The 114,953-nt window shown below is 41.5% G+C and carries 114 protein-coding genes and 1 tRNA gene (1 of these 115 running past the window's edge); 80 read left to right on the top strand and 35 right to left on the bottom strand.

Translation table 11 applies throughout. The features are described 5' to 3' along the window. A protein-coding gene (locus B5G52_RS10375) for a response regulator transcription factor (protein ID WP_087532571.1) crosses the window boundary here: on the bottom strand, positions 1-400 show its 5' portion. The gene continues 305 nt to the left of window position 1, outside the view; 400 of the gene's 705 nt are visible here — the first part of the coding sequence; the start codon lies at positions 398-400; its stop codon lies beyond the left edge, outside the window. Between the two features lie 138 nt (positions 401-538). Further along, complete coding sequence (locus tag B5G52_RS10370; protein WP_087532570.1) at positions 539-3,034, bottom strand: S9 family peptidase; 2,496 nt, start codon at positions 3,032-3,034, stop codon at positions 539-541. An 82-nt stretch (positions 3,035-3,116) separates the two neighbouring features. Between B5G52_RS10370 and B5G52_RS10365 the strand changes: the two genes are divergently transcribed. Then, a complete protein-coding gene (locus B5G52_RS10365) occupies positions 3,117-4,184 on the top strand; it encodes a hemolysin family protein (RefSeq protein ID WP_087532569.1) in 1,068 nt (355 codons plus the stop codon). Here B5G52_RS10365 and B5G52_RS10360 read toward each other — a convergent pair. After that, positions 4,181-5,398 (bottom strand): EAL domain-containing protein, encoded by a 1,218-nt coding sequence (locus B5G52_RS10360; protein WP_087532568.1) that lies wholly within the window; start codon positions 5,396-5,398, stop codon positions 4,181-4,183. The two genes, B5G52_RS10365 and B5G52_RS10360, sit on opposite strands and share 4 nt — an antisense overlap. Positions 5,399-5,542: 144 nt before the next feature. Here B5G52_RS10360 and B5G52_RS10355 point away from each other — a divergent pair, with 144 nt between their 5' ends. Then, positions 5,543-6,559: a metalloprotease gene (locus B5G52_RS10355; RefSeq protein ID WP_087532567.1), complete on the top strand. Its 1,017-nt coding sequence runs from the start codon at positions 5,543-5,545 to the stop codon at positions 6,557-6,559. A 39-nt stretch (positions 6,560-6,598) separates the two neighbouring features. On the opposite strand, the gene B5G52_RS10350 is transcribed toward B5G52_RS10355, so the two are convergent. Further along, a complete protein-coding gene (locus B5G52_RS10350) occupies positions 6,599-7,912 on the bottom strand; it encodes a short-chain fatty acid transporter (RefSeq protein ID WP_087532566.1) in 1,314 nt (437 codons plus the stop codon). 76 nt (positions 7,913-7,988) lie between these two features. Beyond that, the gene (locus B5G52_RS10345) at positions 7,989-8,939 is read right to left on the bottom strand and encodes a chemotaxis protein CheV (RefSeq protein WP_087532565.1); all 951 of its coding nucleotides are present in this window, start codon (positions 8,937-8,939) and stop codon (positions 7,989-7,991) included. 156 nt (positions 8,940-9,095) lie between these two features. Between B5G52_RS10345 and B5G52_RS10340 the strand changes: the two genes are divergently transcribed. Together B5G52_RS10340 and B5G52_RS10335 are read left to right on the top strand one after the other, a co-directional pair. Further along, positions 9,096-10,163, top strand: a complete 1,068-nt coding sequence (locus tag B5G52_RS10340) for a potassium channel family protein (RefSeq protein ID WP_087532564.1) — start codon at positions 9,096-9,098, stop codon at positions 10,161-10,163. Then, positions 10,163-10,369: a PLDc N-terminal domain-containing protein gene (locus B5G52_RS10335; protein WP_087532563.1), complete on the top strand. Its 207-nt coding sequence runs from the start codon at positions 10,163-10,165 to the stop codon at positions 10,367-10,369. The genes B5G52_RS10340 and B5G52_RS10335 overlap by 1 nt, the downstream gene beginning before the upstream one ends. A 25-nt stretch (positions 10,370-10,394) precedes the next feature. On the opposite strand, the gene B5G52_RS10330 is transcribed toward B5G52_RS10335, so the two are convergent. Together B5G52_RS10330 and B5G52_RS10325 are read right to left on the bottom strand one after the other, a co-directional pair. Then, positions 10,395-11,426 (bottom strand): cytosolic protein, encoded by a 1,032-nt coding sequence (locus B5G52_RS10330; RefSeq protein WP_087532562.1) that lies wholly within the window; start codon positions 11,424-11,426, stop codon positions 10,395-10,397. 66 nt (positions 11,427-11,492) lie between these two features. Further along, positions 11,493-11,951: an EVE domain-containing protein gene (locus tag B5G52_RS10325; RefSeq protein WP_087532561.1), complete on the bottom strand. Its 459-nt coding sequence runs from the start codon at positions 11,949-11,951 to the stop codon at positions 11,493-11,495. Positions 11,952-12,025: 74 nt separating this feature from the next. On the opposite strand from B5G52_RS10325, the gene tesB reads away from it, so the two are divergent. Further along, entirely contained in the window at positions 12,026-12,883 is an 858-nt protein-coding gene (gene tesB, locus B5G52_RS10320) for an acyl-CoA thioesterase II (RefSeq protein WP_087532560.1), read from the top strand. 45 nt (positions 12,884-12,928) lie between these two features. Here the strand turns inward: tesB and plsB are convergent, their stop codons facing one another. Further along, positions 12,929-15,367, bottom strand: coding sequence for a glycerol-3-phosphate 1-O-acyltransferase PlsB (gene plsB, locus B5G52_RS10315; RefSeq protein ID WP_087532559.1), 2,439 nt, complete (start codon positions 15,365-15,367; stop codon positions 12,929-12,931). 391 nt (positions 15,368-15,758) lie between these two features. On the opposite strand from plsB, the gene rpsJ reads away from it, so the two are divergent. The 11 genes from rpsJ to rpsQ are packed head-to-tail and all read left to right on the top strand — an operon-like array spanning position 15,759 to position 20,725. Then, positions 15,759-16,070 (top strand): 30S ribosomal protein S10, encoded by a 312-nt coding sequence (gene rpsJ / locus B5G52_RS10310; protein WP_002957900.1) that lies wholly within the window; start codon positions 15,759-15,761, stop codon positions 16,068-16,070. Between the two features lie 27 nt (positions 16,071-16,097). Continuing rightward, positions 16,098-16,733 (top strand): 50S ribosomal protein L3, encoded by a 636-nt coding sequence (gene rplC / locus B5G52_RS10305; RefSeq protein ID WP_058561417.1) that lies wholly within the window; start codon positions 16,098-16,100, stop codon positions 16,731-16,733. A gap of 17 nt (positions 16,734-16,750) precedes the next feature. Continuing rightward, positions 16,751-17,356, top strand: a complete 606-nt coding sequence (gene rplD, locus B5G52_RS10300; RefSeq protein ID WP_058561416.1) for a 50S ribosomal protein L4 — start codon at positions 16,751-16,753, stop codon at positions 17,354-17,356. Beyond that, on the top strand, positions 17,353-17,655 hold the full coding sequence (gene rplW, locus B5G52_RS10295; protein WP_016709050.1) for a 50S ribosomal protein L23: 303 nt from the start codon (positions 17,353-17,355) through the stop codon (positions 17,653-17,655). Before rplD ends, rplW begins: the two co-directional genes overlap by 4 nt. A gap of 17 nt (positions 17,656-17,672) precedes the next feature. Beyond that, the gene (rplB, locus tag B5G52_RS10290) at positions 17,673-18,497 is read left to right on the top strand and encodes a 50S ribosomal protein L2 (RefSeq protein WP_004588688.1); all 825 of its coding nucleotides are present in this window, start codon (positions 17,673-17,675) and stop codon (positions 18,495-18,497) included. 15 nt (positions 18,498-18,512) lie between these two features. Beyond that, on the top strand, positions 18,513-18,791 hold the full coding sequence (gene rpsS, locus B5G52_RS10285; RefSeq protein ID WP_004588689.1) for a 30S ribosomal protein S19: 279 nt from the start codon (positions 18,513-18,515) through the stop codon (positions 18,789-18,791). Positions 18,792-18,805: 14 nt separating this feature from the next. Next, complete coding sequence (gene rplV / locus B5G52_RS10280) at positions 18,806-19,138, top strand: 50S ribosomal protein L22 (RefSeq protein WP_087532558.1); 333 nt, start codon at positions 18,806-18,808, stop codon at positions 19,136-19,138. Between the two features lie 11 nt (positions 19,139-19,149). Continuing rightward, entirely contained in the window at positions 19,150-19,851 is a 702-nt protein-coding gene (gene rpsC, locus B5G52_RS10275) for a 30S ribosomal protein S3 (RefSeq protein ID WP_004588691.1), read from the top strand. A gap of 12 nt (positions 19,852-19,863) precedes the next feature. After that, on the top strand, positions 19,864-20,277 hold the full coding sequence (gene rplP, locus B5G52_RS10270; protein ID WP_054206129.1) for a 50S ribosomal protein L16: 414 nt from the start codon (positions 19,864-19,866) through the stop codon (positions 20,275-20,277). Beyond that, positions 20,277-20,468 (top strand): 50S ribosomal protein L29, encoded by a 192-nt coding sequence (gene rpmC / locus B5G52_RS10265; RefSeq protein WP_004588692.1) that lies wholly within the window; start codon positions 20,277-20,279, stop codon positions 20,466-20,468. Before rplP ends, rpmC begins: the two co-directional genes overlap by 1 nt. Then, the gene (gene rpsQ, locus B5G52_RS10260; RefSeq protein WP_058561414.1) at positions 20,468-20,725 is read left to right on the top strand and encodes a 30S ribosomal protein S17; all 258 of its coding nucleotides are present in this window, start codon (positions 20,468-20,470) and stop codon (positions 20,723-20,725) included. Before rpmC ends, rpsQ begins: the two co-directional genes overlap by 1 nt. Positions 20,726-20,936: 211 nt before the next feature. Here the strand turns inward: rpsQ and B5G52_RS10255 are convergent, their stop codons facing one another. After that, a complete protein-coding gene (locus B5G52_RS10255; RefSeq protein ID WP_087532557.1) occupies positions 20,937-21,473 on the bottom strand; it encodes a helix-turn-helix domain-containing protein in 537 nt (178 codons plus the stop codon). 187 nt (positions 21,474-21,660) lie between these two features. On the opposite strand from B5G52_RS10255, the gene B5G52_RS10250 reads away from it, so the two are divergent. Further along, positions 21,661-22,128 carry a hypothetical protein gene (locus B5G52_RS10250; RefSeq protein WP_087532556.1) on the top strand — a complete coding sequence of 156 codons (468 nt, stop codon included), beginning with the start codon at positions 21,661-21,663 and terminating at the stop codon, positions 22,126-22,128. Between the two features lie 376 nt (positions 22,129-22,504). Here the strand turns inward: B5G52_RS10250 and B5G52_RS10240 are convergent, their stop codons facing one another. Continuing rightward, positions 22,505-22,774, bottom strand: coding sequence for a hypothetical protein (locus tag B5G52_RS10240; protein WP_087532554.1), 270 nt, complete (start codon positions 22,772-22,774; stop codon positions 22,505-22,507). Between the two features lie 12 nt (positions 22,775-22,786). Then, the gene (nfuA, locus tag B5G52_RS10235; RefSeq protein WP_087532553.1) at positions 22,787-23,362 is read right to left on the bottom strand and encodes a Fe-S biogenesis protein NfuA; all 576 of its coding nucleotides are present in this window, start codon (positions 23,360-23,362) and stop codon (positions 22,787-22,789) included. A 145-nt stretch (positions 23,363-23,507) separates the two neighbouring features. On the opposite strand from nfuA, the gene B5G52_RS10230 reads away from it, so the two are divergent. Then, entirely contained in the window at positions 23,508-26,057 is a 2,550-nt protein-coding gene (locus B5G52_RS10230) for a M14 metallopeptidase family protein (protein WP_087532552.1), read from the top strand. Between the two features lie 2 nt (positions 26,058-26,059). Here B5G52_RS10230 and B5G52_RS10225 read toward each other — a convergent pair whose 3' ends face one another. Next, the gene (locus B5G52_RS10225; RefSeq protein WP_087532551.1) at positions 26,060-26,761 is read right to left on the bottom strand and encodes a ComF family protein; all 702 of its coding nucleotides are present in this window, start codon (positions 26,759-26,761) and stop codon (positions 26,060-26,062) included. Positions 26,762-26,819: 58 nt separating this feature from the next. Here B5G52_RS10225 and bioH point away from each other — a divergent pair, with 58 nt between their 5' ends. The 4 genes from bioH to B5G52_RS10205 all read left to right on the top strand — a co-directional run bounded on the left by bioH (position 26,820) and on the right by B5G52_RS10205 (position 29,763). Then, the gene (bioH, locus tag B5G52_RS10220) at positions 26,820-27,557 is read left to right on the top strand and encodes a pimeloyl-ACP methyl ester esterase BioH (protein WP_087532550.1); all 738 of its coding nucleotides are present in this window, start codon (positions 26,820-26,822) and stop codon (positions 27,555-27,557) included. Positions 27,558-27,658: 101 nt separating this feature from the next. Next, a complete protein-coding gene (locus B5G52_RS10215) occupies positions 27,659-27,967 on the top strand; it encodes a hypothetical protein (protein WP_087532549.1) in 309 nt (102 codons plus the stop codon). Between the two features lie 6 nt (positions 27,968-27,973). Then, positions 27,974-28,831, top strand: a complete 858-nt coding sequence (locus B5G52_RS10210; protein ID WP_087532548.1) for a putative metalloprotease CJM1_0395 family protein — start codon at positions 27,974-27,976, stop codon at positions 28,829-28,831. Between the two features lie 146 nt (positions 28,832-28,977). Further along, the gene (locus B5G52_RS10205) at positions 28,978-29,763 is read left to right on the top strand and encodes an outer membrane beta-barrel protein (protein WP_087532547.1); all 786 of its coding nucleotides are present in this window, start codon (positions 28,978-28,980) and stop codon (positions 29,761-29,763) included. A gap of 61 nt (positions 29,764-29,824) precedes the next feature. Here the strand turns inward: B5G52_RS10205 and B5G52_RS10200 are convergent, their stop codons facing one another. From B5G52_RS10200 to greB, 4 genes are all read right to left on the bottom strand, one after another. Beyond that, positions 29,825-32,158 (bottom strand): Tex family protein, encoded by a 2,334-nt coding sequence (locus B5G52_RS10200; protein WP_087532546.1) that lies wholly within the window; start codon positions 32,156-32,158, stop codon positions 29,825-29,827. 157 nt (positions 32,159-32,315) lie between these two features. Continuing rightward, on the bottom strand, positions 32,316-32,897 hold the full coding sequence (locus B5G52_RS10195) for a CBS domain-containing protein (protein ID WP_087532545.1): 582 nt from the start codon (positions 32,895-32,897) through the stop codon (positions 32,316-32,318). Positions 32,898-32,946: 49 nt separating this feature from the next. Next, positions 32,947-33,258, bottom strand: a complete 312-nt coding sequence (locus B5G52_RS10190) for a hypothetical protein (protein ID WP_087532544.1) — start codon at positions 33,256-33,258, stop codon at positions 32,947-32,949. 144 nt (positions 33,259-33,402) lie between these two features. After that, on the bottom strand, positions 33,403-33,882 hold the full coding sequence (gene greB / locus B5G52_RS10185; protein ID WP_087532543.1) for a transcription elongation factor GreB: 480 nt from the start codon (positions 33,880-33,882) through the stop codon (positions 33,403-33,405). A 191-nt stretch (positions 33,883-34,073) separates the two neighbouring features. Between greB and ompR the strand changes: the two genes are divergently transcribed. The 3 genes from ompR to B5G52_RS10170 all read left to right on the top strand — a co-directional run bounded on the left by ompR (position 34,074) and on the right by B5G52_RS10170 (position 36,437). Continuing rightward, positions 34,074-34,793, top strand: a complete 720-nt coding sequence (ompR, locus tag B5G52_RS10180) for a two-component system response regulator OmpR (protein WP_087532542.1) — start codon at positions 34,074-34,076, stop codon at positions 34,791-34,793. A 6-nt stretch (positions 34,794-34,799) separates the two neighbouring features. Continuing rightward, on the top strand, positions 34,800-36,098 hold the full coding sequence (envZ, locus tag B5G52_RS10175; protein WP_087532541.1) for a two-component system sensor histidine kinase EnvZ: 1,299 nt from the start codon (positions 34,800-34,802) through the stop codon (positions 36,096-36,098). 63 nt (positions 36,099-36,161) lie between these two features. After that, entirely contained in the window at positions 36,162-36,437 is a 276-nt protein-coding gene (locus B5G52_RS10170) for a hypothetical protein (protein WP_087532540.1), read from the top strand. Positions 36,438-36,544: 107 nt separating this feature from the next. Here the strand turns inward: B5G52_RS10170 and B5G52_RS10165 are convergent, their stop codons facing one another. Beyond that, positions 36,545-38,587, bottom strand: coding sequence for a glycoside hydrolase family 97 protein (locus B5G52_RS10165; protein ID WP_087532539.1), 2,043 nt, complete (start codon positions 38,585-38,587; stop codon positions 36,545-36,547). Positions 38,588-38,768: 181 nt separating this feature from the next. Here B5G52_RS10165 and B5G52_RS10160 point away from each other — a divergent pair, with 181 nt between their 5' ends. Beyond that, positions 38,769-39,392: a methylamine utilization protein gene (locus B5G52_RS10160; protein ID WP_087532538.1), complete on the top strand. Its 624-nt coding sequence runs from the start codon at positions 38,769-38,771 to the stop codon at positions 39,390-39,392. Next, positions 39,382-40,602, top strand: coding sequence for a hypothetical protein (locus tag B5G52_RS10155; protein WP_254911188.1), 1,221 nt, complete (start codon positions 39,382-39,384; stop codon positions 40,600-40,602). Before B5G52_RS10160 ends, B5G52_RS10155 begins: the two co-directional genes overlap by 11 nt. 53 nt (positions 40,603-40,655) lie before the next feature. On the opposite strand, the gene speE is transcribed toward B5G52_RS10155, so the two are convergent. Beyond that, complete coding sequence (speE, locus tag B5G52_RS10150) at positions 40,656-41,519, bottom strand: polyamine aminopropyltransferase (protein WP_087532536.1); 864 nt, start codon at positions 41,517-41,519, stop codon at positions 40,656-40,658. A 202-nt stretch (positions 41,520-41,721) separates the two neighbouring features. On the opposite strand from speE, the gene speA reads away from it, so the two are divergent. From speA to B5G52_RS10130, 4 genes are read left to right on the top strand one after another with little or no spacing between them, the layout of a single operon-like run. Continuing rightward, on the top strand, positions 41,722-43,599 hold the full coding sequence (gene speA, locus B5G52_RS10145) for a biosynthetic arginine decarboxylase (protein ID WP_087532535.1): 1,878 nt from the start codon (positions 41,722-41,724) through the stop codon (positions 43,597-43,599). Positions 43,600-43,624: 25 nt separating this feature from the next. Beyond that, positions 43,625-44,503 carry an acyltransferase gene (locus tag B5G52_RS10140; RefSeq protein ID WP_087532534.1) on the top strand — a complete coding sequence of 293 codons (879 nt, stop codon included), beginning with the start codon at positions 43,625-43,627 and terminating at the stop codon, positions 44,501-44,503. Between the two features lie 19 nt (positions 44,504-44,522). Next, complete coding sequence (locus tag B5G52_RS10135) at positions 44,523-45,446, top strand: acetyltransferase (protein WP_087532533.1); 924 nt, start codon at positions 44,523-44,525, stop codon at positions 45,444-45,446. 47 nt (positions 45,447-45,493) lie between these two features. Then, positions 45,494-46,705 carry a mechanosensitive ion channel family protein gene (locus B5G52_RS10130; protein ID WP_087532635.1) on the top strand — a complete coding sequence of 404 codons (1,212 nt, stop codon included), beginning with the start codon at positions 45,494-45,496 and terminating at the stop codon, positions 46,703-46,705. Here B5G52_RS10130 and chrA read toward each other — a convergent pair. Next, the gene (chrA, locus tag B5G52_RS10125) at positions 46,665-47,816 is read right to left on the bottom strand and encodes a chromate efflux transporter (RefSeq protein ID WP_087532532.1); all 1,152 of its coding nucleotides are present in this window, start codon (positions 47,814-47,816) and stop codon (positions 46,665-46,667) included. The genes B5G52_RS10130 and chrA overlap by 41 nt on opposite strands. Positions 47,817-47,973: 157 nt before the next feature. On the opposite strand from chrA, the gene B5G52_RS10120 reads away from it, so the two are divergent. Together B5G52_RS10120 and B5G52_RS10115 are read left to right on the top strand one after the other, a co-directional pair. Further along, positions 47,974-48,729: an ABC transporter substrate-binding protein gene (locus B5G52_RS10120; protein WP_087532634.1), complete on the top strand. Its 756-nt coding sequence runs from the start codon at positions 47,974-47,976 to the stop codon at positions 48,727-48,729. Between the two features lie 76 nt (positions 48,730-48,805). After that, on the top strand, positions 48,806-49,438 hold the full coding sequence (locus B5G52_RS10115) for an OmpA family protein (protein WP_087532531.1): 633 nt from the start codon (positions 48,806-48,808) through the stop codon (positions 49,436-49,438). 68 nt (positions 49,439-49,506) lie between these two features. Here the strand turns inward: B5G52_RS10115 and B5G52_RS10110 are convergent, their stop codons facing one another. Continuing rightward, a complete protein-coding gene (locus tag B5G52_RS10110; protein WP_087532530.1) occupies positions 49,507-51,282 on the bottom strand; it encodes an ABC transporter transmembrane domain-containing protein in 1,776 nt (591 codons plus the stop codon). A gap of 89 nt (positions 51,283-51,371) precedes the next feature. Here B5G52_RS10110 and B5G52_RS10105 point away from each other — a divergent pair, with 89 nt between their 5' ends. From B5G52_RS10105 to B5G52_RS10085, 5 genes are all read left to right on the top strand, one after another. Then, a complete protein-coding gene (locus tag B5G52_RS10105) occupies positions 51,372-51,770 on the top strand; it encodes a DUF3224 domain-containing protein (RefSeq protein ID WP_087532529.1) in 399 nt (132 codons plus the stop codon). Continuing rightward, positions 51,771-52,388, top strand: a complete 618-nt coding sequence (locus B5G52_RS10100; protein ID WP_087532528.1) for a LysE family translocator — start codon at positions 51,771-51,773, stop codon at positions 52,386-52,388. It begins immediately after the preceding gene. Between the two features lie 284 nt (positions 52,389-52,672). Further along, a complete protein-coding gene (locus B5G52_RS10095; protein WP_087532527.1) occupies positions 52,673-55,552 on the top strand; it encodes a TonB-dependent receptor in 2,880 nt (959 codons plus the stop codon). 20 nt (positions 55,553-55,572) lie between these two features. After that, positions 55,573-59,883 carry an alpha-1,6-glucosidase domain-containing protein gene (locus tag B5G52_RS10090; protein ID WP_087532633.1) on the top strand — a complete coding sequence of 1,437 codons (4,311 nt, stop codon included), beginning with the start codon at positions 55,573-55,575 and terminating at the stop codon, positions 59,881-59,883. 117 nt (positions 59,884-60,000) lie between these two features. Beyond that, positions 60,001-60,543: a PH domain-containing protein gene (locus B5G52_RS10085; protein ID WP_087532526.1), complete on the top strand. Its 543-nt coding sequence runs from the start codon at positions 60,001-60,003 to the stop codon at positions 60,541-60,543. Between the two features lie 124 nt (positions 60,544-60,667). Here B5G52_RS10085 and B5G52_RS10080 read toward each other — a convergent pair whose 3' ends face one another. Then, entirely contained in the window at positions 60,668-62,449 is a 1,782-nt protein-coding gene (locus B5G52_RS10080; RefSeq protein WP_087532525.1) for an alkaline phosphatase, read from the bottom strand. A gap of 168 nt (positions 62,450-62,617) precedes the next feature. Between B5G52_RS10080 and B5G52_RS10075 the strand changes: the two genes are divergently transcribed. Next, entirely contained in the window at positions 62,618-64,633 is a 2,016-nt protein-coding gene (locus tag B5G52_RS10075; RefSeq protein WP_087532524.1) for a diguanylate cyclase, read from the top strand. A 28-nt stretch (positions 64,634-64,661) separates the two neighbouring features. Here the strand turns inward: B5G52_RS10075 and B5G52_RS10070 are convergent, their stop codons facing one another. Together B5G52_RS10070 and B5G52_RS10065 are read right to left on the bottom strand one after the other, a co-directional pair. Then, positions 64,662-65,006 carry a rhodanese-like domain-containing protein gene (locus B5G52_RS10070; protein ID WP_087532523.1) on the bottom strand — a complete coding sequence of 115 codons (345 nt, stop codon included), beginning with the start codon at positions 65,004-65,006 and terminating at the stop codon, positions 64,662-64,664. Position 65,007: 1 nt separating this feature from the next. Beyond that, positions 65,008-65,196, bottom strand: a complete 189-nt coding sequence (locus tag B5G52_RS10065; protein WP_087532522.1) for a DUF2892 domain-containing protein — start codon at positions 65,194-65,196, stop codon at positions 65,008-65,010. A 130-nt stretch (positions 65,197-65,326) separates the two neighbouring features. Here B5G52_RS10065 and B5G52_RS10060 point away from each other — a divergent pair, with 130 nt between their 5' ends. From B5G52_RS10060 to B5G52_RS10050, 3 genes are read left to right on the top strand one after another with little or no spacing between them, the layout of a single operon-like run. Next, positions 65,327-65,629 carry a metalloregulator ArsR/SmtB family transcription factor gene (locus B5G52_RS10060; protein WP_087532521.1) on the top strand — a complete coding sequence of 101 codons (303 nt, stop codon included), beginning with the start codon at positions 65,327-65,329 and terminating at the stop codon, positions 65,627-65,629. A gap of 5 nt (positions 65,630-65,634) precedes the next feature. Continuing rightward, positions 65,635-68,922, top strand: a complete 3,288-nt coding sequence (locus tag B5G52_RS10055; RefSeq protein ID WP_087532520.1) for an efflux RND transporter permease subunit — start codon at positions 65,635-65,637, stop codon at positions 68,920-68,922. Then, positions 68,912-69,982: an efflux RND transporter periplasmic adaptor subunit gene (locus B5G52_RS10050; RefSeq protein WP_087532519.1), complete on the top strand. Its 1,071-nt coding sequence runs from the start codon at positions 68,912-68,914 to the stop codon at positions 69,980-69,982. Before B5G52_RS10055 ends, B5G52_RS10050 begins: the two co-directional genes overlap by 11 nt. On the opposite strand, the gene B5G52_RS10045 is transcribed toward B5G52_RS10050, so the two are convergent. Beyond that, positions 69,975-70,652, bottom strand: a complete 678-nt coding sequence (locus tag B5G52_RS10045; RefSeq protein WP_087532518.1) for a nitroreductase family protein — start codon at positions 70,650-70,652, stop codon at positions 69,975-69,977. The two genes, B5G52_RS10050 and B5G52_RS10045, sit on opposite strands and share 8 nt — an antisense overlap. Positions 70,653-71,228: 576 nt before the next feature. On the opposite strand from B5G52_RS10045, the gene B5G52_RS10040 reads away from it, so the two are divergent. From B5G52_RS10040 to B5G52_RS10030, 3 genes are all read left to right on the top strand, one after another. Next, positions 71,229-71,543, top strand: a complete 315-nt coding sequence (locus B5G52_RS10040) for a Bor family protein (protein ID WP_087532517.1) — start codon at positions 71,229-71,231, stop codon at positions 71,541-71,543. Then, positions 71,540-71,869, top strand: coding sequence for a hypothetical protein (locus B5G52_RS10035; protein WP_087532516.1), 330 nt, complete (start codon positions 71,540-71,542; stop codon positions 71,867-71,869). Before B5G52_RS10040 ends, B5G52_RS10035 begins: the two co-directional genes overlap by 4 nt. Positions 71,870-72,070: 201 nt before the next feature. Continuing rightward, positions 72,071-72,964 (top strand): aldo/keto reductase family oxidoreductase, encoded by an 894-nt coding sequence (locus B5G52_RS10030; protein ID WP_087532515.1) that lies wholly within the window; start codon positions 72,071-72,073, stop codon positions 72,962-72,964. Positions 72,965-73,010: 46 nt separating this feature from the next. Here the strand turns inward: B5G52_RS10030 and B5G52_RS10025 are convergent, their stop codons facing one another. The 7 genes from B5G52_RS10025 to cysG form a co-directional block, all read right to left on the bottom strand. Continuing rightward, complete coding sequence (locus B5G52_RS10025) at positions 73,011-73,202, bottom strand: hypothetical protein (RefSeq protein WP_087532514.1); 192 nt, start codon at positions 73,200-73,202, stop codon at positions 73,011-73,013. A gap of 394 nt (positions 73,203-73,596) precedes the next feature. Next, entirely contained in the window at positions 73,597-74,367 is a 771-nt protein-coding gene (cysQ, locus tag B5G52_RS10020) for a 3'(2'),5'-bisphosphate nucleotidase CysQ (RefSeq protein WP_087532513.1), read from the bottom strand. Positions 74,368-74,370: 3 nt separating this feature from the next. Beyond that, positions 74,371-74,970: an adenylyl-sulfate kinase gene (cysC, locus tag B5G52_RS10015; protein WP_087532512.1), complete on the bottom strand. Its 600-nt coding sequence runs from the start codon at positions 74,968-74,970 to the stop codon at positions 74,371-74,373. 39 nt (positions 74,971-75,009) lie between these two features. After that, on the bottom strand, positions 75,010-76,734 hold the full coding sequence (locus B5G52_RS10010) for an SLC13 family permease (protein WP_087532511.1): 1,725 nt from the start codon (positions 76,732-76,734) through the stop codon (positions 75,010-75,012). 30 nt (positions 76,735-76,764) lie between these two features. Then, entirely contained in the window at positions 76,765-78,192 is a 1,428-nt protein-coding gene (gene cysN, locus B5G52_RS10005; protein WP_087532510.1) for a sulfate adenylyltransferase subunit CysN, read from the bottom strand. Further along, positions 78,192-79,091: a sulfate adenylyltransferase subunit CysD gene (gene cysD, locus B5G52_RS10000; RefSeq protein ID WP_087532509.1), complete on the bottom strand. Its 900-nt coding sequence runs from the start codon at positions 79,089-79,091 to the stop codon at positions 78,192-78,194. Before cysD ends, cysN begins: the two co-directional genes overlap by 1 nt. Positions 79,092-79,144: 53 nt before the next feature. Beyond that, positions 79,145-80,566 carry a siroheme synthase CysG gene (cysG, locus tag B5G52_RS09995; protein ID WP_087532508.1) on the bottom strand — a complete coding sequence of 474 codons (1,422 nt, stop codon included), beginning with the start codon at positions 80,564-80,566 and terminating at the stop codon, positions 79,145-79,147. 269 nt (positions 80,567-80,835) lie between these two features. On the opposite strand from cysG, the gene deoC reads away from it, so the two are divergent. The 17 genes from deoC (at position 80,836) to tuf (ending at position 100,180) form a co-directional block, all read left to right on the top strand. Then, on the top strand, positions 80,836-81,567 hold the full coding sequence (deoC, locus tag B5G52_RS09990) for a deoxyribose-phosphate aldolase (RefSeq protein ID WP_087532507.1): 732 nt from the start codon (positions 80,836-80,838) through the stop codon (positions 81,565-81,567). Then, on the top strand, positions 81,557-82,057 hold the full coding sequence (locus B5G52_RS09985) for a hypothetical protein (protein WP_087532506.1): 501 nt from the start codon (positions 81,557-81,559) through the stop codon (positions 82,055-82,057). The genes deoC and B5G52_RS09985 overlap by 11 nt, the downstream gene beginning before the upstream one ends. 21 nt (positions 82,058-82,078) lie before the next feature. Next, positions 82,079-82,444: a hypothetical protein gene (locus tag B5G52_RS09980; protein ID WP_254911187.1), complete on the top strand. Its 366-nt coding sequence runs from the start codon at positions 82,079-82,081 to the stop codon at positions 82,442-82,444. A 168-nt stretch (positions 82,445-82,612) separates the two neighbouring features. Continuing rightward, positions 82,613-83,188, top strand: a complete 576-nt coding sequence (locus B5G52_RS09975) for an SPFH domain-containing protein (RefSeq protein ID WP_369679924.1) — start codon at positions 82,613-82,615, stop codon at positions 83,186-83,188. Between the two features lie 140 nt (positions 83,189-83,328). Further along, positions 83,329-83,405: transfer RNA gene (locus B5G52_RS09970), tRNA-Trp, on the top strand. A gap of 131 nt (positions 83,406-83,536) precedes the next feature. Beyond that, positions 83,537-83,914 (top strand): preprotein translocase subunit SecE, encoded by a 378-nt coding sequence (gene secE, locus B5G52_RS09965; RefSeq protein WP_087532505.1) that lies wholly within the window; start codon positions 83,537-83,539, stop codon positions 83,912-83,914. Positions 83,915-83,918: 4 nt separating this feature from the next. After that, entirely contained in the window at positions 83,919-84,476 is a 558-nt protein-coding gene (nusG, locus tag B5G52_RS09960; RefSeq protein WP_087532504.1) for a transcription termination/antitermination protein NusG, read from the top strand. A 215-nt stretch (positions 84,477-84,691) separates the two neighbouring features. After that, positions 84,692-85,120: a 50S ribosomal protein L11 gene (gene rplK, locus B5G52_RS09955; RefSeq protein ID WP_087532503.1), complete on the top strand. Its 429-nt coding sequence runs from the start codon at positions 84,692-84,694 to the stop codon at positions 85,118-85,120. Between the two features lie 4 nt (positions 85,121-85,124). Further along, positions 85,125-85,829: a 50S ribosomal protein L1 gene (gene rplA / locus B5G52_RS09950; RefSeq protein WP_087532502.1), complete on the top strand. Its 705-nt coding sequence runs from the start codon at positions 85,125-85,127 to the stop codon at positions 85,827-85,829. Positions 85,830-86,150: 321 nt separating this feature from the next. Next, positions 86,151-86,645, top strand: coding sequence for a 50S ribosomal protein L10 (gene rplJ / locus B5G52_RS09945; RefSeq protein ID WP_087532501.1), 495 nt, complete (start codon positions 86,151-86,153; stop codon positions 86,643-86,645). A gap of 77 nt (positions 86,646-86,722) precedes the next feature. Next, the gene (gene rplL / locus B5G52_RS09940) at positions 86,723-87,085 is read left to right on the top strand and encodes a 50S ribosomal protein L7/L12 (protein WP_087532500.1); all 363 of its coding nucleotides are present in this window, start codon (positions 86,723-86,725) and stop codon (positions 87,083-87,085) included. A 269-nt stretch (positions 87,086-87,354) separates the two neighbouring features. Continuing rightward, complete coding sequence (gene rpoB, locus B5G52_RS09935; protein WP_087532499.1) at positions 87,355-91,380, top strand: DNA-directed RNA polymerase subunit beta; 4,026 nt, start codon at positions 87,355-87,357, stop codon at positions 91,378-91,380. A 102-nt stretch (positions 91,381-91,482) separates the two neighbouring features. Then, a complete protein-coding gene (rpoC, locus tag B5G52_RS09930; protein ID WP_087532498.1) occupies positions 91,483-95,655 on the top strand; it encodes a DNA-directed RNA polymerase subunit beta' in 4,173 nt (1,390 codons plus the stop codon). Positions 95,656-95,848: 193 nt separating this feature from the next. Then, on the top strand, positions 95,849-96,223 hold the full coding sequence (rpsL, locus tag B5G52_RS09925) for a 30S ribosomal protein S12 (protein WP_002958885.1): 375 nt from the start codon (positions 95,849-95,851) through the stop codon (positions 96,221-96,223). 97 nt (positions 96,224-96,320) lie between these two features. Next, positions 96,321-96,791, top strand: a complete 471-nt coding sequence (rpsG, locus tag B5G52_RS09920; protein WP_004588211.1) for a 30S ribosomal protein S7 — start codon at positions 96,321-96,323, stop codon at positions 96,789-96,791. Between the two features lie 27 nt (positions 96,792-96,818). Next, positions 96,819-98,927, top strand: coding sequence for an elongation factor G (gene fusA, locus B5G52_RS09915; RefSeq protein ID WP_087532497.1), 2,109 nt, complete (start codon positions 96,819-96,821; stop codon positions 98,925-98,927). 68 nt (positions 98,928-98,995) lie between these two features. Further along, complete coding sequence (gene tuf, locus B5G52_RS09910; protein WP_087532496.1) at positions 98,996-100,180, top strand: elongation factor Tu; 1,185 nt, start codon at positions 98,996-98,998, stop codon at positions 100,178-100,180. A 228-nt stretch (positions 100,181-100,408) separates the two neighbouring features. Here tuf and B5G52_RS09905 read toward each other — a convergent pair whose 3' ends face one another. The 4 genes from B5G52_RS09905 to B5G52_RS09890 form a co-directional block, all read right to left on the bottom strand. Further along, the gene (locus B5G52_RS09905; protein WP_087532495.1) at positions 100,409-101,086 is read right to left on the bottom strand and encodes a TorF family putative porin; all 678 of its coding nucleotides are present in this window, start codon (positions 101,084-101,086) and stop codon (positions 100,409-100,411) included. Positions 101,087-101,378: 292 nt separating this feature from the next. Beyond that, positions 101,379-102,542: a hypothetical protein gene (locus B5G52_RS09900; RefSeq protein WP_087532494.1), complete on the bottom strand. Its 1,164-nt coding sequence runs from the start codon at positions 102,540-102,542 to the stop codon at positions 101,379-101,381. A 145-nt stretch (positions 102,543-102,687) separates the two neighbouring features. Beyond that, positions 102,688-102,888 carry a helix-turn-helix transcriptional regulator gene (locus tag B5G52_RS09895; protein WP_087532493.1) on the bottom strand — a complete coding sequence of 67 codons (201 nt, stop codon included), beginning with the start codon at positions 102,886-102,888 and terminating at the stop codon, positions 102,688-102,690. Between the two features lie 8 nt (positions 102,889-102,896). Next, positions 102,897-103,313 (bottom strand): hypothetical protein, encoded by a 417-nt coding sequence (locus B5G52_RS09890; RefSeq protein WP_254911186.1) that lies wholly within the window; start codon positions 103,311-103,313, stop codon positions 102,897-102,899. Positions 103,314-103,539: 226 nt separating this feature from the next. Between B5G52_RS09890 and B5G52_RS09885 the strand changes: the two genes are divergently transcribed. The 18 genes from B5G52_RS09885 to rplQ all read left to right on the top strand — a co-directional run bounded on the left by B5G52_RS09885 (position 103,540) and on the right by rplQ (position 114,240). Then, a complete protein-coding gene (locus B5G52_RS09885) occupies positions 103,540-105,480 on the top strand; it encodes an AsmA family protein (protein ID WP_087532492.1) in 1,941 nt (646 codons plus the stop codon). 280 nt (positions 105,481-105,760) lie between these two features. Next, the gene (gene rplN, locus B5G52_RS09880; RefSeq protein ID WP_011329449.1) at positions 105,761-106,129 is read left to right on the top strand and encodes a 50S ribosomal protein L14; all 369 of its coding nucleotides are present in this window, start codon (positions 105,761-105,763) and stop codon (positions 106,127-106,129) included. A 10-nt stretch (positions 106,130-106,139) separates the two neighbouring features. Then, entirely contained in the window at positions 106,140-106,454 is a 315-nt protein-coding gene (gene rplX / locus B5G52_RS09875; RefSeq protein ID WP_087532491.1) for a 50S ribosomal protein L24, read from the top strand. 16 nt (positions 106,455-106,470) lie between these two features. Further along, positions 106,471-107,010: a 50S ribosomal protein L5 gene (gene rplE, locus B5G52_RS09870; RefSeq protein WP_036974030.1), complete on the top strand. Its 540-nt coding sequence runs from the start codon at positions 106,471-106,473 to the stop codon at positions 107,008-107,010. A 10-nt stretch (positions 107,011-107,020) separates the two neighbouring features. Next, the gene (rpsN, locus tag B5G52_RS09865; RefSeq protein WP_016710196.1) at positions 107,021-107,326 is read left to right on the top strand and encodes a 30S ribosomal protein S14; all 306 of its coding nucleotides are present in this window, start codon (positions 107,021-107,023) and stop codon (positions 107,324-107,326) included. 21 nt (positions 107,327-107,347) lie between these two features. Further along, positions 107,348-107,740, top strand: coding sequence for a 30S ribosomal protein S8 (gene rpsH / locus B5G52_RS09860; RefSeq protein ID WP_087532490.1), 393 nt, complete (start codon positions 107,348-107,350; stop codon positions 107,738-107,740). A 13-nt stretch (positions 107,741-107,753) separates the two neighbouring features. Then, positions 107,754-108,287, top strand: coding sequence for a 50S ribosomal protein L6 (gene rplF / locus B5G52_RS09855; RefSeq protein WP_087532489.1), 534 nt, complete (start codon positions 107,754-107,756; stop codon positions 108,285-108,287). Between the two features lie 9 nt (positions 108,288-108,296). Next, complete coding sequence (gene rplR, locus B5G52_RS09850) at positions 108,297-108,647, top strand: 50S ribosomal protein L18 (RefSeq protein ID WP_087532488.1); 351 nt, start codon at positions 108,297-108,299, stop codon at positions 108,645-108,647. A gap of 9 nt (positions 108,648-108,656) precedes the next feature. After that, entirely contained in the window at positions 108,657-109,163 is a 507-nt protein-coding gene (rpsE, locus tag B5G52_RS09845) for a 30S ribosomal protein S5 (RefSeq protein WP_008115387.1), read from the top strand. A gap of 3 nt (positions 109,164-109,166) precedes the next feature. Beyond that, positions 109,167-109,349: a 50S ribosomal protein L30 gene (gene rpmD, locus B5G52_RS09840; RefSeq protein ID WP_004589203.1), complete on the top strand. Its 183-nt coding sequence runs from the start codon at positions 109,167-109,169 to the stop codon at positions 109,347-109,349. 5 nt (positions 109,350-109,354) lie between these two features. Beyond that, complete coding sequence (rplO, locus tag B5G52_RS09835) at positions 109,355-109,789, top strand: 50S ribosomal protein L15 (protein ID WP_016710202.1); 435 nt, start codon at positions 109,355-109,357, stop codon at positions 109,787-109,789. Positions 109,790-109,799: 10 nt separating this feature from the next. Then, positions 109,800-111,128: a preprotein translocase subunit SecY gene (gene secY / locus B5G52_RS09830; protein ID WP_087532487.1), complete on the top strand. Its 1,329-nt coding sequence runs from the start codon at positions 109,800-109,802 to the stop codon at positions 111,126-111,128. Between the two features lie 22 nt (positions 111,129-111,150). Further along, entirely contained in the window at positions 111,151-111,264 is a 114-nt protein-coding gene (rpmJ, locus tag B5G52_RS09825) for a 50S ribosomal protein L36 (RefSeq protein WP_002959476.1), read from the top strand. A gap of 126 nt (positions 111,265-111,390) precedes the next feature. Then, positions 111,391-111,747, top strand: a complete 357-nt coding sequence (rpsM, locus tag B5G52_RS09820) for a 30S ribosomal protein S13 (protein WP_058562133.1) — start codon at positions 111,391-111,393, stop codon at positions 111,745-111,747. A 12-nt stretch (positions 111,748-111,759) separates the two neighbouring features. After that, on the top strand, positions 111,760-112,146 hold the full coding sequence (gene rpsK, locus B5G52_RS09815) for a 30S ribosomal protein S11 (protein ID WP_002959471.1): 387 nt from the start codon (positions 111,760-111,762) through the stop codon (positions 112,144-112,146). 21 nt (positions 112,147-112,167) lie between these two features. Continuing rightward, positions 112,168-112,788: a 30S ribosomal protein S4 gene (rpsD, locus tag B5G52_RS09810; RefSeq protein WP_087532486.1), complete on the top strand. Its 621-nt coding sequence runs from the start codon at positions 112,168-112,170 to the stop codon at positions 112,786-112,788. A gap of 24 nt (positions 112,789-112,812) precedes the next feature. Further along, on the top strand, positions 112,813-113,799 hold the full coding sequence (rpoA, locus tag B5G52_RS09805) for a DNA-directed RNA polymerase subunit alpha (RefSeq protein ID WP_087532485.1): 987 nt from the start codon (positions 112,813-112,815) through the stop codon (positions 113,797-113,799). 39 nt (positions 113,800-113,838) lie between these two features. Continuing rightward, on the top strand, positions 113,839-114,240 hold the full coding sequence (gene rplQ, locus B5G52_RS09800) for a 50S ribosomal protein L17 (protein ID WP_058562136.1): 402 nt from the start codon (positions 113,839-113,841) through the stop codon (positions 114,238-114,240). Positions 114,241-114,953: the final 713 nt, after the last annotated feature.

The raw sequence follows: 114,953 nt of genomic DNA, 5'->3' as shown, positions 1-114,953 counted from the left end.
TTTCGTCATTATCATTATTGCTTTTTAAGCGCTTATAAAGCGCTCGCATACGTAGCTCAAGTTCTAACAAATCTACGGGTTTGCAAATATAATCATCAGCACCTTGCGCAAGACCTGCGATTCTATCTGCTTGCGAGTCGCGGCTAGATAGCATGATTACACCAATGTTAGTGAGTGTATTCAGTTCTTTTGCTAGATGAAGGCCATCTCGTTCAGGTAAGACTATATCTACAACGGCTAATGAAATAGCATTGCTGGCGTTTTCACGGGATTTAACAATTTCAAGTGCTTGAGCACCAGTTGCATCGTTTTCAATGTGAAACTCAGTTTGAGCAAAGTGATTGATGATGCGTTTAACTAATAATTCGTCATCTTCAACCAGTAAAACGTGAATAGTCATAGTATCTTAATTACTTTCAATAATAACCCTATGTTAGCACTCATTCGTAAAAGGATAGAGTACAGAGAGGGTTTTTTTATAGTTTTTTGCACAAACAAAAGAAAGAAAATGGGTCATTTTCTTTCTTTTGGCTAAACGTTATTTTTCAGGGTATAAATATTGCCACCATTGCGGCTCTTGTTTTAAGTGTTTGTCGAAGTAGGCGAGCATGGTGTTCCACCAATTGAAGCGCTTGTCACGAGCAAATATTTGGTGATCAGCACCTTTATATTCAATAAGGTCGACGTCTTTACCAAGCAGCTTTAATGCTGTATACATATTATGGCTTTCGCCAACAGGTACGTTAGTATCTGAATCGCCGTGTAATAATAGTAAAGGTGTCGTTACTTTATCTGCATGAAACACCGGGCTACGTTGGCTATATAAATCGCTATTGTTCCAAGGGAAGCTATTTTTAGATGCTTCGCCTGAGTATAAATAGCCCCACCAACCTTGGCCCCAGTATGAAGTAATATTTGAGATCCCTGCATGTGCGATAGAGGCACTAAACATATCGGTTTTAGTTGCTAGCAGCATGGTCATAAAGCCACCATATGAGGCGCCTAAATTGCCTAAACGGTTCTTATCAATAAATGAGTAGTGAGCAAGTAAAGCTTGAGTACCTTGCATAATATCGTCGGCGGTGTGCTCGCCCCACGCATTAACATGCTTAGCAGAGAACTCTTGGCCAAAGCCCGTCGCACCTGTGGGCTGCACAACGTAAACAATGTAACCATTTTCTGCCCATAAGTTAAACGGATAACGACCAGTAAAACCACGCGATACCGGTGATGTACCACCATAATAATAAATCAAAGCTGGATGCTTTTTAGATTTATCTAAATTTGTTGGCAGATACACGCGGCCTTTAATTTCTACACCTTGTTGATTGGTAAAGTTAAACTCTTCAAGTGTTGGGATCTTAGTCGCAGCGTAGTTTAGTGGTTTAGAATCCCATAGGGTACTGGCTCTATTTTTGTTTATGTTTAAACGCTTCAACTGTTGTGGTGTTGATGCCGTGGTTCCACTATATAAAATAGCAGGCGAGCGATTTTTTGAAACGCTAAATTGCTCAACTACATCAAGTTTGGTTTTAAGCTTTTTAAAGTGACTTTTACTTATATCAAAAAGGTAAAGCTGTTGCGTATCCTGCTCAGTGACTTTAAGCACGGCATCGCCATTCTCAAGTACCTTTACTTGCCCAATCGCAGGGTTAAATTCTTTACTTAATGCTTCAGCTTGCTTGCCTTGCTGGGTCAATAAATACAGCTGACCGTCGTAGTTATTTGCTAACATGTCAGTTGGAATATTTCGGCCTAGCCCTTCTTTAAAGTCTGGCCCTGCGACAACGTAAATCCCCTTTTTGGTATACTTTGCTTGGTTAAATGTTTTAAATTGGCCTAAAATAGTGTGTTGTGCTGATTTGATATCAGTTTCTAATAACTCTGTTAGCGGATGAGTCGTAGCTTCCATTAAGTGAGCGCTGCGACTAAGCAGTACAGTGCCTTGCTCGCTGTTATAATCTTCAATGCTATGACTGAGCGGCCCTTCGCTAAGTGCTTTACTCAAACCTGAGCTAATATCCAACAAGTATGCTTGCGAAGTTGTACGAGCATATGACCAACGATCTTGTAAGCCACGATAATGCTTTGTGAGACCTGTATCAGCTTCAGGGTATTTAGACCAAGTAAAAAGTAGGCTTGTATTGGTATAAAACTCAAAGCCGCTCGCACCTTTAAGGTTATTCGCAATTACATTTAATGCGAGCGTGTGGCGATTAAGCTTCTTCAATTGGCCATCGATTAAATAAACAATATAATCATTATCAGGGCTCCAAATTACATTACTGGGTTGGCCTGACTCAAAGCGATAAACGACTTTATCATCTTGATTTTTAAGCTCGGTCACTATTTGTGCTTGGTTACCGGTGTGATCACTGTAATGGCGTGTACTGGTAATGTAGTGTTCGCCATCGGGTGACAGTGAAAGCATACTGATGGTAGGTGCATCAAATAATTGCTTCGCAGATAAGCTACTACTTGGTTGTTGGCTAATAGTAATGTTATCAAGCTCTGACTTTGGACTAAAATCAATATCAACGTCATGCCAGTTAGCTACTTGCTCAGCAATGATAACAATTTGATGTTCGCCAGTCGTAAAAGCTAGTTCATAATTGTGCTCTTTAGCGCTTTGCAGTTGACCATTAAGGAAAACCTTAGCTTGCTCTATACCAATAAGTTTTAGTGTGCCTTGGCTGAAACGATCACTTTTAACAGTAAATTTTAGCCCTTGTATACCTGCTAAAGTTAATGCATTTATATCACTTAGCGTTTGCCATTTATATTGCTCACCAAATACGGAAATGCTTTTGCGGTTTGCTTGTAAGCTAGGTAGCAAGTTATCGATAATCGCATCATGGTGCTGCGTTTGGTAGGGCTTTAGCTGCATATGTTCGCCTAGCGGGCCAATAAACGCAATATTACTCTTATCAAAAGAAGAGGCTAGCGCTGAGTTTGCAGTAGCACACAATGCTAATAAGCTAAGTGTTTTTGCAATGTACCGAGGGTATGATTTTGCAAATAAAGTGAAAGTCATAATTAAGCCTGTGAACGATAATTTGGCTAAATATAGCATGTATTGTTAGGATGCTCATTAGTCCAGCTAAGAGGGGAATTTAATGACGTTATTAATTGTTTACATGCTAGCAGCCATAGTCATATCCTTCTTATGCTCGATAATGGAAGCCGTGTTACTGAGTATTACGCCCAGTTATGTTGCTTTATTGCGTAAGCAAAAGCCAAAGCTTGCGAAACGTGTTGAAGCGTTAAAACAGAATATTGACCAGCCATTAGCGGCAATTTTAACTTTAAATACCATAGCGCATACTGCCGGCGCTGCTGGAGTTGGTGCACAGGCTGCAGTGGTTTTTTCAGATGCCGCCGTGGGAATCGCTTCCGCAATAATGACTCTATTGGTATTGGTTCTCTCTGAAATAATTCCAAAAACTTTGGGGGCTAATCATTGGCGGGCATTAACCCCTATAGTCGCAAAGGGGTTAATTTATTTAGTGGTGGTATTAAAACCTTTTGTTTGGTTTGCTGATAAGTTAACTAATTTACTGGGTAGAAATTACGACGAGGCATTTTATATTCGTCAAGAAATTGAAGCGATGGCAGATATTGGTTCAGAATCAGGTGCTCTGCATCAGGAGGAATCTGAAATAATTCGTAGCTTGCTGCATTTTCGCCATGCCAAGCTTGAGTCAATAATGACCCCGCGTACCGTGTTATTTAAGGTACATAAGGACATTACTGTTAATCAGTATTTAGCAGAGCATGGCTCATCTTCATTTTCACGTGTGCTTGTTTATGATAAAAACGGTGATGATATTATCGGCTTTGTACATAAAAACGACATTATGTTGGCTTATCACCGGATTGGGGAAGAATATAAGATAAGTAAGCTCGTCAAACCTATCTATACTGTGCCTGAAACACTTTACGTTCCTACCTTATTTCATACTTTATTAGCTGAACGTACGCATATATGCCTAGTCATTGATGAGTATGGCGAAGTGCAAGGCATTGCTACACTCGAAGACATGATAGAAGCGCTGATGGGGTTAGATATAATCGACGAACATGATCAATCAGCTAATATGCAAATGGTTGCCAAGCAACGTTGGCGCCAGCGTTTAGCTGCGTCTGACAAGTTGCTAAGTGACGACGATGAAAATAAAAATTAGCGTTGGCTACGACTCGATTTATTAGTCATTTGCAGCCATGATTTTGCCCAGCGAGTAAAGTCTTGTTTCGCTTTTGGTCCGCATATTAAAAAACCCTGCATCAAAATAAATTCTTTAAAACGATCGAGATACTCAAGTTCTTCAATGCGTTCTATGCCCTCAGCAACAATCACAATATCTCTTTGAATTGCAATATTAACTAAACTACTGGTAATAACTTGAGAAAACTGGTCTGTGTCTATTTGGCTGATTAATGTACGATCAATTTTAACTTCAGTAAAAGGTAAGGTTTTTAGCTGGTTAACATTAGTAAAACCGATACCAAAATCATCTAAAGAAATATCAAAACCGCGTATTCGTAAGCGGTTTAATGTTTCTAATTGCGCATTGCTACATAGTGCATGTTGCTCGGTTATCTCTAAAATAATTTCATTGGGCGTTAAATTATTAAGTTGTAAGATGAGCGCTAATTTATCAGGGCAGCTTAAATCTTCTAACTGGCAAGGAGATAGGTTAAATGCCAGTTTAAACATGTAACCTAGGCTATTTTTTAGCTCGCTAAAATCCGCTGTTGCTTTTTCAAACAACTGAAAAGTAATAAGGTTTATTAGATCTAATTCTTCAGCAACACAAATAAAACGCTCAGGTAAAATTATATCTCCTTTTTCTGTCATAATTCGTGCAAGTACTTCAACACTTTGTACTTTATTGGTGTGACGATTTACTTTTGGTTGGTAGTAAGGAGTTACTTCATTATGACTAATTGCATGAAGCAATTGTGATTCAGAGATTGGCTCAATTGGTTTTTCTATATGATAAGCTAAATGCTCAAGCTTTTTAAGTAAGGTGTGAACCTGGCTTAGCTGCACTGGTTTTGAAATATTGCCAATTAGATGAGTATTACTTTTTTTCGCTAGGTCAGCGGCTAAATCTATGACTTTAAGATCCATCTCAGAAATAATAACAATCGCGCCTGTGTATTTTATATCACCTAGGAGGCGAATAAGCTCCATGCCATCCATTTCTGGCATATTTAGGTCAGTAAATACAGCATCATATAAAAAAGGGGATTGCTTAACTTTATCAAGCGCTTCTTGAGCACTTAGGCAGGTAGTAACTTGGGGTACTTCAAGTTCATTTAAAATTGCCTCCATAACAACCAAAATCGCTTTGGAGTCATCAACCACCATTATGTTACGCGCTAGTTTTGTCATCTTCATTCCTTGAATAAAAACTCATCAATTATTTAAAAGTAGTAGGTTTAAATAGAAAAGTCAGCAATAGGGCGAAAATAAATCCACTCATATTTATTCGTAAAATAGGTATAATGGCCGCAATGTTATTAAGATTAAGATACGATGATCCAAATACAACTTACTCTTGCTGAGCAATCTTTTAATTTAGTGCTAGCTGAGCAAAAAATTGTGCAAATATTCCAACAGCAACAAGCGATTGGCTTTGATAACCCAAGGGGTAACTACTTTGAGTTTGAACTTGGCGATAAAGTGATAGGTCTGGACACTTCGTTAGTCAATGAGCAAAGTTTAATGTTGTATGTGAATGATCAACTTGTACAAAAGTTGAATATTCCACCGATTGAAAAAACTAAACCTAAGCAAGGTTTACTGGGCATTTTTGCTTTGGGTTTTAAACTGTTTAAAAGTGCAAAGGTAGTTAAAGTCGCTTTAGCGGGTGCGTCAGTTGCTGGTTATGCCTGGCTGTTCACCTTTGAATTCGCCTTAATGTTGATTGCTTGTTTGGTAATACATGAATACGGACACGTACGCGCCATGCAGTATTTTGGCATTAAAACTAAAGGTATTTACTTAATCCCTTTTGTGGGTGGGCTCGCGGTTAGCGATGATAAAATTACCACCCGTTGGCAAGATGTGGTGATCTCATTAATGGGCCCCGCGTTTGGTCTGATCACTTCAGTACTCGGGGTGGTACTTTATTACGCTACAGAAATGGATATCTTTGCAGGTGTTGCAGTACTCAGCGCGTTACTTAACTTATTTAACTTATTGCCTATTTTACCGCTCGATGGTGGCCACGTCCTAAAGAGCATTAGTTTCTCTATGCGTTCATGGGTTGGCTTGAGTGTCTGCTTACTTGGTGTGTTATTTGGTTTATGGATAAGCTATACGTTTGGCTTAATGCTACTGGTGTTTTTTCTGTTTATCGGTGCACTGGAAATCGTGTTTGAATGGCGCGGCCGTCATTTTTCACACCTTGTGCCGCTGGATAAATACGGCCAAGGTTTTTCAGCGGTAATGTACGCATTGGTGGTGGCTGGCCATGTGGCGGTGATGATGCACTTTGCTGATTCTGAAAGCGCGATATTAAGCCTACCGGTGAAGATATTGTCGAGTTGATTTATAGCGCAGGCGTAATCCACTATTACGCCTGCGGATTCATGGGTAAAAACTTAGCATCAACGCAATAAACACGCCGGTGATAATTAACTGCACTAAACAAAAACCCATAATGTCTTTGGCTTTTAAGCCGGCAATGGCGAGAACTGGTAACGCCCAAAATGGTTGGATCAAGTTAGTCCATGCATCCCCCCAGGCTACCGCCATTGCTACGCGGGGCATATCTGCGCCAAGTGCCTGTGCGGCGGGTATAACAATGGGAGCTTGTACCGCCCATTGCCCGCCACCGGATGGCACAAATATATTGACTAACCCTGCACTTAAAAAGCTCCAAAATGGCAGTGATTCAGCACTGGCTATGGCGATAAAGCCTTGGGAAATTTGTTGTGCTAAACCGGTCTCGACCATTATCGCCATAATCCCTGCATAAAATGGAAATTGGATAATAATACCTGCGCCGCTGGGGATGGCTTGCTGCAAGCTGGCGAGTAGGTTATGTGGTGTTTGGTGTAATACTATTGCGGCAAATAAAAACAGCCCTATAACACTGTTTAGATTAAGTGAGCCATTATTAAAAATAAAATAATACGTTAAATATGCAAGGCCAAGTAAGCCTGTGGTTATACCTAACACGCGGCTGTGTTCGATACTATCTGCTGGACGAGTAAAGGTGACTTCTTTATTTTTAGGTTCTATTAGTTTGCTTTTATCAACATACACACTGTCACTATCGTGAGGAAGCATATAGCGATTAACAAGCGGCATTATAATAAACAAGCCCAGTACAATCGCAATATTAAAGCCTGAAAACAGTGTCTGCGAGGTGCTAATAACACCAATACTTTGCTCTGAAAAGTGCCCTATGGTTGCAATTGTCAAAGGTACAGAGCCTGCTAAGCCTCCGTGCCATACAATAAATCCAGAGTATGCACTAGCCACTAATAATCGATAATCTACTTTTGTTTGCCTTGCTATTGCTTTGGCAAATAAAGCACCGATCACTAAGCCGAAACCCCAGTTTAGCCAACTAGCTAACAATGAAACTAATGTGACCCAAATAATTGCTTTGGCTGGTGTACTGGAAAAGCTTGCTAGTTTTGCCAGTAAGCGGTTGATTATAGGAGTACTTGCCAACATGTAACCGGTGAGTAGTACCAATAACATTTGCATTGCAAATTGTAATAAATTCCAAAAGCCACCTCCCCAAGCATCAATTACTTCAACTGGGCTAGATGGTGTAAATAGGCTGGCAATAATAAAGCTTAAAAGCGTTAGCAAAATAACAAAAATAAAGGGGTCGGGTAAGTAGCGTTCAACTAATTGAGTAAAGGGCTTTGCAACACGGTTAAGCATAGTGAGAGTGTTTTTATTATGGTTACATAATGCCAATTAATCATGAAATGACTTAGTTGGCAAATCGACCAAGGTATTAGCTGTTATTATTTAATACCGTTTTTAAACGGTTCTGTACTTCTTCGACTAATAAGTCAGGTTGGAACTTAGATAAAAACGCATTACAGCCGACCTTTTCAACCAGGGCTTGGTTAAAACTACCGCTTAAAGAAGTGTTAAGCACAACATGTAAGTTTCTTAGGCGCGCATCGTTACGAATTTCATGAGTTAGGCGGTAGCCATCCATCGCTGGCATTTCGGCATCGGTGATCACCATCAATAGGTCTTGCTCTACGTTATCGCCGCGATCGGCCCAGCTTTTCAGCATGTTCAATGCTTCAAGGCCATTACTTGCGGGGATAATTTCAATACCCAGCTGAGACAGGGTATCACTGACTTGTTTGCGTGCGGTAGGGGAATCATCGGCATGAAGAATTTTACGACCAACAAACTCATTTACGATGCTTTTATCGAGTATTTCATCCGAGATCTGTACTTCATATTCGACTATTTCAGCCAGCACTTTTTCTACATCTATAATTTCAACCAGTTGCTCTTGGCCATCTCGTTGAATTTTTGTCAATGCTGTTAAATAGTGATTCTTACCTACAGACGTTGGCGGCGGCATAATGTCTGACCATGTCATATTAACTATTTGGTCAACCTTACCTATGAGAAACCCCTGCACTGTGCGGTTGTATTCAGTAATAACCAAATTACTATCTTCGATATTCTTAGCCGCAGGCATGCAAATAGCTTGGCGTAAATCGATGACGGGAATTGATTCGCCGCGAATATTAGCCACTCCAGATATTTTAGGATGAGCATGAGGAATAATATTTAAATGAGGTAGTTTTACTACTTCTTTTACTTTAAATACATTTAGCGCAAATAAATGGCGGCTGTGTAAATAAAATAACAGTAACTCAAGACGGTTTTCACCGACTAGTTGGGTTCGTTGATCTACAGAAGCTAATACACCCGACATAATACACCCGTCTTTAAAGTTATAATGCAATTATAGCTTACACTGTTCTAGTATAAAAATGCATCCTAGAAATAATCTTCTTTACCTAAACATTGTCATCAATAACGCATTGCAGTAACTTAATGGCTAGATGAACAGGAACTATTAAGTGGTGGTATGCCTTTTATATTTAAACGAATTTTTCTATTGGTAAGAAGCCATATAGATCAAGTGAGTTGGCAAGCGGTAGCTTTAGCAACACTGCTACATATGACAGTAACTTGGCTGCTTCTATTATTAGCAGGAGAATCAGAACTTACGCCAGTTAGCACTTTTGTGTATTACTATATAGTAACGACATCAACGGTAGGTTACGGTGATTTCAGCGTTAGCACAGATTTAGGTCGCTGGATTGTTGCATTATTACAAATCCCATTTGGGTTAGCTTTATTTGGTGTTCTGTTAGGTAAAACAGGGCAAACAGTTACATATTTAATTAGGCGTGCTATGACAGGTGATAAAAGTTTTTCGCATTCTAACAACCACATTATTATTTTTGGTTGGCATCAAACGCGTACAAAAAAGATGATTGACTATATTTTGGCTGATCAAAAACGCACTGATAGACGAATCTTACTCGCAGTAACGGAGCAAATGGAGCATCCGTTTTTAACCAATGAGCATGTTGATTTTGCGCGTTTAAGTAGCTTTACTGATTGCGAGCAGCTGGAGCGGGTTGCAATAAAATACGCCGATAAGATTATTATTGATGGCCAAGATGATGACCAAACCTTTACCACTGCGTTACGTATTAGCAAGTTGGTGAAAGAGGGCTGCCATATTAGCGCGCATTTTAACGATGAGAGTAAAGTCGAAATGCTACTAGAGCATTGCCATAATGTGGAGTGTTCAAGTGCAAAATCAGCTGAGATTTTAGTGCGTTCAATGCAAGACCCAGGTTCAAGCCGAGTGCAAGAGGAGTTGTTATCAACCCTTCATGGTGATACACAATTTAGCTTGGTTATTCCTGATAATTTAGCGCAAATGGAATTTGGGAAGTTATTCCATCATTTTAAACATGATCACGATGCAATTTTGCTTGGTGTAGCGCATAACCTGAGTGCTAAAAATATGGATTTAAACCCGCCGCTTAATTACCCAGTAAACAGTGGTGATATTTTACATTATATTGCGATTAACCGGGTGTTAAATAACGAAGTTGACTGGCAAGAGTTGGCAAAATAATGGATGAGATTGCGTTTTTACTTCTGATCTTAAGCGCTTATATTTTACCTGTGGTGTTAGTGCTTAATAGTAAGCGTACGCAAGGGCATGAAAAAAACGGTTGGCTAATTGGCATCATTTTCTTTTCGTGGCTGGGACTTATTATGTACTTTGCGATTGTGCCAAAGCATGGTCATAAAAAGAAAGGCCTAAAGAAAAAGGCCTAACTTAATATGCTGATGCACTATCACGTTATTTTAGCTGTTTAAGTTTATGATCAATTAGTGGATCTTCTGGTGCAAGCTGTTGCGCCACTTCGAGCAGCTTTATGGCATCATTCGGATGCTCATTTTGATGTGTTATTGCTACATCAATCAGTGGTTGCACATCAATTTTATCTTTTTGCTCTTGCATATGAGCCTGCTTTTCATCAATTAAAATATTGTGTGCGGTGCTAAGCAGCTCAAGGCGGTGCTTTGAGTGAGCATTCGCTTGATTAAGACATTGGTAATAATCTTCTTTTAACCGCAGAGTTTTGGTTTGTAATCTAAACTGTGCAATATCAAGTTGTTGATGGCGAATAAAATCAACAGCCACTTGTTTGTAAAAGCCAAATTTGTTCAAGTAACTTGCGTGTGTGCCATGACCCAGACCAAATACGCGTAAATGAGTGAGTTGTGGGTAGCGTTTTGCATGTAGGCGGTCGATATGATTGGTTGGGTCATAAATAATATAACCTTTGGCATGCCCTAAATCGAGGTCATGGTAATCACTATTCCAATCAAACTGTTGTGCTATATCTGTGCTTGAGCGGTCATCCCAAGGCGCAATCACTTGATTTTTGGTACTAACTGGATGAAAAAGTAAGACTTGATCTAATTTTAGTAGTTTAGCAAAAGCACCTACAGCAAAACCACCACGACTGAGTCCATAACCTAAGCGCTGATTGAATGGTTCAAGTAGCTGTGCAAGTTGCTCCAAAAAAAAGATTAAATTGCGGCTTCTAAACCAATTACTTCTTCCAAGGTGCTGAAACGAAATAATATTTACATTTTGTTTTTTCGCCAAGTTATAGCCCCAAGGAGCAAACGCTTCATGAAGATCGTGTTCTTTATAATTAGTGCCAGCTGGAGAAAATGTAAAAAGAAGAGGTTTTTTGAGATCTGTGAAGTGGTATTTTACAAAAACATCGCCAAGTAAATCACTGCCAGACATAGGTAGTTTACTTTGTTGTTCATCGCGGGGGTGAGTTAACCATTCATCAAGCCAATACAGTAGTTTCATTAATCCCCCATAAAAAATTCGGCCGAGATCATAGCAAACTCAAGCAAAAAGGGTCAAATGTTGTCGTTAATTTGCCATACTAATGATCTCATCCCAATCACTCTTGGTGACAGGCATTACTGATAAACGGCCGCCTTTTTTTAGTGCGATGTCAGTTATTGCGTCATTATCTTTAATCGCTTTAAGGCTAACTAATTTATTTAAATGCTGTTGATAAGTTACATCAACAACCACCCAGCGCGGATTATCAGTTGTTGCTTTGGCATCGTAATAATCGCTGCTTAAATCAAATTGGGTTGGATCGGGGTATGCTTCACGAGTCACGATAGCAATGCCTACCGCACCAACCTGTTTACAGCTCGAATGATAAATCATCACTAAGTCGCTGAGCTTTACATTATCACGCATAAAGTTACGGGCTTGATAGTTACGCACACCTTCCCATTGCGTTGTTTGTTGTGGCGCATTTTTTAAATCAGCAATTGAGAATGCATCAGGCTCGGTTTTAAATAGCCAATAAGCCATTGTTATCTCCCTAAGATTTACATAATTATAGTCTATAGTATTATGTGAGCCTTGTCGGGATTGAGGATATAAAAATGAGCCAAGTTTTAGATGATTTATTGTCGTTATTAGCATTGGAAGAAATTGAACAAGGCTTGTATCGCGGGCAAAGCCAAGATTTAGGGTTTGGTGCTGTATTTGGTGGCCAAGTGATGGGGCAGGCGCTTTCTGCCGCTAAAGAAACCTTACCGCAAGGGCGTATTGTTCACTCTCTGCATTCTTACTTTTTACGCCCAGGTGATGCCGCAAAACCCATTGTTTATGATGTTGAAACTATTCGTGATGGAAAAAGTTTTAGTACACGCCGAGTTAAAGCAATCCAATACGGCAAACCTATTTTTTATATGACGGCTTCATTCCAAGGGCTTGAAGAAGGGTTATCGCACCAAGCAACTATGCCTGATGTACCGCAGCCTGAGGAACTTAAATCTTCGCTGGAGTTTTACCAAACAAATGCCAGTCATATTCCAGAGGTGATCCGAAATAAGTTTATTCGAGAAGTGCCGATAGACATGCGGCCAGTAACCTTTCACAATCCGTTTAAACCTGAGGTTATGGAGCCGGTTAAGCATATTTGGTTTAAAGCCAATGGTGATATGCCAGATGATCAACGCATTCATAACTACTTATTAGCGTATGCGTCAGACTTTGAATTTTTACCTACCGCCTTGCAGCCACATGGAGTGTCGTTTATGCAACCAAATATGCAGGTTGCAACGATTGATCATGCAATGTGGTTTCATCGTCCATTTAGACTTGATGACTGGATTTTATATACTATCGATAGCCCAAGTGCGAGCTCGGGGCGAGGTTTAGTGCGTGGCCAGTTTTTTGACCGTCAAGGCAACTTGGTTGCCTCAACAATTCAAGAAGGTGTCATGCGTCAGCGTTAACATGCAAAATGCGAGGTTAGCGTTACAGCTCTAACCTCGCAATACTTAACTGCTTTGGCTTTGCACGATATCGGTTATCGATTGCCAAATTCGGGCGGGCAATAATGCTTTAAGATGCATGTAGAGTTCACATAATTCATTACTACCTTGCAAACCAGTATCAGATTCGCTGATCAACCCTTGCTCTCTTAAGTTGCTAATAAAGCCTACCAGCACTTTTTTATCGAAAAACTCAGGGCTCTTAATGCCATGTAAGGTACCAAGGCGCTGCGCTAATACTTGGCTTTCGCGCTCTAGCTCTTCGCGTTCAATACCCGAGCTAGTTTGTATAAAGCCAATAGCTATTGCATACCGCTGTAAAGTTAAGCTAAGTGCACGGCCAAGCATTTCGAGTTTTGCTAGGCAGTCATTACTGTTGGTTATTTTTATATTATCTCCCTCTATTTCAATCAGCTCTTGATCAACAAAGCTTGCCAAAATACGGGTGATGTAGTTTTCGTCTAATTTATGTAAAAACCATTCTTTAGCAAATAATGGGTAAAACTTGCTGATCAGATTTTGGCATTCACTAAGTGTGGTTTTGTGGCTTTTGAATATATGTAAGGCGAGTAAGCTGGGTACTGCAAATACATGCAAAATATTATTGCGGTAGTAATTAAATAAGGTTTTTTCTTTATCATTAATGGCGATAATTTCGCCAAACTCATCACTGATCACATCAAACTTATTAAGTTTTAAGGCGTGACTTAATAGCTCATGAGCACTTTCATCAGGCGTGCTTACTTTTTCACTATAACGGGCGCTGCGTTGTAGATGCAGGTAAAAATCAAGCTGGGCTAAAAGCTTAGATTTACTCAGTGCTTGTTTATCATTCACCAGTAAAATCATCGCTAGTAGATTAACCGCATTGAGTGCTGCAGCACTATTGATGTTAACCATGACCTTGTCGGCAAGGTTTGCTACTTGTGGACCAAGCCATTGCGGTTTTTGCACATCGGTTGGATGAATAGACTCTCGCCAATCTGGTTGGTACTCATTTAAATACTGGTTAATTGAGATAGGGTCACCGAAGTTTAAATTGCCGCGACCATAGTTTTTTAGATTTTTAATGGCTTTGAAAATACCGAATATTGATTCGCTTTTCTTATCATTACCAGCAAGCTCTTTTAAGTAGGTATTGATTTCCATGACGTGCTCATAGCCAATATACACAGGTACAATAGAGATTGGGCGATCAATTCCGCGCATCATAGCTTGCAGTGTCATTGCCAGCATGCCGGTTTTTGGTGGCAATAAGCGCCCAGTTCGACTACGGCCGCCTTCAGTATAAAACTTAACTGAGTAACCTTTAATAAATAGCTGGCTTAAGTATTCTTTAAACACCGCAGAGTAAAGCTTATTGCCAGCAAAAGAGCGGCGAATGAAAAACGCACCACTGCGGCGGAAGATACCACCGGCAGGGAAAAAGTTAAGGTTAATACCTGCTGCTATATGCGGGGGTACCAAACCTAGGTGATAAATAGAATAGGTAAGTAGTAAATAATCCATATGGCTGCGATGGCACGGCATATAAATTATTTCATGACCTTTATTCGTTAGATCGTGTAGTTGCTCAGTGTATTTAATATCAATACCGTTATAAAGCTTATTCCATAACCAAGTAAGTACGCGTTCTGCAACTCGGATTGTTGCATCACTATAATTAGCGGCAATTTCATCAAGTAATTTTAAAGCGTTTTGCCTTGCTTGGTCATGGCTAATATTCTTTTCTTTTGCTTCTGTTTGAATCGCTTTTTTTATGGTCGGCGAAGCTAATAATGAACTAAATAATTGTTCACGAGAGGGCATCTTTGGCCCTGTAGCTGCGAGTTTTTGTCGACGAAAGTGAACACGAGCCACACGCAGTAGTTTATGAGGTAGTTCATCGACATCCGCTTTCTCATTAACCAGTAATGACAAATCTAACGGTTGGCTAAAGCGAACAAAGTTATCGCGACCAGAAAACAGCAACACAAAAAACTTACGAAACCAACTTGGTGTTAAAGAGTGCGACACTAGCGTGCCTAACCCTGGCTTTTCTTTTCCTGGATTACGGCCCCACAAAATGGTGACAGGAATAACTTGTACATTCTTTTCATCGCTGTCGATGAGCTGATCAATAATATGCTTACCTTTTTGTAAAGCGTCTGTTGGTTTTGCTGTATCACCAAATAAAGGTGGCGGATTTTGTAGGCCTATAAAACGGTCAAGCTCTGCACTGCCTAATAATTGTTGTTCGGTAGGGTCTGGTAACCCGTACTTTTTACATACGCGAGCAAGTGCTGCTAAATCAGACCGTGCATTAAGTTTAACTATATAAAAGGTAGGGTATGCCGGGTTAAGGCCGTATTGTTCAATAGGGTTCTCAGGAAGAACCTTGCTTTTAACAAGCAAACGATTCATCAGCATAGAGAAAAAGTTTAAACAATAATTAAAAATACGCATCAACTCACCAAAGTTAGAGGGTAAAAAGCAAAATAAGCGCAGATAATACCAAGTAATAACTGGACTGACCATTAAGATAGTATTTATACGTTATTAATTATAGCGGATACTACTTTGAGTTTGTTGTATTTTTAATGAACAATTCAATGTCTGACAAGGATTATTGAAATAGTTGTTGCATTTATCACCAATATCACTATAATACGCAGGCTTTCAAAATTCCCTCGGGAACTTGGAAGGAACATTAAGCTTGGATTTCAAGCTAATAAAACAGGAGTTCCGATTTGGAACTCAACGTAGATATAAATCAACAACCGGCATCTTAATTATTAAGATTGTTTCGGTCGTTTTTTTATGCTCTTTTAAATGCTCTTTATATTGAGGTTTAAGAATGTCAAATCAACGCATTCGTATTCGCCTAAAAGCTTTTGACCACCGTTTGATTGACCAATCAACGGCGGAAATCGTGGAAACTGCGAAACGCACTGGCGCACAAGTACGTGGTCCAATTCCACTACCTACACGCTTTGAACGTTTTACTGTACTTACTTCACCGCACGTTAATAAAGACGCGCGTGATCAGTACGAGATCCGCACCCATAAACGTCTGATCGACATCGTAGAACCAACTGACAAGACTGTTGACGCTCTTATGCGTTTAGATCTTGCTGCTGGTGTTGATGTTCAAATCAGCCTGGGTTAATCGGAAGATTAGAGAGGTTTTAGGAAAATGGCATTAGGTCTAGTCGGTCGTAAAGTGGGTATGACACGTATCTTCACTGAAGATGGTGTATCTATCCCTGTGACAGTTATTGAAGCGACACCTAACCGCATTGCTCAGATAAAATCTGAAGCAACAGACGGTTATAACTCACTTCAAGTAACCGCAGGCACTAAAAAAGCAAGCCGTGTAAACAAAGCAGCAGCGGGTCATTTCGCTAAAGCTGGTGTTGAAGCGGGTCGCGGTCTGTGGGAATTCCGCCTAAATGGTGGTGAAGGCGATTTTGAAGTAGGCGCTGAGCTTACTGTTGAATTATTCAACGAAATCAACAAAGTTGACGTAACCGGTACTTCTAAAGGTAAAGGTTTCCAAGGTGGTGTTAAGCGCTGGAATTTCAGCATGCAAGACGCTACACATGGTAACTCTCTATCTCACCGTGCTCCTGGTTCAATCGGTCAAAACCAATCACCTGGTAAGGTGTTTAAAGGTAAGAAAATGGCCGGTCAAATGGGTAATGAGCAAGTAACAACTCAGAACCTAGAACTAGTTCGCGTTGACGCTGAGCGTAATTTGCTTTTAGTTAAAGGTGCAGTACCTGGCGCTATCGGCGGTGACGTTATCGTTAAACCAGCTGTTAAAGCATAAGTCCTGGAGATTTAGTGATGGAATTAGCAATTAAAGACGCTTCTGGCGCTCTTGAAGTTTCTGAAGCTACTTTTGGACGTGAGTTTAACGAAGCATTAGTACACCAAGTAGTTGTTGCATACGCAGCAGGTGCTCGTCAAGGTACTCGTGCTCAGAAGACACGTTCTGAAGTAAGCGGTGGTGGTAAAAAACCATGGGCTCAAAAAGGTACTGGCCGTGCACGTGCTGGTACAATCCGTAGTCCAATTTGGCGTTCAGGTGGCGTTAGCTTCGCAGCTAAACCACAAGACCACAGCCAAAAAGTAAACCGTAAAATGTACCGCGGTGCGATCAAAAGCATCTTATCTGAATTAGTTCGTCAAGAGCGTTTAATCGTTGTTGAAAGTTTTGGTCTTGAAGCACCAAAAACTAAAGAACTAGTTTCTAAGCTTAAAGAACTTGAGCTTAAAGATGTTCTTATCGTGACTGAAGAAGTAGATGAGAATCTATTCTTATCGGCACGTAACCTGTACAAGGTTGACACGCGCGATGTAGCTGGTATCGATCCTGTAAGCTTAATCGCTTTCGACAAGGTACTTATTACAGCTGCTGCTGTTAAGCAACTTGAGGAGACGCTAGCATGATCCGTGAAGAACGTCTTTTAAAAGTGATCCTTGCTCCACATATCTCTGAAAAGAGCACAATTGCTGCTGAAGAAAACAACACGATTGTTTTCAAAGTAACAAATGACGCAACTAAAGCTGAGATCAAATCAGCTGTTGAGAAGCTTTTTGAAGTGGAAGTAACTGGTGTTCGCACACTAAACGTTAAGGGTAAAACAAAACGTACTGGCATGCGTTTCGGTCGTCGTAGCGACTGGAAGAAAGCTTACGTTACTCTTAAAGAAGGTAGCGAGCTAGACTTTGTCGGCGGCGCCGAGTAATAAGGGGAGTTAGAATTATGGCACTTCAAAAGTGTAAACCAACTTCTGCGGGTCGTCGTCACCTAGTTAAAGTGGTTAACCCAGATTTACATAAGGGTAAACCTTACGCACCACTATTAGAGAAAAACTCTAAATCAGGTGGTCGTAATAACAATGGTCGTATTACGGTTCGTCATATCGGTGGTGGTCATAAGCATCATTACCGTTTAATCGATTTTAAACGTACTAAAGATGGCATTCCAGCCACTGTTGAGCGTTTGGAATATGATCCAAACCGTAGCGCAAACATCGCTCTTGTATTATATGCAGACGGTGAGCGTCGTTACATTATCGCACCTAAAGGCTTAAAAGCTGGCGATGCAATCCAGTCTGGTGTTGATGCACCAATCAAACCTGGTAATGCATTACCTATGCGTAATATGCCTGTAGGTTCGACTGTTCACAACGTAGAATTAAAACCAGGTAAAGGTGCTCAAATCGCACGTTCTGCTGGTGCATACGTTCAAATCCTTGCGCGTGATGGTCAATACGTAACATTACGTCTTCGTTCTGGCGAAGTACGTAAAGTACAATCTGATTGTCGTGCAACGCTAGGTGAAGTAGGCAATGCTGAGCATATGCTTCGTTCACTTGGTAAAGCAGGTGCAAATCGCTGGCGTGGTATTCGTCCGACAGTTCGTGGTGTTGCCATGAACCCGGTTGATCACCCACACGGTGGTGGTGAAGGTCGTACATCTGGTGGTCGTCATCCTGTGTCTCCATGGGGTAAGCCTACTAAAGGTGCTAAGACGCGTAAGAACAAGCGTACGGATAAATTTATAGTACGTCGTCGTACTAAGTAATATTGAGGAATAGCCATGCCACGCTCTCTCAAGAAGGGTCCTTTTATAGACCTACACTTGCTGAAGAAGGTAGAGAAAGCTTTGGAAAGCGGTGAAAAGAAGCCAATTAAAACTTGGAGCCGTCGTTCAATGATCATACCTAACATGATCGGATTGACCATTGCTGTCCATAATGGTCGCCAGCATGTACCAGTTTTCGTTTCTGACGAAATGATCGGTCACAAACTAGGTGAATTTGCACCAACTCGCACTTACCGTGGCCATGCTGCGGATAAGAAAGCGAAGAAACGCTAAGAGGGGAATGATAAATGCAAGCATTAGCTAAACATAAATTCGCCTCTGGTTCGGCGCAAAAAGCTCGTCTAGTTGCAGATCAGATCCGCGGACTACCTGTCGATCGCGCTCTAGAAATCCTGGCGTACAGCCCGAAAAAAGCGGCTGTATTAGTTAAAAAAGTACTTGAGTCTGCTATTGCTAACGCAGAGCATAACGAAGGTGCTGACATTGATGAGCTTCGCGTAAGCACGATTTTTGTGGACGATGGTCCTACAATGAAGCGTATTATGCCACGTGCTAAAGGACGCGCAGACCGCATCCTTAAGCGTACAAGCCACATCACTGTTGTGGTTTCAGATAGCTAGGAGTATAAGTAATGGGACAAAAAGTTCATCCTACTGGTATTCGCCTAGGTATATCTAAACCTTGGGTTTCTACCTGGTACGCGAGTTCTAAAGATTTCTCTGATCAGCTTTTTGGCGATCACAAAGTACGTACTTTCCTTACAAAGGAATTAAAAGCGGCTTCTGTGTCTAAAATCGTTATTGAGCGTCCAGCAAAATCGATCCGCGTAACAATCCACACGGCTCGTCCGGGTGTTGTTATCGGTAAAAAAGGCGAAGACGTTGAAAAGCTACGTCAAGCGGTAACTAAGATCGCAGGTGTACCTGCTCAGATTAATATTTCTGAAGTACGTAAACCAGAATTAGATGCACAACTAGTAGCAGACGGCATTGCCTCTCAACTAGAGCGTCGTGTTATGTTCCGTCGCGCTATGAAGCGTTCGGTACAAAATGCAATGCGTATCGGTTCTAAAGGGATCAAAGTTGAAGTTAGCGGTCGTCTTGGCGGCGCAGAAATCGCACGTTCAGAATGGTATCGTGAAGGTCGTGTACCTCTACATACTCTTCGTGCTGATATCGACTACGCAACTTCTGAAGCCTTAACCACTTATGGTATCATTGGTGTTAAAGTTTGGATCTTCAAAGGCGAAGTTATTGGTGGTTTACCACTAGTACAAGAGCAAGAGAAGCCAGCTAAACGCGCACCAAAGAAAGCCAAAAAAAGTGCTAAGTAGAGGTAGCGAGTAATGTTACAGCCAAAACGTACAAAATTCCGTAAAACGCACAAAGGCCGCAACCGTGGTCTTGCGCAAAACGGTAACAAAGTAAGCTTCGGTACTTTCGGTTTGAAAGCTACTGGTCGTGGCCGCATGACTGCTCGTCAAATCGAAGCAGCTCGTCGAGCTATGACACGTCACGTCAAGCGTCAAGGTAAAATCTGGATCCGTGTATTCCCAGACAAGCCAATTACAAACAAACCGCTTGAAGTTCGTATGGGTAAAGGTAAAGGTTCTGTTGAATATTGGGTTGCTGAAATTCAGCCTGGTAAAGTACTTTACGAAATGGAAGGTGTTTCTGAAGAGCTTGCTCGTGAAGCGTTCAACCTTGCTGCACGTAAATTACCATTCAAAACAACTTTCGTAACTCGGACGGTGATGTAATGAAAGCTAGCGAACTAAAAGACAAAAGCGTAGAAGAGCTTAATGCTGAACTTCTAGGACTTCTTCGTGAGCAGTTTAACCTGCGCATGCAAGCAAGCACTGGTCAGTTAGCTCAAACTCACACGCTAAGAACAGTACGTCGCGATATCGCGCGTGTAAAAACAATTATTAACCAGAAGGCAGGTCAATAATGAGCGATAAAATCCGTACTCTTCAAGGCCGTGTAATCAGCGACAAGATGGAAAAATCTTTCACTGTTGCTATCGCACGTTACGTGAAGCACCCAATCTATGGGAAATTCATCAAACGTACGACTAAGTTACACGTACATGACGAAAGCAATACAGCTCAGGCTGGTGACGTAGTTACTATCCGTGAGTGTGCTCCTATTTCTAAGAATAAATCTTGGACTTTAGTAGACGTTGTTGAGCGTCCAAAGAAAGCTTAATTTTTATTAATTAAGTTTACTTTACTAAAAAGCCCTGGCATTAGCCGGGGCTTTTTGTTTGTAAAGAACCCCGTAGCTTGGGTTGAGTATTACGAAACCCGAGGAGAAAAGAACGCCGAAAATACGTAAGAGTAGGTAACTTAAGAGAAAAGGGCACAATAAACGCGCTGAAATAATATACTTAGAGCTAAGTAACAACTAAATATCGGATTTATAATTTACGAAAGTTATACCTTTGTGAAAAGAGGGCAGCACCAATAGATATTAATATGCATACTGCGGAACTTACAATTAGAAAGCGGTTTTCGATCCTACTTACCTTTCTTTCGCCTACAATTTGATAAGTAACGTCTCCTTCAATAAATCGCTCCCCTTGATATTGCTGACTAATATTAAACGCTAAAAAATCACCTTGTTTTGCCTGATAAGTAAAGTAGGTTTCCGGATAAAAAATTTCATAAGTTGCACATAGCCAAACAGTGAGGCTAATTAATAACAATATAAAACTTAAAATCGGCAGTATTTTTAGAGGTGCTTTTGTTGATGGTGTCGAAGGTAAGCAGTGATCAAAACACGCCTCGCTATAACATACTTTCAGTTTTTCAATCACTTCAGAAGAGGGGATAAATTGTCCATTTTCTAGCTTTGATAAATATGACTGTTGAATACCTATCTCACGAGCAGCAAACGCTTGGGTCCACTTTCTGTTTGCTCGAAGACGTTTTAATTCTACCCCTAAAGATTGCATATCTAATATTCTTTTATTTATTGTTGACGCTTTATTATCTCCAATTAGCTAATCTAGATATAGAGGGATCACCAATATTCATATCTATGAATAAAAGAATACTATGAATATTAATGGATTAGCGTTTTTTATAGGGTATTTTAAATTATGCTAGCATTATCAAACTAACGAAAGGATATATTGTATTATGAAAAAACACGTCTATTTATTACTTAGCTTCATGGCTTTATTATTAGTAAGTTATCAAACTAATGCCGAACCTGTTTTTGCCGTTAAAGCTGATATTTATAAGTTAAAAAACGAAATAACAATTGATAGCAAAGTAGCTGAAACTTTAAAGCTATTAACTCCTATTCATCAGCCCGCTTTATTAGCTTTATTGGGTGAAAGCGCATTAATTGAAATTGGGGATGAAAACCGTTTAACCGCACTTGAAGTAAAGACAAATAAAGATGGTACCTTTTTCAATGCGGCGATGAAGTTAAAGGACAAAACAGATGGGAAGTGGCAATCGATAACGTCGTTTATGCCACATATACCAAGTGGACAGACGGTGTACTTTAGCCGCAACTTTTCAGGTAGTACTTGGTTAATAAAATTAACGGGAAATCGGTTCACATCTGAGGAGCTTGGCTTAGCGAGTTTGCAGAACTAAATTATAAAAGTGATTGTTTTTTAAATAAATGGGGGTGTAGCTTAAAAACCCCTTTACCTCAACTTAGCTTGAGCTTGTATGATGTGTTTTTCTCACTAATCAACAACATTATGTGCCCAGTTCAAAATTACCTTTTAAGCCTTAGGCTAACAGAATATAAGCCATCTTTTTTACAAGTTGTGAAACTCGTTCAAGCAGTGCAACAATCAATGGCTGACAACTGTGAGTTTGCGCAAGCGGCATTAGCTTGGGTTGAAAGAAACAATCGCAACTGCATGATCACAAATGAATATACACTGGTTACATTGCTGCTGAAAAAGCTGTGTTTACAATTTTAGAACTGATTTAGAAGACATTGAAAGTTTGAAAAGTAAGACTACTTCCAAAGATCCGGGTCATCTTGTTCTGGCGTGGTTTTATTTAAAACTTGTGAGAAGCGGTTGGCAAAAATACCTAAGTAACCCCAAGCAGCAAGACTAAGTGCCACAACGAGAATAACTAAACCGATAACTTGCAGACTATAATGACTATAATAACCCAGAGCTATAAATATCACGGCCAGCACAAATAGTGCTAAGCCGCGTAGAAAGCGCTTTAAGCTGAGCTTAGGGTTAGAGCCTAAGCGGTATATAAGCGGCTTTATCATAACTGCTTACTATTAATAGTAAGAGTGATCGCCAGCTTGGTGATCAGTTATGTCTGCTACCCCTGAAATTTCATCAAACTTAGCAATCATCTCTTTTTCAATGCCTTCTTTTAGCGTGACATCGATCATAGAGCAACCATTACAGCCACCACCAAACTGAAGTACAGCAATGCCTTCGGCTGTTACTTCAACGAGGCTTACTTGGCCACCATGGTTAGCCAGCTGCGGGTTTACTTCAGTTTCTAACATATGCTGAATGCGTTCGTTAAGGCTGGCATCATCACCAATCTTACGAGCTTTAGCATTAGGCGCTTTAAGTGTTAACTGTGTGCCCATTTTATCAGTAACAAAATCAATTTCTGCTTCTTCTAAAAATGGTGCACTTTCAACGTCAACTACGGCATCAAAACCATTAAAAGGAAGGCGAATATCGCTTTCTTCTACTGCATCTTCTGGGCAGTAAGAAACACCACATTCCGCTTGTGATGTGCCTGGGTTAACAACAAATACACGGATATTTGTTTTTTCAGCTTGGTCAGCTAATAATTTTGCAAAATGTGATTGTGCGGTTTCGGAAATAGAAATCATAAAACAACTATACTTGACTAAATTACTCGGATACTGAGTATCATACTCCGCTCATCGCGTTGTCGCCAGTGTTGAGCGTAAAAAGTTGGCATCTAATTTAAGCAATGTTAGCGTGCAAACATTGATCATTTTATGAGTGTTTTATATGCGTTTGATAATAACAATCTTTACACTATTTTTGAGCTTTTCAAGTTTGGCTCAGCCACTGTCGTATTATTTTGAAGACGACGTAAAATTTAACCCAGCAATCCCTACTCCAGAGGAAGTATTAGGGTATGAAGTGGGCGAGTGGCATGTGCGTCACGACCAGCTAGTTCGTTATATGGAAATATTGGCAGAAAAAAGCGATCGTATAAACTTTGAAGTGATTGGGCGTACACATGAACAGCGCCCGCTTGTGATGCTAACAATTACTGCCGCTGATAAGTTAGCGAATGTTGAGCAAACACGCCAAGCTCACTTAGCGCGCCTGGCAGATAAAAACGCTAAAAAAGCAGACCAACCAGCAGTGGTATGGATGGGTTACAGTGTTCATGGCAATGAATCATCAGGCAGTAACACAGCGCTGTTAGTTGCTTACTACTTAGCTGCGGCGCAAGGAAGAGAAGTTGAAACGTTATTAAACAATACCGTCATCTTACTTGATCCATCATTGAATCCGGATGGTCTAGCGCGTTTTGCTAATTGGGCAAACAGCAACCGCGGCATGAACTTATCATCTGACCCACAAACTCGTGAGCATGTTGAAAGCTGGCCAAGTAGCAGAACGAACCATTATTGGTTTGATTTAAATCGTGACTGGTTGTTGTTACAGCACCCTGAGTCACGAGCACGTATTGCTAAGTTTCATCATTGGAAGCCTAATGTTTTAACAGACTTCCACGAGATGGGCCCAAATAGCACTTATTTTTTCCAACCGGGTATTCCAACACGTAAGCACCCTATAACTCCTGATGAAAACGTTAGTCTGACTAAAGCAATTGCTAACTATCACGCAAAAACCTTAGACGAAAACAATGCATTGTACTTCACTGAAGAAAGCTTTGATGATTTCTATTATGGTAAAGGCTCTACTTACCCTGACGTAAATGGTGGCGTGGGTATTTTATTTGAACAAGCAAGCTCGCGTGGTCATGTACAAGAAACTCAAAACGGCACTTTAACTTTTCCTTTTACAATCAAAAACCAGTTGCTAACCAGTATGTCTACATTTCAGGCTGCGATAGACAATCGCCAAGCCTTATTAGATTATCAGGCAAAATTTTATAACCAAGCAGTGGAGCTTGCAAACGAAGAAGATTTTAAAGGCTATGTGGTTCAAGCAGGTAACGATTCGGCTCGTTTAGGGTTATTTTTAGATTTATTAAAACAGCATCAAATAGAGGCTTATCCACTAAACAAAGAGTTAAAAGCTGACGGTAAACGTTTTTCTGAGGGGAGCTATTTTGTGCCATTAGCGCAGCCACAGTTTCGTCTAGTTAAAGCAGTGTTTAGTGAACAAAAACGCTTTGTTGATAATACCTTTTACGACGTATCAGGCTGGACGCTAGCGCATGCTTTTAATCTTGATTTTGCCTCAGTAAAAAGTGGTTGGGGACTTGATGTTAGTGATAACCCATGGCAAAAAATTGAAAAGCCTAGCTTTAAGGCTTTATCCAATCAATATGCATTTGGTTTCAAATGGGATAATTATTTAGCACCAAAAATGCTGAATAAACTGCTTAGCCAAGGCGTTAAAGCACGAGTTGCACTTAGTCCGCTCTCGGCCAAATCAGTAGCAAAAAGTGTCGACTTTGCAGCGGGTAGTATTATTGTTCCAGCAGGGATTCAAGATCAAGATAATTGGGTTGAATTATTAAGCGCAGCGCAAAATGAATTTGGCATTGAAATTACACCTATTACATCGGGCTTAACAGCAAAAGGTGCCGATTTAGGCTCGCGCTCATTGGCGGTTGTTAAAGCACCCAAAGTGTTATTGATTGGTGGACAAGGTACTAGCCAATACGAAGTAGGTGAAGTGTGGTATTACCTTGACCGCTTTGTAGGTGTTGCGCCTACAATTGTTGAAATGCAGCGCTTAGGGCGATTAGAGCTTAGTGACTATAGTCATATTGTACTGGCAAATGGTAACTACAACAGTTTGAGCGATGCTGATAAAGTTGCTATTAAAACGTGGGTCCGCAAAGGCGGAGTTATTTGGGGCCACAAAGGGGGCGCTAAGTTTTTAGTTGACCAACAATTATTAAAAACGGGTTATTTATCACGTCAAGATGTTGCAAGTGCTTTTAATACTGGTGGCTTAAACTATGGTGATAAAGACCACCTAGCAGGTAGACAACGTATTGCTGGGGCAATTTTTAATACTAGTGTTGACTTAACACACCCACTTACTTATTCGTTAGAGCGCAATACACTACCCGTGTTTAAAAACAGCACTTGGTTATTAGAAACTTCATCAGCCCCATTTGTGAATGTACTGCAATATACTCAAAAGCCGTTATTAGCAGGATTTACAGATGATGTGAACGTCGAACAAGTAGCGGGCGCTGCAGGGCTAGTTGCTCACTCTTATGGACGCGGTAATGTAATTGGCATGACAGACAACCCTGTATTTAGAGGTTACTGGTACGGTACTAGTCGTTTGTTAAGTAATGCGTTATTTTTTGGTCATACTTTTAGAGCTAATAGCGAATAAAATTATCGTCCTAACGGCGTTAAACAGGTAACAAAAGCCCATACCTGTTCAGCGCCAGCTTCTTTTAAAGCTACTGTTGCAGCATTGAGTGTTGCACCAGTAGTCATTACATCATCAACAATAGCAACTGTTCTTCCACTTAAGTCCTCATGACATACAAATGCTCCTTGCACGTTTTTAACTCTTTTAGCTTTGCTGAGAGTTGACTGTGCTTTGGTTTTTTTATCTCTTTTTAAGCAACTTAAGGTTAGAGTATTTGCAGGTAAGCATGCGCCCCAAGTTTGGGCTACCTGGTTGTAGCCACGTTGTAAAAATCGCTCGTTGTGCAAAGGCAAAATAATGAACAGTTCAGGCCATTGTTCACAGCATGCTTTACTGTTTGCTAATTGTTGCTTTATAACCTGTTGCAGCGCTTTTTTATAAAAAATTTGATTACTAAATTTAAGTTGGCTAAGCCAGTGATCAAAAGGCGCTCTATACCAGGCACATGCAATAAGATGGTCAAATTGGCAGTCTGGAAAAAACTCCGCAATATCGGGACGATAAAGTAAGTTAGCTTGTGCTGTTAAATCCAATAAAGGTAAGTCGTTGAGGCAACAGTCACAAATACCTTGGCTTGCTTTTATTGGGGTTTGACATTGCGTGCAAAATGATGGGAAAAACCAGTCAAAAGCCGCACTGGTACATTCACTTAAGCTAGTCATTGCATTCATTCCCTTAAACGCTATTATGAGCGCTAAGTTTGGATGAAGGTTGGTAAAAATGCAAAATGAGTTAGTGCTATTACATGGCTGGGGTATGAATCAAGGCGTGTGGCAGGTGATTTTACCTGAATTAGAGTTCCTACATAGCGGTACTGTAAAGTGTTTAGACCTGCCTGGTTATGGCAATACCCAACAATGTCCTCAACCTTATAATTTGCATGATGCCGCAAAGCAACTAAGTGAGCAGTTACAGCCGAAATCAATCCTAATGGGCTGGTCATTGGGCGGTTTATTTGCACTGTATATCGCTAAGCATTGGCCAGAAAAAGTAGCTAAAGTCATCTTGGTGGCATCAACGCCTTTTTTTGCTGAACAACCTGAGTGGCCAGGTATAAAACCTGATGTGCTTAATGCATTTAAAGAGCAATTAGTCATACATCGCGAGAAAACAATTGAGCGATTTTTAGCAATTCAGGCAATGGGCAGTAACAGTGCCCGCGACGATATAAAGCAATTAAAACAATTATTAAATGAGTTTTCAGCTCCTAAAAACGAGGCACTGACAGCAGGGCTTGAGATTTTACAGCAACAAGATTTACGTGACCTTCTAGCTACATGTAACGTGCCAATATTCGGTGTATTTGGTCGCCTAGATGCTCTAGTCCCTTATCGAGCGATTAGTAAAATAAAAGCGTTGAATAGTGACTTTGAATACGAAGTTATCGATAAATCATCTCACGCCCCCTTTATCTCTCATAAAGATCAATTCTTATCTGCTATTAAATCAATGCTTTAAAATATTGCTGTCTGAAGCCAGTAAATATAAGGGGTTTACACTTTATTTTGTTTGTTTTATGAGCGATAATTAAAGTAATTTAATATTGGTGGAGGTGTAATATGCCAATCGGATCTGTATTTAACAATGGAGTAGAAGGGTTTAACCGTGCCAGCCAAGGTATTGAAAAGGCGAGTGCGGAGATAAATCGTGCCAGTATTGATCAGCAAGATGATGCGCAACTCGCGCAGCAGCGTCAATTACAAGCTGCCCGCCCTGAAGAAGCCGTGACTGCGCCAGTATCACAGCCTGCTCGAATCGATGAGGCTTTGGTCAACTTAAAAGTTGAAGAGTTTAACGCTAAAGCGAATACGCAATCTATCCAAACAGCTGACGAAGTACTAGGTACTTTAATTGATGTGCGAGTTTAATTAAGCATGAATATCGTCACGCCATTTCCAAATGTAAATATAAACACCGCAAATGTTTATACGGAAACGGCTCGGCGTGACAACCAGCTACGTGAAGTTATCCCGCCTCCTGCGGCCACAAAACCAAGCAATGCTGAAAATAAAGCGCTTGGTGATAATGACAAGGCCAAACAACCAGCTACACATGAAAGCGTTACTTACGACTCTAAAGGTAAAGTTGCTGACGAAACAGTTGTTCAAGAGCGTGAGCAGGGGGAGCAAAACCCTGAACAACAAAGTGAAGAGCAACAAAAAGAAGCTAAAAAAGAGCAACAAGTTGCAGAACAAGAAGAGTTAGATGCAGCACAGATAACAGAGCTAAAAGCACGGGACACTGAAGTACGCGTTCACGAGCAAGCTCATGCATCTGTAGGAGGCCAATATGCTGGCTCCCCTAGCTACGAATATCAACGCGGTCCCGATGGGCAGAATTACGCGGTGGGTGGCGAGGTTCAAATAGATGTTGCTGAAATCGAAGGGGACCCACAAGCTACGATTGAAAAAATGCAAACAGTACGTGCTGCTGCACTTGCCCCTGCAGAACCCTCTGGTGCAGATAGAGCTATCGCAGCAGATGCCACACAAAAACTTGCAGCGGCGCAAGCAGAGTTAACGACGCCTGAAAATGACGATGAAAGCGCAAAAGACAGCGGTGAGACTTTTAAAGTAAATGATGACAATGAACAAGCTGCACCTATCTCAAGCTCAGAAACCGCTACAGCTAAGCGTGACGCCGATGTTGACGCACGAGCAGGGCGTATAGCTCAATTCTACCAAGCTGCTACATCTCCTTATGGACAGGCAGGGTTTTCGGCCACCATTTAGTTTAAGCCGTAAATTTCTATTGCCTATTAAATAAGACTCTCAATTAAAATAATTTCACGTTTGTTTACACTATATTGCTTTTTATGTTGTTAAGAACATTTCTAATTGTTACTTTTCCTGCAATTTTTATTAAGGAAGACAATTAAATGAAATATGCAGTAATCGCAGGCGCTTTATCTCTTTTCTCAATTACTGCCGCAGCAAATCAAACATCACTTTTAAGCTACGATTATGCTGAAGTTGGCTATGCCAAAACTGACATTAAAAGCAATGATAAAACGGACCCTGACAGCCCAAGATATTCTGGCTACGATGGATACGTTATTAATCTTAGCAAACAACTTTTTGAAAATTGGTACGCTACAGGCTCGTATTCTCAAAGCCGTGTTGATTATTCTAGCACTACAACATTTACATCATTTGCTCCTCTACCAGATGGCACTTATCCGTCTAGCATGACAAATTCTTATCATGAAACAACGGATATGAGTTTAACTCGTTATAATGTTGGCTTTGGATACATTCAACATTTTTCAAGAGAAACTTCTGTTGACTATGCCCTGAAATATGGGAAAAGTAAGGTTAAAACTGAGGAAACACTTGCACATAGACTTGAATCTGATGGTAATGTTTTCGATGTTTCAAAAACAAACTATGAAAGATCAGAAACAGTTGACTCCTTCGAAGTAACTGCACAAATTCGACATTTATTGACCAAACAGTTTGAAGTAAATGCAGGCGTTGGTTATAAGCGTTTACATGGTGCAGGAGCTGGTTATGTAGGTTTGCATGATGCTGAAAGTGAAAATAATCTTCTGTTAAAAGTGGGTATAAATTACGCAATCACTAATAAAATAACGTTTGCTGCTTCCTACAGTTACACAGATGAATACGCTGATATCGCAGCTGCAGCATTTCGTTATTATTTTTAAAAAATTTAAATAGCAGAATAGTAAACGCCACAAACGAGTTTGTGGCGTTGTTGTTTACGCGTTATTTTTTCACTTTTGCATTGGCGAAGGCATCGGCAAAGGCATTACCCATCATCGCATTACCGGTATCGCGTTTTGGCTTAGCGGCACGAGGCTGGTGATTATTGCCACGAGCATTATTTTGCGGTTTTTGCTTAGCTGCAGGTGCCGGCTTAGTGCTAGTGTCAATGTCATCGTCTAAGCGCATGGTAAAGCTAATACGTTTACGTGCAGCGTCAACTTCTACGACTTTTACTTTAACTATGTCGCCGGCCTTAACTACTTCGCGCGGATCAGAAATAAACTTATTAGTAATTGCTGAAATATGTACTAAACCATCTTGATGCACGCCAACATCAACAAAGGCACCAAAGTTTGCAACGTTAGAAACAACGCCTTCTAAAATCATACCGGGTTTTAAGTCAGAGATTTTTTCAACTCCGGCTTTAAACTCAGCAGTTTTAAACTCAGGGCGCGGGTCGCGACCGGGTTTATCGAGCTCGCTAATAATATCGGTTACAGTTGGTAGACCAAACTTGTCATCAATGTAGTCGTTTGCAGCAAGCTTATTTAATAACTCTGAATTACCGATAAGGCTGTTTACGTCTAAGCTATTTTGCTCACAAATACGCTTCACAACAGGGTAGGCTTCAGGGTGAACAGATGAGTTATCGAGCGGATCTTTACCGTTACTTATTTTTAAGAAACCAGCCGCTTGTTCAAACGCTTTTGGCCCTAAACGCTCTACTTTTTTAAGCTCTGAGCGTTTAGCAAAAGAGCCATTAGCATCGCGGTAGTTAACAATGTTTTGCGCTAAGGTTTTATTTAACCCTGATACACGGGTTAACAGCGGTACTGAGGCCATATTTAAATCAACGCCAACGGTGTTTACACAATCTTCAACAACGGCAGTTAGGGTTTGGCCCAACTGACTTTGCGACACATCGTGTTGATATTGACCTACACCAATTGATTTAGGCTCAATTTTAACCAGCTCTGCAAGTGGGTCTTGTAGGCGACGGGCAATAGACACAGCTCCACGTAGTGATACGTCTAAGTCCGGAAATTCATTGGCGGCAAATTCAGAGGCTGAATAAACCGATGCCCCTGCTTCGCTGACCATGATTTTATTGAGTTTTAGCTCAGTGTTTGCTTTGATGAGCTCAGCGACTAGTTTGTCTGACTCACGCGATGCGGTGCCGTTACCAATGGCAATGAGCTCAACTTTATGTTGACGGCATAGTTGCTCAAGTGTGCGTAATGATTTATCCCAATGATTTTGTGGCGCATGTGGGAATATTGTTTGTGTTGCTAATAACTTTCCTGTGCTATCAACTACGGCAATTTTACAGCCGGTACGCAGGCCTGGATCAAGCCCAAGTGTGGTGCGTGCGCCAGCAGGTGCGGCCATTAATAAATCTTTTAAGTTTTTAGCAAATACATCAATAGCACCGGTTTCGGCCTTTTCGCGCATGGCGGCTAAAAATTCGTTTTCTAAGTGTAGGCCAAGTTTTATTTTCCACGCCCACTGTACCACGGTCATTAACCATGCACTGGCAGCTTGGTTTTTTATATCAAGGCGGTAATGATCGGCAATCATAATGGCGCAAACAATAGAGGGATCTTCAGCGTTTGGCTCAGGGTTAATACTTAATTGTAAAATACCTTCATTGCGAGCACGCAGCATAGCTAGTGCACGGTGAGACGGTATTTTTTTCAGTGGCTCTTGATGCTCAAAGTAATCACGATACTTTGCTCCCGCTTGCTCTTGGCCTTTTATAATATTTGCTTCTATCTGACCATGTTGGTTGATATGACTGCGGAATTTAGCTAATAATTTAGCATCTTCAGCAAAGCGTTCCATCAGAATAAATTTAGCACCATCCAGAACCGCTTTGTTATCTGCAAAGCCAGCATCGGTATTTATGAATTGGCTAGCTTGCTGCTCAGGGTCAAGGGTTGGGTCTTTAAACAGCGCATCAGCTAGTGGCTCGATGCCTGCTTCAATCGCTATTTGCCCTTTTGTACGGCGCTTTGCTTTATAGGGAAGATATAAGTCTTCAAGCTCTGTTTTGCTCGCTGCATTATTTATGTCTGCTTCAAGCGCTGTCGTCAGTTTATCTTGCGCTTTTATCGTGGCTAATATAAATGTTCTACGTTCTTCTAATTCACGTAAGTAAGATAAGCGCTGCTCTAATAAGCGTAATTGGGTGTCATCTAAACCACCGGTAACTTCTTTACGGTAGCGAGCAATAAAGGGAACAGTCGCCCCTTCATCAAGTAATTTAGTTGCAGCAACAACTTGTTGCTGTTGAGCATTTAGCTCAGTGGCTAAACGTGCAGAGAGTGTGCTCATGCATAAACCTTTTCAAACGAAAAATAAAGCCAGTATTACTTTACTGGCACAGTAAGACTAACTGAATAATATCACAGTACTAAGCAATGGAAAGGCCTTAAAAGCTGAGCTTTTAAGGCCTTGTTAAAATCACTGACACAACGCGGGGAAAGAGATATTAATGGGGGTGCTCAACATGCTCCAATACTTCACTAAACGTGTGTGCAATTGGGCTAATATGTAGTGGAATTTGCAATGTTTTAGTAATTTCACGTGCTGATAATAAACCGCATATTTCGTTATCAGCGGTCGTGACTAACAAAAACATCGTGCCATGATGCTCCATGGTTTGTAAGGCATCACCAATACAGGCATAGCTTAAGCTTTGCATACTGACGCCAGTTAGTTGAGTTAGCGGTGTCATTACATGGCGTAAGCTAATATCAGCGCGATTTACATTCAAGCGTTGCGCTAGCACCATGATTTTTGAGCTTTGTAAATCTGCACTTGATACAATACCAATAAGCTTTTCGCTATCGTCTATTACTAAAATAAAGTCAGTATGTTGGCTACTGGTTTGTTGTAGCGCCTCTATGATACTGATGTCGTAATGAGCGCGTAGTGGGTCTTTTTGGGTAAAGTTATTTACCATTTTTAAAGCCGGAGAAGTTAGATCAATTAGCGGCTGAGTGTCACTATACACATGAGATAACACGCCTTTTGATACATCTTGGGTACGTAATTCTTTGAAATTAGCCATAGTAGTCACCATTTTCGTTATTAAATTTAATATTTTTTAAAGCAATAAATTAAATAAGGAAATTTGGTGGCCCTCGCACAGAAGCGCGATTAAAAAGTGACGCTAATTGTGGTATCACATAGTGTGAAATTGTGGCTTCAGGGAGTGGTTGAAGTGCCCCAAAGTAGAGTGCGTTGGCATGAGTATCTGTGTCAACGTCAAGGTTTGCTTGGTCGGGAATATCACAAGCAACATAGTGGGCGGTTGGGGTAGAAAGTTCGGTTGAGTTATCATAGTCATGGGCAAACACGGTCAAACTCACACTCATTAAGAGTGTAAATAACACGGCATTATTAACGATGCGATGTATTAAGTTTGACATAACACGACCTTTTCAATTACCACCTCAAGTGCAAAATGCTTTACTTGAGTAATACTATTTATAGTCTACTAATACACATTAGACAATCAATTATTAACCTTATCTGAATTATCCTAGCTCAAAGTTAGCTAAGCGCTTGTTTATTTACTTAGCCCCTGGATATTCAATATTATTGACGTACCATTCTTTTTTACCTTGCGGCGTGGTTACGTAAAATTCATCATCGATCTGTTTTTTTAGTAATGCACGCGCCATTGGAGAGTCAATCGAGATGTAATCTTTACGATCATAGATTTCATCGGGGCCGACAATTCTAAACTTTAGTACTTCGCCTTGCTCGTTTTCGACTTCTACCCATGCGCCAAAGAAGACTTTACCTGCTTGTTGCGGTGAATAATCAATGATTTGCAAATCGGGCATGCGGTTACGCAAATAACGTACACGGCGGTCTATTTGTCTAAGTAGTCGTTTATTGTACTGATAATCAGCATTCTCAGAGCGATCTCCTAAACTGGCTGCCCAACTAACAATTTTAGTAACTTCTGGGCGCTTCACATTCCAAAGGTGGTCGTGTTCTTGTTGTAGTTGAAAATACCCTTCGCGGGTAATTAGATTCGTTTTCACTGTTGCTGTTTACTCTGTTGTTGAATGCTGTGGCAAGGTATAAAAAACCGCTTACCTTGTCGAGTAGATTTCACGCCAGTTAGCGTGTTTGAAATGTTGTGTAACAATCTAATCAATCAATTCATTTTTTATTAGCTTAGTTTTCATTTATATTAACTATTAACAAGTCAAAAACAACAAGAATGAATGTTATGGGACACGAAACCACAAAAGTATTAGTCGTCGATGATGATATGCGATTACGCAGCTTATTGGAGCGTTACTTGGTTGAGCAGGGGTTTATAGTACGCAGCGCTGCAAACTCTGAACAAATGGATAGGTTATTAGAGCGTGAAAACTTTCATTTAATGGTGCTCGACTTAATGCTGCCAGGTGAAGATGGCTTATCTATTTGCCAGCGTTTACGCCAAAAAGAAAACGAAATCCCCATTGTTATGCTGACCGCGAAAGGTGATGAAGTTGACCGCATCATTGGCTTAGAGCTCGGTGCAGATGATTATATCCCTAAACCATTTAATCCCAGAGAATTACTGGCGCGTATTAAAGCTATTTTACGCCGCCGCTCTAAAGAAGTACCAGGTGCGCCCGCTGCAGAAGAAAACGAGATCACATTCGGCGAGTTTTCGTTGAATCTTGCTACGCGAGAAATGACCCAAGGTGATAAAACCATGTCATTGACCAGTGGGGAATTTGCGGTATTAAAGTCGTTAGTGACTCACCCTCGTGAACCGCTTAGTCGCGATAAGTTAATGAATTTAGCCCGAGGCCGTGATTACAGTGCCCTAGAGCGTAGCATCGACGTACAAGTTTCGCGTCTGCGTCGTATGATTGAGGATGATGCTGCCAACCCTCGTTATATACAGACAGTGTGGGGCCTTGGTTATGTATTTGTTCCTGACGGTGAAAAATAACCGTTTATGAGTATGTTTCCCAAAAGTGCATTTGGCCAAACAGTGTTTTTGGTGGCAGCATTATTGCTGATCAACCAAGTTGTTTCATACATAACTGTTAGCCTTTACGTGGTAAAGCCCACCATTGAGCAAGTAAATCTCATTCTCGCGAAACAAGTGAAAACAGTGTTTATTGATTGGGAAGATGGTGTAGAAATTAGCGATGAAGTATCTGCTAAGTTTTTCGAAATTACCGGTATTGAAGTAATGACCCAACGCCAAGCTATGTCTCATGGGCTTGGCCAAACACGTGAATATCCTATGTTATCGCGCAGTATGTCGGAGCAATTAAATGGTTCTGCCCGTGTGCGTATTAGCCAAATAGGCCCGTTGATTTACTGGGTTGAAGCCCCACAAGCGCCGGGTTTTTGGGTAAAAGTACCCCTCACAGGATTTAAAGATAACAATTTAGAGTTTCTAACCTTCTATTTGTCGAGTATCGGCTTTTTAAGCGTGCTAGGTGGTTGGCTGTTTGCCCGGCATTTGAATCGGCCATTAAAAGCATTACAGCAAGCGGCTGTTAAAGTTGGGGTAGGGGATTTCTCTACCAAACTGGAAGAGCATGGTTCCACTGAAGTCATAGAGGTAACACGAGCATTCAATCAAATGTCTCGTGGTATTGCTGCACTTGAAAATGACCGACGGTTACTGATGGCTGGTGTGTCACACGATTTACGCACACCACTTACACGTATTCGCCTTGCGACCGAAATGATGTCGGCAGAAGAAGAATATCTTCGCGAAGGCATTATTTACGATATCGAAGACATGAACGCCATTATCGACCAATTTATTGAATATTTACGCCACCATAAACGTGAAGAGCTAGCACTCGAAGATTTAAATGCGATTGTCTCTGAAGTGGTGCATTCTGAACAAAAGTATCAACGTAATATTCGCTTTATTGAAAATCCAAACCTCGATAGCGTACCTTTAAGTATGGTGGCAATTAAGCGCGTAGTAACCAATATGATTGAGAATGCCATTCGTTATTCTGACGGCGATATAGAGGTTGAAACCGCGTTAAGCCCAGATAAAAAGTATGCCATTGTAATGGTTAATGATCAGGGCCCGGGTATTCCAGAAAGTGAGCTGGAAACAGTGTTTGAGCCCTTTAAACAAGGTGATGCAGCCCGAGGCAGCGAAGGCAGTGGGCTTGGTTTAGCTATTATTAAACGAATTATTGATATGCACGACGGAAAAATAAAATTAGTAAACCGCCCTGAGGGAGGGCTTAGCGCACAGGTTTTTCTCCCTTTGAAATAAGAGATTTCAACTTATGTTTAGTAGCCTGAGATAATCGGGTATTTGTATAGGAGTTATAAACAAATGGAAGATGATAAAATTAATAAGTTAAAGCGGCTAATAGATAAAGGTAAGTGGCATTATATCTTTGTATATGGTGTGCTAGGTTGGGGAGTTTCGACAGCTGTTTTATTTTCGCTACTACAAGGTTTTTTCGGTTACGTAGGTTTTTTTGGTGTATTACCGCTCTCACTTATTTTATTCCCAATTGGAGGTTTATTTTGGGGACTTTATATGTGGTCTTACTTAGGTAAGCAATATGCCAAGGCTGTTAATGAGCGTAGCGCAGTATCATCTTAAGTTGCCTGTAGCGATAGATTACACAGCTTATATCTTCGGTAGCAATAAAATAAAAAGCACGATTTAGATCGCGCTTTAACCTATATATAATATAAATATGGCTACTTTTACAGCGCTTTAAACCTAATGGCTGTGCCACCACTTGTCGCTAGCTTTAGTGATAATGTATCTTTTGCTGTCACAATACGTTGTTCAATCTTGATGTCGTAGGGGTTGTTTTCCCATTGTGCGTTGTCACCATCTCTATAAATTTGTGCTTCGAATGCGGTTCCTGCTTCTAAAAAGTCGAGCTTAATATCTATTGTGCGAGCTTGCTCATCGGTGACTGCGCCTAAATACCAATCATTACCTGAATAATTGTCGCGTTTACGCTCTTTACGTGCAAACACTACGTAGTCGCCAACTTCACCTGCCAATGCGATACTTTGTTGCCAATCAGTCGGCACGTCTTGAATAAATTTAAACGCATCCGGTTTTGCTAAGTAATTACGCGGTAAGTCAGCAGCCATTTGAATAGGGCTATACATCACTACATACAAAGCCAGTTGCTTAGCTAGGGTTGTTTGCGGACGGTTAGTATCAGCGCCTAAACCATTAAAACCCATATCAAATATGCCCGGGGTAAAATCCATAGGGCCCGCTAACATACGAGTGAAGGCAAGCATCGGAATATGTTCTGGTGGATTAGGTGGCGTGCCCCATGCATTAAACTCTTGGCCTCGAGCACCTTCACGAGCTATCCAGTTAGGGTAGGTTCGGCGCAGGCCGGTGTCTTTAATCGGCTCATGAGTATTAATACTGAGTTTATGTTTAGCGGCCAGCTTTATACTGTGTAGGTATTCGTTAACCATAAATTGACCGTCGTGCCATTCTTTTCGAACAATACCATTTTCGTCAATGCGTTTGATGTTACCGCCATCTGCGACGTAGCCTGTCTTTACTTGGCTAACGTTGGATTTTTCATACAGCGCGTAAGCATCTTCCATTTGATTACGGTAGTTTGTAACGTTACCAGAGGTTTCGTGATGGCCTATAAGCTGCACACCTTTTTGTTTACCGTAACGAGTCAGTTCGGCGATATCAAAATCATCATAAGGTTTGGTAAAGCTAAATACATCGCCATTGAAGAACCAATCACCGTCCCAACCAATATTCCAGCCTTCAACGAGTACCCCATCAAAGCCGTATTTAGCTGCAAAATCCATGTAGTACTTAGTGTTTGCTGTGGTAGCGCCGTGTTTTTCACCGCTGCCCCAGGTGGTTTCATTGATATGCATACCCCACCAAATACCCACATATTTACCTGGTTTGACCCAAGATACATCGCCTAATTTGTTTGGTTCATTTAGGTTTAAAATTATATCTGAATTAATCAAATCAATGGCTTGCTCGCCAATTTGTACCGTACGCCATGGGGTATTAAATGCGCCGTGTTTTTTAACTGCGATGCCGTCAGACCAAGGTGTTAGATCAGCTTGTAAGGTACCAGGGCGACGTTGATTGAGCACCATACCAGCATAATCAACCAATGCAGCTTCATGAATACTAATATGAACACCATCGGCATTTTTAAACGTGAAAGGGGTGTGCACAAGGGCTGCATCTTGTAATGATGTGGTGTTGTAAACATATTCGTAGCGATTCCAGCCTCGCGCGGGGATCCACCAGGCTGTGGCTTTATCCGCAGCGGCAACTGCAAATTCTGTGAGTTCTTTGGTTATTTCAATGTTTTCAAAGCCAGCTTGTTTAGGTACTTCGTAACGAAAACCTACACCACTATCAAATGCTCTGAAACGCACTGTGTACGTACCACCATGAGGGGTTGGTTTACTAAAAGTAACTGCCACTTCATTATGTTGATCAACAACCGTTTGACGCTCACCCCATGGTTGCTGCCATTGGTCATGTACCTGTTCACTCGCAATGTTAGTGATTGTGAAACCTTCATCAAATGCTGCTTGCTGCTTAAACTCAAATCCTAGGGATGAGTTTTCAATAACATTTTTATTGTTAAAGCTGATTGAATAATGAGGCGTGGTATTTTGATCTGAAATGGTTATTTTGATTTTTTTGTTTGGTGATTCAACAGTTGCTTCTTTAGCGAAGCCACTGCTTGATAAAAGCGCTAGTAGTAGTAAAGGTAATCGCATTGTGTGTCCTTTATGTCTAACTGGGTAAGTTATCCAGAGTTCAGTTAGTTAGCATAAAACGCACGGGGGGAATTTACGAGGTAGCTACATACGTATTCAATTCAATAATTTTTTAAAATAAGTAATAAAGTATCTATAAAACAGGTCTATACTGGTATGCAAAATAATTAGAATAGCCAATATGAAATTCATCACCTTTGTACTTTTAGCTTTTATTTCAGTTAAAAGCTATGCCGTCACCGTGACAATTTCTGATTTAGATCAGCAAACTGTAGCAAATGTGGTGGCGTGGTTAACCCCGTTACAAGCCTCAGAGAATAAGGCTCGCACTAATCAGTCATTTACCATGTCGCAAAAGGATCGCCAGTTTACTCCGCATGTGTTGGTGGTTGAGCAAAATGCCGAGGTCGAATTTCCTAATTTAGATTCGATTATGCATCACGTTTATTCGTTTTCTAAAAGCAAGGCGTTTGAATTAAAGCTTTATCGTGAACAACCACAAGCGCCGATCACCTTTGATCAAGCTGGGGTTGTTGAGCTTGGCTGTAATATCCATGATTGGATGCTTGGTTATATAGTGGTTGTTGATAGCCCATTTTATGGCATAACAAACGAGCAAGGCCAGTTTTCTTTTGATGTACCGCCAGGTGAATACACACTTAGTGTATGGCACGAAGGATTTGGCGATATTAGCTCAACAGAGTCGCAAACCGTTACAGTTAGTGATACAGATTTCAACTATCAATTAAAACAAAAAGTAACTCCGCGTATTGCAATTGGTGTAGATGAATTTGATGAATATTAGAGTCGTATTAGGTTTTGCCCTTCTGGCTGTTGTGTCAAATGCCACTGCGCAAGTAAAAGGTTTATTGCAAGTAGGTGCAATAAAAGGCGATTCCTACGCTACTTGGCAAGAAGGTGGTGTAGGGCTTTATCGCTACGACACTGATACCGACGGTATTGTACTTACGCAAGGGTTAATCGATTTTAGAGCCGATATAACAAGTGGTTGGTCTGCGCATGGGGTGATTAATGCCTATCAAGACCCTGAACCAACGCTTGGGTTCAGTCAAGTGTATTTGCAGTATAAACCTCTGACTAGTAGCAAATATAAGTGGCATGTTCGCGCTGGTGGTTTTTATCCCTTATTGTCACTAGAAAACCCTGATATGGGCTGGATATCTCCCTACAATTACACGAATTCTGCGATAAACTCATGGATTGGCGAGGAAGTGCGTACTTTGGGCGTAGAAGCAACAATTAAACGCCCTGGTCGCAGTTTTAATAGTAAGCATAGCTTTGCCTTTGTTGGTGCTACATTTAAAGGTAATGACCCCGCAGGTACGCTTTTAGCTTGGCGTGGTTTTGCGATGCATGACCGCCAAACAACACTGAACGAAGAAGTGGCATTTGCCGCTGTTGCATCGCTTGATACGCCTCAACTGCAATTTCAAGCTAATCAGGTTTTGCCGTTTGAAGAGATTGATGGCCGCTTTGGTTATTATGCTGGTGTACATTGGGATTATTTAAAAAAGTCGCAATTTCGATTCTATTACTATGATAATAATGGTGACCCAGCTGCTGTAAATTACAGTACTGGGCAATACGCGTGGGATACACGTTTTGCAAGCGCTGCATGGTTATATAAATTCAATGCTAAAACACGTTTAATTACTCAGGTTATGTCTGGTAGTACGGCGATGGGAGATACACGAGGTGTAGATAACCGTTTTTATAGCCACTTTGTTTTATTGAGCCATAAAATGGCATCTCATAGGCTATCTATTCGTTATGACTACTTTGAAGTAACAGATAAAGACGATTGGGCATTTGATCCAAATGCTAGTCATGGCGAAGGGGTTACAGCAACTTGGCGTTATCAGCTTTCACCACAATGGCAGTTAGGTATTGAAGGGTCTGCATTACATAGCCAAGTAGATAATCGTGCCGCTATGGACATAGCAGAAAAAGTTTCCCAGCAACAAATTAGCCTAAATGCTCAATGGCGTTTTTAGACCAGCATGAAAAAAGCAAGGGATTCTTGGAGCCCCTTACTTTTTAAAACACCTTATTTTTTATCAAAGGCACGCTTCATAAAATTAGGTGTAGCTAATGCGCCGTGGTGAATACCACTGTTATAGTATTCAGTACTTTGAGCAAGCTCACTAGCAGCATCTTCTCTAAAGCCTGCAAATACTTCATCTTTACGTGCTAGCGTCACTGACCATAAACCGCTTGGGTAAATTGGTTGTGGGAAAGGCAGGGTTTGCAAATCCTTAAAGCCTACTTCAGTCATGGCATCACGCATCTCGACTAGTAGCGGCATGTGCATCAGTGGAGATTCACTTTGTTGCACCATAATACCGCCAGGGCGAAGGGCGTTTAAACAACTAGTATAAAAAGCATGGTTGAACAAGCCTTCTCCAGGGCCAACCGGATCAGTGCCATCAACAATCACTACATCGATAGAATCACTTGGTAGTTCGCGCATGTATTTAATACCGTCATCAAACATCACCGTTGCACGTGGATCTTGATTTGCTTCACATAACTCCGGGAAGTATTTTAGCGACATTTGCGTAACGACTTCATCAATATCAATTTGTGTTACTGCCTCAACACTTGGGTGTTTGAGTACTTCGCGTAAAGTACCGCAATCACCACCGCCAATGATCACGACATTCTTAGGATTCGGGTGAGCTAATAGCGCTGGGTGACTGATCATTTCATGGTAAAAGAAGTTCTCGCGACTACTTACCATAGTGCAGCCATCAATAATCATTAAGTTACCAAAATCTGTGGTTTCGAACATTTCGACTTTTTGAAAAGGAGACTGTTTTTCGTCTAATTTTTTATTAATGCGTAGAGAAAACGCACTGCCGTCACGTTCGCTTATTTCGGTAAACCATTTGCTTTGATCTAAATTTGCCATGTCGCTAGCTACACTTTTTAGTTGAGTATGAAAAAGGGGCAATTCTGCCAGTGGTTGGCGTTTTGCTCAATGAAATTTTATCAGTATAGCGAATATTTTATCCTAGCTTTGGCTTAAAGGTTAATTTTTGTTAGCTTAGGATGTTATGACGTATTAAAATGCGTGATTAAACACGTATTTGCCAACTAAAGAAGAATTTGCCATGACTTGGGGTTTAGACACAGCACGCGCTACCTATAACGTTGCTCATTGGAGTGATGGTTACTTTGATATAAATAGTCAAGGCGAGCTAGTGGCTTATCCTGATGGCGATCAAAGCAAAGCGGCTATTTCATTAACGGAACTAACTGAGCAGTTTAAAAAACAAGGCTTAACATTGCCTGTGTTAGTACGCTTTACTGATATTTTGCAAAACCGAGTTGATACCCTCACCAGTGCGTTTTGCAAAGCCCGCGATGCACGCGATTATCATGGTCACTACACTTGTGTTTACCCAATAAAAGTAAACCAGCAGCGCTCAGTCGTGAGTAAGTTGCTAGCTCATCCAAGTGGATTAGTGGGCCTTGAAGCTGGCTCAAAACCAGAGTTAATGGCTATTTTAGGAGTGGCAACATCACCTATCACTATTGTTTGTAATGGCTATAAAGATAGCGAATTCTTACGCCTAGCCTGTATTGGCCAAGCGATGGGCCACAAGGTTAAAGTGGTTGTTGAAAAGCTATCAGAACTGACCACCTTACTAGCTGAAATAGATGATTTAGGCATTGAACCGGCTATTGGTATTCGTATTCGCTTAAATTCTGTGGGTAAAGGTAAATGGCAAAATACCGGCGGCGAAAAAGGCAAGTTTGGTTTAACTGCAGGGCAGGTGCTTAGTGCGGTTGAGGTACTTAAGCAACACAATAAATTGCATTTAATGCAAATGGTGCACTTTCATATCGGTTCTCAGATTGCCAATATTCGTGATATTCACCGGGCTTTACGCGAATGTTCGCGCCATTTTGCTGAGTTAACCCAGTTAGGTGTGCCATTAAACACCGTTGATGTGGGTGGTGGACTCGGTGTTGATTATGAAGGTTCTGGCTCACGCAGTGCCTGTTCAATGAACTACACGGTGGATGAATATGCACGAAATGTAGTGAATGCATTTGCTGAAGTGTGTGAACAACATGATTTACCACATCCGGCTATTATTACAGAATCAGGCAGAGCGCTTACCGCACATCATGCGGTATTAATCACCGATGTTATTGACGTTGAGCAAGCACCAAATCATTTAAACCCAAGCGCACCAGAGCCTAACAGTGTATTAGTGCTTGATGAAATGTGGCAATGTTTACAGCGTTTGAACCCGCGTATGGCGCTTGAAATTTATCACGATGCGATGCATTTATTTAGTGAAGCGCATGATCAGTACGTACACGGCTTAGTTAGCATGTTGGAATGGGCTAAAATAGAGCAACTTTACTTTACCATATTGCATCGCGTTCGAGCATCATTAAGCAGTGCAAGAGCCCATCGTGAAGTACTTGATGATTTAAATGAAAAACTGGCCGACAAGCTATTCGTTAATTTTTCATTGTTTCAGTCGTTACCCGATGTATGGGGTATTCAGCAGTTATTCCCAGTAATGCCAATTGAGAATTTAGATAAACCTTTAACGCAACGCGCGATTATTCAAGATATAACTTGTGACTCAGACGGGCAAATTCGTGAGTATGTTGAAGGTGCTGGAATTGAAACAAGCTTGCCAATACCGCAATATGTTCCAGGGCAGCAATATCATGTTGCTATGTTTATGGTGGGTGCATACCAAGAAATTTTAGGTGACTTACATAACTTATTTGGCGACACTGATTCGGTGCATGTTGAGTTGAACGAACAAGGCTATCAACTAACAAATGCGATAAAGGGTGATAGCGTTAAGGATGTATTAAAGTTTGTAGACTATGATAGCGAAATTTTAGCCGAGAACTTTGCATCAACTGTCGCAAAATTAAGTATCAGTGATAGCGAAAAAGCACAGTATTTAGTAGAGCTAAATGCAGGACTTGCTGGTTACACGTATTTTGAAGATTAAATTTGATGAAAGGAATTAAGTAGTAATGTCGATGATTCGCTGTGTGTTTAGTATTTTCTTTTACACCTTAAATACGGTGATTTGGTTTATACCAATTTTTATTTTTGGCTTAATTAAATTACTGCCAATTAAACCATTGCAAAAAGCGATGAGTTGGGCGGCTAAAAAGTGCGCCACTATGTGGGTGAGCTGCAACTCATTAAATCAAAATATATTTACACCTTATCAGCTAAATGTAACAGGTCTTGAGCAAGTTAAACTCAAAGACTGGTATTTGATTATTGCTAATCATCAAAGCTGGGTCGACATTTTAGTTTTACAGCGTTTATTAAATCGAAAAATTCCATTTTTGAATTTCTTTTTGAAGAAAGAGCTTATCTACGTGCCGATTCTTGGCTTAGCTTGGTGGGCTTTAGACTTTCCATTCATGACCCGTACCAGCAAAAGCCAGCTTAAAAAGAACCCTAAACTGCGTGGTAAAGATTTAGAAACAACCCGTAAAGCCTGTGAAAAGTTTAAAGAAATGCCAGTGAGTATTGTTAACTTTGTTGAAGGCACGCGTTTTACTCAAGCTAAACATGCACGCCAAAATAGCCCATTCCCGCATTTATTAAAACCAAAAGCGGGCGGTATTGCTTTTGTAATGCAAGCGATGGGAGAGCAAATATCTAAAGTGGTGAATGTAACAATTCATTACCCTGATGGCATACCTACTTTTGTTGATTTTGCCAGTGGCCGAGTTAAAAACATCAACGTGCACGTTGAAGTGTTACCTGTAAGCCAGGAGTTAATAGGCGATTACACCGGGGATTCTGAGTTTAGAGTTGGCTTTCAATCAGAGTTAAACCGTTTATGGCATGAGAAAGAGCAGCAATTAGTAAAGCTTGAGCAACAAGCTAAGTGATCATTAATAGTGAGTGCACATGCTAAATAGTGTTATTCCAAAATGGCTGAATGGCCTAATTGTGGGGGTTGTACTTTTTAGTAATACCTTACTGTGGGGCTGTGTTGTTTTAGTACTGGGCTTAATAAAACTAGTATTGCCCATGGTGTGGGTAAGTAACGTATTACATAGTGCTTATCAAGGTTGGTGTAGTGGTAACCGGCTCGGGTTAAAATTGAGCAACGCGCAAATCACAACAGTTATTAATGGTGATGTAAATAAACTTGGTTGGTACTTGCTGATATCGAATCATTTTAGCTGGCTCGATATTGTAGTGCTCAGTGCCATCGATGTTTTGCCGGCCCCCAAGTTCTTTTTAAAAGATGAGCTTAAGTATGTGCCGCTTATTGGCTCGGGCGCTTGGGCTATGGGTATGCCATTTATGAAGCGTGTTAGTAAAGCGCAGCTTGCTAAAAACCCTGCCCTAAAAGGCCTTGATGTTGCACGCACTAAGCATAGTTGCCGTAATTTTCGCAGTCACCCAACCACTATAATTAACTTTGTTGAAGGCACGCGTTTTACAAATGCGAAACACCAAACACAGCAAAGCCCATTCAAGCATTTATTAAAGCCTAAAGCCGGTGGCGTCGCATTTGCGCTTGAAGTTCTAGGCGAGCAATTTGATGCCATTCTTAATACCACGCTGGTATATCAAGCACAGAGTAATCATATTTGTGGTAGCTTTTTAAGTGGGCGCTTAAATAAAGTGACCGTTAATATTACTTTAGTGCCTGTTAGCCCTGAGTTATTAGGTAACTACCAGCAAGATTGTCAGTTTAGGGCTCGTTTCCAAAAATCGATTAATCAGTTATGGTTAAACAAAGATAGTGAACTGGCAATTGCTTACGAAGAGCAGAGCTCTGAAATTGTAATTATACCGGATAAGGAGATTGAACTACCGTGACAACACCTACACGCCTACAACAACTGGTTACACCTTGGTTTGAGGGGATGCCGGATGCTGAACTCTTCGGCTCGCTAGCAGCTACTGCGATTGGAGTATGTACATTACTGGTTGTATATTTATTTACTCGGCGCTTAATGTTACCAGGCATTCAAGCTGTGGTTACTAAACTCTCACCTGAGCGAATAGGCTCCCTCTCGCCATTACTTACAAAGCTTAATCGTCGCTTTGCAGGCATGCTTTGCTGTGTATTTTTTTTGGCTACATTTGATAGTGTTTATCCTGTTGGTGAATTTGCCGCCGAAGTATTTAAAACCATAGGTCAAACCCTGTTGATCATTCATGTTGGTTTTATCATTAGCAGTATAGTGAGTATTGCTGGGGCAATTTATAACCAACTTGAATTTGCTCGTGAAGTGCCAATACAAGGATTGATTCAAGTTGTTAAGCTGATCACCTTCATAATCTGCGCAATCTTAATTGTTAGTATTTTACTTGAAAAGTCGCCTACTTATATTTTGTCTGGTTTTGGTGCTATTGCTGCGGTTACTTTACTGGTATTTAAAGACACCATTTTAGGTTTTGTCGCGAGTATCCAAATAGCTGCAAATCGTTTAGTGACCTACGGAGATTGGATCCAAGTTGATAATTACGGCGCAGACGGTGAAGTAATCGACTTAGGCTTAAACACAGTAAAAGTACGTAATTGGGATAATACAATTACGACTATCCCAACTTACATGTTGGTAGCTGGCTCTTTTAAAAACTGGCGTGGTATGCAGGAGTCTGGCGGTCGACGTATAAAACGCTCCCTTAATATTGATATGAATAGTATTCGCTTAGCTGATGATGAGCTTACAAAAACTATTGGTCAAACAATCGCCCTAAAAGACTATATTAAAATGAATAGTTTGCCTGATCCGGTATCAAATTTAGGCCTGTTTCGTCGTTATGCTGAAGGCTATTTAAAGCAACATGACAAAATAAACACCTCATTAACCTTAATGGTGCGTGAGTTACAGCCACTAAATCATGGTTTACCCATTGAGTTCTACTGCTTTAGTCAAGACAAGCGATGGATATCATTCGAACATTTACAAGCTGAAATAATGGATCATCTACTTGCGGTATTACCGCTGTTTGATTTACGTCCTTATCAAAGTGTTACAGGGCAGTTTAGCCCTGCGATAAATGGTTCTACGGGAATTAAACCCACCGTTAAAGTGGCAAATGATACTGCCCAAGACCCATCAGAATAAAGCCAATTAATAGCCACCATATGGGTGGCTTGGCCAACCTTAGCCATGCAAATGCGGCTATTACCAGCGCTACATGCCAAATATTGTGAACTGCTGAAGTCCAAATTGGTGAGTACAGTGCCGCCGCAAGAAAGCCCACAACCGCAGCGTTAAGTGCAGCAATGCTGCTTGCAAAACGAGGGTGTTGGGCTAACTGCAACCAACTACGCTGCAAAGCAAACATCAGTAATAGCCCTGGTAAAAAAATTAATGTCGTGGCAATTAATGCGCCTACTACGGGCTGAATCCCCTCAAATTGTGCCCCTAAATAACTTGCTATCGTAAACATTGGCCCAGGCACTGCTTGAGCGCTAGCATAGGCTGTTAAAAATTGCTCGGTATTGAGTGTGGGTAAACCAGCTTGAAGTATTGGCAGTACAACGTGCCCACCACCAAACACCATCGCGCCAGCTTGATAAAATGGCGCAAATAACGCGGCGCTTTCAGTCATGGGCAGAAAGCTTATTATCAGCAGTAAGGCAAATAGCAGCAAAGCAATCCAGTTAACGCCTGCCTTGGTTACTGATTGCGGTTCATTGTTATCAGTTAAGTTTAACATTGGCCAAATAGCGCCAATACTTGCAGCTATAAATAATACCGCTATTTGACCGGCAAGGTTGGGTATTACAATGAGCAACAAAGTACTTGAAGCGGCCAATGCTTTTAATACCCAGCTGGTGCAAAAACTTTTTGCCATACTAAGTGTTGCATCTGCGACAATCACCACTGCAAATAACTTTAATCCGGCGATAATAGCAAAGTAAATTGCATCAAATTGGTGAGCACTGATAGCAAGTAATATCATGATCAATAATGATGGCAGCGTAAAGCCTATAAAAGCTGCGATTCCACCTAATAAGCCACCACGCTCAACACCAATGGCAAACCCTACTTGACTTGAGCCAGGCCCTGGTAATGCTTGGCTTAAACTAATTAACTGTGCATAGCGCTGGGTGTTTAACCACTTAAGGTTATCGACAAAGTGGCGTTTAAAATATCCAAGGTGTGCTGCAGGGCCGCCAAAGCTCATGCAACCAAGTAAAAAAAACTGTTTAAAAATAGCGAGTAACATAATGGATTTATTTTCCTATAGCACGTTTATGTTTCATTATTACAAATTTTAGTGACAATTTTATGGTTATTAATCTATGTACCTGTCTACAATAAGAGTAGGTGATAGCTAAAATAAAGTAGATATGCGATTTATAGTTTCCGTTTTTATTGGCATTATGCTTTGTGTGAGCAACAGTTCTTATGCGGCCGTTGCTATAACTAAGGTATCATTAGCTGTGGATCATGGTCCACCATATAGCCAAATATCAGAAAGTGGTGAAATTACTGGCGCTATTGTTGATATTTTTCAGTTAATGCAGCAGCAACTTGATTTTAAATTAGAATTAGTAGGCTGCCCATTTTCTCGTTGTATCAGAATGCTTGAAAATGGCGAAGTTAACGCGATGGGAGGGTTAATACTTACACCTGAACGCCAGAAATTGATGCAGTTTGTTACGCCTCCTTATATGGTGATCACCTCGTCGTTTGTATTTTATGCGCGTCATGAAAGCAAGTTAGAAATTAAGCACTACGATGACTTATATGGAAAGAAAATAGCCATTATGCGTGGAGCTGCATATTTTAAGCGCTTTAATGAGGATGATAAGTTAATTAAAGTTCCTGTATTGACCGAAAAGACGGCTATTGATTTACTAGTAAAAGGTCGAGTGGATTTGGTAGTCGGCATTGAAAGCACAACGGATCATGCAATGAGTGTTTTAAATCAACCGGCTAATAAACTAGTGAAAATGGATTACCGTCACAGCGATACCATTTATGGCTACCTTGCTCTAAGCAAGCAGTTTCATAGCACTGATTTGGCTAAGCGTATTGATGAGCAACTAAAAAAGTTGGCTGATAGCGGCGAATTAACGAAACTCGTTGCACCTTATAAATTACCCGCCGTAGATCGAGAGTCGCTGGGCTTTTAACTGATTCTTCATGGTTTGTTCATGGACAGCTTTGCATACTTACTAGCAAATGAGTATTTAGAGGCAAGGAGTTACCATGACGTTAACTAAACCATTATTAACAGTAGCAGTTGTAAGTGTATTACTAACCGGTTGCGAAACTAACAATACTGGTATGGGAGCAGGTATTGGTGCTGCAACAGGTGCTGTACTGGGTAAAGCAACTGGTGACCACGATGACAAACGTATTTTTATTGGCGCTGCAATAGGTGCCTTAGCCGGTGCGGCTGTTGGTGATTACATGGATAAACAAGAACAGGCTTTTCGTGATGAACTCGCCGGTTCTGGTGTTGAAATAGTCCGTGAAGGTGACAACTTACGCTTAGTTATGCCATCAAATATTACCTTTGCGACAGACCAATCATATATTTCATCGGGTTTTCATAATACCTTAGATGCGATTGCTAAAGTAATGAACAAATATGAAAAAACCTTCCTTAGCATTGAAGGTCATACCGATAGCACAGGTAAAGATAGCTACAATATGACACTATCTGAGCAGCGTGCACAAAGTGTGAAAAGCTACTTAGTGAATCAACAAATTCTAGCTGGGCGTATCAGTACTCGCGGCTATGGTGAAACCCAGCCAATCGCCAGTAATGACAGTGCTAACGGCCGCGCGCAAAACCGCCGTGTAGAAATTCAAATCGTACCAAACACCGAAGGCTAGTTATTTGCATTTATTTATCTCAATCACTTGTTTATTAGCTGGTGATTGAGGTTATTGACCGCTTTTCTTCAATCTCTATTAAACTGCAGCTCACATAATTGTTTATATAGTGGGTTTGACTCTATTAATTGCTGGTGCGTACCTGTGGCAATTATCTCACCGTGCTCCATCACGACGATTACATCTGCATGTTTTACTGTGGCCAAGCGATGGGCAATAATTAGTGTAGTGCGGTTTTGCATTAGATGCTCAAGCGCGGCTTGCACATGATGCTCACTTTGCGCATCAAGAGCACTGGTTGCTTCATCAAGCAATAGTATTTCAGGGTCTTTTAATATTGCGCGAGCGAGCACAATCCGCTGTTTTTGCCCGCCAGATAAACGCACGCCTTGCTCTCCCAAAAAGCTTTCATAGCCGTTTGGTAACTGTTGTATAAACTCATCAGCATGGGCATGCTTAGCAGCAGCATAAACTTGCTCGTCAGTGGCACCTGGATTGCCGTAGCGAATGTTGTGCATCACATCAGAGCTAAATAAAATCGGGTTTTGTGCCACCATGCCCATACAATTACGTAGGGTATTGAGTGATAAATCTTTAATATTAATACCGTGAAACTTAATATCGCCGCGAGCGGGGTCGTAAAAGCGCTGTAGTAGTTCAAAAAGAGTCGTTTTACCTGCACCAGATGGGCCAACAATTGCTACTGTTTGGCTTTGTGCGATAGTTAGCGTTACATTTTTAAGTGCGCTAACATCAGGGCGTGACGGATAGTTAAAGGTAATATTTTTGAGCTCTATGGCTACTGATTCTTTATGTGATTGCAATTGATCATCAAGCGGTGTTGCAGGATTTACAATCTCGCTTTTCACCGCTAACAGCTCTAGCAGCCTTGCAGCAGCGCCAGCGGCGCGTTGTAGCTCACCATATACTTCGGCTACGGTTGCCACCGACATTGCTACCATAATAGCGTAAAACACAAAGGCACCGAGTTCCCCTCCGGTCATAGTGCCTGCAAGTACGTCAGTGCCGCCAACCCAAAGCATGACGCTTATGGCGCTAAAGGTTAAAAATATTACTGCGGCAATTAAAAATGAGCGCTGTTTAATACGGCTTTTAGCCACATTAAATGCTTTATCGGTTTCAAGCGCAAAGGCCTGTTGCTCGCGTTGTTCATGGCTATAGCTTTGCACTACTTTGATATTTTGAATTATCTCCCCAGCGTAAGTGCTAATGTCGGCAATGGCATCTTGGCTAGAGCTGGCAAGTTTACGTACCTTTTTGCCAAAAACCATCATCGGCACTAATACTAACGGCACACAAGCAACCACCACTAAGGTGAGCTTTAAGTTAGTGACTAGCAGCATCACTAAGCCACCAATAAGCATTAATGCGCTACGCAGCGCCATTGAAAACGATGAGCCTATAATGGATTGTAACAAGGTGGTATCGGTGGTTAGGCGTGACATGAGCTCGCCGCTGCGGTTTTCTTCAAAGTAACTTGGGTGCAGAGTGACGATGCGATCAAATACTGCTTTACGAATATCATTACTAACACGTTCGCCAATCCACGACATTAAATAAAATCGGCTGAATGTTCCAACAGCTAATAAACTGATCAGCCCTATTAGTACTAGCACCGCTTGTTTTAATTGCGCTTGGGAGCCCGCAATAAAGCCATGATCAATGACAAATTTAACCCCTTGGCCAAGTGATAAGTTAACACCTGCGGTAATAAGTAGCGCCAAAAGCGCAGAGAAAACCACCCATTTGTAAGGTTTAATAAATTCAAAAATAGGGATTAAGCTACTAAAAGCCGCTTTTTCTTGGTGCGTGGATTTGCTCATGCTGGATTCTTTTTTATGGATAAGGTATAGATATGGCTGCAAATAAAAATATTTCAATAACCGCAAACAACAATCAATAAAGGATTATCATGGCTACTACACACATTACGGGCGAATTTAGCGTTAAACTCAACCCAATAGAAGGCTACGCTAAAGGTATTGATGGCGTTAATTTGGGGCGAATGTCGATAGATAAAACTTTTACAGGCGAGCTTGACGCGACCAGCACTGGCGAAATGCTCAGCGCGATGACAACCACCCAAGGCAGTGCAGGCTATGTTGCTATTGAGCAAGTTGTTGGCACTCTTGCAGGTAAGCAAGGTAGTTTTGTATTGCAGCACTTTGGCACCATGGATAAAGGCCAAGATTCATTAATTTTAAATGTTATACCTGATTCTGGTAGTAATGAGCTTGAAGGGCTTAGTGGTAAAATGAGTATTCGCATTGAAGACGGAACTCATTTTTATGATTTTGAGTATCAACTCTAAATGACGCTATCACTATGGTTAAGCTTAGTTGCCATTTGTATGATGGGGGCTATGTCTCCTGGGCCCAGTTTGGCTGTGGTTTTGAAGCACAGTATTCATGGCAGTATGAAAAGTGGCATGCTTGCGGCTATTAGTCATGGGGTAGGTGTTGGCTTTTATGCAGCGGCATCTTTGCTTGGTCTTGGTGCATTGATGTTACAGTTTCCCACTGTGTATCAAGTGTTAGTTTACTTAGGTGCGGCGTATTTAGCATATTTAGGTATTAAGATTTTATTAGCAAAACCCAGTGCTGATGAGCTTCAAGTTGCGCAGCAAAGTGGTAGTGCTCAACAAGCGTTGCAAGATGGTTTTGCTATTGCGTTTTTGAACCCCAAACTTGCGGTGTTCTTTTTAGCCTTATTCTCACAGTTTATTGACCCTGCAAACCTAACTTTTAAAGTGGGCATGATCATGTGCTTAACCGTATTTGTTATTGATACTGGCTGGTATTTGATAGTGGCAGCACTCACAGAACTGTCAAAAAAACGATTTGCGTTTACTAAGTCATCACCTTGGCTTGATAAAGTTCTCGCGGTGATTTTTATAGCCCTTGCTGTACGTGTTCTTTTAACAACGTAATATTTAATCATCCAGCTTTCTGGGCCAAATAAAAAAATGTTGGCTCAGACTGAACATTTATTACTTGCTTATTTTCCATACTAAACCCTCTATTCATTTCACGTTAGTTGCTCAATCGTAGCATTTGGCGACAAGTTACTTCTCAGAGCTAGACGTTACCCTTATTAGTGCATACGTATTCATCACACTTATTTTACTTTTTGGTTACACTTTGTTGGTTTTATTTTATCCACAATTTAAAAATAAATCGCACACAATTATAAAATCAATAGGGTAGGAAGCTCATGGGGAAATTTAAACTGAGTGCATTAATGCTCGCAATGTTTGCACCCAGCAGTGCATTGGCCGCAGCTGAAAGTGATGCACAAGCGACAGTCAATCCACAGTTAGATGATGATCTAGAGGTTATTGAAGTAACAGGCTTTAGCCGAAGCTTAATTCAATCACTTAACCAAAAACGTTTTACAGATACAGTGTCAGAGCAGCTATCTGCTGATGATTTAGGGGCGCTACCTGATGTATCAATGGCAGATGCGCTTACTCGACTACCGGGGATTTCAGCTGTACGAACAGGTGGCCAAGCCGCCGAAATAAATATTCGAGGCATGTCGGGTGGATTTGTATTCTCAACCCTCAATGGTCGAGAGCAAGTATCTACAAGTGGTAGCCGCAGTATTGAGTTTGATCAATACCCGTCGGAGCTAATTAGTTCTGCTGCGGTTTATAAATCACCAAAAGCATCGCTCATTGAAGGCGGTGTTGCAGGTACTGTCGAGTTGCAAACGGCGAGTCCGCTTGATAATGATCAGCAGCATAAGTTTGTTGTGAACGCCAGAGGTATGTATAACGACCGTGCCTCAGAAGTGTATGACGCCACCGAATTTGGCGATCGCATTAGTTTTTCATATCAAGGTAAATACCTTGACGACACCCTAGGGGTTGCACTCGGTTATGCGCGTCTATTTCAACCTAGTGTAGCAACGCAATTTATTGGCCTCGCTTATAACGATAATAAAGAAATAGATGGCTTGGAAAATGATACTGGCGGTCCTGAAGTAAACCCAGAAAACGAATACATCAGTGAAGGTTTTGAGCTCCAGCACTTGGGCGGAGAAGAAACCCGTAACGGTTACATGGCTGCAATTGAGTGGGTGCCTGTAGATAACTTTAAGCTAAAGGGGGATGTGTTTTTATCACGCTTTGATACTGAGTCATTTGCCCGTGGTTTGCGAGTTAAGCTTGGTGGCCCATCTGCAACTTTCACCAATGCGCAGTTAGAAGGTAATTCAGTTATTGGCGCAGCTGTTAATCGTACCTCAAAAAGCTATACCCGGATTGAAATCGTTAACGATGACAATCAAGATTTTGATGAAGTAGACAGTTACGGCGTTAACGCGGATTGGCAAGTCACAGAGCGTTTAAACGTCAATATGGATGTGTCTTTGTCACGAGCAAAAAGTAACTTTCGCAATGGTTTACTTTGGGCATTAGTGGCAGAAGATGCCAGCGCTGAAGAACCGGTACTTGATAACAACGTAGCAATAAACTACCAACTTAATGGTCTCAACCTGCCCGATGTAGGTTTTAACCAGGCAGCCGCATTTAGCGATATAGACCGTGTTATGGTGAGTAAGTACGGTATTTACCCTTTTCAAAATGAAGATGAAGTTAGTGCTTATCGTCTCGATTTTAAATATGAACTAGATAACAACTGGTTCAGCTCAGTTGAATTTGGTGCGCGTTATTCTGACCGTGAATATAGCAATAACCGTTCTGTGTTTGAATATGGTGATGATGGTGCGTTTTCAGCAAGTGAGCCGTCACTTCGTTTAACTGATGACATGGTTGATGTGGTGGATTGGCAAGGCGAATTTAGTTACTTTCCATCGTATTTGGCAATAGATGTTGATAAAGCGCTGAATGCGTGGTTCCCTGAAGGTGCTCCTACACCTGTAACTACATGGGGTAACGCTGATGGGGTGGTTGATGCACAGGGTTACACCACAAACTATTCATGGACTATGTTACAAAGTGGCTCAGTGTATGAAGAAGTGCTGTCAGCCTATGCCATGCTCAATATTAATGCTGAAATTGGCAATATGCCAGTGCTGGGTAATATTGGTATTCGCCGTGTAGATACCGATCAATCGGCAACAATTTTAGAGAACGTCAATGGTGATTTAGCGCTAGGCGCACAAAATATTACTGACAGCATCGGCATTGTAAATCAAAACTATTTACCTAATGTGCTTGGCACGACCTACACCGACTACCTGCCATCACTTAACTTAAACTTTCAGTTAACGGATAACACGCAATTGCGTTTTGCCGCAGCTAAAGTTATGTCACGTCCACCAATCAATCGCCTAGCGGGAGATGCTAGTGCACAGGCAGATAAAACCACAGGTAAAATTAACGGCTCAAGTACTAATAATCCATTCTTAAAACCATTTTATGCCGACCAATACGATATCTCTTATGAGCATTATTTTGATGAATCAGATGGTGCGCTAGTGGTCGCAGGTTTTTATAAAAATATAGATTCGTTTATCGATACGATTGCGATAGAGGGATTTGACTTTAAAGGTAATGGCTTTAACGTTCCTGACTACATAGAAAACCCAGTCAGCGGCGAGCAAGTAGCTACCACTAATGGCACATATACAACCGCAGTTAATAACGCCAATGGCGGTTATATTCGCGGTATTGAGCTTGCTTATACACAAGTTTTTTCATTCTTACCTGCGCCTTTTGATGGTTTAGGCTTTAACGGCAGCTACTCCTACACCGAAAGCGAAGTTGAATCTATCACCAGTTTAGGGGGCGACACGACGACTCAAGGTTTACCTGGTTTGTCTAAAAATGTGTTAAACGGCACTTTGTTTTATAGCTTAGATAATTTTGAAACCCGCCTTAATGTGCGCTACCGCTCAGACTTTGTGTCCGAGCAAGTGGCTATCAATGAACAAGTGGTGAATTTTGATGCCGAGACCGTGGTCGATTTTCAAACCTCTTATCAATTTACTGATTCATTTGGCATGTTGCTACAGGTTAATAACCTCACCGACGAACCCACCCAAAGCTACTTTGGTAATGAAAGTATTACTGGGACTACCCAGTACTTTGGTCGTCAGGTTTATTTAGGTTTTACCTATAGCCATTAATGCAAATTGGAGCATATATAATGAATACAATAACTAAAATGACTCATTTGCTATTCGCTGTGAGTTTAACGTTACTTTTTGGCTGTGGTGGTTCAGGTAGTAGCGATGTAAAAGCAGGGCAAACTCTTTTAACTTGTGATGTACCACAAGTACCTAACACTGAAGGGACGCAATGCGTTGATCCCGAGCCTATCTCTTGCGACGCACCGTTATTTCCAGATGCGAACAATGAAAGCTGTATCAATGGCTACAACCCGGATTTACCTGATCCTGTTGTTTTTGCTGGAGAGAACGAAGCTGTTTTATTTTATAAACGTGATGAAAATGAAGGGTATGAAGGCTACCGTTTACACTCATGGAATACTGACGGTTGCGATGCTTACGCGCCGCCGTTTGATGCCACAGATTGGGGCAATGGTCACGAATACGACGGTGTTGATCCAAATTATGGTGCTTATTGGGTTGTAGCACTCAAAGAAGGTTATACCGAATGTGCCAATTTTATAATACATATTGGCACAGAAGGCACCGGCAAAGCCCATGGTGATGTGGATTTAACTATGCCACTGATGCAAGACGACGAGCGTTTTGTGCGTATGAACTTTACCTTTGATGGAGAGCCGTCTGTATTTGAGTTCCCAGTTGCAAGCCTTGGCGAACGCCCCGTTGCAATTGACGGTGCATCAGCACACTGGATTGATTTAAATACGGTATTGTATAAGCCAAGTAATGAGCTTACGCAAATTATCAAGTTACACTCATCTGCAACCGCTGAGCTAGGGGTTGATTTAGATACAGGTTTAAATGGTGAAACCATTGAGCTAACAGCAACACAGCTAAGCGATGAACAAGCTGCAAAAGTACCACACTTAACGGATTGGACTGCATATCAAGGTAATTGGGATGCTGACACTGCAAAGCAACTTATAAAGCAACAGCTTGCTGTTGCAGGCTACGATGCGGACGGCAAGTTACTTGAAGCAAGCTTTGTACAATCCGCTAAAGTACTCGATGCACTTTACACCCAAGGTGAGAACGATGCGAACGAGGCAATGTTGGGTGTGCATTATAACAACAATGCAATTGATGTTTCAGTATGGGCACCAACTGCTAGTAACATGATGATTAATGTATTTGACGCTGATAAAGCACAAGTGCATAGCACCGCCATGACGTTAGACAACAATACTGGTATTTGGTCAGCCAGCTTAGACAGCCAATACGACCGTCATTATTATCGCTTTGCGTTTGATGTTTATCACCCAACTACTAAAGCAATCGAAAGCCTATGGAGTACAGACCCTTACTCATTAAACGTATCAAGCAATGGCCTGTATTCGCAGTTGATAGATTTAAATGATGATGACACCAAACCAGAGGGCTGGGATGATCGCATTGTACCAACGGTGACTAACCCAGAAGATGCAATAATTTACGAAGGTCATGTGCGTGATTTTAGTGTGCGTGATACGTCAGTAAGTGAAACTAATCGTGGTAAGTACCTCGCGTTTACGGAACTTGAAAGCGTGCCAATGCAGCACCTTAAACAATTAGCTGATAAAGGTTTAACGCATTTTCACTTATTACCTGTTACTGACATCGGCACTATTGAAGAAGATACAGAGCAACGTGTTGAAATCACCGATACCTTAGGTAAATTATGTGATCGTATAAACGATGAAGCCGATGCCTGTAAAATCGAAGATAAAAGCAGCACGATAGCCGACATTATGCAAAGTTATCTGCCGGGCTCTGATGATGCACAAGCACTTGCCAGCGCGATGCGTGATTTAGACGGTTTTAACTGGGGTTATGACCCACACCACTTTATAGCTCCAGAGGGCTCGTATGCATCTAGCAGCGATGGCATTGCTCGTGTAAAAGAGACGCGCGCCATGGTGCAGTCACTGCAAGAAGTCGGTCTTCGTGTGGTTCTTGATGTGGTATACAACCACACAACGTCATCAGGCATTTGGGAAAAATCTGTTTTTGATAAATTGGTTCCTGGTTATTACCACAGATACAATGAAGTATCAGGTACGATAGAGCGCTCAACATGTTGTGAAAACACCGCTACAGAACATGTAATGATGGACAAGTTTGTTACAGATTCAATGGTTATTCTTGCTCGCGACTTTGGTTATGACAGTTTCCGTTTTGATGTGATGGGCCACATGCCTAAATCATCAATTTTAGCAGCGCGCGAAGCTGTGCAAGCAGTTGACCCAGATAACTACTTTTACGGTGAAGGTTGGGATTTTGGTGAAGTAGCCAACAATCGTTTATTCACTCAAGCTAAGCAAGCTGATATGGCAGGCTCAGAGGTTGGCACATTCAATGATCGTATTCGTGAAGCTGTGCGCGGTGGGGCATTGTTTAGTAATAATCCGACCGATGGTAATTTAGCTGACCAAGATACCTTACGTTTATCGCTGGCGGGTAACTTACAAAACTACATATTAAAAGACTTTAAGGGTAACTCAGCAAAAGGTAATAGCTTTAGCTGGAACACCCAGCCTACTGCTTATGCGTTAGACCCAGCAGATAGCATTAACTACGTATCAAAGCATGACAACGAAACACTTTGGGATCAGCTGCAATATAAGCACGCATCAAGCATGAGTATAGAGCAGCGTGTACGTGCCCATAATATGGCATTATCGATTCCGTTGGTGAGTCAAGGTATCCCGTTTATGCAATTGGGTGCTGATTTACTTCGCTCAAAATCAATGGACCGCGATAGCTACAATGCGGGTGATTGGTTCAATGCGGTAGATTTAACGAAAGAAAATAACAATTGGAATATTGGTTTACCTAATGCAGAAAAGAACGAAGAGAAGTGGTCTGAAATAATGCCTATTTCTGCTAACGCTGATGCACAAGCAATGCCACAAGATATTGCTTATGCAGGCGATGTGTTCCAAGAGTTCTTAGCTATTCGTAGTGCAAGCCCTTTATTTAGATTAACCACCGAACAAGATGTGATTGACCGTGTGGGCTTTCATAATGTAGGTAAAAACCAGCAACATGGCCTGATAGTAATGAGTATCGATGATGGCCAGGGCTTTGAGGACATAGACTCCCAGTTTGATGCACTCGTAGTCGTCATTAATGCAACAGAGCAAACGCTTTTACATACCGTACCTACGGCAGCAGGGTTTGAAATACACCCAACACTTAAAAATAGTGTTGATAGTGCAATGTCAGAGGCTAGTTTTACCGCTAGTGAAATGGACGGAACCTTTAGCGTTCCAGCTTATACCATCGCGGTATTTGTGAAGCCTCAGGGAGATACACAAGGTGTAGGGTTAAGTGCTAATGCAACCGTTGGCGCACCGGATGTTGTTCCTTTTGGTAGTACTGCCGTTTATGTTCGTGGCACCCTTAATGACTGGGGGACAGCAGATAACTTTGAGTATGTGGGCAGCGGCGAGTACCGTGTTGCTATTACACTTACTGCGGGTGATTATGAGTTTAAGATAGCATCTGAAGACTGGTCTACTGTTGATTTTGGGGCTTTGTCAGATGAAGATAAAGACGTTATTGAAAACCAAAATGAATCATTAATACGCAGTGGTTCAAATATGACCTTTACAGCGGCCAATGATGCAACCTATGTGTTCTCGTTTGATGCTAGTGATAAAGAAAACCCGACACTCAAAGTGTATAACGAAGAACCGTTTGTTGGCATGCCTGTTTACGTACGAGGTAGTTTAAATGAATGGGGAACCAGTGATGAGCTAATGTATCAAGGTAAAGGTATTTATACTTTTACTAAAACACTCAGCGCAGGTAGTTATGAGTTTAAAATTGCATCTGAGGATTGGGAGTCAGTGGATTTTGGTTCAGGTGAGTCAGATACTCTTGTAACAGTCGCCAAAGCGAAATTGTTAGCGGTTAAAGGTGAAAACATGATGATGGATATTGCCAGTGATGGTGATTACCAATTTGTTTTTGATGCGAGCGATTTAAACGAGCCAACCTTGAGTATATTCGATGCGAAAATGTTTTCTGATATACAGGTGTTTTTACGAGGTAGCTTAAATGGCTGGGGTACAGATAACCCGCTTATGTACCAAGGCAATGCGATGTATAGCACAACACTCGACTTAGCTGTAGGCGATTATGAATTTAAAATAGCCTCGGAAGATTGGAGCACTGTTGATTATGGTGGTGTGGGTGAGTCACCTACGGTAATAGTGGGTGAACAAAGCTCACTGGAAGCGGTAGGGGCAAACATTAAGCTATCTATTTCAGAGCAAGGGAATTACACCTTTAGTGTGATTGGACCTGACCGTAATAACGTTAAGCTGATTGTTAGTAAAAACTAACCACTCTTAATAATATACTGAAAAGCCGAGCAGTCTTAGTGTGCTCGGCGTTTTTTATAGTTGCATTCAGTCGCAATATTACCTAGGTTAATAGAATAAATATCAAGGAGGTTATGAATGTCTGAATTAGCCCTGAAAACCGCAAGTTTTAATCCTAAAGTGAAATCTTACTGGATCACGTTAGGAGTCATTACCTGCTTAGTGTGTTTGGTTGGTATCCCATTAATTCCAATTGTAGCCTTAATAATTTGGATCGTTTCAGGGCGTATGCTCAAAGCAATGTCAGCAGTGCTACTGGAGCGTAAGCTGGTGGTAAAGCGTGGTGTATTTTTCAAAGAAGAAAAGTCCATCCCGCTTGAAAAAATAACCGATGTAGGATTAAGCCAAGGGCCATTGATGCGTTTATTTGGTTTATATCGATTAAGTTTTGAAACTGCTGGTCAGTCGGGGCACGGTGCATTAGTGTCGTTACTGGGAGTTGAAAATGCCAGTGAATTTCGCGAGGCTATATTAACGCAAAAAGACAATCTAGCCGAAACAAAGCCAAGCACAGTTAAAACGGATGAGCCACAAAGCCAAGTCGAATTACTTCGCGCACTTACTTACAGCGTAAAAAACATCGAGCAAATGATGGTTACGCTACTGGATGAGAAGAAATAACAAGCACATCTCTCATGTATAAAGCATTTTTAATCAAATCAACCCAGTGATCGTGTGGTCGCCGGGCTGTTTTGAGCTTTCACCTAGAACCTTTTCCCTAGCCCCTAGGTACTTACTTGAGCCTTTACCCTTGAATTACTGGCTGACCAGCAATCATGTGTAGTTCTTTACTGCGCTCAGTTTGCATAGCGTAAGACGCGGTTTTTATGCTGCTTACGTAGTTCCATTTGGCTTCGGCTTGCTCTGGTGTAAAGGTAACGGTTAAGTAACCACGATCTACCAGGTTGTTATACATCAAGTCATTAACTAGTAATGGGATCACTTGCTCCATTTTCGCGGTTGCTTCTTGCCCTTGGGTGTTCAGCGCTAAGTACTCTTCAAGACCTGGCGAAGACACCGATGAGGTGGCAAATTCAACACCGGCATTTTGTGATGCAGCAATTGGGTTGCTGGCATCAGTGGTTAATTGGCCTGCCCACGCATTATGAGTGTCGCCGGCTAACACAACTAAATTCTTTTGTGCCGCTATAGCAGTACCAAGCAGAACTTCACGTTCGTAGGCATAGCCGTCCCATGCATCTAAATTGTAAGGAGCTGTGGTATCAACGCGGGCACGCTCAGCATCAGTGACTGTTGGATCACCGGCTAGAATGCGGCCCTTAATTTGTGCTAGCTCTGTAAATAATGCCGATGCTTGAGCTAACAGAGTTTCAGTATCAGCGCCGTTAGCTTGGCTTACTTGTAGGCTAACTAAAAGTTGCAGTACTTCAAACGGTAGATGCATCTTGGTCATTAGCACTTGCTGGCCAAGCACTTGCCATTTTGAGCTTGAAGTTGTTATACCATCGGTGAGCCAGGTTAGCTGTTCATTACCAAGTAGTGCACGTGTTGGCGAACTAATAGCAGCGACAAAATCACCTTGCCCCTGCGCACTAGTTAAATCAAAGTCCCCGTAGCTTAGTTGCTCATCGCGAGCGAGTACTCGAGTATCCAGCATATACAGCGAGACTAAATCACCAAATTCAAAACGACGGTAAATACGCTCTTTATCAGCTACATTACGGATTGGCATCCACTCAAAGTAGGCCTGTAGAGCATGTAATTTACGCTCGCTAAACTCGCCTTCGCCATTATTATGGTTTTCTGCGCCTTCACGCCAAGTATCATTAGTAACCTCATGGTCGTCCCATACGGTTATAAACGCGCAATTGCTATGGGCAGCTTGTAGGTTACTATCGGTACGATAATGGGCATAACGTTTACGATAGTCAGCTAGGCTGATAATTTCGTCACTATTGTCTTCAGGTAGGAGGCGACCAAGTAAAGCAGCGTCTTCACTGGCATAGCCACCATTACCGTATTCATAAATATAGTCACCGAGGTGAAGTACAGCATCAAGGTCAGTTTGTTTGGCTATTTCACCATACACATGGAAAAAGCCAGCAGGGTAGTTAGCGCACGACACGACTGCAAATTTTACTTTATCAACGCTACCCGTTGGTAATGTTTTACCTGAGCCCGTAGGTGATGCTTTACCGTTTGAAATAAAGCGATAGTAGTAAGTGGTATTGGCATCTAAGCCTTGTAAGTCAACTTTTAGAGTAAAGTCGCTGGCGGTTGTTACTTCGGTTTCACCGTCATGAACTATATTATTAAAGTTACTGTCGGTTGCTGCTTGCCATTGCACTTTTATGCTGGTGGTTGCTGCGTCAACGGGTGTTACACGAGTCCATAAAATTAGGCTATCACTAAGTGGGTCGCCACTGGCTACACCGTGATCAAAGCTAACCTCAATAATTTCATCATCATCGTTATCTAAAGTACAACCTGTGATGCCTAATGATAAAACGGCAGCGCCAAAACCCGCTGCCGATGCCTTTAAAAAACTTCTCCGTGTAAACGTCATTGCTCTGTACCGTTAAAAGTAAAACTATGAGCTTATCCGACCAGTGTGACTTTTATATTAAGTTGCTATGCTATTTGTATTAAAGCAGCTAGCTTGACGTTAGGTACAAACTAGGGTAAAAATTCAGGAATAAAAAGTTAATAATACCTTCTTAAGGCTTCAGCTATTTTGTTTACATTAAAACAAAAAGTTTTCTTAGTAATTACACTACTTATTGCTAGTTTTGATTTTATCTATATAAGAATGAATATCGACTTAGCTCAACAGACACTTCACGAATCCCTTGTAAAAGACAGTAATGTATTACGCTCAAGTTATGAGTTACTCATGGCTAAAGAGCAAGAAAATATGCAAGCGATGGCTACTTTTATAGCGAGTGACCCTGCTGTGACAGCCATTTTCTCTCAAGCAAAAGATTATGCTGAAAAAGGCGGGGAGGAAGCTTTAAAGGAATCTGCCAAACTGCGCCAGCAATTGTATGAAAAAGTTTCTCCTGCATGGAAAGTAGTTCAGAATAAGTTTGCTGCTCGTCAGTTACACTTTTTATTTGGTCCTGGGGCCAAAAGTTATCTTAGGGTTCATCGACCAGAAAAATTTGGCGATAATATGGATGATGTTCGCCATACTATCGTTGATGTTAATACGTATAAAAAAGCTGTATCTGGTTTTGAAACCGGTAGGGTGTATTCAGGTATTAGAGGTGTAGTTCCTGTTTTTTACACTGGAGTCAGTGCTGTTGAAAAAAAGTATATCGGCGCTCTCGAAGTGGGTTCTTCATTTAATTCTTTAGTATCAGCACTCGATGAACAATTAAATATTGGAGTTGCAGTATTTTTATCGAGGAAGCATATTGAAAGCATCATGTGGCAGGACGCAATAGAGCAACGATTTAAAAATATTTTAATTAATTGCGATTGCTATCTAGAAGCAACATCCAGAGGTGATATTGATAAAATAATAAAATCTGAAGACAAAAAAATTGATTTTTCTGGCTCAGGTATAGAACGTATTCAGGTTGATGGGGAAAACCTGATGTTAGCTTTCTTCCCATTGAAAGATTATATAGGAAAAAAACATCCCGAGAGAGAAGCTATTGGTGCTGTTATTTTTTGGCGTAACATTGATAAACAGGTCGAATCTTTAAATGAAACAATAAAGTACAATATTTTATTAGGGATATTTGGCTTTTTATTCATTGAGGTTTTAATTTATTTTGCGATTCGTTTTGCGGTAAATTCATTAGAAAAAGAAGTGAAAGTACAAGCAAGTAATTTGATTCTTTCTAACTGGGAGATCAACCTTTCTAATAATATAATTGAAAAATTAAGAGAGGGGGTTCTTGTTACAGATGAAAACAAAAAAATTATTCGAGTGAATCAGGCTGCTATTGATATAACTGGGTATACAGAGCAAGAGCTCATCGGAAGTAGTCCTAAAGTACTTTTTTCTAATAATCACAATGGAACTTTTTTTAGCCAGTTATGGGATAGTATACAAACAACGGGTGAGTGGGTAGGAGAGATTTGGAATAAGAAAAAAAATAATGAATTACTCGTTGAAGCCGCCACAGTAATGGTGGTTAAAGATGAGCGAGGAAAAACGCGTAATTATCTGGCTGTGTTTTCTGATGTCACCGATAAAGTTAAACACCAACGTTACTTAGAAGAAGCTGCATTTACGGATTCATTAACTAAGCTCCCCAATCGAATAGTATTACAACAACGTTTTGAACAAGCATTAAAATTGGCTAAGCAAGAGAGGCAGCCTATTTATTGTGTCTTTATAGACCTCGATAAATTTAAACCAATCAATGATACTTTTGGGCATGATGCAGGGGATTTTGTACTAACGACTTTATCAGAGCGTATGTCTAAGACAATCGGAGCAGAAGATACATTAGCTCGAATTGGTGGGGATGAATTTGTTGCTGTTATTAATAACCTGAATTCCAAACAGGAATGCATTGAGTTATTACAAAAGTTGGTACAAGTTATAAAGACACCTATGTACTACAATAAGCAAAAATTGACTTTATCTGCGAGCTTTGGGATTAGTATTTGGGATTCTTCAGGTATCAATTTAACAGTTGATGAGTTATTGCAGCAAGCAGATGAAGCCATGTATCAAGCCAAAAACTCTATGACAAGTGACTATATATTTTATGGTGAAAACACTCAAAGCTAACCTAAGTTTCAGGTTAGCTTATTTATAGTCAAAATACCTGACAAACTTCCCCTGCATTACAAGTAATCACAGTGACATTCTCATAACCAACTCGAGTCAGGGCTTCTGCACTTAATGTGGCCCGTGCGCTACTGGCGCAATGTAAGTAAATTGGCCGAGCTGGATCTTTTTCGATTTCCATGAGCTTCATTTCAAGTAAACCTCTAGGGATATTAATTGCCCCTGTTGCAGATTTTGCAGCATGTTCAGCAGGCTCACGTACATCAATTAGTAGGCCTTTATTCTCGGCAATTTCTAGCTTAGCTTGTGCGGCGTCGATACGACGTTGATTTGGTGCAATAATTTTTAGTAAGTCAGGGATTGATGTAAGCATATTATTCCTCGAAACCAAGTTTTTTTAATACAGTGATCATAGGGCACCATTTGCTAAATGCCGATTGAATTAAGTTTAGGGCAATAAATACAGTAAACCAAATCCACTGTGGATCATGAAAGTATTGTAGTAATAATGAAATACCAATCATTACTCCTGCAATAAGACGAAGTGCATCATTTAGTTTCATAGTGAACCTTATTTATTGTGTTTGTTACTTTTAATATATTCGATAAATAAACATTAGTAAATTCTAATATTAGACTTTTCTAATATATGCTTTTATACTTAGCGTGTAATTTGAATATAAGGCTGTATTTATGAGCATTAACTTCGCTGCTATGGCTACTAATGTTGAGCGCGCTGAGCAATTATTGAAAATTCTTGCTAATAAAAACCGTTTAATGATTTTGTGCTCTTTACAGGAGCGTGAAATGAGTGTGTCTGAATTAAATGAATCGATACCTCTTGCGCAGTCTGCTTTGTCGCAACACTTAGCTGCATTACGCAAAGCAAATATTGTAAATACCCGTAGAGATGGGCAAACAATTTTTTACCGAGTGATCGATGAAAATGCGCAAGCTATGCTGGCGACATTATATGGTTTGTTTTGTAAGGACTGAGCTTAATGAGTGGACTTGATAGTGCAGTAAAAAATAGCCTAAATGGTCGTATTCCGATCATTATTTTTGTAATGGCTGTTTTGCTAGGCATGATGGCTTTAAAGCAAACTCCTCGAGAAGAAGAACCTCAAATTGTCGTTCCCATGCTTGATATTTATGTCTCAGCCCCTAATGTTGAAGCGCCGGAAGTTGCAAGGCTAGTTACTCAACCTTTAGAGAAGCTGTTAGCGCAATTGCGCGGTGTTGAGCATATTTATTCGACGACCCAATCTAATGGCTCTGTGGTTACATTACGGTTTGAGGTTGGTCACGACCGAGAGCAAGCCATACTCGATACATACGCTAAGCTTTATAGTTATCAACATACCATGGCATCGGTTATTAGCTCGTGGCAAGTTCGTCCTGTCGAAGTTAATGATGTACCCATAGTGATGTTAGGTTTATTCAGTAAAGATCCTAAGTTATATAGCGATTTTGAACTAACACGATTTGCTAATGAAATTGCCAATAGCTTACAGCGCATAGAAAATACTAGTGAAGTGAAAGTAATTGCAGGGCGTGAGAGAACGCTAACAGTTAATTTAGATGCCACTGCATTAGCAGCCCATCAAACAACACTAAGTGATGTATATTACGCGTTAAGTGTATCCAATCAATTATCGCAAGTAGGTAGTGTCGTCAACGCGAAGCAGCAAATAACACTGCAAGCCGGTGATCTATTACGCGCAAAAACTGATATAGAGCAGCTTGTTGTTAATGTAATTAATGGCAAAAACATCTATTTAAAAGATGTTGCTAACGTACTTGATGGCCCGGGTGAACCGCAAAATTACCAATGGCTAGCGCAGAGTAATATAGCACAAGAGCTGCCACTCGTGACATTGAGCGTAGCTAAGCAAGCGGGCACCAACGCTGTTGCGGTTGCTAATGATGTCCACGCCATGATGGCTGAATTAAAAGAAAGCTTTTTACCCTCGCAAATAGACTACACCATACTGAGAGATTACGGCCAAACCGCTAACGAAAAAGTAAATAACTTAACATCCAGCCTCGTATTTGCGGTGTTTACTGTGGTTATATTTGTCGGGGTGTTTTTAGGTTGGCGACCAGCCATCGTTGTCGGCCTTGCTGTGCCTATTTGTTATGGTATTACTTTAAGTCTTGATTTTGCCTTTGGTTATACGATTAATCGCGTCACGCTTTTTGCGCTTATTTTATCATTAGGTTTGCTGGTGGATGACCCTATTACGGGCATTGATAACATTAGTCGCTTCTTACAGAAAAAAGGCAATAAAAAGCAACAGATAGTCGCCGCAATGAGTGAAATACGTGGCGCACTTTTAATGTCTACATTAACCATTATGGTGGCTTTTATTCCTTTGGCTTATATAACCGGCATGATGGGCCCCTATATGGCACCAATGGCGTTTAATGTGCCAGTTAGTGTTATGGTTTCAACTATAGTCGCGTTTTTTGTTACTCCTTGGCTTGCTATGAAATTATTAAAAGAGCCTGTGGCTGAGCATGCAACTTTAGCGGATGACAAAGCTGGTATTTATGCGCGATTACTTACTCCACTTTTGGCCTCTAAAGGCAGAGCTAAATTAATTTTATGGATAACACTTGGCCTATTTATTATTAGCGCAATGCTACCTGTTATGCGCCTTGTACCTTTGAAGTTATTACCTTTTGATAATAAAAATGAGCTACAAATATTAATAGATATGCCAGAAGGCACTAACTTAGAGCAAACAGCACTCATTGCTCGTAAAGTGCAAACAATTACATGGCAGCTTAGCGAAGTCAGTGAAATTGCTGCTTATATAGGTCAACCCTCTAGCATGGACTTTAATGGCATGGTGCGCGGGTATTATCGCCGCGAAGCGCCGAATTTAGCCGAGCTCAGAGTGCTTTTATTAGATAAAACCGAGCGAGATCATCAATCACACGCAGTGGTTATGCGATTGCGTAAAAAGCTAGAGTCGATAGCAGATAACGGCATTATCATAAAGGTGGTTGAAGTTCCCCCTGGGCCGCCAGTGTTTAGCACACTCGTTGCAGAAGTTTATCGTGATGCATTTGTTGATACCGAGACTTTTCATCAAGCGGCATACAATGTTGCCAAACGATTAAAGCAAGAACCTTATGTCGTCGAAGTTGATACCAGTATCGCGGTAGCAGCACCATTACAGCGTTTTATTGCAGACAAAGATAAAGCGGCACTGTCGGCGGTTTCAACTGAGGATATTGCAAGCTCATTAGCTATTGCTTCAGCAGGCAAAAATGTGGGGGTGATGTATGTAAGCGGTGAAACTAAGCCCGTTGATATCAAGCTGCAGCTACCATATCAGCAACGTAACCAGCTTGCCCAATTACTGGCAATTCAAGTGCGCGGCGATCGAGAACTCACAAAAACGACAGATGACTTTGGCTTATCCAGTGCTCCAAGGCCGCTTGTCGCTTTGTCTGAATTAGGTGAATTTAAATACTTAGAAGTAGCCAAACCGATTATGCGTAAAGATCAGCGCGATGTGGTTTACGTTATGGCTGAATTAAATGGTCGTACACCTGCCGAAATTATTGCTGACGTGAATGCTGATTTAAATGTCAAAAGTGATGAGTTTACGCAAACCAATTGGCTTAATCGACACTTCTTCAATAATGGTGGCACGGCTGCGTGGCATCTACCACAAGGCACTCACGTGACCTTTAGCGGTGAGGGGGAATGGCGCATTACCATCGATGTGTTTAGAGATATGGGCATTGCATTTGCGTTTGCGCTCAGTGCTATTTTTATTATTTTACGTATTCAGACTCAATCGGCTAGTTTATCACTGATTATTATGTCAGCCATCCCACTTACAGTTATTGGTATTATGCCTGGCTTTTGGCTGCTGAATCAGTTTGGTGAGCGTACCATTGCAGGCGCGCCAGAACCTGTATTATTCACAGCTACAGCGATGATCGGCATGATTGCATTAGCGGGAATTGTGGTGCGCAACTCGTTAATTTTAGTTGAGTTTATAAATCAAGCGCGTGGACAAGGTATGGTAATTAAAGATGCGTTAATTGCCGCAGGAACCACCCGTATGCGCCCTGTATTATTAACCGCTGGGACTACTCTATTAGGTAATTTGGTGATTACTTTAGATCCTGTATTTAGCGGTCTCGCTATTGCCATCATTTTTGGTATTGTTGCCTCCACATTGTTTTCATTATTTGTGGTTCCGTTAGTTTATTATTTAGTGTTTGCAAACACTCAAACAACCGAGGACGAAGTTCATGCAAGGTAAATCAAAACTATTTGGTTCAATCATTGCGTTGTTAGTGATTATTTTAGCAGTGCTGTTTATGGCAGGTAGCTTTTCCGATAAGCAAGCGCCGGGTAATAAGCCGGTGTCAATTTCTACATACAAGGGTAAGATCGTCGCAGTTGAATTAACGACTATAAAGCGCAATGAGTTAGTGCCGGGCACTGTGATTGCAAAGCAAAATACACAAATATCATCTCGGGTTATGGCGCAAGTTGAACGCTTTAACGTACGCGCAGGCGATAAGGTGGCAAAAGATGATGTACTTATCACGCTTCAACAAGATGATTTTAAAGCGCAATTGGCACAAAGTGATGCACAAATTAAAGCAATACAAGCCTCTCTAACTCAAGCTGAAAAACAACTTAAACGAGTAAAGGATCTATATTTACAAGGCTTGGTATCAGTTAGTGACTATGATGATGCTAAAGCTAAGTTTGATAACTCAACCGCCAATTTAGCCGTAGCCCAGCAGCAGCAAACTCAAGCACAAGTTGCATTGAATTATACCCAGATCAAAGCGCCAATCTCAGGTGTTGTGGTTGAAAGGCTGGTTGAACCGGGCGATATAGCTTCACCGGGCGCTCCTTTACTTGCTTTATATAATCCTCAGCAACTACAACTTGAGTTTAACGTGCGAGAGCGCCAAGCGATAAAATTAAAGTTGGGGGATGCACTCGAAGTTAAATTGCCCTCGTTAAACCTAACAGCAAATGCGACTGTTACAGAGATTGTACCTGTTGCTGACAGTGCAGCCCGTAGTATGCTTATTCGTTTAGAACTGTCGTCTCAAACAGGTTTAACGCCAGGGTTGTATGCACAACTACAGTTACCATTAAAAGCAGAAGCTGGAGTTTTAATTTCACCAGATTGGGTGTATCAATTTGGTCAGTTAAACATGGTGTATGTTATTAATAATGACTTGATTGAACGGCGCTTTATTCGTTTAGGGGAAGTACTTAATACTAAGCAACATGTTGTCGCAGGGCTTAACCCTGGCGACAAGCTCGCTGTTGATTATAAACCTGAAAACATTAAATAAAGGTCGCTATTTCATCCAGTGACTTTTTCACAAGGGCATGCTCAGGTACGGTTGCCTCATCACTAGGGTAACCGGCAATTAACAGCATATAAGGGCGTTCGTTGTCTTTATCTCGGCCGCAGATATCAGTTAAAAAGCTCATAGGCTTTGGTGTATGGGTAAGTGTTGCAAGGCCAGCTCTGTGCAGTGCTTGAATTAAAAAACCTGTTGCCAGTCCTACTGACTCATGCACGTAATAGTTAGTATTTTTATCATCAGTACTTAACCCACCTTTCTTTTGGCTAAATACCGCAATTAACCAAGGTGCATGCTCTAAATAAGGTTTGCTGGCATCAGTACCTAGCGGCTTTAATGCATCAAGCCATTCTTCGCCTGCACGGCCTTCATAAAAAGAGCGTTCTAGCTTTTCAGCTGCCTCACGAATTTGCTTTTTCACGTCATGAGAATGAATCGCTACAAAATGCCAAGGTTGGTGATTTGCACCACTTGGTGCAGTACCCGCAGCTTTAATGCAAGTTTCAATGATCTCTTTTGGCACAGGGCGGTCACTAAAACTACGAATACTATGGCGACGTTGGCATGTAGTTAAAAACTCTTGGGCACGCTCTAGCATTTGATCATGAGGGTATTCGGTAAAGTCGGTGAGTGGTTGATTATCATGTTGTTGCATGGCTTTTCGCTTCTAATTAGAGTGAGTGATTATTTTTATACCTAGTCGCAAGATTAGGTGCAAGTAATATCTACTTCACTGCTTTTCTTTTTTACGTTCATTTGCTTGTTTATTGAACGTTGCGTTCACAAAATGTTCAGCTATATTTGCTTATAGTAACGCTCTAGATAGATAGAGAGAGCATGAACATTCAAGCAACTAATCAGGTTACTCAGTACCAGTTAAGCACTACTCTAAATGCTAGCAGTAAGTTACTTACGCCTATTTAGAAAAAGATAAGATAGAACAGACTAATGAGATTGCCGACATTATGCTCGATTCAATTAATCAAAATGATGAGCAAGGTAATTTATTGCAATATTAGTATTCAGAATTTAAGTCACCTCTCCTAAAGAGTGAAACCAAGCCGCATTTATGCGGCTTTTCTGTTTTCATCAGATTAAAGTTTACATTGTAAAAAAGTGTCTATCTGGTTATTGGTTTTGGCAACATATTCACTACAGTTTCTTACCTTTTATTGTATTTGTTATATGTACAATTACAGCTCTTAACTAAATACATAAAAAGGATATAACAATGAGAGCGTTAATTACTTGCTCAGCGTTACTCATGCTCAGTGCGTGCTCTTCGGTGACTATTCAACCGCAGCAAGTTGCTAAGCTTAGTTCTAAACCTAGTTATCAAGATAGCCGACCATTTTTTATGTGGGGGTTAGTTGGCGAACAGCGTGTTGATGTAAAACAAGTGTGTGGCGAGCAAGACGTAGTGCAAATGCAGTCACAACAAACATTTATCGATGGCGCGTTAGGTTTGGTAACCCTAGGAATATATGCACCGCATACAGTTAAAGTTTGGTGTAATGAACAACAAGCCACAGGAGAAGAAGCATGAAAAATCTAAGCTTGTTTACAGTGTGCCTATTTATATTGGTTTTAACTGGTTGTACAAATATTCACTTTGATAATGGTGAGTATGATGATTTAGCTAATAACCATAAAAGCGAACAATGGCATCACAATTTTGCAGCAGCATTATATGAAGGTTCTAACGCGGTAGATTTATCTGACATCTGTCCTGACTCGCAATGGCAAAGTGTGCACACTTATAAATCATTTACTAATGGCTTGGCCGAGCTGGTTGTCAATGATGTTGGCCCTATCTGGTACCCTAAAACTGTGGAAGTAAGCTGTGCTAAGGTGCCTTATAAAGTGCAATAATTTTTTATTGCAGAGTTAATTTACGGTTATTTGAATTAAACTTTTAAAATTTGTAATAATTATATAATTTTAGCGTCGGCACTCATGATCTAGAGTGCCTTTCTATGTTAGGTATATTATTTTCTTTTTTCTATTAAAAATGTATTAAGTTAGTAAAATGTACTCTACTCGTTTAGTGGCTTAAATAGTTGAGAGATAATAATGAATAATACAAAACGAAAAATAAATGAGCTAGTCCTTGGATTTTGGCGCTTATTAGATTGGCAAATCACGCCGCAGCAATGTTTAACTTTTCTTGAGCAAGCTATTGAAGCAGGCGCAACAGATACTGATCACGCCGATATTTACGGTGAATATGGTTGTGAAGCTGAATTTGGCAAAGCTTTGGCGCTTAAACCAAGTATTCGTGATGAAATTAAAATAATCACTAAATGCGGTATTAAACCTGCATTTCCAAGTTTAGGGTTGGCTGGGCAAGCTAACCATTATGATTCAAGTGCGCAGCATATTATTGCCTCAGCGCAGCAATCGCTTAAGCATTTTAATACTGACCGGTTAGATGTATTGCTAATCCATCGCCCTGATTATTTAATGCATGCAGATGAAATGGCACACGCCTTTAACATCTTAAAGCAAAATGGTGATGTGTTGGAGTTTGGGGTCTCGAACTTTACACCGTCACAGTTAAGTTTATTGCAGTCACGTCTGGATTTTGAATTAGTGACAAACCAAGTTGAGTTTTCACCTTATGAAATGAAAGCCCTTGATGATGGCACGTTGGATCAATGCCAGTTATTAGATATTAAACCAATGCTCTGGTCACCGCTTGCTGGCGGGCGTTTATTTTCAGACAGCGATGAAAAAGCGATACGTTTACGCCATGTGCTTGAACAAGTTGCGAGTGAAATTGGCGCAAGCTCAATTGACCAAGTGGTATACGCATGGTTATTAATGCACCCAAGCGCACCATCGGTAGTGCTGGGTACAGGCAATATCCAACGTATTGAATCAGCCGTTGCTGCCCAGCAATTAAAACTAAACCGCGAACAGTGGTATCGTATTTGGCAGGGTTCTACAGGGCACAGTGTGCCGTAAAAATGTAGTTGAGTGAGCACTGCATTGTGCTCACTAGAATAAATAGTTACTGCGCCGCAGCGAGTGCTCGGGCTCTAATATCAGCGGCAAAAGTTAAGCCTTTCTTAAAGCTAGCCTCAGCAACAGCAATATCCTCAACATCACCATTGGCCCCTAAAATTGCCTGACTCAGGGCGTTATATAAATTAGTAATTTGTGTTTGGTATGCCGATTCAATCGCTTTTTCAACAGTCGTCATTATTGTTCCTTATTATTAATTTGTGATTTCATTTTAAGGTACAGCAATAAATCATGCACGAAAAAATTTTAACGCAGAAAGCTTTTCGTGGCTGTAACCCTTTCCTACGGTGGATTGGGGCTTGCGGTTTTTATCTTGTAGGTCTGGCTTTAGCCTGAAAAATGTGACGAGATAAATCCCGACCTACAAAAGAATACGAATACCACACTTCAATGTACCGCGAAGCGCCTCGGTGGCGTTGTGGTGAAATTGTCTTTGACTGATTTATTGCGGCTAAATCACATTACTAAGCTATTATCAGGCAGGGTTTCGCTTCGCTCTACCCAGCCTACGGTGATAAATTTAACGCTGAGCTACTTCAGCTAGCTAACTCGCTAGCTTTACTCTTGCTAGCTTATTCTTCTACCGCACTCACAATGAAATACGGATTCAAATATTCATCTTTGCTGTTATACAAAAGCGGGCTGCCGTCGAGTTTGGTGACTTTTGCCCCGGCTATTTCAGCGATAGCGTGGCCGGCACCTGTGTCCCATTCGCAGGTTGGGCCGAGGCGTGGGTAAATATCAGCGCTGCCTTCGGCGACTAAGCACAGCTTTAATGAACTGCCTTTTGACACCATTTCCACCTCATCAAAGCGTTTTACAAACTCGGCTAAATCAGGAGAAGGGTGTGAACGGCTGCCAACTACACGAATTAAGCCTTTGTTAGGTTTAGTCGTTACTTTAAGCTCTATGCGTTCATCGCCTTTATCTTTAAATGCACCGATGGCTTCCGCAGCTAAATACGAAACTCCAAGTGCAGGAGCATCTACCACGGCTAACGTAGGTTTACCGTTTTCGATTAGTGCGATGTTTACCGTGAACTCACCGTTCTTTTTAATAAATTCTTTGGTGCCATCAATTGGGTCAACCAGCCAATAACGGTCCCATGTTTGACGAACACCCCAGCTGATATCGGCGCTTTCTTCACTAAGAATAGGAATGTCAGGGGTTAAGTGCTTTAAACCATTAGCGATGACTTGGTGAGCTGCTAGATCGGCGTCGGTTACTGGGCTTTCATCGGCTTTGTATTCAACGTTAAAATCTTTTTCGTAAATCCCCATAATAGCGCTGCCAGCTTGGCGAGCGAGGATTAATACTTCTTCTAGCAGTTCCGTTTGGTTCATGACTTAACCTTTAATAATTTGCTGTTGTTTTAGATACGCTATCAGCTCTTGCACCGATTGGTCTAGGCTATTTTTGCTGGTATCTAAAATTATTTCTGGTGAATTGGGAATTTGATAATCAGAATCTATCCCTGTGAAGTGTTTAATTTCACCCGCGCGGGCTTTTTTATAAAGGCCTTTAGGATCGCGACTTTCGCACACATCCAGCGGTGTATCTATAAACACTTCAATAAATTCACCGTCATCGACTAAGTCTCTAACCATATCGCGCTCACTGCGAAATGGTGAAATAAATGCGGTGAGTACCAAAAGCCCGGCATCAACCATGAGTTTTGCGGTTTCGCCAACACGGCGGATATTCTCAATGCGGTCTTCGTCACTAAAGCCTAAGTCTTTACATAAGCCATGGCGAACGTTGTCACCATCAAGCAGGTAGGTATGAATACCTTGCTGATTAAGTGCGCTTTCAAGAGCATTTGCTACGGTGCTTTTACCTGAGCCAGAAAAACCAGTAAACCATAAAATAGCGGGTTTATGGCTTTTATGCTCACTACGCTGTGTTTTAGTAATGGCATAGTTATGCCAAACAATGTTCTCATCCATTGTAATAGTCTCTTACTTTTTATTGGCTAATGCTCTGGCTTAAAAAGGAAATACCAGCGGAATAAGGGTTAATACCGTTATTGAGTAAATAATAGAAAGCGGTAAACCCATTAATACGTAATCTTTGAGCCGGTAGTTGCCCGCGCTGTAAACCATTAAGTTAGTTTGATAACCAAACGGCGATATAAAACTGGCCGAGGCACCAAATGCCACCGCCATAATAAATGGCAACGGGTCAACATTAAAGCCAACCGCCAGTGCATAAGCAACAGGAAACGATAATGCCGCTGCTGCATTGTTAGTAATAAGCTCAGTGAATAGCACTGTCATAATAAATATGGCGATAAAGGCACCGTAGGGGCCAAAGTCACCGAGTACATAAAACATTGCATCAGATATCTGCCCAGCTAGGCCTGTGCCTATCATGAGTTTAGCAAGGCCAATGGCACTGCCAACTACTGCGAGTAGTTCAATCGGGAATCGGCGTTTCACTTCGTTTAATTTAATTGTACCGCTAAGCATTAAACCGATGAGCAATACCAGTAAGCCTTTAACAAGTGGCACGATACCAAAAATGCTTAAGCCTAACACGGCTGCAAAGCTCGCAAGCACTAAATTAGATTGCTTTGGCGCTAAATGGGTTTGTAAATCAAGCCCTGAAATATAAACAAACTCGCGCTTTAAATTAGGTAGGGTATAAAAGTCTTTACCGGGAGCAAGAATAAGTGAATCGCCAGCTTGTAACTGCACTTTTCCAAGGCCACCTTGCAGGCGGTCATGACCACGTCGAATCGCGATAACCGCGGCATGAAACTGCTCACGAAAACGAATCTCTTTAACCGTTTTACCAATAAATTTAGATGACTGACTCACCACCACTTCAACCAAGTGTTCTACGTCTTTTTCGTGTTTGTCATGCACCACTTTTAAGCCATCAAAACGTGTGAGTAGTGGTACTGATTTAATATCGCCAACAAATAGCAATACATCGCCAGATTTAATTACTTGCTGTGGGGTTACCGCGCATATGCGTCTGTCGCCACGTAAAATTTCGGCGAGGAATAAGTCTTTAAGGTCGCGCAGGCCATTTTCTTCTACGCTTTTACCAATCAGTTTTGAGCCTGTCTCTACTTTACCTTCGAGATAAAAGGGCACAACTTCTTGATCGTTTTTACCATTGTCGGGTAAGTATTTAAGCATGACTAAAATAGTAATAAGGCCCACGCTTAATGCGCCCAAGCCGACTAAGGTAAAGTCGAAAAAGCCCAGTGGTGCCATACCAGCATCAACGGCAAAACCATTGACGATTAAATTTGTTGAAGTACCAATTAAGGTAATCGTGCCACCTAAAATAGCAGTGTACGATAAAGGTAATAACAGCTTTGATGGTGAATGGGTTGGGTTATCTTTAATTGAAGTAATTAATGATGCAACCACCGCTGTATTATTAGTAAATGATGATAAAAAGGCTGTCGATAGGCCAAGCTTTGTTACTGAGCTAGTTAAACTACCTTTAGATAGTGATTGAGCCAACTTTTGAACAAGTGTGGTTTTTTCAACCGCGATAGAAACTAAAACTAATAAAACCAGTGTAATGAGAGAAGGGTTGGCGTAGTTTACCAACATGTCTTCAAGCTCAATCAGGCCCGCTAAATAGGCGGTGCCAATCGCACCGACAAAAAGCCATGCCGGCTTTAGTCGGGTGCCAAAAAGGCAACCGACTAAAGTTAGCATAATGCCTGTTAATACTAGCTGTTGATACATGCTCTATGCGTCCTTAACAGGCAGTGCTGATTATTTAAGCTTTGAGATATCAAGCGCTTGCCAATGCGGGAAGTGCTTGCGTACTAAAGCGTTAAATTCAACTTCAAAATCACTAAAGTCACCGCTTTGTTCTTGGCTGGCTAGTGCTTGTTCTACCATGCCTGCTGCAACGGTTAAATTAGATAAACGGTCGATTAAAATAAACGAGCCCGTTTCGTGATTGTTGTGATACTCATCAGCTAGAATCGTTTCTGTCAGTTCAAGTGTCACAATAGCGATTTCATTAAGCTGTAGGCTGTCTGCGCTACCATGCTCAAGGGTGTTCACATCAATAGTGTGATCAATCTTTTTAACAATGGCTGAGGTATTCTTACTGCCTAACTTAAAGTTATAGCTTTTACCTAATACCAATGGCGCTTCGTGCATCCATACTAGCTTTGCTTGTACTTGGTTCGTCACAGCAACAGTAGAATCAGCAGGAACAATCACATCGCCACGGCTAATATCAATTTCAGTATTTAGCGTGATGGTAATAGCTTGACCCGCTTGTGCGGTATCTAAGTTACCGTCAAACGTGACAAGCTCTTTAATGCTTGATGTTTTACCCGACGGTAATACTTTTACTGCATCGCCAACGCTTAACTTGCCCGAGGTTAATGTACCTTGGAAGCCACGGAAGTTTAAGTTAGGGCGCACTACATATTGCACCGGGAAACGCGCTTCAAAGCCGGTGTCGGTTTCAGCTGCTGGTGAGTCTTCTAATAGCTCAAGTAGCGGCTTGTCTGTGTAATACGGTGTGTGCTCAGAGCGAGTAACCACGTTATCGCCTTTAAGCGCTGACATAGGCACAAACTTGATGTTAGATACATTAAGTTGCTCAGCAAACTTTAGGTAATCAGCTTTGATGCGCTCATAAACGATTTCGTCAAAATCAACGATGTCCATTTTGTTAATCGCTACCACAAACTGTTTAATGCCCAGTGAATCACAAATAAAGCTATGACGCTTCGTTTGAACTTGCACACCATAACGCGCATCGACAAGAATAATCGCGACATCACTGGTTGATGCACCGGTTACCATGTTGCGGGTGTACTGCTCGTGCCCTGGGGTGTCAGCAATAATAAACTTACGTTTAGCGGTTGAGAAGTAACGATACGCTACGTCAATGGTTATGCCTTGCTCACGCTCGGCTTGTAGGCCATCAACCAGTAGGGCTAAATCAAGCTCTTCGCCGGCGTTACCGACTTTTTCGTTATCTTTATGCAGTGCAGCAAGCTGATCTTCATAAATTTGGTGACTGTCATGTAATAGGCGGCCAATCAGGGTTGATTTACCATCATCCACGCTGCCACAGGTCAACATACGTAATAGGCTTTTATCTTGTTGGCGAGCAAGGTAGGCGTCGATGCCTATTTCTCTTACTTCGTTAATTGTGTCGTTAGTATTAGTAGACATTAGAAATAGCCCTCACGTTTTTTCTTCTCCATTGAACCTGCTGAATCATGGTCAATGACTCGTCCTTCACGCTCTGATGAAGTCGATAACAGCATTTCTTCGATAATTTCAGTTAATGTGCTTGCCGTTGATTCCACTGCACCGGTAAGTGGGTAGCAACCAAGGGTGCGAAAACGCACTGATTTCATTTGTGGTACTTCGCCATCAGCAAGCGGCATACGCTCATCGTCAACCATGATCAAGGTGCCATCACGCTCTACAACTGGGCGTTCTTTCGCTAGGTAAAGCGGAACCATATCGATGTTTTCTTGGTAAATGTATTGCCAAATATCTAACTCAGTCCAGTTAGACAGTGGGAATACACGAATGCTCTCACCAGGGTTAACTTGGCTGTTGTAAGTATTCCAAAGTTCAGGACGCTGATTTTTTGGATCCCAGCGGTGATGTTTATCACGGAACGAGTAAACACGCTCTTTTGCACGTGATTTTTCTTCGTCACGACGCGCGCCACCAAAGGCTGCATCAAAGCCATACTTATCAAGTGCTTGTTTTAAGCCTTGAGTTTTCATTATATCGGTATGTTTACCAGAGCCATGGGTGAATGGGCTGATATCAATAGCCAAACCCTCAGGGTTTTTATGGACGATTAAATCAAAGCCGTATTCTTTGGCTAAACGGTCACGAAATTCAATCATTTCTTTAAACTTCCAGTTGGTATCAACGTGAAGCAACGGAAATGGAATTTTACCTGGATAAAATGCTTTACGCGCTAAGTGTAAAAGCACCGATGAGTCTTTACCGATAGAGTAAAGCATAACTGGGTTCTCAAACTCAGCGGCGACTTCGCGCATGATTTTGATACTTTCAGCTTCTAATTGCTGAAGGTGAGTTAAAGCCATTGTTAGTCGTCCTACTAAAATGATTAAAAGTTAAAATCTAAATAAGTTAAAGCTTATGCTACGCCAGTAAGTGGCTGGGCAAAGCTGCTGGTTTGTGCTTTTTCGCCAAACCAATGAAGTTGCTCGTGTAAAGAGGCAACTTCACCAATAATTAATAATGCCGGTGAAATAATACTGTGGCGTTCAATTAAATCAGCCAGCTCACCGAGTGTGCCAGTGACAACACGTTGATTTTTACGCGTGCCATTTTCGATAATGCCCACAGGTGTATCTGCGCCACGGCCATGCTTAAGTAGTTGTGCCTGTATATGTGGCGACTTAATCACGCCCATATAAATAGCCAAGGTTTGATTTGGTTTAGCCAGTGATTGCCAATCTAATTCTTGGCCGTCTTTTTTACAGTGGCCGGTAACAAACTGAATTGCTTGGGCGTGGTCACGGTGAGTCAGCGGAATACCCGCATAGGCACTACACCCTGCGGCAGCGGTAATGCCGGGAACTATCTGGTAACTTACGTTATTCGCTGCTAGTACTTGTACTTCTTCGCCACCGCGGCCATAAATAAATGGGTCGCCACCTTTAATACGGCATACTTTTTTACCTTGTTTGGCAAAGTCGACTAGCATTTGATTGGTATCTTCTTGCGCCACACTGTGATCGCCTAAACGCTTACCAACGCACACTAAATCAGCATCACGACGCACTAGGTCCATAATCTCGTCAGATACTAAGTAGTCATAAACTACTACATCGGCTTGTTGCATTAATTGCAGTGCTTTTAAGGTTAATAACTCAGGATCACCAGGGCCTGCACCAATGACATATACTTCACCTTCAGGCTCAGGTTTAGCATCGAGTAGCTGTTCAAGTTGCTCGCTCGCTGACTGCGTATCGCCACTTTGTACTTTGCTCACCACTGATGAATCAAATACCATTTCCCAAAACTGACGGCGATCGGCAAAGTGTTTAAAGCGTTGTTTTACTTTATCACGAAAGCTACCTACTAGAGTCGCAAGCGGGCCAATATGTTGTGGGATCAGCGTTTCAAGCTTTTCACGTAAACGACGAGCAAGTACTGGGGCTGTTCCGGCACTTGAAATCGCAATAGTGATTGGGTCGCGGTCAACAATAGATGGAAAGATAAAGCTGCATTTAGGCTGGTCATCAACCACATTAACGAATATATTGCGGGCGTTGGCAAGTTCAAATACTTGGGCGTTGACCTCTTCAAGATCTGTTGCTGCAATAACCAGCATCATGCCGTCAAGATGTTGCTCGTTAAAATAGGCTTCAACCAGTGTTACTTCATTATTGTTTGCAAGCTCAATGAGCTCATCACAAAACTCAGGTGCAACTAGAGTAACCGCTGCGCGGGCTTTTAAAAATGCACGGCACTTTCTTAGTGCCACATCTCCACCGCCGACAACCAATACTGGTTTATTGTCTAACTTGGTAAAGATAGGTAAATATTGCATTGTAGTAACACCCCTTAACAACAGTCGTAGCATAAATGCTTTTCAGAGAGCCAGAATATAGCGCTCAAAGGTAAGTAAAAAATAATTAAAACCCAGTTTATATAACCAAAAGTTATATGTGGTGTGTTAATTTGGCCTAAGGCTTAGTTAACAGGGGATTGCGAGCAGTTACAAGGAGATTACGTTGCTTATGGTGATTAGTTATGAGATATAGCGAGATTATGAAAATTTGTTACTATAGTCAGCACAACCGCTAACAGGATAAATTTATGACAACGCAATTAGCTGTGCAATTAATGGATTTAACGAGTTTAAATGACGACGATACCACTGCGAGTATAAAAAAGCTGGTTGACAGTATTGAGCCCAAGTTGGGCACGCCAGCTGCTATTTGTGTGTTTAGTGAATTTGTCGATGACGCTAAAGTTTTTCTCGGCGAAAGAGAGTTAAATCACGTTAAAGTGGCAACGGTGACTAATTTTCCAACTGGGAATAACCCACTTAGCGATGTAATTAATGAAACACTTATTGCGATTGAGCGTGGAGCTGATGAAATTGATTTGGTTTTACCTTATCAAGCATTAATGGCTGGCGAGCATGAGTTAGCTTTAAAATATGTTAAAGCCAGCAAAGAGTGTTGCCCAGAGCATGTGCAATTAAAAGTAATTATTGAATCCGGAGAACTAAAAACACCAGAAATGATCACCCAAGCGACCCAAATAGCAATTGCTGGCGGCGCTGATTTTGTAAAAACAAGCACAGGTAAAGTTCCGGTAAATGCGACTTTGCAAGCGACCAAGATAATGCTGAATGCTATTAAAGAGTCAAAAAAGCTAGTTGGGTTTAAAGCTGCTGGCGGTGTTAAAACAGTCGCTCAGGCTGATGAATACTTGGCACTCGCTACCGACATTATGGGGCAAGCGTACTTAAGCCCACTGACATTTAGGTTTGGTGCTTCTAGTTTGTTAAGTAACGTTTATGCGATATTAAATGAAGCGTGATAGTGAGCGTGAAAAAATAGCACTTGAACATGGTGCAGCTAAATTGTTTTTGCAGTGCTACGAAAAAAAATACGGCACTAAAATGCGAAATATTTGGCATAACTCACCAAGCAAGCCTGATATTAGTTGTTATCAAGGTGAGGCTAAATTAGATATTGAAATTGCGCACTTGTATGCCAGTGAAATTGAGGCGATGGCTATACTTGGGCGGCCACTATCGATTTCTATGCAGCGTGCAATCGCACAGCTGGCTCAAGACCCAAACGACTCTAAATTATGTACCGCCTTACAACGTTTGCTAAAACAAAAAGCGACTAAAAATTACAACTCAAAACGGGCTTGGTTATTGATTCGAAATGCCAGCCCATTATGGGCTAAAGCTGATTTTGAAGCTCAGCTTGATAATATCATAATACCTACTAATCATCCGTTTGAGCAAATTTGGCTCTTATGTGATTTTTATAAAGGTGAATTATTACGTTTGGCATAATAATTAAACAATAAGAGAAAAATGAAAATGAGAAAGTCAGGGAAGCAAGTTGTCGTAAAAAACTTAACCAAAGGCGCAATACTTGCCGGCGCAGTTTTAGGTAGCTTAACAGCGTGCACCAACCCAAGCACGCCCGCAGGTCAAGAAGGTTATGTTTACGAAAAACCAAGAGTATTCGGAGAAGGAGGTTATCAAGGTTCTATGGTTGGCCCTGCTAATTTTGGTATGTCATTGTTACGTAATGAAGTAATTAACATAGATATGCGGCCAAATTTATACCCAAACCACCTCAAGATACGAGTTTCAGTTGGAATTAAAAGCGATTTAGGCAAGGCATTGATTGCAAATAATAGTGGTTCTATTGTTAAAATCAATAACGCAGTATAAATCGCTTTTAAACCAGCCCTTTGGGCGCTTCACAGGAACTTACTCTCATCGTTGTTCCTTCTTAAAAGGGAGTGCCATTCTTGCAAAGTAACGCCTTGATATTAAGCCCCTGTGAAACGCTGAATTCTGCATCTTGAGGTGGTTTGGGTATAGACCGAAGCATTTCAAATACTGGCTAACGATGATTTAAATATTCGGTTTGATTTTCATGCTGTGATTTCGATTGAAACGGGTTCGGTTAAAACCGTAATTGAGCAGTTCGGTGGTGAAAATTGGTATCAACGGTTTGTAAGAGAAACCTTTAGAACCTATGTTCGTGATATCGTACAAAAATACGATAGCGGTGAACTTAAAACTAATCGTGAAAAAATAGCGTTGGAAGTGACTGTCAGGTTACAAAAATATCTATCTGCGACGCCATTTAATTTAGCAAACGTCGTTGTAGGTAATATAAATTACCCAGCGATAGTTGCCAATGCAGTAGAGAAAAAGCTCGCCGCACAGCAGTTGTTATCAGAAAAAGAAACGCAAAAAGAAATTGCTCGTAAAGATGCAGAGATCAGAGTCGAAGAAGCCAAAGGTATCGCCCAGGCACAAAAGATAATTAATGCGACACTCACACCCAATTATTTACAGCATGAAGCTATCAATGCACAAATGAAAATGGCTGAATCACCAAATCACACCACTGTATATATTCCTGTAGGTAATAACGGTGTACCGCTAGTGAAAGGGACTAAGTAAGTTATGCCCAAACCACCTTAAGAGGTAGTTTGGGTATATTTATTAACTTAGCGGTAAATTAACCGCTAAGATTTTATAATATGGGTATCTTTTACTCTTGTGTTAATGAATTGCGTAAGTATAATAGGCATCCACTTTGCAGGGGCGTAGTTCCAATTGGTAGAACAGCGGTCTCCAAAACCGACGGTTGGGAGTTCGAATCTCTCCGCCCCTGCCAATTTTCTTGTGAGTGGGTAAAGTCTTAGGTTAAAAATCGGTTTAAATAAGTCTGTTTTTAAGTTTAGATTTTAATGGATTAACCCTGCCGTAGTGTAGGGTTGTTGTGTCTGTAGTTAAGGTAATAATATTATGAGCACGAATGTGGAAACGCCATCAAGTGGGATGGATGCAGTAAAGTGGCTTGTGGCAATTGCGCTACTTGCAGGCGCAGTAGTTGGTAATTATATGTACGCAGACCAGTCTGTGTTATTACGTGCTATTGGTGTTGTTATTGCGGTTGCAGCCGGTTTAGGTATTGCTGCAGTAACAGAAAAAGGACGTACCTTCCTTGCTTTTGCAAAAGAAGCGCGTATTGAAGTACGTAAAGTAGTGTGGCCAACGCGCCAAGAAACTACCCATACGACATTTATTGTAATGGTAGCAACTGTGATTATGGCACTTATCCTTTGGGGATTAGATGGCATTTTATTCCGCGCAGTAGGCTTTTTAACTGGATTGGAGATCTGATCCCATGTCGGATGAGAACAACGAAAAGAAACTACGTTGGTACGTAGTACAGGCTTTCTCAGGTTATGAGAAGCGTGTTGCACAAACCCTTCTTGAGCATATCAAGATTGAAGGTTTAGAAGACAGTTTTGGTGAAATATTAGTACCAACAGAGGAAGTCGTTGAGATGCGCGCTGGTCAAAAGCGTAAATCTGAGCGTAAATTCTTCCCAGGTTATGTACTAGTACAAATGGATATGAACGATGCAAGCTGGCACTTAGTGAATAGCACTGCACGTGTAATGGGCTTTATCGGTGGTACATCTGACCGTCCAGCGCCAATCAGCTCGAAAGAAGCTGACCGTATTCTTAACCGCTTACAAGAAAACGCTGAAGCACCTAAACCTGCTACATTATTTGAACCAGGTGAAGTTGTTCGTGTTGTTGATGGCCCATTCGCTGACTTTAGTGGTGTGGTTGAAGCCGTTGACTACGAAAAGAGTCGCGTAAAAGTATCTGTACTTATCTTTGGGCGTTCTACGCCAGTTGACCTTGAATTTGGTCAAGTTGAGCAAGATAAGTAATAAAATTAGATAGTTTATGTGAAGTGATTTATTACTTTGCATAGGACTTGAAAAAGGCCGCTGATTAACTTATAATCAGCGGCCTTTTTGTATTCAGGGATAGAGTTTCTTGAATTGATTACAAAAAGTACGAAACCAATTTTTAAACTGGGAAGCCGCTAGAGTACGCGTCCTCGCGCGCACAAGGCTAAGACCCACCTAATGAGGTATTTATAATGGCTAAGAAAGTTGAAGCTCTAATCAAGCTACAAGTTGCTGCTGGTATGGCTAACCCTAGTCCTCCAGTAGGTCCAGCACTAGGTCAACACGGTGTAAACATCATGGAATTCTGTAAAGCGTTCAACGCACGTACAGAATCTATCGAAAAAGGCGCTCCAGTTCCTGTAGTGATCTCTGTTTACGGCGACCGTTCATTTACGTTCGACATGAAAACGCCACCGGCTGCTTACTTACTGAAGAAAGCTGCAGGCATCAAATCAGGCTCAGGCCGTCCTAACACTGAAAAAGTAGGCTCGGTTACTCGTGCTCAACTTGAAGAAATCGTTGAGACTAAACGACCTGATCTTACAGCGGCTGATTTAGACGCTGCGGTTCGCACTATCGCAGGTTCTGCGCGTGCGATGGGCTTGAACGTAGAGGACTAAGATAATGGCTAAATTAACTAAACGTATGCGTACTATCCGCGAGAAAGTGGAAGTAACTAAAGATTACGAAATCAACGAAGCAGTTGCTCTTTTAAAAGAGTTAGCGACAGCTAAATTCGTAGAAAGTGTTGACGTTGCCGTTAACCTTGGTATCGATGCTCGTAAATCTGATCAAAACGTTCGTGGTGCAACTGTACTACCTAACGGTACTGGTCGTGACGTTCGCGTTGCAGTATTCACACAAGGCGCTAACGCAGAAGCTGCGAAAGAAGCCGGTGCTGAGCTTGTAGGTATGGAAGATCTTGCTGATCTAGTTAAGAAAGGCGAGATGAACTTTGACGTTGTTGTTGCATCACCAGACGCTATGCGTGTTGTTGGTCAACTAGGTCAAATCTTAGGCCCACGTGGTCTAATGCCAAACCCTAAAACTGGTACTGTAACACCTAACGTTGCAGAAGCAGTTAAAAATGCTAAAGCTGGTCAAGTGCGTTACCGCAATGACAAAAATGGTATCATCCACACTACTATTGGTAAGGTTGATTTCACAGCTGAGCAACTTCAAGAAAACCTTGAATCTCTTATTGTTGCGCTTAAGAAGGCTAAACCTTCTCAAGCTAAAGGTACTTACGTGAAGAAAGTAACTATCTCTACAACAATGGGCGCAGGTGTTTCTGTAGACCAAGGCACTTTAAGCACAACTGTAGCTTAATAGGTGTTTACATGGCGTGAAATTTGTACTATAATTTTGCGCCATTTTGTTGAATAATTTGATTACTCAGCAAAGTAAAGAATTCGGGTTGAAGTCCATAATTTCGGTGCGCCTTCGGGTAAAGCGATAAATTGGGCTTCCGTCCAAGACCGTAGGTGGTTTAGGCCTTAATTTTACCTACGTAGACGGTGTGAATCCCCAGATAGATTTTTCCTAATCTCTTCTGGCTCTCGCCGTAAAAAGCATCTCCATCACGTGTGGTGGGGAAGAGTAAAACAGGGAAACCGATAACGGTAACCCATTAAACCAGGAGTAACACCCATGGCTTTAAATCTTCAAGGCAAAAAAGCAATTGTTGCTGAAGTCAACGAAGCAGCCACTGGTGCTCTATCTGCAGTAATCGCAGATTCTCGTGGTGTAACAGTTGGTGCAATTACTGCCCTTCGTAAAGAAGCTCGTGAGAACGGTGTTTGGATGAAAGTTGTCCGTAACACTCTAGCAAAACGTGCTATCGAAGGAACAGATTTTGAGTGCCTTAACGATTCATTAGTTGGTCCAAGCTTAATCGCTTTCTCATCAGAGCACCCAGGTGCTGCTGCGCGTATCTTCTCAGATTTCGCGAAAAAGAATGAGAAATTCGAAATTAAAACGGCCGCTTTTGAAGGTAATGTAGTAGACGCAGCTATGCTTGCAACTCTACCTACATACGACGAAGCTGTTGCACGCTTAATGAGCGCTATGAAAGAAGCGTCTGCCGGCAAATTGTGTAAAACAATTGAAGCAGTACGCGTACAGAAAGAAGAGCAAGCTGCTTAATTTTAAGCTGTTTAAACTCTCTTTCGGTGTAAAATTTTTTTGGACCTTTGAGTCCGTTAATTATTAGGAAATTTGTAATGTCTGTAACTAAAGACCAAATCCTTGACGCAATTGCTGAAATGTCAGTAATGGACGTTGTTGCTCTTGTTGAAGCAATGGAAGAAAAATTCGGCGTAACTGCTGCAGCTGCTATGGTAGCAGGTCCTGCTGCTGAAGCTGCTGAAGAGAAAACTGAATTTGACGTAATCCTTACTGGCGCTGGCGCTAACAAGGTTGCGGCAATCAAAGCTGTACGTGGCGCAACTGGCCTAGGCCTTAAAGAAGCGAAAGCTCTTGTTGAAGCTGCTCCAACTCCAGTTAAAGAAGGTATCTCTAAAGAAGAAGCTGAAGCTCTTGCTAAAGATCTTTCTGAAGCTGGTGCTGAAGTTGAGGTTAAGTAATCTAGCTTTTGCTAGGTTCGCTGTCTGAGAAATCAGGCAAGGGCTGGTGATTATTTAATCACCGGCCTTTTTGCGCTATATAGCGACTATTCTTATAGCGCAAATAAAATCTGATTTTCTCTTTACTTTCAACGCTTTATAGTTTGCTAGTGTTGAAGTGGGAGTTTATCGGAACAACAATTAAATGTTGTACATCTTGGCATAGATGCCAGTTAAGTCTGTTCTTACAAGAACAGGTCGGGTCAAAGATCAGCAAGCTGAGGAACCCCATGGCTTACTCTTATTCTGAAAAGAAACGTATCCGTAAGGATTTTGGTAAACGTCCACAAGTATTGGATATACCTTTCTTACTGTCGACGCAGTTAGAATCGTTTAAAAAATTCTTAGTCCCGGACGCTGATGGCGATCATGGTTTGGAAGCAGCCTTCCAATCTGTGTTTCCAATCAAAAGCTACTCGGGAAATTCTGAGCTTCAATACGTAAGTTATCGTATTGGTGAGCCAGTTTTCGATGTAAAAGAATGTCAAATTCGCGGTGTGACTTATTCTGCTCCACTTCGCGTGAAACTGCGTCTTGTAGTAATGGACAAAGAAGCTCCAGGCACAGTTAAAGACATTAAAGAGCAAGAAGTTTACATGGGCGAAATTCCGCTCATGACCGATACCGGTACCTTTGTAATCAATGGTACAGAGCGTGTTATCGTTTCTCAGCTACACCGTAGCCCTGGTGTATTCTTTGATAACGACCGCGGTAAAACTCACTCATCGGGTAAAGTACTATATAACGCACGTGTAATTCCTTACCGTGGTTCGTGGTTAGACTTTGAGTTTGATGCAAAAGATAACTTATATGTACGTATTGACCGTCGTCGTAAATTACCGGCGTCTATCATGTTGCGTGCACTTGAGTACACGACTGAAGAAATCCTTGAGATGTTCTTCGACACCACTGCGTTTGAAGTAACTGACGGTAAAGTTCTTATGGAACTTGTGCCTTCACGTTTACGTGGTGAAACCGCTGCCTTTGATATTAAAGGTGAAGACGGTGATGTGCTGGTTGAAAGTGGCCGTCGTATTACTGCGCGTCATATCAAGAGCATTGAGAAAAAAGGCATTACTCAGTTAGAAGTACCACATGAGTACATCATTGGCCGTGTTATTGCGAAGAACTACGTTGACGAGTCAACGGGTGAAATCATCGCAACTGCTAATGACGAACTAACACTCGAAGTAATGGCTGAGCTTGTTAAAGCGGGTCACACTAAGATTGATACTTTATATATCAACGAAGTTGACAGCGGTGCATACATTTCAGATACCTTACGTATCGATTCAAGCACTAACCGTTTAGAAGCACTTGTAGAAATTTATCGCATGATGCGCCCTGGCGAGCCACCGACGAAAGACGCGGCTGAAGCCTTATTTGAGAACTTATTCTTCTCAGAAGAACGCTATGACTTATCAACTGTAGGTCGTATGAAGTTCAATAGTCGTGTTGGTTATGACACTGACACAGGCCCTGGCACATTAAGCAAAGAAGACATCGTGTCTGTTATGAAAGTATTAATTGCTATTCGTAACGGTCAAGGCGATGTTGATGATATTGACCACTTAGGTAACCGTCGTATCCGTAGTGTTGGCGAAATGGCTGAGAACCAATTCCGTGTAGGTTTAGTACGTGTTGAACGTGCTGTACGTGAGCGTTTAAGCTTAGGTGACCTTGATGCGGTAATGCCACAAGATCTAATTAACGCTAAGCCTATTTCGGCAGCAGTTAAAGAGTTCTTTGGTTCATCTCAGTTATCACAGTTCATGGACCAAAATAACCCGCTATCAGAAGTAACGCACAAACGTCGTATTTCTGCATTAGGTCCGGGTGGTCTAACACGTGAACGCGCTGGCTTTGAAGTACGTGACGTTCACGTAACTCACTATGGTCGCGTATGTCCAATCGAGACTCCTGAGGGTCCAAACATCGGTCTAATTAACTCATTATCTACGTACGCACGTACTAATGATTATGGTTTCTTAGAAACACCTTACCGCAAAGTGGTAGATGGTGTTGTAACTGATGAAGTTGATTATTTATCAGCCATTGAAGAAGGTCAGTTTGTTATCGCTCAGGCGAACTCAAACTTAACCGAAACCAATGAGTTTGTTGATGAACTAATTCCATGTCGTCACAAAGGTGAATCAACCTTTATGGGCAAAATGGACCAACAATATATGGATGTATCACCACAACAGGTGATCTCTGTAGCGGCAGCACTTATCCCGTTCCTAGAACACGATGATGCTAACCGTGCATTGATGGGTTCAAACATGCAACGTCAAGCAGTACCAACATTGAAAGCGGATAAGCCGTTAGTAGGTACAGGTATTGAGTTAACACTAGCGAAAGATTCTGGTGTAACGATTGTTGCAAAACGTGGTGGTGAAGTAATGTATGCTGACGCAAGTCGCATCGTTGTTAATGTACATGAAGAAGAACGCATTCCTGGTGAAGCGGGTATCGACATCTACAACTTAACTAAATACACCCGTTCTAACCAAAACACATGTATTAACCAAAAACCAACTTGTATGGTTGGTGAACCGGTTACTCGTGGCGATGTGTTAGCAGATGGTCCTTCGACTGACTTAGGTGACTTAGCCCTTGGTCAAAACCTTCGCGTGGCATTCATGCCATGGAACGGTTATAACTTCGAGGATTCAATCCTACTATCAGAGCGCGTAGTTGAAGAAGACCGCCTAACGACTATCCATATTCAAGAACTACAGTGTATCGCCCGTGATACTAAGTTAGGTCCTGAAGAGATCACAGCAGATATCCCGAACGTGGGTGAATCTGCACTAGGCAAACTTGATGAATCAGGTGTTGTTTATATCGGTGCTGAAGTTAAAGGCGGCGATATCCTAGTAGGTAAAGTGACTCCTAAAGGCGAAACGCAATTAACACCAGAAGAGAAGCTACTACGTGCTATCTTCGGTGAAAAAGCGTCTGACGTTAAAGACAGCTCATTACGTGTACCAAACTCTGTAACTGGTACTGTAATCGACGTGCAAGTTTTCACCCGTGATGGTGTTGAAAAAGACAAGCGCGCGCTAGAAGTTGAAGAAATGCAACTTCGTGATGCGAAAAAAGACTTTAATGAAGAATTCCGTATTCTTGAAGCAGGCGTTTTAGACCGTGCTCGCAAGTTACTTGTAGCTGCTGGTCAAAACGAAGAACAATTAGCGACACTTAATGCTGAGAAGCTACTAACTCAGAGCCTTGCTGAAGAAGACAAGCAAGCTGAACTTGAGCAACTAGCTGCACAGTACGATGAGCTTAAAGCTGAATACGATAAGAAGTTTGAAAACAAACGTCGTAAAATCACTCAAGGTGATGACTTAGCACCGGGCGTACTTAAGATTGTTAAAGTATACCTAGCTGTTAAACGTCGTATCCAACCGGGTGATAAGATGGCGGGTCGTCACGGTAACAAAGGTGTTATCTCGACTATCGTACCAGTAGAAGATATGCCATACGATGACAAAGGTCGTACGGTAGATATCGTATTGAATCCACTAGGTGTACCATCACGTATGAACATCGGTCAGATCCTTGAAACACATATGGGTCTAGCTGCACGTGGTATCGGTGAACGTCTAGAAGAAATGATGAAAGAACAACGTGAGCTTCATGAGCTACGTGAATTCATCAAGCAAGCCTACGAGATCGGTGATTGCCGTCAAAAAGTAGACATTGCTAGCTTCTCTGATGATGAAGTTCGTCGCTTAGCTGTAAACTTAAAAGGTGGTTTACCAATCGCTACTCCTGCATTTGATGGCGCGAAAGAAGACGAAATCAAAGACATGCTTGAGTTAGGTGGCTACCCAAGAAGTGGTCAGGTTACACTTTATGATGGCCGTACTGGCGATCAGTTTGAACGTCAAGTAACTGTAGGTTACATGTACATGCTGAAACTAAATCACTTAGTTGATGACAAGATGCATGCGCGTTCAACTGGCTCTTATAGCCTTGTTACTCAGCAGCCGCTGGGTGGTAAAGCACAGTTCGGTGGCCAGCGTTTTGGTGAGATGGAAGTATGGGCACTTGAAGCATACGGTGCTGCTTACACTCTACAAGAAATGCTAACAGTGAAATCGGATGACGTGAACGGTCGTACTAAGATGTATAAAAACATCGTTGATGGTAACCATAAAATGGAACCAGGTATGCCAGAATCGTTCAACGTATTGTTGAAAGAAATCCGCTCACTGGGTATCAACATCGAGTTGGAAGAAAATTAAGCCAATTAGGTGCTGTAGCTAGCTACAGCACCTGTTACGGCCGAATAGAATGTAGGGGCGAGATTATCCGCCCTCAAGATTAACTCCGACAGGAGAGCTAAGGTGAAAGACTTACTTAAGTTTCTGAAGCAACAAAATAAGACCGAAGAATTCGATGCAATTCGCATTGGTCTTGCTTCACCAGACATGGTTCGTTCATGGTCATACGGTGAAGTAAAGAAACCTGAGACTATTAACTACCGTACTTTCAAGCCTGAGCGCGATGGCTTATTCTGTGCCCGTATTTTCGGTCCAGTGAAAGATTATGAGTGTTTATGTGGTAAATATAAACGCCTTAAACACCGTGGTGTGATCTGTGAAAAGTGTGGCGTTGAAGTAACACTGACTAAAGTGCGTCGTGACAGAATGGGTCACATCGACTTGGCAAGCCCAGTTGCGCATATTTGGTTCTTAAAATCATTGCCGTCACGTATCGGCTTAATGCTTGATATGACGCTTCGTGATATTGAACGTGTTCTTTACTTCGAATCATTCGTAGTAACTGAGCCTGGTATGACAACGCTTGAGCGTGGTCAACTACTAGGTGAAGAAGAATACCTAGATGCACTTGAAGAGCATGGTGATGAATTTGAAGCGAAGATGGGTGCTGAAGCAGTATTAGACTTGCTTCGTGAACTTGATCTTGGCCAATTAATTGCTGAGATGCGTGAAGAGTTACCAACAATTAACTCTGAAACTAAGCGTAAGAAGATCACTAAACGTCTTAAATTAATGGAATCGTTCCACCAATCAGGTAACAACCCTGAGTGGATGATCATGACAGTACTTCCAGTATTGCCACCTGACTTACGTCCATTAGTACCACTAGACGGTGGTCGTTTTGCGACATCTGATCTAAATGACCTTTACCGTCGTGTTATTAACCGTAATAACCGTCTTAAGCGTCTACTAGATTTAGCAGCACCAGATATTATCGTACGCAACGAAAAACGTATGTTACAAGAAGCGGTAGATGCGCTACTTGATAACGGTCGTCGTGGTCGTGCAATTACAGGTTCTAACAAGCGTCCGCTTAAATCTCTTGCTGATATGATCAAGGGTAAGCAAGGTCGTTTCCGTCAGAACTTACTTGGTAAGCGTGTAGATTACTCAGGCCGTTCTGTAATCACGGTTGGTCCTACTCTTAAGCTTCACCAATGTGGTCTTCCTAAGAAGATGGCACTTGAGCTATTCAAACCATTCATCTATGGCAAATTAGAGCGTCGCGGCATGGCTACGACAATCAAAGCTGCTAAGAAAATGGTAGAGCGTGAAGTTCCGGAAGTATGGGATGTATTAGACGAAGTAATTCGTGAACACCCAGTATTACTTAACCGTGCACCAACACTTCACCGTTTGGGTATCCAAGCGTTTGAACCTGTGCTTATCGAAGGTAAAGCAATTCACTTGCACCCATTAGTATGTGCGGCTTACAACGCTGACTTCGATGGTGACCAAATGGCGGTACACGTACCGTTAACGATTGAAGCACAGCTTGAAGCACGTGCGTTAATGATGTCGACTAACAACATCTTATCGCCTGCTAATGGTGAGCCAATCATCGTTCCTTCACAGGACGTTGTATTAGGTCTTTACTACATGACGCGTGATCGCATTAATGCGAAAGGCGAAGGTACTGTATTTAAAGATCCAAAAGAAGCAGAAAAAGCATACCGTAGTGGCAATGCTGAACTTCACGCTCGCGTAAAAGTTCGTATTAGCCAATCAGTGAAGAACGAAAATGGTGTAGTAGAAGATACTATTACTATTATCGAGACTACTGTTGGTCGTGCAATTCTGTCGCTAATTTTACCTAAAGGTATGCCGTTTGAGTCAATCAACCAAGCATTAGGTAAAAAGCAGATTTCTAGCTTATTAAACGAGTGTTACCGTCGTCTAGGTCTAAAAGACACAGTTGTGTTTGCTGACCAAGTTATGTACACCGGTTTCCACTACGCAATGAAATCAGGTGTTTCAATTGGTATCGATGACTTAGTTATCCCACCAGTTAAAGCATCAATCATTGAAGCAGCAGAAGCTGAAGTAACTGAAATCAACCAACAATTCCAATCAGGTCTTGTAACGGCTGGTGAAAAGTACAATAAAGTTATCGATATCTGGTCACGTGTAAATGAAAACTTATCACGTGAAATGATGGCCAACTTGTCAAAAGACACGGTTATCAATGCTAAAGGTGAAGAAGAAGAGCAACCGTCATTTAACTCAGTGTTTATGATGGCCGACTCAGGTGCTCGTGGTAGTGCCGCTCAGATCCGTCAGCTAGCAGGTATGCGTGGTCTAATGGCACGTCCAGATGGTTCAATCATCGAGACGCCAATCACGGCTAACTTCCGTGAAGGTCTAAATGTACTTCAGTACTTCATCTCAACGCACGGTGCGCGTAAAGGTCTTGCCGATACAGCACTGAAAACAGCGAACTCGGGTTACCTAACGCGTCGTCTAGTAGACGTTGCACAAGATTTGGTAATCAACGAAGACGATTGTGGAACAGAAGATGGCTTAACAATGAAACCGCTTATTGAAGGTGGTGACGTTGTAGAAGCACTTCGCGAACGTGTTCTTGGTCGTGTTGTTGCTGAAGATATCGTTATTCCAGGTACTAATACAGTACTTGTTGAACGTAATATCATGCTTGATGAAAAACTGTGTGACCTGTTAGAAGAGCACTCAGTTGATGAAGTTCGCGTACGCTCAGTTATCACATGTGATAACGACTTTGGTGTATGTGCTAAGTGTTATGGTCGTGACCTTGCACGTGGTCATATCATCAACGCGGGTGAATCAGTTGGTGTTATCGCGGCACAGTCAATCGGTGAGCCGGGTACACAGCTTACGATGCGTACATTCCACATCGGTGGTGCGGCATCAAGAGCGTCAGCAGAAAATAACGTACAAGTTAAAACTAACGGTACATTAAAACTGCACAACGCTAAATATGTATTAAATACAGACGGTAAGATTGTTATTACCTCACGTTCTACTGAGATCACTATCATTGATAGCTATGGTCGTGAAAAAGAGCGTTATAAAGTACCTTATGGTGCGGTATTAACAGTTCAAGATAATGCTGAAGTTCAAGGTAACGACATTGTTGCTACTTGGGACCCGCATAGTCACCCAATCGTTCTTGAGCATAAATCAAAAGTATCGTTCAGCGATATCGATGACTCGAATACAGAGACACAAACTGATGAATTAACCGGTTTAACTCGTATTGTTGTTAAAGATCTTGCTAAAGCGAATGCGAAAGAGCCTAAGCTTATCATTGAAAGTGAAGAGCGCGGCTTGCAAGAAACACGTCTTCCTTCATTCACTACGATTGAAGTAACAGATGGTGCGACTGCAAACCCTGGTGACGTGTTAGCACGTATCCCGCAAGAAGGTTCGAAAACTCGTGATATCACGGGTGGTCTACCACGCGTAGCCGACTTATTTGAAGCGCGTAAACCTAAAGAGCCAGCTATCTTAGCTGAGATCACAGGTACTATTAGCTTCGGTAAAGAGACTAAAGGTAAGAAGCGTTTAGTTATTACTCCACCAGAAGGCGATCATTACGAAGAAATGATTCCTAAGTGGCGTCAACTTAACGTGTTTGAAGGTGAGCAAGTGTCTAAAGGTGAAGTTATCGCCGATGGTCCTGAATCACCACATGACATCTTACGCCTACGTGGTGTGACTCATGTTGCTAACTACATTGTTAACGAAGTGCAAGAGGTTTACCGTTTGCAAGGCGTTAAGATCAATGACAAGCACATTGAAACAATTATCCGTCAGATGATCCGTAAATGTACCATCCTTGACGGCGGCCATAGTGAATTCTTAGCCGGTGAGCAAATTGAAGTGGCACGCGTTAATATCGCAAACCGCGACTTAGAAGCTCAAGGCAAGTTGCCTGCTAAGTATGAAATCCAATTAATGGGTATCACTAAAGCATCACTAGCCACAGAATCTTTCATCTCGGCAGCCTCGTTCCAGGAGACAACTCGTGTCCTAACAGAAGCCGCTGTAAATGGTAAGAGCGATGAACTTCGCGGTCTGAAAGAAAACGTAATTGTGGGTCGTTTGATCCCAGCCGGTACCGGTTTTGCGTATCATCAAGATCGTATGGCACGTCGTAAGCAAAGTTTAGTTGTTGAAGAGCAAACAGTAAGTGCAGAAGAGGCGACTCAAGCACTAACAGATGCTTTAAACGCTGATTTATCTGGAAATCAATAAACTTAATCTAATCAATAGATTAGATTTTAGCAAGGCAGATATCTACTGCCTTGCTAACGGTTTATGTTGACAGGTTAATCTTTGCTCATTAAAATTCCGCCACCCATTTACCTGCGCGTTTGTAACGAGCTTGTAAAAAGGGCGGATTTTTTTATTTTTTTCAGTAGTAATTTTAATTTCAGGAGCTATTTAAATGGCAACTATTAACCAGCTAGTGCGTAAGCCACGTCGTAGCAAGGTTACTAAAAGTAACTCAGCTGCGCTTAAAGCGTGTCCGCAAAAGCGTGGTGTATGTACTCGCGTATATACAACTACACCTAAGAAACCAAACTCGGCGTTACGTAAAGTAGCTCGTGTACGTTTAACTAACGGTTTCGAAGTAACATCATACATCGGTGGTGAAGGTCATAACCTTCAAGAGCACAGTGTAATCCTAATCCGTGGTGGTCGTGTTAAAGATTTACCAGGTGTGCGTTTCCACACTGTACGTGGTGCACTTGACTGTGCAGGCGTAAGCGACCGTCGTCAAGCTCGTTCTAAATACGGTGCAAAACGCCCTAAGGGCTAATTGTATTCCGTTAGTAAGGCCAAGCACTAAATATTATTAATTATTGTTTTGGGTTATTGCCTCGAAAGAGCAAACCTGAATAAACCGGAGATACAAAATGCCTAGAAGACGCGTAATAGGTCAACGTAAAATTCTTCCAGATCCTAAGTTCGGATCGGAACTTCTTGCAAAATTCGTTAACATCGTAATGTTAGACGGCAAGAAATCTACTGCTGAAAAAATCGTTTACGGTGCGCTAGATGTGGCTGCTGAGAAATCAGGCAAATCGCACCTTGAAATCTTTGAGTCTGCACTTGATAACATCCGTCCACAGGTAGAGGTTAAATCTCGCCGTGTTGGTGGTTCAACTTATCAAGTACCAGTTGAAGTACGTCCAGTACGTCGCAACGCATTAGGTATGCGTTGGTTAGTAGACGCTGCACGTAAGCGTGGCGAAAAATCTATGGGCTTACGTTTAGCTCAAGAAATCGTTGACGCTGCTGATAACAAAGGCACTGCGGTTAAGAAACGTGAAGACGTTCACCGTATGGCTGAAGCGAATAAAGCATTCGCTCATTACCGTTGGTAATCTGCCCTTAACCTTTAAGAGGATCATATGGCACGTACAACTCCACTTGAGCGCTATCGTAATATCGGTATTGTTGCTCACGTAGATGCAGGCAAAACCACCACAACAGAACGTGTTCTGTTCTACACGGGTCTTTCTCATAAGATCGGTGAAGTACATGATGGCGCCGCAACTATGGATTGGATGGAGCAGGAACAAGAGCGTGGTATCACAATCACTTCTGCTGCAACAACGTGTTTCTGGAAAGGGATGGACGCGCAATTTGACGACCATCGTATCAATATCATTGATACTCCAGGACACGTAGATTTCACTATCGAAGTAGAACGTTCTTTACGTGTACTTGATGGTGCGGTAGTTGTTCTTTGTGCTTCATCAGGTGTACAGCCACAAACTGAGACAGTTTGGCGTCAAGCGAACAAATACGAAGTTCCGAGAATGATCTTCGTAAACAAAATGGATCGCACGGGCGCTGACTTCTTAACGGTTGTTAGCCAGGTGAAATCTCGTCTTGGAGCAACGCCTGTTCCAATTCAGCTGCCAGTTGGCGCTGAAGACGACTTTAAAGGTGTAATTGACCTTATAAAAATGAAAGTGATTAACTGGAATTCTGAAGACCAGGGCATGACTTTCTCTTATGAGGCAATACCGGCAGACCTTCAAGAGCTCGCTGAAGAGTGGCACTCTCACTTAGTTGAAAGTGCTGCTGAGGCCTCTGAAGAACTAATGGATAAGTATTTGGAAGGTGAAGACCTGAGCGAAGCTGAAATTAAAGCAGCTTTGCGTCAGCGTACATTAGCAAACGAAATCGTCCCAATGACTTGTGGTAGTGCATTTAAAAATAAAGGTGTTCAAGCTGTGCTTGATGGCGTTATTGAATATATGCCTGCGCCAACACAAGTGAAACAAATTCAAGGTATTCTTGAAGATGGTACTGAGGAAGAACGTCCAGCTGATGACAACGCACCGTTTGCTGCACTTGCTTTTAAGATTGCAACAGATCCGTTCGTTGGTACTTTAACCTTTTTCCGTGTTTACTCTGGTACTGTTAAACAGGGTGATGCGGTTTACAACCCAGTAAAAAGTAAGCGTGAGCGCCTTGGTCGTATCGTTCAGATGCATTCAAACTCACGTGAAGAGATCAAAGAAGTCCACGCAGGCGACATCGCGGCGGCTATTGGTCTTAAAGACGTAACAACAGGTGAAACACTGTGTGATCCGAATTCTAAAATTACGCTTGAGCGTATGGAATTCCCAGAACCAGTAATCTCTGTTGCGGTTGAGCCTCGCACAATCGCTGACCAGGACAAGATGGCTATCGCACTAGGTAAACTAGCGGCAGAAGATCCATCTTTCCGCGTACAAACTGATGATGAGTCAGGCCAGACTATAATATCTGGTATGGGTGAACTTCACCTCGATATCATTGTCGACCGTATGAAACGTGAATTCAGTGTTGAATGTAACGTTGGTAAGCCGCAGGTTTCTTACCGTGAAGCTATCCGTGATACCGTTAAGGTAGAAGGAAAGTTCGTACGTCAATCAGGTGGTCGTGGTCAATATGGTCACGTCTGGCTTAAACTTGAACCGATGGATATTTCGGATGATGAAGCCCCAATTTACGAGTTCGTTAACGAAACCGTAGGTGGCTCAGTTCCTAAAGAATACATCCCTGCGGTAGACAAAGGCATCCAAGAGCAAATGGCTCAAGGTGTGCTGGCCGGCTACCCATTACTTGGCGTGAAAGCGACTTTATATGATGGTTCATTCCATGATGTTGATTCGAATGAAATGGCATTTAAAATAGCAGGTTCTTTGGCAATGAAGCAGGGCGCACTTGATGCAAACCCTGTACTTTTAGAGCCAATGATGAAGGTTGAAGTACTCACTCCTGAAGCAAACATGGGTGATGTAGTTGGCGACTTAAACCGTCGTCGCGGCATGATCGAAGGCATGGAAGAAGCACTAGGCGGACTTAAACAAGTTAACGCTTTAGTACCGCTCTCTGAAATGTTTGGTTATGCAACTGATCTGCGATCTGCAACACAAGGTCGTGCCTCATACTCTATGGAGTTTTTGAAGTACGCAGAAGCCGCAAAAAATGTTGCAGATAAAATAATTGCAGCTCGCACTTAAGTAATTTTTAGCTTGGTTTAGCTCAATAACGAGCTTAACCTTTAATTTCTTTATAGGAATTTTTTAAGATGGCAAAAGAAAAGTTTGAACGCGTAAAACCGCACGTAAACGTTGGTACAATCGGCCACGTTGACCACGGTAAAACAACCCTAACTGCAGCAATCACTAACGTACTTGCAAAAGTATACGGTGGTGTAGCTAAAGATTTCGCATCAATCGATAACGCTCCAGAAGAGCGCGAGCGTGGTATCACAATCTCAACTTCACACGTTGAGTACGATACACCTACTCGTCACTACGCACACGTAGATTGTCCTGGACACGCCGATTATGTTAAAAACATGATCACTGGTGCTGCTCAAATGGACGGCGCAATCTTAGTAGTAGCTGCGACTGATGGCCCTATGCCACAAACTCGTGAGCACATCCTACTTTCTCGTCAGGTTGGCGTTCCTTACATCATCGTATTCATGAACAAATGTGACATGGTTGATGACGAAGAGCTACTTGAGCTAGTAGAAATGGAAGTTCGTGAACTTCTTTCTGAATATGACTTCCCAGGTGATGACTTACCACTAATTCAAGGTTCTGCTCTTAAAGCACTTGAAGGCGAAAAGCAGTGGGAAGACAAGATCGTTGAGCTTGCAGAAGCACTAGATTCTTACATCCCAGAGCCAGAGCGTGACATCGATAAGCCATTCATCATGCCTATCGAAGATGTTTTCTCAATTCAAGGCCGTGGTACAGTTGTAACTGGTCGTGTTGAAGCTGGTATCATCAACGTGAATGACGAAGTTGAAATCGTTGGTATCAAAGAGACTACTAAGTCTACTTGTACTGGTGTTGAAATGTTCCGTAAGCTTCTTGACGAAGGTCGTGCTGGTGAGAACATTGGTGCACTTCTACGTGGTACTAAGCGTGAAGACGTTGAACGTGGTCAAGTACTAGCTAAGCCTGGTTCAATCAACCCACATACAACTTTCACTTCAGAAGTATACGTACTTTCTAAAGATGAAGGTGGTCGTCATACTCCTTTCTTCAAAGGTTACCGTCCACAGTTCTACTTCCGTACAACTGACGTAACTGGTGACGTACAGTTACCAGATGGCGTAGAAATGGTAATGCCTGGTGATAACGTTAAGATGACTGTAACTCTAATCGCACCAATCGCGATGGATGAAGGTCTTCGTTTCGCTATCCGTGAAGGTGGCCGTACTGTAGGTGCTGGTGTTGTAGCAACTATCGTAGAGTAATAGTTAGCCTAGCTAATTAATACTAAAAAAACCCGAGCTTTGTCTCGGGTTTTTTAATGTCTGTGATTTGAGCTGTCAGCCGTCAGGAAAGACAAGATTCTCTTGACACGTAGGTTAATATGAACAAAATTGATAGCTGATAGCTGATAGCTGATAGCTGATAGCTGATAGCTAAAACAAGAAAAGGGCCATGAGGCCCTTAGTGTTGCAGCAAGTAACACATTCTTCTTATAAGCTAAAGTCTACCGCGTAAGCGACGTATGCTTTGATATCACTGTCATCCATATCTGTATCTGAAAGGCCAAAGGTGAAACCATCTTTAGAGATTGAAATGCCATAATCAATAATGTCATCGTCACCAATAAAATCACCAGAATAGTGGCCTAGGTGTAACGCCATTTCAGTACCGTTACTACCAACTGTAAAACCATAGTCTGCTGTAAGGTATAAAGAGTCACCAAAGTCTGTACCATCACCGCTCGCAGCTGAACTTGCTAGTACTGAAGCTCCAAAGCTAAAGCCACCCATACTAATGCTACCGTAAATCTCAGAGAAGTCAGCGTCAGCGCCTGATGCAGCATCAGGATAAGCATAATAAATGAAGCCTACATCGTAGCTCATATTTTCATTTATATCACCGCCAAAACCTGCGTATAAATCAAGCTCATAGGTCATTTCATCAGCCCATGATGCATTTGAAGCCCAAGTACCAGCATAGAAGCCTGACTCGTTTGCGTAATCTATGCCACCAGACACAGCTGCATCACCACCAGTTTGTTCTTGTCCACGCCATAAGTAATTAGATGTTGCAGCTGCATTAGCTGTTACTTCAGCAAGTGCGGCAGTAGATGTAAGGCCCATTAATACAAGTGCACTTAATGCAACTGATTTTTTTAAATTTAGCATGTTTCGTATCCTGTTGTTATGTTGATTTTGGTTCACAATTATTAATGAGATTGCAGTCTCTGAGATTGTGAGGCCCATTTATTGTTGTCTAACAAAAGTAACTGCACTGCTTATGCCAAGTTCAATATAAAATTTAATATTTATGCATTAATTTTTAAAAAACAGATAGATAAGTTTATCAAGAGGGGAGGTGTGAAACTATTTGGATTAATAATGTGCACTTTAATAGTGCGTAAATATAGAAGGCTGCACAAGGATCATGCAGCCCTACATTAGTTAATTACTTGATACTTTAGCCGAATATAGTGCGCATAAGGCTAATAGTTTCATTAACGCCACGACCTTTTTGCACTTCGCTGATGATAGAGTCTCGCTTGGCCCTAATATGCTCAGGTATTTCATCGCTAGAAAGGGCGCGGTCAACTAAAATCTCAGCAGACTCTTTACCGCGGCGTACTGATTTAGTCGAAGTTGAAGCGCTGCGTTTAGGTTTATTTAGTAGCTTAATGTAATTTGAACTATCAGCGGTAGATTTGTCAGCATAATAAAAGAAGCATGGCAGTAAAGCTTTAATAGAAACAAGCTGCTGCTCTAGCTCATTGCTGCCCGTAGCCATCTTAAACCATGACATAGCATGTATCGTTTGTACTATATCTTGCCAATAGCGTTCAAAATCACGGTTATTCAGTTTTGTAATACCAAGGGCTGAGCAAAGCGCATCAAGTCGAGTATTATTAATTGGTGTGAAAATATCAGGACGTCGCATGGCTAATAGGCGAGTAGCGGGGGCTAATGTTGGTTTTTCATCACTGTCATTAAAAGCAAGTAAATATCCAACAACAAATTGTTGATAGTCAGCTTCACTTACTTCGCCTTCAAGCGGTATATTTACCAGTGCGTCATCAAATAGTCCCGGTAAATCAGCCATCATCTGATGAAAGCCTTTCGCGCTTTTAGTAGATGAAAACCACTCAACATCGAAATTATAAGTGCTTGGATCTAATGCTGCGGTGTGTTTACCACAAAAGGTAAGTAAATCCTCAGGGACCATTTCTCTTAACGGTTGTTCACGTAGGTTTGCAATATAATTTGTTAGTCGTAACTGCTCCTCTAAAGCGATGAGCTCCTTATGCTGCTCTACAAACATACTAACAACAGGCCAAGGTGCAACACGTAATGTTTTCAATTGTAAAAAGCTAATTGCAGATATTAGTAGGTCATGTAGCTTCTTTAAAATCGGTAATTGATTCGCTTCGAGTAAATCGTAGTTGATACGATCTTTACTAGCGCTAAGTAATTCGTAGCACCAACCTAAAAAGTCTTCAGGGTGATTTTCTATTTTTACCGCCATCAGGTTTAGACTGATTTCAGAAGCCTGTTTTAAAATATTTTGATAAATTTGACTTTCTTGTTCGCCTAACGCCATTTTTGAAGGTGAAATTAGCAATTTTTTCATGCCTGAGGATACTCCGCTTAGATACTTTTTCAGTTGTCTATTTTAGCGCAAATTAGCTAAAAGCGACAGGGCCGTGCATCATACCGAAGTATGCTGGGGATGCAATCAAGATAACGGTGAAAGTATCAAGATTGCGTTATTTTATTCAGTCAGTTTCATCAAGTGAAAAGAGACTTTCAACAGAGGTATTAAAAAATAGTGCTATCTTTAAAGCGATAATCACCGATGGTGTAAAGCGCGATGTTTCAACAGTGCTAACTGTTTTACGAGACACACTAATCGCGTCAGCGAGTTCTTGCTGCGAAAGCCCGGCTGCTTTTCGAAATTTTGCTATGTGATTTTGCACATTAACTCCTAATCACGATTTTGCCATAAAATTGAGACACCATACGCTAAACACATTACTGCTAGATAGAAGGTTGCCATCATACTGTGTGTTATATGTAAGGCGAAGTCATTCGACCCCAAATATACCGTACCCATAGTAATGAGGAGAGCTAATACCACATGCTTATACGCAATTGTGTCTATAGTGTTTAAGTATTCATCCTTGTAAGTAAGGTGGTATTTCATTTTTCGAGTGAAGCCTCCCCTAATTACAAACATAAAAAATGAGCCTAAAAAAGCACTGACTCCTAATACTAATAAAGGTGTAGATGCTTTATTCAACATGGGGTAAACACTTATAATAAGTAAAGTCACGGCCATAAAAATTGAAAACCATGCATTCTGACCCATAAATTTTTCTTCAGCTTTAATATCCTGATTCATAATATTCGTCCTGTTATTTGACATGATACCTATAGGTATCAATATAACCTCAGGGTATCATTTGATCAAGATTTTTTTGTAACCCAAAGGTATCAAGATGTTTCAGGACTGATTCAGATACAAGTTTGTACACTTTGGGAACTTACTTTTTTCTACTCTTTGCAATGATTTTCAGCCTAACTCCCGCTATGATAAGAACATTAAATGAACATTTGAAAGGACCATCATGAAAACCATCTTTAAAGTTATAGGTGTAATATTGATATTGCTGATTGCATTAATAGTTGCTGCACCATTTTTAATTCCTACTGATGCAATTTTTAATAAAGTATCAGAACAAGTTGAGCAAACAACTGGGCGAAGTTTAACTATTCAGGGTGATAAGTCACTCTCAGTGTTTCCTTCATTAAAGCTTGAGCTTAATGATGTACATTTTGCGAATATGCAAACAGGTTCACGCCCTGATATGGCTAGCATGCAACAGTTAGCAATTCATATTCCATGGTTTTCATTATTTGGTGGTGAATTTAAACTTGAAAAGTTCGTCATTAATGAGCCAAATATTCTGTTAGAGACAGATAAAAGCGGTAAAGCAAACTGGCAGCTTTTTGATGCCGTAGCAAAGCAGCCTGAAGCTTCACCTCAAAATAGTGAGGCTGTAAAACTACCTGAGAGTTTTGATATAGAGCTAGGTGAAGTGGCGATTTATGGTGGTTCCTTCACGTACTTAGATGGTAGAACTGGTGTCCAACAACAAATAAGCGATCTTGATCTAGCAATATTATTACCTTCATTACGCATGGAGCTTGAAATAAAAGGTGCTATTACATATATGCAAGAGCGTTTTGAGCTTGATGTAAAAGTAGATACACCCGCTAAAGTAATAGAAGGTAATACCTTTAATGTGACGAAGGTTTTATCGTCGCGTCTAGTAGATGTCGACTTTAAAGGTTCGATTGCTAAACAAGGGCAAGATATTCAAGGCCAACTATCACTTAGTGGCGATTCAGTTAAAAGTATTGCGAACTGGCAAGGCATAGAACTAAATGCAAAAGAGAATGCGTTCAATGCTTTTAATGTGAAAGGTAAAATGCACTTGCAGGGCGAAAAGTTCACTTTAACTGAGTTGCTAGCTACACTTGATGCATTACAGATCAAAGGTAGTAGTGATATCAACCTAGGTAAGCGTTTAGCTGTAAACGCAGATATCGACTTAGGTATGCTTGATTTAAATCCATATTTACCAGAAGTAGTGGCTAAAAATGAAGATGAGGTTGAGCCAGCTGCTGATGCACCTGCGCAACCTATAGTGTGGGATGATACAAAACTTGATATGAGTGGATTAAATTCACTTGATGCAAATATAGTTATCCGTTCAAGTGGGCTTAAAGCGAACGATATAACGCTGGGAGCTAACCAGTTTACAGTGAACCTTAAAGATGCAGTAGCGAATCTAAGTCTTGATAAATTTGCTGCTTATGAAGGTAATGGTAAAGGTAAGGTAACGATAAATGCAAAACAAACCCCATATAAAATAACGACCGACTTTTCTTTAGATGCAATCGATGCACAACCTCTGCTAACTGATGCTGCAGGCTTTGATAAGCTAATGGGTAAGGGATCACTAAATTGGGATTTAACCACAAGTGGCTATAGTCAAAAAAGCTTCATCAATGCATTACAAGGAAAGCTAGCATTTGAGTTTGCAGATGGCGCAGTGAAAGGTGCAAATATTGCTGAGATGGTTCGTAAAGGTAAAGAGTTGATAAAAGGTAATCTAGGTGCTGTGTCAGAAGGACTTGATACTGGTTTTGATAATTCAGAGCAAACAGATTTCTCAGCCTTAACAGGTAGCTTTAATTTTAGAAATGGGATTGGTAAAAACACGGACTTATCTATGTTAAGCCCATTAATTAGAATTAGTGGTGAAGGTGACGTTGATTTACCGATGACCACTGTTAATTATCGGTTAGTGACAGGAATTGTAGATTCACTTGAAGGGCAAGGCACAACAGATGATAGTACTGGTTTTAAAATCCCTATTAGAATCGAAGGCCCTTTTCATGATGTTGGTATCAGTCTAGATGTAAGTAAAGCGGCTGAAGACGAAGTGAAAGAAAAAGCAAAAGATAAAATTAAAGATAAATTAAAAGGCTTGTTTGGCTAATACAGCAATAATAAGCCGAATAAAAATCAATCAGGGTATAATTATGCCCTGATTGATTTATAAGCAGCTGTTAAACAGCAAATTATTATCTAGCGTTAAATTAACGAGCACTAGAATTATAAATTAATTAAAAAATAACCTACCACTACCCCCTCAATGCTGATACAATTGCCCGCCCTTAAGAGACAACTTAGTTGTTTTTTGATGGGTATTTAATCTAAATGTCTTGATTTTAAACGATTTAAGGCAAGTTGTAATAACTACACCGGAGGTCATTAACATGATCCAAATGCAAACTCAGCTGGAAGTTGCTGATAACAGCGGCGCTCGCAAAGTGCAGTGTATTAAAGTCTTAGGCGGTTCGCACCGTCGTTATGCAGCGATTGGTGACATCATTAAAGTTTCTGTAAAAGAAGCGATTCCTCGCGGTAAAGTGAAGAAAGGTGATGTTAAAAACGCGGTAGTTGTGCGTACTAAGAAAGGCGTTCGTCGTCCTGACGGTTCTTTGATCCGTTTCGACAGCAATGCGGCTGTTATCTTAAATGATAACTTGCAGCCAATTGGTACACGTATTTTCGGCCCTGTGACTCGTGAGCTTCGTAATGACAAGTTCATGAAAATCGTTTCACTAGCCCCAGAAGTACTGTAAGGAGTCAATCATGGCAGCAAAAATCCGTCGTGATGACGAAGTAATCGTTCTAGCAGGTAAAGACAAAGGTAAGCGCGGCAAAGTGCTTTCAGTTGTTACCGAGTCTGGTCGAGTATTTGTCGAAGGCATAAACTTAATCAAGAAACACCAAAAGCCGGTTCCACAATTGAACCAAGCTGGCGGCATTGTTGAAAAAGAAGCGTCTATCGACGTATCAAACGTTGCGATCTTCAACTCGGAAACGAGTAAAGCAGATCGTGTAGGTTTCAAGATTGAAGATGGTAAGAAATTACGTATCTTTAAATCTACTGGTAAAACTATCTAATAGTTGGAGTAGAATGATGGCGAAACTGCATGAAGTATATAAAGACAAAGTAGTTGCTGAGCTTCAAGAGAAGTTTGGTTTCAGCTCTGTCATGCAAGTCCCTCAGATCGAAAAGATCACATTAAATATGGGCGTGGGCGAAGCCCTAGCTGACAAGAAAATTTTAGATAACGCTGTTGCGGATCTAGAAGCTATCTCTGGTCAGAAACCTTTAATCACTAAAGCACGCAAATCTGTTGCTGGCTTTAAAGTGCGTGAAGGCTACCCAATTGGCTGTAAAGTAACCTTACGCGGCGAGCGTATGTGGGACTTTTTTGAGCGTTTGGTTTCAATCGCTATCCCACGTATCCGTGACTTCCGTGGTGTAAGTGCTAAGTCTTTCGATGGACGTGGTAACTACAGCATGGGCGTACGTGAACAAATCATCTTCCCAGAAATTGATTATGATAAAGTAGACCGTGTACGCGGTATGGATATCACAATCACTACATCTGCGAAAACAGATGAGGAAGGCCGTGCGTTGTTAGAAGCGTTTAACTTCCCATTCAAGAAATAAGGGTAGGGTTATGGCAAAGAATTCTATGAAAGCGCGCGAAGCAAAGCGCACAAAATTAGTTGCTCAGTACGCTGAAAAGCGCGCAGCACTAAAAGCTATCATCAGCGATGTGAAAACATCTGACGATGATCGTTGGGACGCGGTACTTAAGCTACAAGCTTTACCACGTGATTCTAGCCCTGCACGTCAACGTAATCGTTGTAACATTACGGGCCGCCCACATGGTTACCTTCGCAAATTCGGCATGAGCCGTATTAAAGTTCGCGAAGCAGCTATGCGCGGTGAAATTCCTGGCCTTAAAAAGGCTAGCTGGTAATAGAATCACGGGAGTAAGACTATGAGCTTGCAAGATCCTATCGCGGATTTGTTCACACGTATCCGTAACGGTCAATCAGCGAAGAAAGTATCTGTAACGATGCCAACTTCAAAGCTGAAAGTAGCGGTAGCTAAAGTATTAAAAGACGAAGGTTACATCACTGATTTCGCAGTAAACGGCGATGTTAAACCTGAGCTTTCTATCGAGTTGAAATACTTCGAAGGCAAAGCTGTTATTGAAAACATCCAGCGTGTTAGCCGCCCTGGTCTACGTATCTATAAGAGACGTGACGAATTACCTAAGGTAATGGGTGGTCTAGGTATCGCTATCGTATCAACTTCTAAAGGCCTAATGACAGACCGCGCCGCACGTAGTGCTGGTGTTGGTGGTGAAATCATTGGTTTTGTAGCTTAATCGGAGGGGAACTATGTCTCGCATAGCAAAGGCACCAATAAACGTTCCTGCCGGTGTAGAAGTTACATTAAAAGGCCAGGAAATCACAGTTAAAGGCAAAAACGGTGAATTAACACGTACTATCAACTCAGCTGTTGAAGTACAAGTTAATGATAACGTTATTACAACTTTACCTCGTGAAGGCGTAGCCAATGCATGGGCACAAGCAGGTACTGCTCGCGCTCTTATCAATAACATGGTTGTTGGTACGCATACAGGTTACGAGAAGAAACTTCAGTTAGTAGGCGTTGGTTATCGTGCAGCAGCTAAGGGTAAAACATTAGATTTAACTCTTGGTTTCTCGCACCCAGTTAATTTCGCAGTTCCTGAAGGAATTACGATTGAAACTCCAAGCCAAACAGAAGTTCTAGTTAAGGGCGTAGACAAGCAGTTAGTTGGTCAAACAGCTGCTAACATTCGTGCATACCGTAAACCAGAGCCTTATAAAGGTAAAGGTGTTCGTTACGCAGATGAGAATGTACGCCGTAAAGAGGCTAAGAAGAAGTAAGGTAAGACGATGGATAAAAAAACAGCTCGTCTACGTCGTGCTAAACGCACTCGTAGAAATTATATTGAACAAGGCACAACGCGTCTTGTTATCCACCGCACGCCACGTCACATTTACGCTCAAGTAGTTAATGCTGAGGGTAGTGTACTGGCTGCTGCTTCTACTGTTGAGAAAGCTATTAGCGAAACAGTTAAAGGCACAGGCAACATTGCAGCTGCACAAGCAGTTGGCAAATTTGTTGCAGAACGTGCGGCTGACAAAGGCATCGAAAAGATTGCTTTTGATCGCAGTGGCTTTAAATATCACGGCCGTGTGAAGGCGCTAGCAGATGCTGCGCGTGAAGCCGGTTTGCAATTCTAGGAGTAGACAATGGCTAACGTAGAAGCAAAGCAACAACAGCCTGATTTAGCTGAAAAGCTAATCGCGGTAAACCGTGTGTCTAAAGTAGTTAAAGGTGGTCGTATCTTTAGCTTCACTGCACTAACAGTAGTTGGTGACGGCGCAGGTAAAGTAGGTTTCGGTTATGGTAAAGCTCGTGAAGTTCCAGCTGCTATTCAAAAAGCAATGGAAAAAGCACGTCGTAACATGATCAATGTAGACCTAAATGGCAACACATTACAGCACCCTGTTAAAGGGCGTCATGCTGGCTCACAAGTGTTCATGAAACCGGCATCTGAAGGTACTGGTATCATTGCAGGTGGCGCTATGCGTGCAGTACTTGAAGTGACTGGTGTGCAGAACGTACTTTCTAAATGTTACGGTTCTACTAACCCGATCAACGTTGTACGTGCAACGATCTCAGCTCTTGAGAATATGAATTCTCCTCAGTCGATCGCTGCTAAACGTGGTCTTCGAGTAGATGAGATTCTGGGGTAAACCATGGCTAATAAAACTGTAAAAGTAACACAAGTAAAGAGCTCTATCGGTCGTTTACCGAAGCATAAAGCTACATTACGCGGTCTTGGTTTACGTCGTATCAATCACACTGTTGAGTTAGAAGACACAGCATGTGTACGTGGTATGATCAACCGAGTTTCATACATGGTTAAGGTTGAGGGGTAATTCGAATGCATTTGAATACACTTTCTCCTGCTGCAGGATCAAAATCTGCTGGTAAACGTGTTGGTCGTGGTATCGGTTCTGGTCTTGGTAAGACTGGTGGCCGTGGTCACAAAGGTCAAAAATCACGTTCTGGCGGTAAAGTACGCGTTGGTTTTGAAGGCGGTCAAATGCCTATGCAACGTCGTCTACCTAAGTTCGGTTTCACTTCTCGCAAATCTTTAGTATCTGCAGAAATTAACCTATACGAAATCGCTAAAGTTGAAGGCGATGTGGTAGACCTAGGTACGTTACAAGCAGCTGGTCTAGTTAAAAAGAACGTTCAGTTCGTTAAAGTTGTTAAATCTGGCGAAGTTTCACGCGCAGTTACCGTTAAAGGCCTTAAGGCTTCTAAAGGTGCTCGCGAGGCTATCGAAGCTGCCGGAGGCAAGGTAGAAGACTAAGGAAGTACTAATGGCTAAACCAGGTCAAGATATGCAAAGTGCACAAGGTGGACTTTCGGAATTGAAACGTCGATTACTATTCGTATTGGGCGCTATCATTATTTACCGTCTAGGTTCATTTGTGCCGATCCCTGGGATTGACGCCGCTGTACTTGCCGATTTCTTCGAGCAACAAAAGGGCACCATTGTTGAAATGTTTAACATGTTCAGCGGTGGTGCACTTGAGCGAGCTTCAGTGTTAGCACTGGGTATTATGCCTTACATTACAGCTTCGATTATTACGCAACTATTAACGCATATGTATCCGCCGTTTATAGAGCTTAAGAAAGAAGGTGAACAAGGGCGTAAGAAAATTAGCCAGTACACACGCTATGGCACGCTTTTGCTTGCTACTATCCAATCAATCGGTATTGCTACAAGCTTACCGGGCATGATGGACGGGTTAGTTGTTAACCCAGGTTTAGGTTTCTATTTCACCGCTGTGGTGAGTTTAGTAACTGGTACTATGTTCCTTATGTGGTTGGGCGAGCAAATTACTGAGCGCGGTATCGGTAACGGTATCTCTGTTCTAATATTTGTTGGTATAGTAGCAAACTTGCCGTCTGCTATTGGTTCGACAGCCGAAATGGCGCGCCAAGGTGATCTGAATATTCTAGTATTGTTGATGGTTGCTGTAATTGTATTCGCTGTAACTTATCTTGTAGTATTCTTTGAACGTGGTCAACGACGTATCGTTGTTAACTACGCAAAGCGTCAGCAAGGTCGTCAAGTATTTGCTGCTCAAAGCACGCATTTACCACTAAAAGTTAATATGGCGGGTGTTATTCCACCAATCTTTGCTAGCAGTATTATTCTGTTCCCTGGTACTATTGCCAGCTGGTTCGGCCAGGGTGAAGGTCCGGTCGCTGATGTGCTACAAGCCATTGCTACAACGTTGACTCCAGGTCAACCTTTGTATGCATTAGTTTTAGCTGCGGCTATAATCTTCTTCTGCTTTTTCTATACAGCGTTGGTGTTTAACCCGCGTGAAACAGCAGATAACCTGAAAAAATCTGGCGCATTTATCCCAGGTATTCGTCCAGGTGAGCAGACATCGAAATACATTGATAAAGTGATGACACGCCTGACATTGGCAGGTGCTTTGTATATAACCTTTATCTGTCTGGTGCCCGAATTCATGACCATGGCATGGCAAACGCCATTCTACTTCGGCGGTACATCAATTTTGATTATCGTTGTTGTGATCATGGACTTTATGGCACAAGTACAGACTCATATGATGTCACATCAATATGATTCTGTGCTGAAAAAAGCGAACCTTAAAGGCTACGGTCGATAAGGTCAGTTTACGGAGTTGAGCAATGAAAGTACGTGCTTCCGTTAAGAAAATATGCCGTAACTGTAAAGTTATTAAACGTGCCGGTGTTGTACGTGTAATTTGCAGTGAGCCAAAGCATAAGCAAAGGCAAGGCTAATTAAATAAGTCGTGCAGGCTGAGATTTCTTGGCCTGTGTTTTCAATTGTGATTTGGTCTTCGTTTGAGTATCCTTACGGGCTCTTCAAACAGATGATAACCAAATTCAAATATAGGAGATGTGTTAGTGGCCCGTATCGCTGGCATTAACGTCCCTGATCATAAACATGCAGTTATTGGTTTAACAGCTATTTATGGCATAGGTAAGACTCGCTCTAAGGCTATCTTAGTAGCGACTGGTATCGCCGAGACCACAAAAATCGGTGAACTTTCAGACGAAACACTTGACGTACTTCGTGAAGAAGTTGGCAAGTACACTGTAGAAGGTGATCTTCGTCGTGAAGTTACTTTGAATATCAAGCGCCTTATGGACCTTGGTTGTTTCCGTGGCCTACGTCACCGTCGCTCTTTACCACTACGTGGTCAAAGAACTAAGACTAACGCGCGTACCCGTAAGGGTCCTCGTAAGCCTATTAAGCGATAAGGGGATAGTATTATGGCTAAGACACCAATTCGTCGTAAAAAGGTTAAAAAGCAAGTTGCTGATGGTATGGCTCATGTTCATGCTTCTTTCAACAACACTATTGTTACAATTACCGACCGTCAAGGTAATGCACTATCATGGGCTACTGCCGGTGGTTCAGGTTTCCGTGGTTCACGTAAATCTACACCATTCGCTGCTCAGGTTGCTGCAGAGCGTGCAGGTACTGCTGCTCAAGAATACGGTTTAAAAAATCTAGAAGTTTTCATCAAAGGTCCAGGTCCAGGTCGTGAATCTGCTGTACGTGCTTTGAATGCTGCTGGTTACCGTATCACCAACATCACTGACGTGACGCCAATACCACATAATGGTTGTCGTCCACCGAAGAAACGTCGCGTTTAACAATAGGTTAGGAGAAATAACATGGCAAGATATTTGGGCCCTAAGCTCAAGCTGAGTCGTCGTGAAGGTACTGACCTGTTCCTTAAGAGCGGCGTAAGAGCTATCGACTCTAAGTGTAAACTTGAGACTGCACCTGGTCAGCACGGCGCTCGTAAAGGTCGCTTATCTGATTACGGTTTACAATTACGTGAAAAGCAAAAAGTTCGTCGTATGTACGGTGTACTTGAAAAGCAATTCAGTAACTACTACAAAGAAGCTGCTCGCCTTAAAGGCAACACAGGTGAAAACTTGTTACAGCTTTTAGAGCAACGTTTAGACAATGTTGTATACCGCATGGGTTTTGCAAGCACACGTGCTGAAGCACGTCAGTTAGTAAGCCACAAAGCGGTTTTAGTTAATGGTCGTGTTGTGAACATTCCTTCATTCGTAATTACTCCAGAAGATGTAGTAGTTATTCGTGAAAAGTCTAAGACACAAGCGCGTATCATCGCTGCTCTAGAACTAGCCGAGCAACGTGAAAAGCCGACTTGGGTTGAAGTTGACGGTAAGAAAATGGAAGGTAATTTCAAACGCCTACCTGAGCGTTCAGACCTGTCTGCGGACATTAATGAACAACTAATCGTCGAACTTTACTCTAAGTAAAGTTAAGAGTTAAGAGAGGATAAAATGCAGGGTTCTGTTACAGAATTTCTAAAACCAAGGTTAGTCGATATCGACGCTATCAACCCAACACGTTCTAAAGTTGTTTTAGAACCATTAGAGCGTGGCTTTGGCCACACGTTGGGAAATGCCTTACGCCGTATACTTCTTTCGTCTATGCCTGGATGTGCAGTAACCGAAGTTGAAATCGACGGTGTGTTGCATGAATACAGCGCGAAAGAAGGCGTACAAGAAGACATCATTGAAATTCTGTTAAATCTTAAAGGTCTAGCAGTAACTTTAGAAGGTAAAGATGAAGTTTTTCTGACCCTGACTAAGTCTGGTGTAGGCCCTGTGACTGCGGCAGATATTCAGCACGATGGCGATGTAACAATTGCTAACCCAGATCACGTTATTTGTCACTTAACGACAGATAGCAGCGATATCAGCATGCGTATTCGTGTTGAACGCGGTCGCGGTTATGTGCCGGCGTCTAGCCGTTTATCCTCTGATGACGATGAGCGTCCAATTGGTCGATTGTTGCTTGATGCATCATTTAGCCCAGTTGAACGTATTGCGTACTCGGTTGAATCAGCACGTGTTGAACAACGTACAGACTTAGACAAGTTAATCATTGATATGGAAACAAACGGCACTTTAGATCCTGAAGAAGCGATCCGCCGTGCGTCTACTATCTTAGCTGAACAATTAGATGCATTCGTAGATTTACGTGATGTAACTGAACCAGAAGAGAAAGAAGAGAAGCCTGAATTCGATCCTATTCTACTTCGTCCAGTTGATGATCTTGAACTAACAGTGCGTTCTGCAAACTGTTTGAAAGCCGAGCAAATTCAATATATCGGTGATTTAGTTCAGCGCACAGAAGTTGAGCTTCTTAAAACGCCTAACTTAGGTAAGAAGTCTCTAACTGAAATTAAAGACGTGCTAGCTTCACGTGGTCTTTCTCTGGGCATGCGCCTAGAAAATTGGCCGCCTGCAAGCCTAGCTGAATAATCTAAATCACTATATTAGTTTAGTTAGAAGGATAGGGTCATGCGCCATCGTAAGAGTGGTCGTCAATTAAACCGTAACAGCAGCCATCGTAAAGCGATGTTCAGCAATATGGCAGGTTCTTTGGTGAAACACGAAATCATCAAAACTACTTTGCCTAAAGCGAAAGAGTTACGCCGTGTAATTGAACCTTTAATCACACTGGCTAAGACTGACAGTGTAGCAAATCGCCGTTTAGCGTTTGCTCGCACGCGTGATAATGAAGTAGTTGGTAAATTGTTCAGCGAAATCGGTCCTCGTAATGCGGATCGTCCAGGTGGTTACACTCGTATTCTTAAGTGTGGCTTCCGTGCTGGTGATAATGCACCAATGGCTTATATTGAACTAGTAGGTCGCACATCTGCAACCGAAGAAGTTCAAGAAGACGCGCAGTCTGCTGAGTAAGTCTTAAAGACACCAAAAAGCCGAGCTTATGCTCGGCTTTTTAATATCTAAAACTCCGTTATAAATCTATTCTTCTATTAGCTATCTATCTTTGAGTGTATCTTGCTTGGCAAATACTTATTTAACTGCTTTGCCAACTACTTACTAAAAAGCTTATTTGCTAACAAATCGCCACTCAAATAAAATACCCCAATTAGCGCTTACTCTATATAGATCCTGCTGTTGATCTTAGCTAATAAAGATCATTAATTTATATTCATTTCCTGAATCTACTGTTTAAATCACTTTTAATTGTCATTATCGCCTTAGATTAGCGCTATTTTCATGCGTTTCGTACAAATACCCAGCAAAAAGCCCTTTTTTTTAAGTTTTATTCAAAAAAGGGTTGATCTGTTTTCGGATCTCCCTATAATGCGACCCCACTGAGACGGCAGAGCAGGCAACGTTTAGCGAGCCAAGCAAGTCACTTAGTAAGTCGAGTAAAACTTGAGTTTAGATTTTCAAAAAGTTTAAAATTAAGTGTTGACAAAAAAATAGGAAAGCGTAATATGCGCAGCCCTAGCGAGATAAAGCAAAGCGCTTTAATCGCAACGTTCTTTAACAATATAAAGCAATCATCTGTGTGGGCACTCGTACAGATTGAGTTCTAACAGCTGAGCTTAACTTTCTTTTAGATAGCTAAGTAAGGCAAAAAATTTAGAGTCTCAATTGAA

This window comes from Pseudoalteromonas sp. A601, from assembly GCF_002165575.1.
GTDB lineage: Bacteria > Pseudomonadota > Gammaproteobacteria > Enterobacterales > Alteromonadaceae > Pseudoalteromonas.
Note: the sequence above shows the minus strand (reverse complement) of the source record. Positions and strands in the feature narration are given on the sequence as shown.

Excerpts from the sequence above, each read along its gene's own strand:
- B5G52_RS10105 (WP_087532529.1), top strand. The coding sequence starts at position 51,372 with ATGGCTACTACACACATTACGGGCGAATTTAGCGTTAAACTCAACCCA.
- nfuA (WP_087532553.1), bottom strand. The coding sequence starts at position 23,362 with ATGATTTCTATTTCCGAAACCGCACAATCACATTTTGCAAAATTATTA.
- rpsL (WP_002958885.1), top strand. The coding sequence starts at position 95,849 with ATGGCAACTATTAACCAGCTAGTGCGTAAGCCACGTCGTAGCAAGGTT.
- B5G52_RS10140 (WP_087532534.1), top strand. The coding sequence starts at position 43,625 with ATGTCGATGATTCGCTGTGTGTTTAGTATTTTCTTTTACACCTTAAAT.
- B5G52_RS10210 (WP_087532548.1), top strand. The coding sequence starts at position 27,974 with ATGAATATCGTCACGCCATTTCCAAATGTAAATATAAACACCGCAAAT.
- cysC (WP_087532512.1), bottom strand. The coding sequence starts at position 74,970 with ATGGATGAGAACATTGTTTGGCATAACTATGCCATTACTAAAACACAG.
- B5G52_RS10115 (WP_087532531.1), top strand. The coding sequence starts at position 48,806 with ATGACGTTAACTAAACCATTATTAACAGTAGCAGTTGTAAGTGTATTA.
- rplL (WP_087532500.1), top strand. The coding sequence starts at position 86,723 with ATGTCTGTAACTAAAGACCAAATCCTTGACGCAATTGCTGAAATGTCA.
- secY (WP_087532487.1), top strand. The coding sequence starts at position 109,800 with ATGGCTAAACCAGGTCAAGATATGCAAAGTGCACAAGGTGGACTTTCG.
- B5G52_RS10110 (WP_087532530.1), bottom strand. The coding sequence starts at position 51,282 with ATGAGCAAATCCACGCACCAAGAAAAAGCGGCTTTTAGTAGCTTAATC.
- B5G52_RS09985 (WP_087532506.1), top strand. The coding sequence starts at position 81,557 with ATGAAGCGTGATAGTGAGCGTGAAAAAATAGCACTTGAACATGGTGCA.
- B5G52_RS09905 (WP_087532495.1), bottom strand. The coding sequence starts at position 101,086 with ATGCTAAATTTAAAAAAATCAGTTGCATTAAGTGCACTTGTATTAATG.
- B5G52_RS10080 (WP_087532525.1), bottom strand. The coding sequence starts at position 62,449 with ATGACGTTTACACGGAGAAGTTTTTTAAAGGCATCGGCAGCGGGTTTT.
- B5G52_RS09885 (WP_087532492.1), top strand. The coding sequence starts at position 103,540 with ATGAAAACCATCTTTAAAGTTATAGGTGTAATATTGATATTGCTGATT.
- B5G52_RS10135 (WP_087532533.1), top strand. The coding sequence starts at position 44,523 with ATGCTAAATAGTGTTATTCCAAAATGGCTGAATGGCCTAATTGTGGGG.
- B5G52_RS10165 (WP_087532539.1), bottom strand. The coding sequence starts at position 38,587 with ATGCGATTACCTTTACTACTACTAGCGCTTTTATCAAGCAGTGGCTTC.
- rpsK (WP_002959471.1), top strand. The coding sequence starts at position 111,760 with ATGGCTAAGACACCAATTCGTCGTAAAAAGGTTAAAAAGCAAGTTGCT.
- B5G52_RS10040 (WP_087532517.1), top strand. The coding sequence starts at position 71,229 with ATGAGAGCGTTAATTACTTGCTCAGCGTTACTCATGCTCAGTGCGTGC.
- rpsQ (WP_058561414.1), top strand. The coding sequence starts at position 20,468 with ATGAGCGATAAAATCCGTACTCTTCAAGGCCGTGTAATCAGCGACAAG.
- B5G52_RS10065 (WP_087532522.1), bottom strand. The coding sequence starts at position 65,196 with ATGAAACTAAATGATGCACTTCGTCTTATTGCAGGAGTAATGATTGGT.
- B5G52_RS10360 (WP_087532568.1), bottom strand. The coding sequence starts at position 5,398 with ATGACAAAACTAGCGCGTAACATAATGGTGGTTGATGACTCCAAAGCG.
- B5G52_RS10050 (WP_087532519.1), top strand. The coding sequence starts at position 68,912 with ATGCAAGGTAAATCAAAACTATTTGGTTCAATCATTGCGTTGTTAGTG.
- B5G52_RS10195 (WP_087532545.1), bottom strand. The coding sequence starts at position 32,897 with ATGGCTAATTTCAAAGAATTACGTACCCAAGATGTATCAAAAGGCGTG.
- B5G52_RS10230 (WP_087532552.1), top strand. The coding sequence starts at position 23,508 with ATGCGTTTGATAATAACAATCTTTACACTATTTTTGAGCTTTTCAAGT.
- rpsC (WP_004588691.1), top strand. The coding sequence starts at position 19,150 with ATGGGACAAAAAGTTCATCCTACTGGTATTCGCCTAGGTATATCTAAA.
- B5G52_RS10060 (WP_087532521.1), top strand. The coding sequence starts at position 65,327 with ATGAGCATTAACTTCGCTGCTATGGCTACTAATGTTGAGCGCGCTGAG.
- nusG (WP_087532504.1), top strand. The coding sequence starts at position 83,919 with ATGTCGGATGAGAACAACGAAAAGAAACTACGTTGGTACGTAGTACAG.
- rplR (WP_087532488.1), top strand. The coding sequence starts at position 108,297 with ATGGATAAAAAAACAGCTCGTCTACGTCGTGCTAAACGCACTCGTAGA.
- B5G52_RS10130 (WP_087532635.1), top strand. The coding sequence starts at position 45,494 with ATGCCGGATGCTGAACTCTTCGGCTCGCTAGCAGCTACTGCGATTGGA.
- rplW (WP_016709050.1), top strand. The coding sequence starts at position 17,353 with ATGATCCGTGAAGAACGTCTTTTAAAAGTGATCCTTGCTCCACATATC.
- B5G52_RS10255 (WP_087532557.1), bottom strand. The coding sequence starts at position 21,473 with ATGCAATCTTTAGGGGTAGAATTAAAACGTCTTCGAGCAAACAGAAAG.
- B5G52_RS10325 (WP_087532561.1), bottom strand. The coding sequence starts at position 11,951 with ATGGCTTATTGGCTATTTAAAACCGAGCCTGATGCATTCTCAATTGCT.
- B5G52_RS10340 (WP_087532564.1), top strand. The coding sequence starts at position 9,096 with ATGCCTTTTATATTTAAACGAATTTTTCTATTGGTAAGAAGCCATATA.
- rpsS (WP_004588689.1), top strand. The coding sequence starts at position 18,513 with ATGCCACGCTCTCTCAAGAAGGGTCCTTTTATAGACCTACACTTGCTG.
- B5G52_RS10240 (WP_087532554.1), bottom strand. The coding sequence starts at position 22,774 with ATGATAAAGCCGCTTATATACCGCTTAGGCTCTAACCCTAAGCTCAGC.
- B5G52_RS10370 (WP_087532570.1), bottom strand. The coding sequence starts at position 3,034 with ATGACTTTCACTTTATTTGCAAAATCATACCCTCGGTACATTGCAAAA.
- rpmJ (WP_002959476.1), top strand. The coding sequence starts at position 111,151 with ATGAAAGTACGTGCTTCCGTTAAGAAAATATGCCGTAACTGTAAAGTT.
- fusA (WP_087532497.1), top strand. The coding sequence starts at position 96,819 with ATGGCACGTACAACTCCACTTGAGCGCTATCGTAATATCGGTATTGTT.
- rplP (WP_054206129.1), top strand. The coding sequence starts at position 19,864 with ATGTTACAGCCAAAACGTACAAAATTCCGTAAAACGCACAAAGGCCGC.
- B5G52_RS10225 (WP_087532551.1), bottom strand. The coding sequence starts at position 26,761 with ATGACTAGCTTAAGTGAATGTACCAGTGCGGCTTTTGACTGGTTTTTC.
- rplF (WP_087532489.1), top strand. The coding sequence starts at position 107,754 with ATGTCTCGCATAGCAAAGGCACCAATAAACGTTCCTGCCGGTGTAGAA.
- rplA (WP_087532502.1), top strand. The coding sequence starts at position 85,125 with ATGGCTAAATTAACTAAACGTATGCGTACTATCCGCGAGAAAGTGGAA.
- rpsJ (WP_002957900.1), top strand. The coding sequence starts at position 15,759 with ATGTCAAATCAACGCATTCGTATTCGCCTAAAAGCTTTTGACCACCGT.
- rpsH (WP_087532490.1), top strand. The coding sequence starts at position 107,348 with ATGAGCTTGCAAGATCCTATCGCGGATTTGTTCACACGTATCCGTAAC.
- rpoB (WP_087532499.1), top strand. The coding sequence starts at position 87,355 with ATGGCTTACTCTTATTCTGAAAAGAAACGTATCCGTAAGGATTTTGGT.
- rpsD (WP_087532486.1), top strand. The coding sequence starts at position 112,168 with ATGGCAAGATATTTGGGCCCTAAGCTCAAGCTGAGTCGTCGTGAAGGT.
- rplD (WP_058561416.1), top strand. The coding sequence starts at position 16,751 with ATGGAATTAGCAATTAAAGACGCTTCTGGCGCTCTTGAAGTTTCTGAA.
- B5G52_RS10030 (WP_087532515.1), top strand. The coding sequence starts at position 72,071 with ATGAATAATACAAAACGAAAAATAAATGAGCTAGTCCTTGGATTTTGG.
- rplB (WP_004588688.1), top strand. The coding sequence starts at position 17,673 with ATGGCACTTCAAAAGTGTAAACCAACTTCTGCGGGTCGTCGTCACCTA.
- B5G52_RS10035 (WP_087532516.1), top strand. The coding sequence starts at position 71,540 with ATGAAAAATCTAAGCTTGTTTACAGTGTGCCTATTTATATTGGTTTTA.
- B5G52_RS10200 (WP_087532546.1), bottom strand. The coding sequence starts at position 32,158 with ATGAGCACACTCTCTGCACGTTTAGCCACTGAGCTAAATGCTCAACAG.
- secE (WP_087532505.1), top strand. The coding sequence starts at position 83,537 with ATGAGCACGAATGTGGAAACGCCATCAAGTGGGATGGATGCAGTAAAG.
- B5G52_RS10090 (WP_087532633.1), top strand. The coding sequence starts at position 55,573 with ATGAATACAATAACTAAAATGACTCATTTGCTATTCGCTGTGAGTTTA.
- rplO (WP_016710202.1), top strand. The coding sequence starts at position 109,355 with ATGCATTTGAATACACTTTCTCCTGCTGCAGGATCAAAATCTGCTGGT.
- B5G52_RS10345 (WP_087532565.1), bottom strand. The coding sequence starts at position 8,939 with ATGTCGGGTGTATTAGCTTCTGTAGATCAACGAACCCAACTAGTCGGT.
- rpsG (WP_004588211.1), top strand. The coding sequence starts at position 96,321 with ATGCCTAGAAGACGCGTAATAGGTCAACGTAAAATTCTTCCAGATCCT.
- B5G52_RS10170 (WP_087532540.1), top strand. The coding sequence starts at position 36,162 with ATGGAAGATGATAAAATTAATAAGTTAAAGCGGCTAATAGATAAAGGT.
- tuf (WP_087532496.1), top strand. The coding sequence starts at position 98,996 with ATGGCAAAAGAAAAGTTTGAACGCGTAAAACCGCACGTAAACGTTGGT.
- B5G52_RS10100 (WP_087532528.1), top strand. The coding sequence starts at position 51,771 with ATGACGCTATCACTATGGTTAAGCTTAGTTGCCATTTGTATGATGGGG.
- plsB (WP_087532559.1), bottom strand. The coding sequence starts at position 15,367 with ATGCGTATTTTTAATTATTGTTTAAACTTTTTCTCTATGCTGATGAAT.
- chrA (WP_087532532.1), bottom strand. The coding sequence starts at position 47,816 with ATGTTACTCGCTATTTTTAAACAGTTTTTTTTACTTGGTTGCATGAGC.
- B5G52_RS10155 (WP_254911188.1), top strand. The coding sequence starts at position 39,382 with ATGAATATTAGAGTCGTATTAGGTTTTGCCCTTCTGGCTGTTGTGTCA.
- rpsE (WP_008115387.1), top strand. The coding sequence starts at position 108,657 with ATGGCTAACGTAGAAGCAAAGCAACAACAGCCTGATTTAGCTGAAAAG.
- B5G52_RS10250 (WP_087532556.1), top strand. The coding sequence starts at position 21,661 with ATGAAAAAACACGTCTATTTATTACTTAGCTTCATGGCTTTATTATTA.
- rplQ (WP_058562136.1), top strand. The coding sequence starts at position 113,839 with ATGCGCCATCGTAAGAGTGGTCGTCAATTAAACCGTAACAGCAGCCAT.
- cysG (WP_087532508.1), bottom strand. The coding sequence starts at position 80,566 with ATGCAATATTTACCTATCTTTACCAAGTTAGACAATAAACCAGTATTG.
- envZ (WP_087532541.1), top strand. The coding sequence starts at position 34,800 with ATGAGTATGTTTCCCAAAAGTGCATTTGGCCAAACAGTGTTTTTGGTG.
- B5G52_RS10085 (WP_087532526.1), top strand. The coding sequence starts at position 60,001 with ATGTCTGAATTAGCCCTGAAAACCGCAAGTTTTAATCCTAAAGTGAAA.
- B5G52_RS10055 (WP_087532520.1), top strand. The coding sequence starts at position 65,635 with ATGAGTGGACTTGATAGTGCAGTAAAAAATAGCCTAAATGGTCGTATT.
- B5G52_RS10205 (WP_087532547.1), top strand. The coding sequence starts at position 28,978 with ATGAAATATGCAGTAATCGCAGGCGCTTTATCTCTTTTCTCAATTACT.
- ompR (WP_087532542.1), top strand. The coding sequence starts at position 34,074 with ATGGGACACGAAACCACAAAAGTATTAGTCGTCGATGATGATATGCGA.
- rplK (WP_087532503.1), top strand. The coding sequence starts at position 84,692 with ATGGCTAAGAAAGTTGAAGCTCTAATCAAGCTACAAGTTGCTGCTGGT.
- B5G52_RS10190 (WP_087532544.1), bottom strand. The coding sequence starts at position 33,258 with ATGTCAAACTTAATACATCGCATCGTTAATAATGCCGTGTTATTTACA.
- B5G52_RS10350 (WP_087532566.1), bottom strand. The coding sequence starts at position 7,912 with ATGCTTAACCGTGTTGCAAAGCCCTTTACTCAATTAGTTGAACGCTAC.
- rplX (WP_087532491.1), top strand. The coding sequence starts at position 106,140 with ATGGCAGCAAAAATCCGTCGTGATGACGAAGTAATCGTTCTAGCAGGT.
- speE (WP_087532536.1), bottom strand. The coding sequence starts at position 41,519 with ATGGCAAATTTAGATCAAAGCAAATGGTTTACCGAAATAAGCGAACGT.
- B5G52_RS10215 (WP_087532549.1), top strand. The coding sequence starts at position 27,659 with ATGCCAATCGGATCTGTATTTAACAATGGAGTAGAAGGGTTTAACCGT.
- B5G52_RS10095 (WP_087532527.1), top strand. The coding sequence starts at position 52,673 with ATGGGGAAATTTAAACTGAGTGCATTAATGCTCGCAATGTTTGCACCC.
- bioH (WP_087532550.1), top strand. The coding sequence starts at position 26,820 with ATGCAAAATGAGTTAGTGCTATTACATGGCTGGGGTATGAATCAAGGC.
- B5G52_RS10330 (WP_087532562.1), bottom strand. The coding sequence starts at position 11,426 with ATGAAACTACTGTATTGGCTTGATGAATGGTTAACTCACCCCCGCGAT.
- deoC (WP_087532507.1), top strand. The coding sequence starts at position 80,836 with ATGACAACGCAATTAGCTGTGCAATTAATGGATTTAACGAGTTTAAAT.
- rplV (WP_087532558.1), top strand. The coding sequence starts at position 18,806 with ATGCAAGCATTAGCTAAACATAAATTCGCCTCTGGTTCGGCGCAAAAA.
- B5G52_RS09890 (WP_254911186.1), bottom strand. The coding sequence starts at position 103,313 with ATGAATCAGGATATTAAAGCTGAAGAAAAATTTATGGGTCAGAATGCA.
- B5G52_RS10120 (WP_087532634.1), top strand. The coding sequence starts at position 47,974 with ATGCTTTGTGTGAGCAACAGTTCTTATGCGGCCGTTGCTATAACTAAG.
- rplC (WP_058561417.1), top strand. The coding sequence starts at position 16,098 with ATGGCATTAGGTCTAGTCGGTCGTAAAGTGGGTATGACACGTATCTTC.
- rplN (WP_011329449.1), top strand. The coding sequence starts at position 105,761 with ATGATCCAAATGCAAACTCAGCTGGAAGTTGCTGATAACAGCGGCGCT.
- B5G52_RS10355 (WP_087532567.1), top strand. The coding sequence starts at position 5,543 with ATGATCCAAATACAACTTACTCTTGCTGAGCAATCTTTTAATTTAGTG.
- B5G52_RS10025 (WP_087532514.1), bottom strand. The coding sequence starts at position 73,202 with ATGACGACTGTTGAAAAAGCGATTGAATCGGCATACCAAACACAAATT.
- B5G52_RS10335 (WP_087532563.1), top strand. The coding sequence starts at position 10,163 with ATGGATGAGATTGCGTTTTTACTTCTGATCTTAAGCGCTTATATTTTA.
- rpmD (WP_004589203.1), top strand. The coding sequence starts at position 109,167 with ATGGCTAATAAAACTGTAAAAGTAACACAAGTAAAGAGCTCTATCGGT.
- rpsN (WP_016710196.1), top strand. The coding sequence starts at position 107,021 with ATGGCAAAGAATTCTATGAAAGCGCGCGAAGCAAAGCGCACAAAATTA.
- cysQ (WP_087532513.1), bottom strand. The coding sequence starts at position 74,367 with ATGAACCAAACGGAACTGCTAGAAGAAGTATTAATCCTCGCTCGCCAA.
- B5G52_RS10365 (WP_087532569.1), top strand. The coding sequence starts at position 3,117 with ATGACGTTATTAATTGTTTACATGCTAGCAGCCATAGTCATATCCTTC.
- B5G52_RS09980 (WP_254911187.1), top strand. The coding sequence starts at position 82,079 with ATGAAAATGAGAAAGTCAGGGAAGCAAGTTGTCGTAAAAAACTTAACC.
- rplE (WP_036974030.1), top strand. The coding sequence starts at position 106,471 with ATGGCGAAACTGCATGAAGTATATAAAGACAAAGTAGTTGCTGAGCTT.
- rplJ (WP_087532501.1), top strand. The coding sequence starts at position 86,151 with ATGGCTTTAAATCTTCAAGGCAAAAAAGCAATTGTTGCTGAAGTCAAC.
- B5G52_RS09900 (WP_087532494.1), bottom strand. The coding sequence starts at position 102,542 with ATGAAAAAATTGCTAATTTCACCTTCAAAAATGGCGTTAGGCGAACAA.
- speA (WP_087532535.1), top strand. The coding sequence starts at position 41,722 with ATGACTTGGGGTTTAGACACAGCACGCGCTACCTATAACGTTGCTCAT.
- B5G52_RS10070 (WP_087532523.1), bottom strand. The coding sequence starts at position 65,006 with ATGCTTACATCAATCCCTGACTTACTAAAAATTATTGCACCAAATCAA.
- B5G52_RS10010 (WP_087532511.1), bottom strand. The coding sequence starts at position 76,734 with ATGTATCAACAGCTAGTATTAACAGGCATTATGCTAACTTTAGTCGGT.
- cysN (WP_087532510.1), bottom strand. The coding sequence starts at position 78,192 with ATGTCTACTAATACTAACGACACAATTAACGAAGTAAGAGAAATAGGC.
- tesB (WP_087532560.1), top strand. The coding sequence starts at position 12,026 with ATGAGCCAAGTTTTAGATGATTTATTGTCGTTATTAGCATTGGAAGAA.
- rpmC (WP_004588692.1), top strand. The coding sequence starts at position 20,277 with ATGAAAGCTAGCGAACTAAAAGACAAAAGCGTAGAAGAGCTTAATGCT.
- cysD (WP_087532509.1), bottom strand. The coding sequence starts at position 79,091 with ATGGCTTTAACTCACCTTCAGCAATTAGAAGCTGAAAGTATCAAAATC.
- rpoA (WP_087532485.1), top strand. The coding sequence starts at position 112,813 with ATGCAGGGTTCTGTTACAGAATTTCTAAAACCAAGGTTAGTCGATATC.
- B5G52_RS10045 (WP_087532518.1), bottom strand. The coding sequence starts at position 70,652 with ATGCAACAACATGATAATCAACCACTCACCGACTTTACCGAATACCCT.
- B5G52_RS10160 (WP_087532538.1), top strand. The coding sequence starts at position 38,769 with ATGAAATTCATCACCTTTGTACTTTTAGCTTTTATTTCAGTTAAAAGC.